General features: G+C 60.1%; 99 protein-coding genes, 6 tRNA genes and 1 pseudogene (1 of these 106 only partly in view). 68 read left to right on the top strand and 38 right to left on the bottom strand.

The genetic code is table 11. The features are described 5' to 3' along the window. Positions 1–263: 263 nt before the first annotated feature. On the bottom strand, positions 264–1043 hold the full coding sequence (locus tag B3C1_RS07545; RefSeq protein WP_008483960.1) for an alpha/beta fold hydrolase: 780 nt from the start codon (positions 1041–1043) through the stop codon (positions 264–266). 136 nt (positions 1044–1179) lie between these two features. On the opposite strand from B3C1_RS07545, the gene B3C1_RS19745 reads away from it, so the two are divergent. After that, positions 1180–2079 carry a LysR family transcriptional regulator gene (locus B3C1_RS19745; protein WP_008483959.1) on the top strand — a complete coding sequence of 300 codons (900 nt, stop codon included), beginning with the start codon at positions 1180–1182 and terminating at the stop codon, positions 2077–2079. 22 nt (positions 2080–2101) lie between these two features. Here the strand turns inward: B3C1_RS19745 and B3C1_RS07540 are convergent, their stop codons facing one another. Then, positions 2102–2485 carry a winged helix-turn-helix transcriptional regulator gene (locus B3C1_RS07540; protein ID WP_008483958.1) on the bottom strand — a complete coding sequence of 128 codons (384 nt, stop codon included), beginning with the start codon at positions 2483–2485 and terminating at the stop codon, positions 2102–2104. Between the two features lie 126 nt (positions 2486–2611). On the opposite strand from B3C1_RS07540, the gene namA reads away from it, so the two are divergent. Beyond that, positions 2612–3658, top strand: coding sequence for an NADPH dehydrogenase NamA (gene namA, locus B3C1_RS07535; RefSeq protein WP_008483957.1), 1047 nt, complete (start codon positions 2612–2614; stop codon positions 3656–3658). Between the two features lie 119 nt (positions 3659–3777). On the opposite strand, the pseudogene B3C1_RS19740 reads toward namA, so the two are convergent. Further along, a pseudogene (locus tag B3C1_RS19740) lies at positions 3778–4698 on the bottom strand (IS5 family transposase). A 199-nt stretch (positions 4699–4897) separates the two neighbouring features. On the opposite strand from B3C1_RS19740, the gene B3C1_RS07525 reads away from it, so the two are divergent. From B3C1_RS07525 to B3C1_RS07500, 6 genes are all read left to right on the top strand, one after another. Continuing rightward, complete coding sequence (locus B3C1_RS07525; protein WP_008483956.1) at positions 4898–5557, top strand: YoaK family protein; 660 nt, start codon at positions 4898–4900, stop codon at positions 5555–5557. Positions 5558–5738: 181 nt separating this feature from the next. Further along, on the top strand, positions 5739–6161 hold the full coding sequence (locus B3C1_RS07520; protein ID WP_008483955.1) for a hypothetical protein: 423 nt from the start codon (positions 5739–5741) through the stop codon (positions 6159–6161). A gap of 22 nt (positions 6162–6183) precedes the next feature. After that, a complete protein-coding gene (locus tag B3C1_RS07515) occupies positions 6184–6987 on the top strand; it encodes a PhzF family phenazine biosynthesis protein (protein ID WP_008483954.1) in 804 nt (267 codons plus the stop codon). A gap of 60 nt (positions 6988–7047) precedes the next feature. Continuing rightward, the gene (locus B3C1_RS07510) at positions 7048–7599 is read left to right on the top strand and encodes a YdeI/OmpD-associated family protein (RefSeq protein ID WP_008483952.1); all 552 of its coding nucleotides are present in this window, start codon (positions 7048–7050) and stop codon (positions 7597–7599) included. A 98-nt stretch (positions 7600–7697) separates the two neighbouring features. Further along, the gene (locus B3C1_RS07505; RefSeq protein ID WP_008483950.1) at positions 7698–8165 is read left to right on the top strand and encodes a hypothetical protein; all 468 of its coding nucleotides are present in this window, start codon (positions 7698–7700) and stop codon (positions 8163–8165) included. Beyond that, the gene (locus tag B3C1_RS07500; protein WP_008483949.1) at positions 8162–8572 is read left to right on the top strand and encodes a hypothetical protein; all 411 of its coding nucleotides are present in this window, start codon (positions 8162–8164) and stop codon (positions 8570–8572) included. Before B3C1_RS07505 ends, B3C1_RS07500 begins: the two co-directional genes overlap by 4 nt. Before the next feature lie 43 nt (positions 8573–8615). Here B3C1_RS07500 and B3C1_RS07495 read toward each other — a convergent pair whose 3' ends face one another. The 6 genes from B3C1_RS07495 to B3C1_RS07470 form a co-directional block, all read right to left on the bottom strand. Beyond that, complete coding sequence (locus tag B3C1_RS07495) at positions 8616–10829, bottom strand: S8 family serine peptidase (protein ID WP_008483948.1); 2214 nt, start codon at positions 10827–10829, stop codon at positions 8616–8618. Between the two features lie 242 nt (positions 10830–11071). Further along, the gene (gene leuB, locus B3C1_RS07490; RefSeq protein ID WP_008483947.1) at positions 11072–12115 is read right to left on the bottom strand and encodes a 3-isopropylmalate dehydrogenase; all 1044 of its coding nucleotides are present in this window, start codon (positions 12113–12115) and stop codon (positions 11072–11074) included. After that, entirely contained in the window at positions 12112–12663 is a 552-nt protein-coding gene (gene leuD, locus B3C1_RS07485) for a 3-isopropylmalate dehydratase small subunit (RefSeq protein WP_008483946.1), read from the bottom strand. The genes leuB and leuD overlap by 4 nt, the downstream gene beginning before the upstream one ends. Then, positions 12660–14057, bottom strand: a complete 1398-nt coding sequence (gene leuC, locus B3C1_RS07480) for a 3-isopropylmalate dehydratase large subunit (protein ID WP_035481397.1) — start codon at positions 14055–14057, stop codon at positions 12660–12662. The genes leuD and leuC overlap by 4 nt, the downstream gene beginning before the upstream one ends. A gap of 12 nt (positions 14058–14069) precedes the next feature. After that, positions 14070–15590 carry a 2-isopropylmalate synthase gene (locus tag B3C1_RS07475; protein ID WP_008483943.1) on the bottom strand — a complete coding sequence of 507 codons (1521 nt, stop codon included), beginning with the start codon at positions 15588–15590 and terminating at the stop codon, positions 14070–14072. A 401-nt stretch (positions 15591–15991) separates the two neighbouring features. Beyond that, positions 15992–16687, bottom strand: a complete 696-nt coding sequence (locus tag B3C1_RS07470) for a TorF family putative porin (RefSeq protein WP_008483941.1) — start codon at positions 16685–16687, stop codon at positions 15992–15994. A gap of 621 nt (positions 16688–17308) precedes the next feature. Between B3C1_RS07470 and B3C1_RS07465 the strand changes: the two genes are divergently transcribed. Next, complete coding sequence (locus tag B3C1_RS07465) at positions 17309–18403, top strand: NADH:flavin oxidoreductase/NADH oxidase (protein ID WP_008483939.1); 1095 nt, start codon at positions 17309–17311, stop codon at positions 18401–18403. Positions 18404–18429: 26 nt separating this feature from the next. Here the strand turns inward: B3C1_RS07465 and B3C1_RS07460 are convergent, their stop codons facing one another. After that, complete coding sequence (locus tag B3C1_RS07460) at positions 18430–20412, bottom strand: ExeM/NucH family extracellular endonuclease (protein WP_008483938.1); 1983 nt, start codon at positions 20410–20412, stop codon at positions 18430–18432. 196 nt (positions 20413–20608) lie between these two features. On the opposite strand from B3C1_RS07460, the gene cydP reads away from it, so the two are divergent. The 7 genes from cydP (at position 20609) to B3C1_RS07425 (ending at position 26458) form a co-directional block, all read left to right on the top strand. Further along, positions 20609–20800 (top strand): cytochrome oxidase putative small subunit CydP, encoded by a 192-nt coding sequence (gene cydP, locus B3C1_RS07455; RefSeq protein WP_008483937.1) that lies wholly within the window; start codon positions 20609–20611, stop codon positions 20798–20800. Beyond that, entirely contained in the window at positions 20790–22352 is a 1563-nt protein-coding gene (locus tag B3C1_RS07450; RefSeq protein WP_008483936.1) for a cytochrome ubiquinol oxidase subunit I, read from the top strand. The genes cydP and B3C1_RS07450 overlap by 11 nt, the downstream gene beginning before the upstream one ends. Then, positions 22352–23491 (top strand): cytochrome d ubiquinol oxidase subunit II, encoded by a 1140-nt coding sequence (gene cydB, locus B3C1_RS07445; RefSeq protein WP_035481393.1) that lies wholly within the window; start codon positions 22352–22354, stop codon positions 23489–23491. The genes B3C1_RS07450 and cydB overlap by 1 nt, the downstream gene beginning before the upstream one ends. A gap of 8 nt (positions 23492–23499) precedes the next feature. Then, positions 23500–23610, top strand: coding sequence for a cytochrome bd-I oxidase subunit CydX (gene cydX, locus B3C1_RS07440; RefSeq protein ID WP_008483933.1), 111 nt, complete (start codon positions 23500–23502; stop codon positions 23608–23610). Between the two features lie 62 nt (positions 23611–23672). After that, positions 23673–23930 carry a hypothetical protein gene (locus tag B3C1_RS07435; RefSeq protein WP_008483931.1) on the top strand — a complete coding sequence of 86 codons (258 nt, stop codon included), beginning with the start codon at positions 23673–23675 and terminating at the stop codon, positions 23928–23930. 136 nt (positions 23931–24066) lie between these two features. Beyond that, on the top strand, positions 24067–24576 hold the full coding sequence (gene msrA / locus B3C1_RS07430; RefSeq protein ID WP_008483929.1) for a peptide-methionine (S)-S-oxide reductase MsrA: 510 nt from the start codon (positions 24067–24069) through the stop codon (positions 24574–24576). A 16-nt stretch (positions 24577–24592) separates the two neighbouring features. Beyond that, positions 24593–26458, top strand: a complete 1866-nt coding sequence (locus B3C1_RS07425; RefSeq protein WP_008483928.1) for a transglycosylase SLT domain-containing protein — start codon at positions 24593–24595, stop codon at positions 26456–26458. A 26-nt stretch (positions 26459–26484) separates the two neighbouring features. On the opposite strand, the gene smrA is transcribed toward B3C1_RS07425, so the two are convergent. Beyond that, positions 26485–27060: a DNA endonuclease SmrA gene (smrA, locus tag B3C1_RS07420; RefSeq protein WP_008483927.1), complete on the bottom strand. Its 576-nt coding sequence runs from the start codon at positions 27058–27060 to the stop codon at positions 26485–26487. A gap of 26 nt (positions 27061–27086) precedes the next feature. Here smrA and B3C1_RS07415 point away from each other — a divergent pair, with 26 nt between their 5' ends. After that, positions 27087–28136 carry a DUF418 domain-containing protein gene (locus B3C1_RS07415; RefSeq protein ID WP_008483926.1) on the top strand — a complete coding sequence of 350 codons (1050 nt, stop codon included), beginning with the start codon at positions 27087–27089 and terminating at the stop codon, positions 28134–28136. Here the strand turns inward: B3C1_RS07415 and B3C1_RS07410 are convergent. After that, a complete protein-coding gene (locus B3C1_RS07410; protein WP_008483925.1) occupies positions 28123–29049 on the bottom strand; it encodes a glycosyltransferase family 9 protein in 927 nt (308 codons plus the stop codon). The two genes, B3C1_RS07415 and B3C1_RS07410, sit on opposite strands and share 14 nt — an antisense overlap. Positions 29050–29591: 542 nt before the next feature. Here B3C1_RS07410 and B3C1_RS07405 point away from each other — a divergent pair. The 6 genes from B3C1_RS07405 to B3C1_RS07380 all read left to right on the top strand — a co-directional run bounded on the left by B3C1_RS07405 (position 29592) and on the right by B3C1_RS07380 (position 31127). Further along, a tRNA-Pro gene (locus tag B3C1_RS07405) sits at positions 29592–29668 on the top strand. A 37-nt stretch (positions 29669–29705) separates the two neighbouring features. After that, a tRNA-Pro gene (locus B3C1_RS07400) sits at positions 29706–29782 on the top strand. Between the two features lie 37 nt (positions 29783–29819). Then, a tRNA-Pro gene (locus B3C1_RS07395) sits at positions 29820–29896 on the top strand. Between the two features lie 37 nt (positions 29897–29933). Beyond that, positions 29934–30010: transfer RNA gene (locus B3C1_RS07390), tRNA-Pro, on the top strand. Positions 30011–30047: 37 nt separating this feature from the next. Then, positions 30048–30124 (top strand) — tRNA-Pro (locus B3C1_RS07385). A 49-nt stretch (positions 30125–30173) separates the two neighbouring features. Further along, the gene (locus B3C1_RS07380) at positions 30174–31127 is read left to right on the top strand and encodes an alpha/beta fold hydrolase (RefSeq protein ID WP_008483924.1); all 954 of its coding nucleotides are present in this window, start codon (positions 30174–30176) and stop codon (positions 31125–31127) included. Here the strand turns inward: B3C1_RS07380 and B3C1_RS07375 are convergent. From B3C1_RS07375 to slyD, 4 genes are all read right to left on the bottom strand, one after another. After that, positions 31117–31926: a hypothetical protein gene (locus B3C1_RS07375; RefSeq protein WP_008483922.1), complete on the bottom strand. Its 810-nt coding sequence runs from the start codon at positions 31924–31926 to the stop codon at positions 31117–31119. The two genes, B3C1_RS07380 and B3C1_RS07375, sit on opposite strands and share 11 nt — an antisense overlap. Further along, the gene (locus B3C1_RS07370; RefSeq protein ID WP_008483921.1) at positions 31923–32786 is read right to left on the bottom strand and encodes a TraB/GumN family protein; all 864 of its coding nucleotides are present in this window, start codon (positions 32784–32786) and stop codon (positions 31923–31925) included. Before B3C1_RS07370 ends, B3C1_RS07375 begins: the two co-directional genes overlap by 4 nt. A gap of 21 nt (positions 32787–32807) precedes the next feature. Then, positions 32808–32948, bottom strand: a complete 141-nt coding sequence (locus B3C1_RS19735; RefSeq protein ID WP_008483920.1) for a DUF3149 domain-containing protein — start codon at positions 32946–32948, stop codon at positions 32808–32810. A 139-nt stretch (positions 32949–33087) separates the two neighbouring features. Next, positions 33088–33570: a peptidylprolyl isomerase gene (slyD, locus tag B3C1_RS07365; protein WP_008483919.1), complete on the bottom strand. Its 483-nt coding sequence runs from the start codon at positions 33568–33570 to the stop codon at positions 33088–33090. Positions 33571–33841: 271 nt separating this feature from the next. On the opposite strand from slyD, the gene B3C1_RS07360 reads away from it, so the two are divergent. Next, positions 33842–36715: an ExeM/NucH family extracellular endonuclease gene (locus B3C1_RS07360; RefSeq protein ID WP_008483918.1), complete on the top strand. Its 2874-nt coding sequence runs from the start codon at positions 33842–33844 to the stop codon at positions 36713–36715. A 39-nt stretch (positions 36716–36754) separates the two neighbouring features. On the opposite strand, the gene B3C1_RS07355 is transcribed toward B3C1_RS07360, so the two are convergent. Further along, entirely contained in the window at positions 36755–37141 is a 387-nt protein-coding gene (locus tag B3C1_RS07355) for a DUF3634 family protein (protein ID WP_156804488.1), read from the bottom strand. A 95-nt stretch (positions 37142–37236) separates the two neighbouring features. Between B3C1_RS07355 and B3C1_RS07350 the strand changes: the two genes are divergently transcribed. Both B3C1_RS07350 and B3C1_RS07345 read left to right on the top strand, forming a co-directional pair. Then, positions 37237–37737: a GNAT family N-acetyltransferase gene (locus tag B3C1_RS07350; RefSeq protein ID WP_008483916.1), complete on the top strand. Its 501-nt coding sequence runs from the start codon at positions 37237–37239 to the stop codon at positions 37735–37737. Continuing rightward, positions 37737–38573: an EamA family transporter gene (locus B3C1_RS07345; RefSeq protein ID WP_008483915.1), complete on the top strand. Its 837-nt coding sequence runs from the start codon at positions 37737–37739 to the stop codon at positions 38571–38573. The genes B3C1_RS07350 and B3C1_RS07345 overlap by 1 nt, the downstream gene beginning before the upstream one ends. Here the strand turns inward: B3C1_RS07345 and B3C1_RS07340 are convergent. Next, a complete protein-coding gene (locus tag B3C1_RS07340) occupies positions 38561–39217 on the bottom strand; it encodes a DUF2982 domain-containing protein (protein WP_008483914.1) in 657 nt (218 codons plus the stop codon). The two genes, B3C1_RS07345 and B3C1_RS07340, sit on opposite strands and share 13 nt — an antisense overlap. A 59-nt stretch (positions 39218–39276) precedes the next feature. Between B3C1_RS07340 and B3C1_RS07335 the strand changes: the two genes are divergently transcribed. Further along, a complete protein-coding gene (locus B3C1_RS07335; protein ID WP_008483913.1) occupies positions 39277–39891 on the top strand; it encodes a hypothetical protein in 615 nt (204 codons plus the stop codon). A 40-nt stretch (positions 39892–39931) separates the two neighbouring features. Here the strand turns inward: B3C1_RS07335 and B3C1_RS07330 are convergent, their stop codons facing one another. Next, a complete protein-coding gene (locus B3C1_RS07330; protein WP_008483912.1) occupies positions 39932–40306 on the bottom strand; it encodes a GreA/GreB family elongation factor in 375 nt (124 codons plus the stop codon). Positions 40307–40498: 192 nt separating this feature from the next. Here B3C1_RS07330 and B3C1_RS07325 point away from each other — a divergent pair, with 192 nt between their 5' ends. Beyond that, positions 40499–42859: a fatty acid cis/trans isomerase gene (locus tag B3C1_RS07325; RefSeq protein WP_008483911.1), complete on the top strand. Its 2361-nt coding sequence runs from the start codon at positions 40499–40501 to the stop codon at positions 42857–42859. Positions 42860–42886: 27 nt separating this feature from the next. On the opposite strand, the gene luxS is transcribed toward B3C1_RS07325, so the two are convergent. The 5 genes from luxS to B3C1_RS07300 form a co-directional block, all read right to left on the bottom strand. Further along, a complete protein-coding gene (luxS, locus tag B3C1_RS07320; RefSeq protein ID WP_008483908.1) occupies positions 42887–43399 on the bottom strand; it encodes an S-ribosylhomocysteine lyase in 513 nt (170 codons plus the stop codon). A gap of 64 nt (positions 43400–43463) precedes the next feature. After that, on the bottom strand, positions 43464–43946 hold the full coding sequence (locus tag B3C1_RS07315) for an FKBP-type peptidyl-prolyl cis-trans isomerase (protein ID WP_008483907.1): 483 nt from the start codon (positions 43944–43946) through the stop codon (positions 43464–43466). 107 nt (positions 43947–44053) lie between these two features. Beyond that, on the bottom strand, positions 44054–46837 hold the full coding sequence (locus tag B3C1_RS07310; RefSeq protein WP_008483905.1) for a TonB-dependent receptor: 2784 nt from the start codon (positions 46835–46837) through the stop codon (positions 44054–44056). A gap of 300 nt (positions 46838–47137) precedes the next feature. After that, a tRNA-Arg gene (locus B3C1_RS07305) sits at positions 47138–47213 on the bottom strand. 73 nt (positions 47214–47286) lie between these two features. Next, the gene (locus B3C1_RS07300; protein WP_008483904.1) at positions 47287–48375 is read right to left on the bottom strand and encodes a flagella assembly protein FlgT middle domain-containing protein; all 1089 of its coding nucleotides are present in this window, start codon (positions 48373–48375) and stop codon (positions 47287–47289) included. A 113-nt stretch (positions 48376–48488) separates the two neighbouring features. On the opposite strand from B3C1_RS07300, the gene B3C1_RS07295 reads away from it, so the two are divergent. Together B3C1_RS07295 and B3C1_RS07290 are read left to right on the top strand one after the other, a co-directional pair. Beyond that, a complete protein-coding gene (locus B3C1_RS07295) occupies positions 48489–49067 on the top strand; it encodes a FlgO family outer membrane protein (protein WP_008483903.1) in 579 nt (192 codons plus the stop codon). Positions 49068–49076: 9 nt separating this feature from the next. Next, entirely contained in the window at positions 49077–49514 is a 438-nt protein-coding gene (locus tag B3C1_RS07290; RefSeq protein WP_008483902.1) for a hypothetical protein, read from the top strand. 48 nt (positions 49515–49562) lie between these two features. Here B3C1_RS07290 and flgN read toward each other — a convergent pair whose 3' ends face one another. From flgN to flgA, 3 genes are all read right to left on the bottom strand, one after another. After that, on the bottom strand, positions 49563–50006 hold the full coding sequence (gene flgN, locus B3C1_RS07285) for a flagellar export chaperone FlgN (RefSeq protein ID WP_083858274.1): 444 nt from the start codon (positions 50004–50006) through the stop codon (positions 49563–49565). 10 nt (positions 50007–50016) lie between these two features. Beyond that, positions 50017–50343 (bottom strand): flagellar biosynthesis anti-sigma factor FlgM, encoded by a 327-nt coding sequence (flgM, locus tag B3C1_RS07280; RefSeq protein WP_008483900.1) that lies wholly within the window; start codon positions 50341–50343, stop codon positions 50017–50019. A 92-nt stretch (positions 50344–50435) separates the two neighbouring features. Continuing rightward, complete coding sequence (flgA, locus tag B3C1_RS07275) at positions 50436–51101, bottom strand: flagellar basal body P-ring formation chaperone FlgA (RefSeq protein ID WP_008483899.1); 666 nt, start codon at positions 51099–51101, stop codon at positions 50436–50438. A gap of 153 nt (positions 51102–51254) precedes the next feature. On the opposite strand from flgA, the gene B3C1_RS07270 reads away from it, so the two are divergent. The 22 genes from B3C1_RS07270 to B3C1_RS07165 all read left to right on the top strand — a co-directional run bounded on the left by B3C1_RS07270 (position 51255) and on the right by B3C1_RS07165 (position 72013). Continuing rightward, positions 51255–52184, top strand: a complete 930-nt coding sequence (locus B3C1_RS07270) for a chemotaxis protein CheV (protein ID WP_008483898.1) — start codon at positions 51255–51257, stop codon at positions 52182–52184. Between the two features lies 1 nt (position 52185). Beyond that, positions 52186–53022: a CheR family methyltransferase gene (locus B3C1_RS07265; RefSeq protein ID WP_008483897.1), complete on the top strand. Its 837-nt coding sequence runs from the start codon at positions 52186–52188 to the stop codon at positions 53020–53022. Positions 53023–53076: 54 nt separating this feature from the next. Next, complete coding sequence (flgB, locus tag B3C1_RS07260; RefSeq protein WP_008483895.1) at positions 53077–53475, top strand: flagellar basal body rod protein FlgB; 399 nt, start codon at positions 53077–53079, stop codon at positions 53473–53475. Positions 53476–53477: 2 nt separating this feature from the next. After that, the gene (flgC, locus tag B3C1_RS07255) at positions 53478–53891 is read left to right on the top strand and encodes a flagellar basal body rod protein FlgC (protein WP_008483894.1); all 414 of its coding nucleotides are present in this window, start codon (positions 53478–53480) and stop codon (positions 53889–53891) included. Between the two features lie 14 nt (positions 53892–53905). Beyond that, entirely contained in the window at positions 53906–54595 is a 690-nt protein-coding gene (locus B3C1_RS07250) for a flagellar hook assembly protein FlgD (protein WP_008483892.1), read from the top strand. A gap of 15 nt (positions 54596–54610) precedes the next feature. Then, complete coding sequence (gene flgE, locus B3C1_RS07245) at positions 54611–55912, top strand: flagellar hook protein FlgE (RefSeq protein ID WP_008483891.1); 1302 nt, start codon at positions 54611–54613, stop codon at positions 55910–55912. Between the two features lie 105 nt (positions 55913–56017). Beyond that, positions 56018–56764 (top strand): flagellar basal-body rod protein FlgF, encoded by a 747-nt coding sequence (flgF, locus tag B3C1_RS07240; protein ID WP_008483889.1) that lies wholly within the window; start codon positions 56018–56020, stop codon positions 56762–56764. A 10-nt stretch (positions 56765–56774) separates the two neighbouring features. Then, entirely contained in the window at positions 56775–57563 is a 789-nt protein-coding gene (gene flgG / locus B3C1_RS07235; protein ID WP_008483888.1) for a flagellar basal-body rod protein FlgG, read from the top strand. Between the two features lie 9 nt (positions 57564–57572). Further along, on the top strand, positions 57573–58244 hold the full coding sequence (gene flgH, locus B3C1_RS07230; RefSeq protein ID WP_008483887.1) for a flagellar basal body L-ring protein FlgH: 672 nt from the start codon (positions 57573–57575) through the stop codon (positions 58242–58244). Between the two features lie 11 nt (positions 58245–58255). Beyond that, complete coding sequence (locus tag B3C1_RS07225; protein ID WP_008483886.1) at positions 58256–59338, top strand: flagellar basal body P-ring protein FlgI; 1083 nt, start codon at positions 58256–58258, stop codon at positions 59336–59338. Then, positions 59335–60288 (top strand): flagellar assembly peptidoglycan hydrolase FlgJ, encoded by a 954-nt coding sequence (gene flgJ, locus B3C1_RS07220; RefSeq protein ID WP_008483885.1) that lies wholly within the window; start codon positions 59335–59337, stop codon positions 60286–60288. Before B3C1_RS07225 ends, flgJ begins: the two co-directional genes overlap by 4 nt. Beyond that, entirely contained in the window at positions 60288–62288 is a 2001-nt protein-coding gene (gene flgK / locus B3C1_RS07215) for a flagellar hook-associated protein FlgK (protein WP_008483883.1), read from the top strand. The genes flgJ and flgK overlap by 1 nt, the downstream gene beginning before the upstream one ends. A gap of 4 nt (positions 62289–62292) precedes the next feature. Next, entirely contained in the window at positions 62293–63510 is a 1218-nt protein-coding gene (flgL, locus tag B3C1_RS07210; protein ID WP_008483882.1) for a flagellar hook-associated protein FlgL, read from the top strand. Positions 63511–63593: 83 nt separating this feature from the next. Continuing rightward, positions 63594–64424, top strand: a complete 831-nt coding sequence (locus B3C1_RS07205; protein ID WP_008483881.1) for a flagellin N-terminal helical domain-containing protein — start codon at positions 63594–63596, stop codon at positions 64422–64424. 422 nt (positions 64425–64846) lie between these two features. Further along, on the top strand, positions 64847–65668 hold the full coding sequence (locus B3C1_RS07200) for a flagellin N-terminal helical domain-containing protein (RefSeq protein ID WP_035481386.1): 822 nt from the start codon (positions 64847–64849) through the stop codon (positions 65666–65668). A 72-nt stretch (positions 65669–65740) separates the two neighbouring features. Beyond that, on the top strand, positions 65741–66118 hold the full coding sequence (locus B3C1_RS19320) for a flagellar protein FlaG (RefSeq protein WP_008483879.1): 378 nt from the start codon (positions 65741–65743) through the stop codon (positions 66116–66118). Positions 66119–66146: 28 nt separating this feature from the next. Further along, on the top strand, positions 66147–67556 hold the full coding sequence (gene fliD, locus B3C1_RS07190) for a flagellar filament capping protein FliD (protein ID WP_008483878.1): 1410 nt from the start codon (positions 66147–66149) through the stop codon (positions 67554–67556). 28 nt (positions 67557–67584) lie between these two features. Beyond that, complete coding sequence (fliS, locus tag B3C1_RS07185; protein ID WP_008483877.1) at positions 67585–68016, top strand: flagellar export chaperone FliS; 432 nt, start codon at positions 67585–67587, stop codon at positions 68014–68016. Then, positions 68013–68333 (top strand): hypothetical protein, encoded by a 321-nt coding sequence (locus B3C1_RS07180; protein ID WP_008483875.1) that lies wholly within the window; start codon positions 68013–68015, stop codon positions 68331–68333. The genes fliS and B3C1_RS07180 overlap by 4 nt, the downstream gene beginning before the upstream one ends. A 2-nt stretch (positions 68334–68335) precedes the next feature. Continuing rightward, on the top strand, positions 68336–70432 hold the full coding sequence (locus tag B3C1_RS07175) for a motility associated factor glycosyltransferase family protein (protein ID WP_008483872.1): 2097 nt from the start codon (positions 68336–68338) through the stop codon (positions 70430–70432). Between the two features lie 10 nt (positions 70433–70442). Further along, positions 70443–71750 (top strand): motility associated factor glycosyltransferase family protein, encoded by a 1308-nt coding sequence (locus B3C1_RS07170; RefSeq protein WP_008483870.1) that lies wholly within the window; start codon positions 70443–70445, stop codon positions 71748–71750. Beyond that, positions 71750–72013, top strand: coding sequence for a hypothetical protein (locus tag B3C1_RS07165; protein WP_008483868.1), 264 nt, complete (start codon positions 71750–71752; stop codon positions 72011–72013). The genes B3C1_RS07170 and B3C1_RS07165 overlap by 1 nt, the downstream gene beginning before the upstream one ends. Positions 72014–72045: 32 nt before the next feature. Here the strand turns inward: B3C1_RS07165 and B3C1_RS07160 are convergent, their stop codons facing one another. From B3C1_RS07160 to B3C1_RS07110, 11 genes are read right to left on the bottom strand one after another with little or no spacing between them, the layout of a single operon-like run. Continuing rightward, positions 72046–72807, bottom strand: a complete 762-nt coding sequence (locus B3C1_RS07160; protein WP_008483867.1) for an oxidoreductase — start codon at positions 72805–72807, stop codon at positions 72046–72048. Then, a complete protein-coding gene (locus tag B3C1_RS07155; RefSeq protein WP_008483866.1) occupies positions 72791–73492 on the bottom strand; it encodes an acylneuraminate cytidylyltransferase family protein in 702 nt (233 codons plus the stop codon). The genes B3C1_RS07160 and B3C1_RS07155 overlap by 17 nt, the downstream gene beginning before the upstream one ends. After that, entirely contained in the window at positions 73489–74457 is a 969-nt protein-coding gene (locus tag B3C1_RS07150; RefSeq protein ID WP_008483865.1) for a Gfo/Idh/MocA family protein, read from the bottom strand. The genes B3C1_RS07155 and B3C1_RS07150 overlap by 4 nt, the downstream gene beginning before the upstream one ends. After that, positions 74457–75512 carry a nucleotidyltransferase family protein gene (locus B3C1_RS07145; RefSeq protein ID WP_008483864.1) on the bottom strand — a complete coding sequence of 352 codons (1056 nt, stop codon included), beginning with the start codon at positions 75510–75512 and terminating at the stop codon, positions 74457–74459. The genes B3C1_RS07150 and B3C1_RS07145 overlap by 1 nt, the downstream gene beginning before the upstream one ends. Before the next feature lie 9 nt (positions 75513–75521). After that, a complete protein-coding gene (locus B3C1_RS07140) occupies positions 75522–76160 on the bottom strand; it encodes an acetyltransferase (protein WP_008483863.1) in 639 nt (212 codons plus the stop codon). Continuing rightward, on the bottom strand, positions 76153–77232 hold the full coding sequence (gene neuB, locus B3C1_RS07135) for an N-acetylneuraminate synthase (protein ID WP_008483862.1): 1080 nt from the start codon (positions 77230–77232) through the stop codon (positions 76153–76155). Before neuB ends, B3C1_RS07140 begins: the two co-directional genes overlap by 8 nt. Beyond that, on the bottom strand, positions 77229–77900 hold the full coding sequence (locus B3C1_RS07130) for a PIG-L deacetylase family protein (protein WP_035481383.1): 672 nt from the start codon (positions 77898–77900) through the stop codon (positions 77229–77231). The genes neuB and B3C1_RS07130 overlap by 4 nt, the downstream gene beginning before the upstream one ends. Further along, the gene (locus tag B3C1_RS07125) at positions 77897–78793 is read right to left on the bottom strand and encodes a methionyl-tRNA formyltransferase (RefSeq protein ID WP_008483860.1); all 897 of its coding nucleotides are present in this window, start codon (positions 78791–78793) and stop codon (positions 77897–77899) included. Before B3C1_RS07125 ends, B3C1_RS07130 begins: the two co-directional genes overlap by 4 nt. Continuing rightward, complete coding sequence (neuC, locus tag B3C1_RS07120) at positions 78793–79956, bottom strand: UDP-N-acetylglucosamine 2-epimerase (protein ID WP_008483859.1); 1164 nt, start codon at positions 79954–79956, stop codon at positions 78793–78795. Before neuC ends, B3C1_RS07125 begins: the two co-directional genes overlap by 1 nt. Further along, positions 79949–81103, bottom strand: a complete 1155-nt coding sequence (locus B3C1_RS07115) for a LegC family aminotransferase (RefSeq protein WP_008483858.1) — start codon at positions 81101–81103, stop codon at positions 79949–79951. The genes neuC and B3C1_RS07115 overlap by 8 nt, the downstream gene beginning before the upstream one ends. 7 nt (positions 81104–81110) lie before the next feature. Further along, positions 81111–82301 carry a UDP-N-acetylglucosamine 4,6-dehydratase gene (locus tag B3C1_RS07110; protein WP_008483856.1) on the bottom strand — a complete coding sequence of 397 codons (1191 nt, stop codon included), beginning with the start codon at positions 82299–82301 and terminating at the stop codon, positions 81111–81113. A gap of 575 nt (positions 82302–82876) precedes the next feature. Between B3C1_RS07110 and B3C1_RS07105 the strand changes: the two genes are divergently transcribed. From B3C1_RS07105 to fliQ, 16 genes are all read left to right on the top strand, one after another. Continuing rightward, positions 82877–84313: a sigma-54 dependent transcriptional regulator gene (locus B3C1_RS07105; protein ID WP_035481381.1), complete on the top strand. Its 1437-nt coding sequence runs from the start codon at positions 82877–82879 to the stop codon at positions 84311–84313. Between the two features lie 131 nt (positions 84314–84444). After that, positions 84445–85455: a sensor histidine kinase gene (locus B3C1_RS07100; RefSeq protein WP_008483854.1), complete on the top strand. Its 1011-nt coding sequence runs from the start codon at positions 84445–84447 to the stop codon at positions 85453–85455. Continuing rightward, positions 85452–86756, top strand: a complete 1305-nt coding sequence (locus B3C1_RS07095) for a sigma-54-dependent transcriptional regulator (RefSeq protein ID WP_008483853.1) — start codon at positions 85452–85454, stop codon at positions 86754–86756. Before B3C1_RS07100 ends, B3C1_RS07095 begins: the two co-directional genes overlap by 4 nt. Before the next feature lie 61 nt (positions 86757–86817). Beyond that, positions 86818–87180 (top strand): flagellar hook-basal body complex protein FliE, encoded by a 363-nt coding sequence (fliE, locus tag B3C1_RS07090; protein ID WP_008483852.1) that lies wholly within the window; start codon positions 86818–86820, stop codon positions 87178–87180. A 10-nt stretch (positions 87181–87190) separates the two neighbouring features. Beyond that, positions 87191–88921, top strand: coding sequence for a flagellar basal-body MS-ring/collar protein FliF (gene fliF, locus B3C1_RS07085; protein ID WP_008483851.1), 1731 nt, complete (start codon positions 87191–87193; stop codon positions 88919–88921). Further along, a complete protein-coding gene (fliG, locus tag B3C1_RS07080; RefSeq protein WP_008483850.1) occupies positions 88911–89945 on the top strand; it encodes a flagellar motor switch protein FliG in 1035 nt (344 codons plus the stop codon). The genes fliF and fliG overlap by 11 nt, the downstream gene beginning before the upstream one ends. A 13-nt stretch (positions 89946–89958) precedes the next feature. Continuing rightward, positions 89959–90717: a flagellar assembly protein FliH gene (locus B3C1_RS07075; protein ID WP_008483848.1), complete on the top strand. Its 759-nt coding sequence runs from the start codon at positions 89959–89961 to the stop codon at positions 90715–90717. After that, on the top strand, positions 90704–92059 hold the full coding sequence (gene fliI, locus B3C1_RS07070; RefSeq protein ID WP_008483847.1) for a flagellar protein export ATPase FliI: 1356 nt from the start codon (positions 90704–90706) through the stop codon (positions 92057–92059). Before B3C1_RS07075 ends, fliI begins: the two co-directional genes overlap by 14 nt. Continuing rightward, complete coding sequence (gene fliJ, locus B3C1_RS07065; RefSeq protein ID WP_008483846.1) at positions 92056–92493, top strand: flagellar export protein FliJ; 438 nt, start codon at positions 92056–92058, stop codon at positions 92491–92493. Before fliI ends, fliJ begins: the two co-directional genes overlap by 4 nt. 33 nt (positions 92494–92526) lie before the next feature. Continuing rightward, positions 92527–94056 carry a flagellar hook-length control protein FliK gene (locus B3C1_RS07060; RefSeq protein WP_008483845.1) on the top strand — a complete coding sequence of 510 codons (1530 nt, stop codon included), beginning with the start codon at positions 92527–92529 and terminating at the stop codon, positions 94054–94056. A 49-nt stretch (positions 94057–94105) separates the two neighbouring features. Then, on the top strand, positions 94106–94612 hold the full coding sequence (fliL, locus tag B3C1_RS07055) for a flagellar basal body-associated protein FliL (protein WP_008483844.1): 507 nt from the start codon (positions 94106–94108) through the stop codon (positions 94610–94612). Positions 94613–94624: 12 nt separating this feature from the next. Further along, positions 94625–95698 (top strand): flagellar motor switch protein FliM, encoded by a 1074-nt coding sequence (gene fliM / locus B3C1_RS07050; protein ID WP_008483843.1) that lies wholly within the window; start codon positions 94625–94627, stop codon positions 95696–95698. Beyond that, the gene (fliN, locus tag B3C1_RS07045; RefSeq protein WP_008483842.1) at positions 95688–96077 is read left to right on the top strand and encodes a flagellar motor switch protein FliN; all 390 of its coding nucleotides are present in this window, start codon (positions 95688–95690) and stop codon (positions 96075–96077) included. The genes fliM and fliN overlap by 11 nt, the downstream gene beginning before the upstream one ends. After that, a complete protein-coding gene (locus tag B3C1_RS07040; protein ID WP_008483841.1) occupies positions 96074–96391 on the top strand; it encodes a flagellar biosynthetic protein FliO in 318 nt (105 codons plus the stop codon). Before fliN ends, B3C1_RS07040 begins: the two co-directional genes overlap by 4 nt. An 8-nt stretch (positions 96392–96399) precedes the next feature. Beyond that, positions 96400–97131 (top strand): flagellar type III secretion system pore protein FliP, encoded by a 732-nt coding sequence (gene fliP, locus B3C1_RS07035; RefSeq protein ID WP_035481410.1) that lies wholly within the window; start codon positions 96400–96402, stop codon positions 97129–97131. Next, a protein-coding gene (gene fliQ, locus B3C1_RS07030; RefSeq protein ID WP_008483838.1) for a flagellar biosynthesis protein FliQ crosses the window boundary here: on the top strand, positions 97132–97304 show its 5' portion. It continues 97 nt past the right edge of the window; the window shows 173 of its 270 coding nt (coding positions 1–173); the start codon lies at positions 97132–97134; the stop codon falls past the right edge of the window.

The raw sequence follows: 97304 nt of genomic DNA, 5'->3' as shown, positions 1-97304 counted from the left end.
GTCATGGCCGGAGCCTTTATCAAGAGAAGGGTCTTTCAAGGCTAGTTTTCGCGAGGCAATTTCGCCATGATGGGATGGGTGTCCTTTTTTCCTTCTCTTTTTTCCTTCTTTTTTTCTTCCATATCCTCCATTGATCCTGGTGAACAGAAAGTTGTGAGCCCTTCGCCGCTCCAAGATATCGTCAATGATGTACTTTGCTGACTCGATTCTAGATATGCGGCGAAGGAAGAGATATAGCTTGTCTAGATTTAGACAGAGCCCAGTTATTTCGACACGTATGTGGTCGCTTCGAGAATTACCTTGGCTACTTCAGATGGCTGGGATAGGTGCGGTGTATGACTAGCTTGCAACGTAGTAACATGTGCTGAGATTTTTTTTGCCATCGCTTTCTGCAAAGCGGGCTGAAGCATATAGTCTTGCTCGCTCACGACATACCAAGACGGTTTCGTTTTCCATGCAGCCACGGTTACTTTCTCCTCGAAGTCATGTCCGTTGGTGGGAGTTTGTGTGGCAAACATTAGCTTGGTTTGTTCTGAAGGAACATCTTGGGCAAGGTGTTTTTGAACCCCCTCCAGGCTTAGGGTTAAGTACCCATCTTTGTCTGCTACGAGATGACTGAAGCCGGACGGAGTTGGATAATCTTTGGATATGTCAACGACCGACTGTCCTTCATCTGGAGCAAAAGCGGCGACGTAAACCAGAGCTTTGACATTCTCCTGTTGACCTGTCTCTGTAACGGGAATGCCACCCCATGAGTGACCCACAAGAACGACGGGGCCAGTCTGCATATCCAGAACACGTTGCGTGGCTGCAACGTCGTCAGCCAGTGAACTTAGAGGGTTCTGCACGGCCACGACCTTTAGTCCCTTTTCTTGGAGCAACGGAATGACTTTGCTCCAGGTCGAACCGTCAGAAAATGCTCCATGCACAAGCACCACTGTGGGCTGCTGAACCTCGGCTGCAGTGACAGGTGCCGTGGACGAAATTCCTGCAGCAATCCCGATAGTGGCTGCGATGATTGCTTTTTTAGAGTCTGATTGCATGTTAATTCCTCTCATGATGTTGGACTGGGGTAAACCGGCGAAGGAGAAGCGTCAAATAGATGTGTTGCACTTTATATTTGAAAATTATCATATACAATGACGTTATAATTTCATCACTTGAAATCTATACTTTCAAATGGATAAGTTTGCATGTATGAAGGTCTTCGTCAAAGCCGTGGAGACTGGCTCTATTTCTTCTGCAGCTAACGAACTGGATATTTCGTCGCAGTCGGCTGGTCAACAGATTCGCGCGCTAGAAGATGGACTAGGCATTAAGCTGCTGAATAGAACGACACGCAGACAAAGCCTTACAGATAGCGGGCAATTGTTTTACGAACGTGCGAAAAATATCCTTGCAGAGATGGAGGCTGCCGAAGCACTAATGGCGGAGGCGAGAGCAGAACCAAGGGGAAGACTTCGCATCAGCGCCCCGATAACATTTGGAAGCCGGGGATTGGCACCTGTGATCCCGGATTACTTGAGACAACATCCAGAGGTTTCCATTGATCTGAGTCTTACTAATCGCACGGTTGATCTGGTCGAGGAGGGGTTCGACGTTGTCTTTCGCACTGGAGAGCTTCCCGACAGTAGTTTGATTGCACGACGCCTATCCTCCTACCGCTTGGTGCTCTGTGCGGCATCCAGCTATATAGAACATGCGGAACCGATAAGGACACCCATGGATCTAGCAGTACACGAATGCCTCATCTTCTCCCACACTAATTTACGCACCCAATGGTCATTTGTTGGACCAGAAGGACTGGTCACCGTACCTATTAGTGGGCGGTTTTCTACAAATAGCGGAGAAGCACTCCGGTCAGCCGCAGTCGCCGGCATGGGAATACTTCTTCAACCATATGAACTTATATCGGATGAGATCAAGACCGGCCATTTGATTAGACTGCTCCCCGATTACGAACCACCCCCTCGTACGCTACATGCCCTTTATGCTTCAGATAGGCAAATGCCCCCGAAGCTGCGAAGTTTCTTAGACTTCGCTCTTCGAGAATTTAACATCCCCGTTTGGGAGGGATAATAGGATGCGGAGGATACCCTGACTATTTATCGGTACTGTTGTCGCTCTTGGGATTTTCTCGGTATGCCAAGATCGTATGTTCATGGGTGGCTCCCCAGTCACGCATTGCACTAATTAGAGGGGCTAGCGTCAAACCAAGCGGCGTTAACGAATACTCGACTTTGGGTGGAACCTCTCGATAAACCTTCCGCGCAATGACATTGTCAGCTTCAAGCTCACGTAGCTGCAAAGTAAGCATCCGCTGAGTTACCTCGGGCATCAGACGTCGCAATTCGTTAAATCGGCGTGTGCCCGACATGAGGTGATAGAGGATCAATGACTTCCATTTTCCGCCGATTACCTCGACGGTAAAAGTAACAGGACAGGCAAATGCCTCGACCTCTCCATGGGGAATTCCAAGCTTCATCTGACATACCTCACACGGCCAGCAGTATATGAATTGTGCCTACAGCACAAAACTGTGCGTACTTACAAAAAATGTGAGTTGAGTTTAGCATCGAATCCGTATTTAAACCCTACGGAGTATTTTAAGATGAGTTTGTTACTATCTCCTTTAAAAATCAAAAATTTAGAGCTGAAAAACCGTGTTGCCATGTCCCCGATGTGCATGCATAGCGCCGGGGAAGATGGCTTTGTTACCCCATGGCACCACGTCCACTACGGTGCCCGCGCGTTGGGCCAGGCAGGCTTAATTTTTCTTGAGACGCTGGCAGTGCATAAGGATGCTCGCATTGGCGCAGGGGATCTTGGAATTTGGAGCGACGACCATGTTGCCAGATTGCGCGACCTGGTTGATCTGTTGCACGGATATGGCACCAAAGTCGGTGCCCAAATCGGCCATGCTGGCCGAAATGCGGACTTACCAGGTGTGGTTCGTATCGCACCTTCAGCCATTCCGTTTACACCGGAAAGTCCTGTCCCACGTCAGATCGCACTCGAAGAAATCCCGGAGCTTGTCAAATCGTTTGGTCGTGCAGCGCGCCGTGCACGTGACGCCGGCTTCGATGTGCTGGAACTCCATACCGCGCATGGTTACTTGTTGAATGAGTTCCTTTCACCTCTGGCGAACACGCGCGACGATGCATATGGTGGCGATGCAAAACGGCGCTATCGCATCGTGCGCGAGATCATCGACGAGGTGAAGCTTCATTGGGAAGACCGTCCGCTTTTTGTCCGCATTTCTAGCACCGATTACACCGAAGGCGGCAACACGCCGGAGTCATTCCTGGAGTATGGTCGCTGGATGAAAGAACAAGGAGTTGATCTCATTGATTGCAGCTCTGGAGGCATCAGGATGGTTAAGGTACAGACGTATCCTGGATATCAGGTGCCAGCCGCCGAGCTATTGCGTAAGAAAGTCGGTATCGCGACTGGAGCAGTTGGGCTGATTACGAATGGCCGTCAAGCCGAAGAGATCCTGCAAAATGGACGTGCTGATCTGGTTTTCGTTGGCCGGCAGATGCTACGCGACCCGTTCTGGGTACGCAGTGCTGCTGATGAACTCAACGAGTATATCGAGACTCCTCGTCCTTATACCCGCTACGGTTCGGTCTGGTTGAATACGAGAGAAACTGCATAACGCTGAAAGGAGTCTAGAAACGGCGGGCACTTCAAACAGCTTGCTAGTGCTCGACCGTGTAGGGGCGTTGTTTCCTAAATCCAACAAGGAAACGCAGTCCCCTAATGGGCTTGGCGCCCTTAGCTGACCGGCAGGCGTTCAGGCATGCCTAAGGTCAGCATTTTGTTCATGACCTTCACCCCAGCCAGGGCTTCAGCAACCTGGCCGTTGAAATCGCGCAGACTCAGCTTTGGGCTGATGAGCTGCTTGTTCCGTGACATGGCCGTTTCCGCTTTTGAGCGTTGGTGATAGCCGCTTTCCCTTTTCCAGTCGGCCAGTTGTCCGGCTTTGAGTGCCGCCACCGCTTCGTTTCTAGGATGGTCTTCCTCCCAGAGTACCCCGCTGTTTTGCGGGGCGGGATACTGGCTTTGGCGCCTTTCCTTTGCAGCAGCCGATGGCAGGCTTTGCTGTCATAAGCCCCATCGGCGCTGACCGGATGGAGTCGGCGGCGCAGTGGGTTCAGGAGGCTGGGTAATACCTCGCTGTCGCCAACGCTTTCTAGGCTCACTTCGGCAGCGATAGCCTCATGGGTTCGGGCATCTACGGCCAGGTGCAGCTTGCGCCAGACACGGCGCTTTTCCTTGCCGTACTTGCGCTGCTTCCATTCGCCTTCGCCGTAGAGCTTGAGGCCGGTGGCATCGATAACCAGGTGGGCAACGGGGCCTTTGCTGGGCAGGCGGTACGGGATGTTGACCGTCTTGGCGCGTTTGCTGATGCAGCTGTAACTGGGCGAGGTCAGCGGCAGTTTCATCAACTGATAACAGGAAATTAATAAAGCCTTCTAATGCTCGCAGGGGCAGCTTAAACAGTGCTTTGAGCATCAAGGCGGTTTCGATAGCAGTGTCGCTGTACTCAAAGCCCCGGCCCCGCTTGCCATGGTGCTGGGTGCAATACCAGTTAGTGATGGCGGCCTTATCCATCCAAAAGCGCAGTGAAGCCCGGTTGATCAAAGCGCGATTGTATTCAGCCCAGTTACGGATCGGATGTTTGGCCTTGCCCATCGGTTGTTCCCCTTCGATACGTCGGGGATCGGATCACGGTCAAACAGATTGGTTCCGTGAATTTGGGAAACAACGCCATTGGCGTCTGCTAGACAGGCCTGGGGCTACTGCCTTAGCCTGTTGCCATTCCACAGGTCTTGATTGGCAGCCAGTTAGCACTGCCAATGCCCTTCGTTCGTTGTAAGCCAAGGAGTGCGCCTTGATTTCCAAACTCCCCAGATGGATTGAGTACGGGGCTTTTGTGTTGGCTTTTGTGGCGGGCTGCATCAATGCTATTGGCTTGCTGGGTTTTGAGCACCAGGCGGTTTCCCATCTGTCGGGGACAGCCACCTTGTTTGGTACCAGTTTGATGGGCGGCTCCCTGGGTAACAGCTTGCACCTGGGTGGGGTGCTGCTGTCGTTCTTTCTGGGGGCTGCGGTGTCGGGGTTTTTACTGCACGGTGCCACCTTGAAACTGGGGCGCCATTACGACACCGCCTTGGTGATAGAAGCGATGCTTATTTTCGGCTCCTTCTTTTTACTGTCGAAAGGGGCTGTCTACGGCCACTACGCGGCCTCTGCCGCCTGTGGCATGCAAAACGCCTTGGCCACTGCTTACAGTGGGGCCGTGGTGCGCACCACCCACCTGACCGGTATCTTCACCGACCTTGGCATCATGCTGGGGTCGGTGCTGCGAGGCGAGGCCTTCGATAAACGCAAAGCCATCCTGTTTTTGCTGATCATCATCGGTTTTATTGCCGGCGGCCTCTTTGGCGCCTTGATGTTTGGCTGGGTCCGGTTCCAGGCTTTGCTGGTGCCGGGCTGCATCTGCCTGACCTTGGCCTTTTTCTACCGGGCCTATTCCCAAAAGCACAGCTAAGCGGCTGGCTAACATAACAGCCTCTCTGCCAACACGCGCCAAGGAGCCCGTTGGCAGTTGGCCGAATGCGACTGGGGTAGTGGCGGGGCTTGCGGTGGTGGCTAAGGGCGGTAGACAGGCCAGGGTAACTGCCTTAGCCTGCCTGCACTCTTTGGACGAAACCCCATACGGCAAGGTTGCCATGAACCCCTTTTTTGTACTCTTACTGCTGCTGCCCCTTGGTGTTTTGGCCGATAGCCCCCGCTGGGATCAGGGCACCTTGGTTAAGGCCGATATCGATTGCGACGGTACGCCAGACCAGGCGCTGCTGGGCTATGAAGGCAACAGCGTTATCCTTAAGCTGGCCTTGGCTGGTGGTGCTCAGCAGCAGCCCTTGTCCTTTGCCCTGGCGGGCAGCAGCGCCGATGCCCTTTGCGGTAGCGTTGGCACACTTTCGGCAGAGCCAACAGACGCCCAGGCCCTGCAGGAAAGCCTGGGTGAAGTGCCCAAGGGCTATCAGCAACATCAGGGCTGCTTTGATCTGGTGCTTAGAGCTGGGGAGTGCGACGCCGTGAATCTGTATTGGGACCACCAGGCCCGGCAGCTGGCCTGGTGGCGCCTCTAGGGCCAACATAGGGAGCAAGGCTTTGCAGGAACTGGATATCAGCATTATCGACGCCTTTACCGGCGAGCTTTTCCGGGGCAACCCGGCGGCGGTGATCTGCACCGAGCAGCCCTTGGCGGCAGAGCTGATGCAGGCCATTGCCACCGAGAACAACCTGTCCGAAACCGCCTTTTTGGTGCCAGGCCCAGAAGGGCGCCACCATATCCGCTGGTTCTCTCCCATCACCGAAATCGCCTTCTGCGGCCATGCCACCTTGGCATCGGCCTTCGTGCTCTTTAAGCAAAACCCAGAGCAAGAGGCGCTGCACTTCTACGCCAAGGCGGTGGGGAATTTCAGCGTCACCCAAACCGCAAAGGGGAAGATCCAGATGGATTTTCCCAGCCGCAAACCGCTACCCCTGGATGCCGTACCGGCCGATTTGCTTGCCGGGCTTTCCATCGCGCCCCTGGAAGTGCTCCGCAATGGCCAGGCCTACTTTGTGGTTTATGGGTCCGAAGCGGATGTGAGGGCGGTCAGCCGCGACAATGCCGCCTTGGCCCGCCTAAAGCCTTTTGACGTGGTGGTGACCAGCCGCGCCCAGTCCGGCCCCTATGATTTTGTGTCCCGCTACTTTTGGCCGGCCAACGGCGGTGACGAAGATCCGGTGACCGGCTCCATTCATACCGGCCTTGCCCCCTTTTGGGCAGAGCGGCTGGGTAAGACCACCCTGCTGGCCTACCAGGCTTCGCCCCGGGGCGGCGTACTGGAATGCCAGGTGCTGGGGGACAGGGTACAAATTGCAGGCCAGGCGGTGCCTTATTTAACCGGCCGTATTCGCTGCCCCTAACCTTGGGCCGCGAATAAACGGCTAAGCTGCAATGGCAACACCAACCAGGAAGGAGGATGCATGGCACAAAAGGACAAAGCCGGCTGTTTTGAGGCGCGGCTATGCCGGCCCCTTAATGGCGGCGACGAAGCGGGGTGGGCCTTTGTGGTGCTGCCCAAGGCCGCCAGCGACACGCTGCCAAGGCGCGGCAGAACCACCATAGACGGCACCCTTAACGGCCACCCCTTCAGGGCGACCCTGGAGCCGGACGGCCAGCTCAGCCATTGGCTGCGGTTAAGCGAGCCCTTGCTGGCCGAAGCCGGAGTGGCGCCAGGCCAGACCGTTCGCCTGGAGGTGGCCCCGGTGGCCGAAGAGCCCGAACCCGGCGTTCCGGCCGACTTGGCCGCTGCCCTGGCGGCCAGCCCCGAGGCCGAAGCCAACTGGCAGCAGACCACCACCCTGGCGCGGCTCGATTGGATCCACTGGATAAGCTCGGCCAAGCAGGCCAAAACCCGAATCAAGCGGGTGCAGGATGCCTGCGCCATGTTGGCCGAAGGCAAAAAGCGGGTCTGCTGCTTTGATACGTCCGGCTTTTACAGCAAGGCCTTTAAGGCGCCCCAGGCGGCTGACTGACAGAGCCTTGGCTAGGCATTGAAATGCATGCTTTTTTTGTATCTGCCGTGCTACATTGGCGCAGCAAGTAAGCATCCATAAGATACAAAGGACATTGCATGTACCCCACCTTCAAGGCGGCGCTGATGGCTGCTGCCCTTGGCCTTTTTGCCGGCCAGGCAGCGGCCAAGCCAGAACCTTTTGTTTACCAGAAGCCGGGCCGTGGCGCCGTCTCCGAGTCCAAGATGCGCGGCGTCTACGACCTTATTCCCAACCCCAGCCACAGTGCTGCCAAGGCCCGCCTGGCGATACTGACCGGCATGCAGAAAACCAAAGGCACCGCCTGGTTGCTGGAAGACGAAGGGGAAGGCTATGTGCTGGCCCGTTGGGACTACAAGGGCCACGCCATCTTCCACCGTATCGAGTACGACGCCGATGGGGTGCAGATCAAATATGCCGGCGGTCTCAACGACTACGCCTGTGAAATGCAGGCAGGGGACTACTGCTACCTGACCCACCGCAACTATTACAAATACAACCAGTCGCTGGTCAAACAGCTCAAAATTGCCCTGGGGGTAAGAGGATGACCAAAGCCACCGCAACTGCCCTGCTGTTGACCCTGGGCCTGGGTTTTGGCACCGCCAGCCAGGCCTTTAGCCTCTACCAGGACCCTTTGCCGTTAAAGCCTTACGTCAAGGAGCCGGTCAAACTGATCAAGCACGCCCTGCAGCAAGCCCAGTGGCAGGCCATGGGGGAAGCCCCCGGCAAGGTCGAAGCCCTGTTGGATTACAAGGGTTACCAGGTGCGGGTTGATATCCGTTACGACCAGCACCAGCTCTGGATTGAGCCGGTGTCTGCCCAGAACAACGGTTGTAAGAAGGCCCCCTGCAAGGTGGAGCAAAGCAACCTGGAGCGTTGGCACCTGAACCTGCGCCGCTGGTTGGCCAAAGACCTGACCGAAGCCGCCGTCAAAGACGCGGCCAGCAAGGCCTAGTAAACCGGCTAAAAAAAGCCCCGCATCTGCGGGGCTTTTTGTTTTAGTTGCCGAAGTCCAGGCTCCAGCTGTCGATGTAGCCGCTGTCGCCCGAATAGACGTCTTCGACGCTCAGGGTCCAGTTACCCTGGGACTCCACGCCGCTGGCGTTGAGGCTCCAGGATTTCTGGATGTTGTCGGCCGAGTCGTTGGACGGCTCCTGCAAGGTGGCGGTAGCGCCGTTGGGGGCGATCACCTTGATACGCAGATCGCCCCTGTAGCTGTGCTTGATGTCGACGCTGACGGTGACGGTACCGCTGTCGCCGCTGCGGCTGACGTTGATCAGGCTCTGCACCACTTGGTTGTCGAGGATCTGCACGTCGTTGCCGTTCTCGAAGCTGCTGGCAGAACCGGAGCTGCCGCCGGTCACGGCCAGGTCGGCACTGAGGGTGGCGCCGCTGAAGGCCGCATAGCCGTAGACGGTAACGTAGTAGGTGCCGGCAGCGGGGCTGGCAATGGTCACCGACTCGTTGGACGAGCCCGTCTCGGACTTCCAGGTGGCGCCGGCGGAGCTGGTGGCGGCGCTGTCTTTGCGCACCCAAAGGTCGGCGTCGCCGTTGCTGCCGGTCAGGCTCAGGCCCAGGCTGCTGGCGTTGGTCGGCACTTCAATGGTGAAGGTGCGGCTTTGGCCTTGGGCCAGGCCGATATTGGTTACCGCCGCGCCGTCGGTCAGCACGTCGCTGCCGCCATTGCCGCCGCTGTTGCCACCGTTGCCGGCGGCCAGGGCCACGGCAGCACCGGCGTCCAGGAAGCCTTCACCACAGTTGGCCGTGGTGCAGTCGGTGTTCTGGAAGGGCCGGGCGCTGTCTTTGATGATCTGCTCAACCTGGGCTGGGGTCAGGCTGGCGTCCACGCTCTTGATCAGGGCGGCAACACCGGCCACATGGGGGCTGGCCATAGAGGTACCGGCCATGGTGCCGTAGCCTTCGCTGCCCACCGAATAGCTGCCCAGGTTGAGGGTGGACAGGATATCGTCGGCGGCCACGCCGTTGGCACTGCCGCCGGGGGCAGTAATGTCGATGAGGTTGCCGTAGTTGGAGAACCAGCTGCGGTTGCCGTCGCGGCCGCTGGCAGCCACCGAGATCACGTTATTGCAGTTGGCGGGGCTGGCGTTGGACACGTTGATGTTGTCGTTACCGGCGGCCACTACCACTACGGTGCCCTGGGCTACCGCCTGGTTGATGGCGTCCTGGTAGGCCTGGCCGCAGGCACCGCCACCACCCAGGCTCATATTGATGACGTCGGCCGGGTTGGGGTTGGCCGGCACGCCGGACACGCTCAGGCCTGCCGACCAACGGATGGCGTCGATGATGTCGGCCGTGGAACCGCCGCAGCGGCCCAGGGCGCGGGCGCTGTAGACGCGGGCCCCATAGGCCACACCTGCCACACCTATGCCATTATTGGTTTCGGCGGCGATGGTGCCGGCCACGTGGGAGCCGTGGAAACTGGCTGGGGTGTCGTTATAGGGCACCACCCGCCCTTGGGCGTCGCGGTAACCGAACTGGGTAGTACATTCCCCTTTGCGCAGGTAGTCGCCCGGATCGGTGGGGTCGGCGTCGCGGCCGTTACCGTCGTTGGCCATCCAGCTGTTGGAGATAAAGTCGTAGCCGGGCAGCAACTGGTTTTGCAGATCCGGGTGGTTGGGGCGGATACCGGTGTCGATGACCGACACCACGGTGCCGGTACCATCGGCGCTGTCCCAGGCTTCATCGGCGTTCATGCCGGTGGCGCCGAAGTAGTGCCACTGCTGGCTGTACTGGGGATCGTTGGGGGTGAAAAGGGGCTGCATCAGGCGGTCCGCTTCCACGTATTCCAGGTCCGGCTCCTTGGACAGGGCCTTGATGGCGGCGCGCAGGTTGGCGTTGTCATCCAGGCGGTAAAGCTGGGTGCGGTTGCCAAGGGAACGTTCCAGGGTCAGCTGCACACCGCTTTGGGCGGCGTTGGTCATCACCCGCGATTCCATCACCGCCAGGCTGTTGCCCGCTGTAGCGCTGGCGGCGGACATCAGCCCGTCTTGCTGGCTGGCGCCTTTGGATTCTTTGTATTTGACGATAAGGCGCCCGGTGTAGATGGGCTCAGGGCCAGACAGGGCGGTGACCGCCATGCTGGTGGGGGGCGCCTGGGTGACGGCTTGTTGCTCGTTATTGTTGTTGTCGTTGCAGGCCAGCAGGGGCAAGCAGGCAGCGCTTACCAATGACAGGCGAAACAGGTTTTTCATGGTAGTCCTCCGATAACCGGGTTGTTTGTTATGGGTGCCTTCCTGGCTTTATGTGGCGTCCGGTTCCTTGCTTTCCAGGCAAGTGGAGAGAGGGAGTGGCAGTGTGGCGAAAAGTGACTTTATTTAACAAGGCTTTAACCTGTGTATGAATTTTGTAGATGCCAAGTGCTAAAAAAGCCCTCCGTGCATGCCCTGGCACCAGAGCCGGGCTACAAAAAAGGCCCCTTGCGGGGCCTTGGATATCAGAGAATTCTTGCCAATACGGCGGCCGTTGCCCCTTGGGTGCCAAGCTTGCCTCCCAGGTCGGCGGTGCATTGGCGCGCCTCCAGGCAGGCGTAGACGGCGTCTTTCAGCACCTGGGCTTCTTCGCCAAGGCCCAGGCCCAGCTCCAGCAGCATGGCGGCGGACAGCATGGCGGCAAAGGGGTTGGCTTTGTCTTGCCCGGCAATGTCCGGGGCCGAACCGTGGCATGGCTCGAACAGGCCGGGGCCGCTGTCCCCCAGGGACGCCGACGGCAACATGCCCAAAGAACCCACCAGCATGGCCGCTTCGTCGGTGAGGATGTCGCCAAAGAGGTTCTCGGTCACCAGTACGTCAAAGCTGGCCGGGCGGCTGAGCAGGTGCATGGCGGCGGCGTCCACCAGCAAAAATTCCAGTTCCAGGTCCGGGTAATGTTCGGCAAAGACCGCTTCGGTACGGCGGCGCCACAGGCGGGAGGTGGCCAGCACGTTGGCCTTGTCCACCATGGTCACCTTGCCACGGCGGCTGCGGGCCAGGCGGGCGGCCTGGTGCAGCACCCGGTCGATTTCCTCGGCCGAGTAGGCGCAGCGGTCCCAGGCGGCTTCGCTGCCTTCCTGTTTTTCGCCAAAGTAGATGCCGCCGGTCAGTTCCCGAGCCACCATGATGTCCACGTCCTTGAGGCGGTCGGCCTTGATGGGGCTGGCGTCATAGAGGGCAGGGTGGGTGACGGCAGGGCGCAGGTTGGCGTACAGGCCCAGGGCCTTGCGAATGGCTAGCAGCCCCTGCTCGGGGCGTTTTTCGCTCTTGTCCCACTTGGGGCCGCCCACGGCGCCCAGGAACACGGCGTCGGCTTCCTGGCAGGCGGCCAAGGTGGCGGCCGGCAAGGGTTCGCCGGTGGCGTCGATGGCGGCGCCGCCCATCAGGGCTTGGCTTATCAAAAAGTCATGGCCAAAGCGTTGGGCTATGGCATCGAAGGCGGCCTTGGCTGCCTGGGTGACTTCAGGGCCTATGCCGTCACCGGGGAGCAGTACTATCTTGGCCTTCACGAACGGGCCTCCTCAAATTGGCGAATTTGCCGGTCAAGATTCAACAGGTAACCCAGCTGGTCCACCCCTTGTACCAGGCAGTGGCGGCTAAAGGGATCGAGATCGAAAGACCAGACCAGGCCGTTATCCAGGGTGATGGTGGCGGCGGCCACGTCGATGCTGACGGTGGTGTCCGGGTGGTCAAACAGGTATTGGTGCTGCTCGGGGCTGACTTCGATGGGCACCAGGCCGTTTTTGAGGGCGTTGCCCCGGAAGATGTCGGCTATTTGGCTGGAGATCACCGCCTTAAAGCCGTAGTCGGTCATGGCCCAGGGGGCATGTTCCCGGGACGAGCCGCAGCCGAAATTTTCCCCGGCCACCAGCACGGTGCAGCCGTGGTCGGTGTTGAGGATGGAGTCGGTCTTTTGGCCGTCCTGGTAACGCCAGTCGGCAAAGGCATGCTGGCCCAGGCCGTCACGGGTGGTGGTGGTCAGGAAGCGGGCCGGGATGATCTGGTCGGTGTCGATGTTGTCCTGGCGGATCACCAGCACTTTGGAGTCGATTTTCATGCGCTTTCCTTGAAGGCGTTGGGCTCACAGACAAAGCCGCGAACGGCGGCGCGGGCGGCGACGGCGGGGCTGGCCAGGAAGCTCTGGGAACCCGGGCCCTGGCGGCCGGCAAAGTTACGGTTGGAGGTGGACACCACGGTCTGGCCCGGCTGGGCCATGTCGCCGTTCATGGCAATGCACATGGAGCAGCCCGGCTCGCGCCATTCGGCGCCGGCGCTGGTGATTACCTTGTCCAGCCCTTCTTCCTCGGCCTGGCGTTTCACGTCTTCCGAGCCTGGCACCACCAGCATCCGCACCCCGGCGGCGACTTTGCGGCCTTTGAGTTCCTGGGCCGCTTCGCGCATGTCGCTCAGGCGGCCATTGGTGCAGGAACCGATAAAGACGATGTCCACCTTGCGGTCGGCCAGCTGTTCACCGGCCTTGAGGTTCATGTAGGCCAGGGCCTTGGCTTCCACCTCGTCCTTGGCGGCCGGTATGGCGGCGCCGATAGCAATGACCATGCCCGGGTGGGTTCCGTAGGTGATGGTGGGGCCTATCTTGGCGGCGTCCACCCGCAGTTCCTTGTCGAACTGGGCCCCTTCGTCGGTGGCCAGGGTGCGCCAGTCGGCGCAGGCGGCGTTGAAGTCTTTGGGGGCCATCTGCCGGCCCTTGAGCCAGGCGAAGGTGGTTTCATCGGGGGCGATAAGGCCGGCGCGGGCACCCGCTTCGATGGACATGTTGCACACCGTCATCCGCTCTTCCATGGTCAGGGCCTGGATGCCGGGGCCGGCGTATTCGATGACATGGCCGGTACCGCCGCCCATGCCCAACTTGCCGATGATGTGCAGAATCAGGTCTTTGGCGCCAACGCCTGGGGCCAAGCGGTTGTCCACCCAGACTCGCAGGGTCTTGGGCTTGTGTTGCAGCAGGCTCTGGGTGGCCAGCACATGGCCTACCTCTGTGGTACCGATACCAAAGGCCAGGGCCCCGAAGGCGCCGTGGGTGGCGGTGTGGGAGTCGCCGCAGACGATGGTCATGCCCGGCTGGGTGGCACCCAGTTCCGGGCCCATGACGTGGACAATGCCGCGATGGGGGCTGTCAAAGCCGTGCAGGGTAATGCCGAAGCGGCGGCAGTTTTCCTGCAACTTATGCACCTGTCGCCAGGCCGCCTCGCTGGTAAAGAAGCGCTGGCCCTGGGCGTCCGGGGCGCTGGTGGGGGTGGAGTGGTCCAGGGTCGCCAAGGTGCGGTCCGGGCGGCGCACCCCCAGGCCACGGCGCTTGAGTTCGGAAAAGGCCTGGGGGCTGGTCACTTCGTGGACCAAGTGCAGGTCGATGTAGATCACCGCCGGATGGCCGTTCTCGGCCGGCTTAACGATATGGCGCTGCCAAATCTTGTCGAACATTGTCTGTGCCATGGTCTTTGCTCCTTAGCTGGCTTTGGCCATCTGACGGCTGATGCGGTTGATAACGTCCATAAAGGCGGACACGGAGGCGGCAACGATGTCGGTGGAGGTGCCCCGGCCGTGGAAGTTCTGGCCGGCATAACGGACCCGTACCTGGGCCTCGCCTTGGGCGTCGATGCCTTCGGAAATGGAGTTGACCGACAACCCTTCCAGGTGCACTTCCATGCCGATGGCCCGCTCTATGGCTTTGAAGGCGGCGTCCACCGGGCCGTCGCCGGTGGCCGCTTCGCGGTGCTCGCTGCCATTGGGGCCAACCAGCACCACGGCGGCAGAGGCGATGGTGTCGCCGGAACCGGAGGTGACCTGCATCTGGGCCAGTTGCCAGGGGCCAGTGCTGGACTGGCCGAAGACCAGGGCTTCGATGTCGGCGTCGGTGATGTGTTTTTTGCGGTCGGCCAGGGCCTTGAAGTCGGCGAAGATGCGCTCGATGTCTTCGCTGGCGGTGTCAAAGCCCAGCTCTTTTATCTTGTCTACCAGGGCGTGGCGGCCCGAGTGCTTGCCCAGCACCAGGCTGGTGTCGATGCGGCCGATGGACTTGGGCCTCATGATCTCGTAGGTCTCAGGGTGGCTCAGCATGCCGTGCTGGTGGATACCGGAGGCGTGGGCAAAGGCGTTGTCGCCGATGATGGCCTTGTTACGGGGCACCACAGAGCCGGTGATGGCGGACAGCAGCCTGGAGCTTGGCAGGATCTGCTCGGTGCGGATACCGGTGTCCAGGCCGTAGTGGTTGGCGCGGGTCTTGATGGCCATCACCACTTCTTCCAGGGCGCAGTTGCCGGCCCGTTCACCGATGCCGTTTAAGGTGCACTCCACCTGGCGGGCGCCGGCTTCCACGGCGGCCAGGCTGTTGGCTACCGCCAGGCCCAGGTCGTTGTGGCAGTGGGTGGAGATGATGGCCTGTTTGATGTTGGGTACCGTGGTTTTCAGGAAATGGATGGTGTCGAACATCTCGGTGGGGGTGGTGTAGCCGACGGTGTCGGGGATGTTGACGGTGGTGGCGCCGGCGGCAATGGCCGCTTCCACCACCTGGGCCAAAAAGTCCTTCTCGGTGCGCAGGGCGTCTTCGCAGGAGAATTCCACATCCGCCGTGAAGCTCTTGGCCAGGGTCACCGCCGCCACCGCCTTGGTTACCACCTGCTCCTTGGTCATCTTCAGCTTGTGTTCCCGGTGCAGGGGGCTGGTGGCGATAAAGACGTGGATGCGCTTTTTCTCGGCCTCTTGCAGGGCGCGGCCGGCTTCACGGATGTCATGGTCGTTACAACGGGCCAGGGCGCAGATGGTGGGGCCCTTGATGTCGCGGGCGATGCTGGCCACGGCGTTGAAGTCGTCTGGGCTGGCGGCGGCAAAACCGGCCTCAATCACATCGACACCCAGGCTGGCCAGGGCCTTGGCCATGCGTTTTTTCTGGGCCAGGGACATGGCGCAACCGGGGGACTGTTCCCCGTCCCTCAAGGTGGTGTCGAAAATGATGACGTTGTTTGACATGTTGATTCTCCTGAAAAAAGCCATAAAAAAACCCGCTCTGGTGGGAGCGGGTTTTTTGGAATCTGGTTGCCTGCCGGCGTTTCAAATCACAAAAGGGTCCCGCTCCCGCTGCTAAGAAGGAGAATGAGACCGAGGAGGAGGGCAGAAGACAGTTGCACGAAAACGCGCTCAGGGATCTGGGCGTTTTGCTGGGGGATGGAAGTGGTGCCTGTCTTGTTCATGTGAATGAACATGCAATGGATGGCCAAGGATGTCAACAAAAAAAACGCCGCCTTGGGAGAGGCGGCGTGAACACTTAGATCCTGGACAAGCCAGGCTAAGGGAGGACGACATAAGTGTAGTCTTCCCTCAGCTGTTGTTCACCTTTTAGGCGCTCAACGCCCAATTTGATGCGACGAGCCTTAGAAGTCGAAGGTACGGGACACGGAGAAGAAAACGCGGCCGTCCGCTTCGGGGGCGTCGTCAACGTCGGTGTCCTGCCAGTTCAGGGCAAAGTCGAAACCGGCATAAGAGGCGGTGACGCCGACCAGCCAGTTGCTGTAGTGATCTTTGCCGTACCAGTAGGTGTCGGCGCCCGGGCCGGACAGGGCCTTGTTGTAGGTGTAGGACGCTTCAAGGCCCCAGATATCGTCGATGTCGTAGGTCTGTTCCAGCTTGATGTAGCTGTGGTCCAGGTTCTTTTCGCCGAACTGCTTCCAGGTGTACCAAACCCGCAGGGTGGTGTTGGTGGGGGCGGTGATGGCCGCCGAGATCTCCGGGTAGTTGTAGTCGGATTCGCCAACATAGATGTACTGGTTGATCATCAGATCGTAGTTCCAGCCGTCGGCGAAGTCGGCGCTATAGCCGGCGTAGAAGTCCCACTCGGCATCGGCGTCGTCACCGGGGCCAAAGTCGACGTTGGAGGCCCAGGTACCCACATAGAAACCGTTGTCGAAAGCGACGTCGAAGCTGGCTTGCAGGGCCGGATCTTCACCGGTTTGGCTGATGCCGTTGAACAGGTAGTCGCTGGCACCGGTGACGGTGGCAGAGTATTCGGTGGCCTGGGCCGACAGGGCAAAGCCCGCAGCCAGCACTGAGGCAAACAGTGTCTTTTTCATGTTGATCCCTTTCGTTGGTTTTGTCGCTTAACCCTTGTAGGACGGGTGTTCATGTCGCCAAACAACGTCAGGGGCCGACGAAGGTGCAAGCAGCTCGTTCCCCGGATATTGATGGCGCATGTGTCTGCCGGCATCAGCAACAGGCCGCTGGGCGGCCTGGAACAATGCGAGGCAGGATGCTGGCGTCCACCCCGCCTGCAACGCCGTGAACCTGGGCTTAGGTTGCCCGGGGCGTCTTCACCATTTTACAGGTACTGAAGGGGTGGTGGGCGGAGTCAGCGTTGTTGCGGAGCAAAGTGTTTATGCCTTTGTCCGAGGTACAGCTGGAACCGGGCCGGATCTCCTCGCCACCAATTAAATCAAACGCTTTTTAGCGGAAAATGTCACGGGCAATTTTTACAGAATTCCGCATTTCTATGCGATCTTGCTCAGATTCCAGGTAATTGGCCAGACATGGCGGACAAACGCCTTAACGGCTGCGGCGTCCTGCCTCCCAGCGGCTGGGGCTGCTGGGAGCGGGGCTGAGTTACCAATTGGTGCCTAGGCGAGGCTTTGGTGCCGTCTTGCGTGACCTCGATCACATTTTCTATGCTAGAGACCACTGACTTTAAGGAGGCCCATGTGAGCCAGCTTTTCTCCCCTTTGTCCCTGGGTCCCCTGGCCCTGGACAACCGCATCGTCATCGCCCCCATGTGCCAGTATTCGGCAGAAATGGGGCTGATGGGCGATTGGCACCAGATGCATTACGGCAACCTGGCCCAGTCCGGCGCCGGCCTGTTGATCATTGAAGCCGCCGCCGTTGAGCCCAGGGGCCGCATTACCTATGCCGATGTCGGCCTGTGGGACGACGCCACCGAAGCGGCCATGGCCAAGGTGCTTAAAGCGGTGCGCCGTTATTCGGCCATGCCGGTGGGTATTCAGCTGGCCCATGCCGGCCGCAAGGCGTCCTGCGCTCGGCCCTGGGACGGCGGCGGTGCCATCGCCCCCGGCCAGGCCAACGGCTGGCAGACGGTGTCGGCCAGTGCCTTGCCCTTTATGGACAGCGATCCGGCGCCAAACGCCCTGGACCAGGCCGGCATCGACGCCATAGTGGCGGCCTTTGTGGACGCGGCCCGCCGCGCCGACCGCTTGGGCTTGGACTTGATTGAGATCCACGCCGCCCACGGCTACCTGCTGCACCAATTCCTGTCGCCCCTGGCCAACCAGCGCAGCGACCAATACGGCGGCAGCCTGGAAAACCGCATGCGGCTGGTATTGCAGGTGTTTGACGCAGTGCGCGACGCCGTAGGCAAAGACAAGGCGGTAGGGGTGCGGATCTCCGGCACCGATTGGGTGGAAGGTGGCTGGGATCTGACCCAGAGCCTGACCCTGGCCAAGGCGCTGGACGCCAGAGGCTGCGACTTTATCCATGTGTCTTCCGGCGGCCTGTCGCCGGCCCAGCAGATCCCGGTTGGCCCCAACTACCAGGTACCCCTGGCCGAAGCCATCAAGGCCCAGGTGACCATGCCGGTGATTGCCGTAGGCCTTATTACCGAGCCCGAGCAGGCCGAAGCCCTGTTGACCGAGGGCCGCACCGACGCAGTGGCCCTGGCCAGGGGCATGCTCTACAACCCGCGCTGGCCCTGGCACGCTGCCGCCAAGCTGGGGGCCAAGCTCAAGGTGTCGCCCCAGTATCTGCGCTCGGAGCCTCACGAGGTCAAAGGCCTGTTTGAATGAAAAAAGCCCCCGGATGGGGGCTTTTTTTATGCTCGGCGGCGGCGCAATAGCCCGGCCAGGGCCAGCAGTGCCAAGGGCAGGCCGGCGCCCCCCTGTGCCTGCACCGGCAAGTTAAGGGCGATCACCACAGGGTCATGGTCTGAGGAGCGGTAAGGCCCCTGGTCCTTGGCAAGATCCCCGGTGTGGGTGCGAGGGTATTCAAACAGCGGCGACTCGGCAGCGTTGATATGCCAGTCGCTCACCGCTACTACCTTGTCCAGCAGGGCGGGGCTGGCCAGGGCATGGTCCAGGCTGCCCTGTTCACCGTCATAGCTGTAGGAATAGCCGGGACTGTCGAAGTGGCGGTTCAGATCCACCAGGCCAAAGCCTTTGTCGAGGCTTTGCTGGGGCAAGGGCCGCTGGCCCACCAGGGCGTGGCTGGCGGTGGCCAGGGGTTTGCCTCCTGTGGTCAGGGCCAGCAGCGGGTCTTCCTGGCTATAGGCGTTGAAGTCGCCGATGGCCAGCACCGGGCTGGTGAATTCTGGTAGGGCCTGGCCCAGCACCTGGGCGGCGGACACCCGCAGCGCGTTGCAGTGACCCTGGCCGTGGGGCGGGTTGGCGCGGCTGTAGTGGGGGTAGTCTTCGATGCAGGGCGAGCCCTTGGACTTGAAGTGGTTTACCACCAGGGTAAAGGGCGCTGAACGCTGGTCCCCGTCGATGCGGGTAAAGCCCTGGGCCAGGGACGCGCGCTGGCCGGCAAAGACGGTCAGGCTGCGCCCGTCAGGGCCTTGGGCCTGGCCTTGCTGGTGGGGCATGGCCAGCACCTTGGCCTTACCGTCCAGGGCCAGGCGCGCCGGGCGGTAGAGGATGGCGACGGTGATGGCGTCTTCGCCGATGTTACCGGCGTCGGTGCGCACGTAGTCGTAGTGCAGGGCCGGGTCGCCCTGGGCGGCATTGAGGTGGCTGACCAAATCCTTAAGGGCCGAACCTTCGCCAAAACCGTTGTTCTCGATTTCCATCAGGCCAAAGAGGTCGGCGTCGATGGCGGTCATGGCGCTGACTATCTTGGTACGCTGCAGCGCAAAATCCTCTGCCGACTTGGCACCCCGGTTCTGGCCTGTGGGGTTGGCATCGCCGCCCACGGCGCTGTTGAAATAATTAAGGACGTTGAAGCTGGCCACCTTGAGGTTTCCGGCCTTGGCCAGTGTCGGTGCGGCGCTGCGGTCTTGGGTATGTTCTACCTGGGCCTGGGTCAGGGCGCCGTCCACCAGCAATCGGTACTGGCCGTGACTTTGCAGCACGGTGCCGCTAAGGCCGCTCAGGCGGTCACCCACCCTAAGGTAATGGTCCTTGGCGGCAAAGTCCGGGTAGTAGGGCAGGGTGCCGGGAGCCGGGGCCAGGTCGCTTTCCAGCAACAGGCGGTTTTGGCTGTTGGCAAGGGCCTGGGCTTTGGCCTGGTCACTGCCGGCCGGATAGTGCTCGGTGGGGGCCACCAGGGGGCCACCGTGGCTCAGCACCAGGTTGTTGCGCCGGCCGCCGTAGTCGTAGCTGAAGGTGCGGGTGATGTAGAGGTTGCTGTCCTTGCTCAGGGTAATGCGCATGCCCTCGTGAGCTTCCAGGGCCTGGGCCAGGCTTTGGCCGCTGGCCAGGTGCAGGGGGCTTGGCTGGGGCAGGGCGCCTTCATTTTTGAGGACTTGCACCTGGCTGGGGGTGATCTGGGTCTGGCCGCCCACTTCGGTAACGGTGCCACTGATGCACAGCAGGCTACCCAAGGGCGCCGGGGCCGGGGCGGCGATAAAAAGGGCGTCGGAGGTGGCCGGGTCCTGGTCGCTGTCACCTGTGATGACAAAGCCCGGCAGCAGCTGCTGGCTGGTTGCGCTCAGCACCCCTTGCACTGTTACCTGCTGGTTTTGGTAGGGGGAACTGTCCCCTTGGCCCTGCACCTGGCCTATGGCCATGGCCGGGCAATTGGCCTGGACGGCAGCGGCAAAAAAGGGCGCCATCCAGGCCGCCAAAAGTAGTCTTTTCATTATTTATCATCCTGTTGGGTCAGGGCTGACCCATACTGTCCTGTGAAGCCCATCATGATGTTACTGCGGCTAAAAGGACAGGGATACGCTTGGCGACACTCTCTTCGGACAGTCCGATCCTTATTTGCGGCAAATCAAATTTGCCTATTGGGGTTGGGCGCATACTTTCAGCCGAGGTTCACTAAGGAGAGCCCCCATGGGCATGAAACGCCCTGCCTTGGCGAAAGAAATCGCTGCCATCCTGGTTTTGAAACTGGCCCTGATCATCACCTTCAAGCTGGTGTTTTTCAGTGATCCGGTGGATGTGAACCAGGGGGCCACGGCCATTGATAACCAATTTCTAAACGCCTCGCCTTCAGCATCCAAGGAGTCCGACAATGATCGGTGATGATGTCGTTGATCTATCGCGCTTGCAGTTCGCCATCACGGCGCTGTACCACTTTTTGTTCGTGCCACTGACCCTGGGCATGTCCTTTATCCTGGCGATCATGGAATCGGTCTATGTGATGACCGGTAAGCAGATCTATAAGGATATGGTGAAATTCTGGGGTAAACTGTTCGGGATCAACTTTGCCCTGGGCGTGACCACGGGCATTACCATGGAATTCCAGTTCGGTACCAACTGGGCTTATTACTCCCACTATGTGGGTGATATCTTCGGTGCCCCCCTGGCCATCGAAGGCCTGATGGCCTTCTTCCTCGAGTCCACCTTTATCGGCCTGTTCTTCTTCGGTTGGGAACGCCTGAGCAAGGTGCAGCATCTGACGGTGACCTGGTTGGTGGCCTTAGGATCGAACCTGTCGGCCCTTTGGATCCTCATCGCCAACGGCTGGATGCAAAATCCGGTGGGTGCCGAGTTCAACTTTGAAACCATGCGCATGGAGATGGCCTCTTTCAGTGAGCTTATCTTCAACCCCGTGGCCCAGGTGAAATTCGTGCACACCGTGTCTGCCGGTTACGTAACCGGAGCCATGTTCGTGCTGGCCATTTCCAGCTACTTCTTGCTCAAGGGCCGCGATATTGCCTTTGCCAAGCGTTCCTTTGCCATCGCCGCCTCGTTCGGCCTGGCCTCGGTGCTGTCCGTTATCCTGCTGGGTGACGAGTCCGGCTACGAAGTAGGGGACGTGCAAAAAGCCAAGCTGGCCGCCATCGAAGCGGAATGGGAAACCCAGGAAGCCCCGGCCGACTTTACCCTGTTCGGGTTCCCCAACCAGGAAGCCGGGCGTACCGACTATGCGGTCAAAATCCCCTATGTGCTGGGCATCATCGCCACCCGTTCCCTGGACGAGCCGGTGGTGGGTATCAAGGACCTGAAAGTCGAGCACGAAGCGCGTATTCGCAACGGTATCCTGGCCTATGAGGTGCTGGAAAAACTGAAAAACGGCGAAGACACCCCGGCTAACCGGGCCCGCTTTAGCGAACTCAAGGACGACCTGGGCTATGGCCTATTGGTCAAGCGCTATGCCCCCAACGTGGTGGACGCCACCGAGGCGGACATCAAGCAGGCGGTGGACACCTCCATCCCGAAAGTGGCTCCCATGTTCTGGACCTTTCGCATCATGGTGGCCATGGGCATGATCATGCTGGTGGTTTTTGCCCTGGCCTTCTACGAGAGCGCCCGCCACCGCATCGGCCAGAAGCGCTGGCTGCTCAAGTTTGCGCTTATCGCCCTGCCGGCTCCCTGGATCGCCTGTGAAGTGGGTTGGTTCGTGGCCGAATATGGCCGCCAGCCTTGGTCCATCGCCGAAGTGCTGCCCACCCACCTGTCCGTGTCGACCCTGTCCAAAGGGGATGTGATGGGTAGTATCGCCGGCTTCGTGTTCTTCTACACCGTGCTGCTGATTGCCGAGATGTACCTGATGATCCGCTATGCCCGTCGTGGTCCCAGCGTCCTTGAAACCGGCCGCTACCACTTCGAAACCAAGGCGCAGGAGGCCTGATCATGGATTACGAAGTCCTCAAACTTATCTGGTGGGTGCTTATCGGCGTGCTGCTGATAGGCTTTGCCATCACCGACGGCTTTGACATGGGGGCCGGTGCCCTGATGCCCTTCGTCGGCAAGACCGACACCGAGCGGCGGGTGGCCATCAACGCCCTTGGCCCGCACTGGGACGGCAACCAGGTCTGGTTTATCACCGCCGGTGGCGCCATCTTTGCTGCCTGGCCTGTGGTCTACGCCGTGGCCTTCTCCGGCTTCTACTGGGCGCTGCTACTGGTGCTGTTTGCCCTGTTCTTTCGGCCGGTGGGCTTTGAGTACCGCTCCAAGGTCAAGGACACGCGCTGGCGTAGCGCCTGGGACTGGGGCATTTTCGCCGGCTCGGCGGTCCCGGCCCTGGTGTTCGGGGTGGCCTTTGGCAACCTGTTCCTGGGGGTGCCCTTTAAGCTCGACAACCTGATGTACTCCACCTATACCGGTAACTTCTTCCAGTTGCTGACCCCCTTCGCCTTGTTGTGCGGCGTGGTGAGCCTGTCGATGCTGATGATGCACGGCGGCAACTACCTGGCCCTGCGCGCCGAAGGCCCTGTGGCCGGCCGCGCCCGCATTGCCAGCGCCATTGCCGGCCTGGTGATGGTGGTAGCCTTTATCGCTGCCGGCCTGTGCCTGCAACTGGGGGTGGACGGCTATGTGCTGGATAAAATTGGCGACACCAACAGCGCCCTCAATATCCTCAACAAGACCGTCTCTAACAAGAGCGGCGCCTGGCTGGCCAACTACGACGCCTTTCCGCTGCTGTGGGTCGCCCCTGTGCTGGGCGTGGTGGCAGGCCTTATGAGCGTGCTGCTGGCCTGGCGCGGCCGCCCTGGCTGGGCCTTCCTGTTCAGCTCCCTGGCCTGCGCCGGTGTCATCTTCACCGCTGGCGGTTCGCTGTTCCCCTTCGTGATGCCGTCCAGCCTGATGCCTGACCACAGCCTGACCATGTGGGATGTGGTTTCCAGCCATAAGACCTTGGGTATCATGTTCGTGGTGGCCTGCATCTTCGTACCCATAGTGCTGGGTTACACCCTCTGGTGTTACTACAAGCTGTGGGGCAAGGTCAGCGCCGAGCACATCGAACAAAATTCTGTTGGCAGCTACTAGGAGGCAATATGTGGTATTTCGCTTGGATACTGGGTGTGCTCTTGGCTTGCGCCTTCGGTATCGTTAACGCCATGTGGCTCGAGATCGTCGAGTACAGCAAAGAAGAAGACGCGCAGTAACAGCGCAGGACAACGGCAGGCCTCCCCCGGGCCTGCCGTTTTTTTCATCCAAGGAGTTCAAGATGTTGGTACCCCAAGGCCGTTTTCGCTGGTTGTCGGGCTTGTTGGCCCTGGCCGGCCTGGTGTTTATCTGGGGATCCGTAGTGCTGGGCCGAACCCCGCCCCACGGAGGCCTTAGCCTGATGATGATCGCCATGGCCCTGTGTGTGGTGCACGCCGTGGGCTGGCAAGTACGCAGCAACTGGGAGCGCTACCTTTTCTACCCCCCCTTGCCCTGGGTCACCTGGCTGTTGGCCTTGTATTTATGCAGTCCCCGCTAAGCTCACCCGGGCAGCGTAAATTTTTTGACGCTGCCGCTGGCGAAACGGAGTATTCCCGGACACCATAGAGTGAGATAGCAAAGCCGTATGTCGACTGTCCAGGATGGGCGGTGTCTCATGGCAAAGGAGGGACAGAATGGACCAGATCACCCTTGGGGGGGGCTGTTTTTGGTGCCTGGAAGCCGTTTTTCAACGGGTTCGGGGCGTAGAGGCGGTGCAGTCCGGCTATGCCGGCGGCCAGTTGCCTGATCCAAGTTATAAAGATGTGTGCCGTGGTGACAGCGGCCATGCCGAAGTGGTGCAAGTGCACTTCGATCCCAGGGCCCTGGCCCTGGACGACCTTTTCGAGCTTTTCTTCAACGCCCATGACCCCACCACCCTCAATCGCCAGGGCAATGACGTGGGCCCTCAGTACCGTTCCATCATCCTGTTTCAAAGCCCGGCCCAGCAGCAGGCCGCCCAGGCTGCCATGGCAAGGGCCCAGGCCGATTACGATCTGCCGTTGGTCACCGAGCTTGCGCCCCTGGAGACTTTTTATCCGGCGGAAGTGGAACACCGCGACTACTACAACAGACACCAGACGCAGCCTTATTGCCAGTGGGTGATCCACCCCAAACTGGCCCAGTTGCAACTCGACGCACTCTGACCGAGAAGGACGGCCTATGCCTCGATGGAGTATTGCGCTGCTCTTTTCCCTGCTTTCAGCCGGCAGCCTGGCGGATGACGCCTATCTTGCTGCCCGCAAAGCCCAGCAGCGCGGTGATGACAAGACCTACCTCAAGCTGCGCCAGGAGCTGAACCAGCATCCTTTGGCCAGCTACCTGGATTATTACTACCTCAAGGACCACATGGCCAAGGTGACGGCGGAGCAGGTCCAGGCCTTTGAGCACGACTACCCCGACTCTCCCCTTGGGCGCTTCCTGGTGATGCGCTTTATCGACGAAGCGGCGGCCCGTAAGGACTGGGGTGAGCTGCTCAGCGTTGCCGCCCGCGAACCGGCCGGTGACGAGCGCCAGTGCCTCTATTACCGGGCCAAGCTCGAGACAGGGGCAAAGGAGCAGGCCTGGCAAGGGGCCGAGCAGCTCTACCTGGTGGGCCGGTCCCAGCCCAAGGCCTGCGATCCTTTGTTCAGCGCCTGGCAAAAGGCCGGTCACCTCAAATCTGATCTGGTGCTGTCGCGCATGGAACTGGCCTTTGCCCGTGGTCAGGGCAGCCTGCTTGGTTACCTGGCCCGGTCGCTTCGCGGCCATCAGGGGGACGTGGCCAAGTCGATTTTGGCCCTGTTCAACCAACCCCAGAAAGTAGCCAGCCGGGTACCGGTACCCGGTGACGCCGAGCGCAGCCGGCGGCTGACGGTGCTGGCGGTGGAGCGCCTGGCCAGGCGCAATCCCGAGCAGGCCTGGCGCACCTGGATGCAGGCCCGCGACCATATGGAATTCACGGCGCCCCAGCGCCATGAGGTGGCCCGTTTCCTGGCCGCCAGGCTGTACGACACCGACGACAAGAAGGCCATGGAGTGGCGGGACGAAGCGGTGCGCTACTACCGGGACGACCAGATGACCGAGCGGCGTATTCGCCATGCCTTGGCCCAAGGCGACCCGCAAGGCGCCCGGGATTGGATAGGACTGCTGAGCGAAGCGGAAGTGGCCAACGACCGTTGGCAATACTGGCTGGCCAAGACCGAACCGGACCCGGCCTTGAAGGAAAACCTGCTTAAGGAAGCGGCCAAGCAACGCTCCTATTACGGCTTTTTGGCCGCAGAAGCCCTGGGACAGCCCTTTGAGCTCAACGAGATACCGCCGCCGCCCATGACCGCAGGCCTTGCCGACATGGGGGCCCTTAAGCGCATTCCGCTGCTGCTGGCCATGGACGAGGCCCTGCTGGCACGCATGGAGTGGTATCACCTGATGACCCCCTTGTCGGACAGCCAGCGCCAGGCCCTGGCCGGCTGGGCCCATGAGCAGGGTTTTGAAAACCTGGCGATACTGGCCGCCATCCGTGGCGACGGTTGGGATCTGGTGTCGTTGCGCTTCCCCCTGGCCTTTGAAGACCAGTTCGAGCGCTACAGCACCCTCAGGAAAATGCCCAAGAGCTTCCTGTTGGCTCTCAGCCGCCAGGAAAGTGCCCTAGATCCCAAGGCCCAGTCGCCGGTTGGCGCCAGGGGGCTGATGCAGCTGATGCCGGCGACGGCCCGCCATACGGCCAAGAGCCTGGGGGATGCCGGCGCTGGCGATCTGTTCGACCCGAACGTCAATATCCGCCTGGGTACCGAGTACCTGCGCCAGATGCTGGAGAAGTTCGACAACAACCGCATATTGGCGGCGGCGGCCTACAATGCCGGGCCACATCGGGTGGCGCGCTGGGTGGGTAAGGAGTTGCCCTTCGATGCCTTTGTGGAGTCCATCCCCTTCAAGGAAACCCGCAACTACGTGCAGAACGTGCTGGCCTTCAATGTCATCTACCAGCACCAGCTGGGGCAGGACAGCCCGGCCATGCTCACCGAAGACGAACGCCAATACCTCTATTGACAAAGGCGGCCCTGGGGCCGCCTTTTTTAGCGTTTGGCGTGGCGTTCGAAGTTTTCCCGCTTTTGCTCGTCGTTCTTTCGCAGCAGCACATAGAGGGCGCCGGTGGACCCGTGGTGGCGCTGGGCGCTGTGGTAGGCCAGGACCTGTGGCATTTCCTTGAGCCATTTGGCGCAGTAGCTCTTAAGAAAAGCCGGTACGGGTTTGGCGTTTTCGCCCCGGCCATGCATTACCAGCAGGGTGCGAAGGCCGATGCGGTGGCTGTCGCGGATAAATGCAAAGACCTCGGCGCGAGCCGCCACGAAGCGCTTCTTGTGCAGGTCAAGCACCCCTTGGATATCGTATTTCCCTTGGCGAAGCTGCTTGAATACGCCGTCCTGGACCCCGTCTTTTTTGTAGGCCAGTACGTCGTGGGGATCTACCAGTTCTACCGCTTCCGAAGACAGGTAATTGATGTCCTCGGCCAGTTCCGCCTCGGCAGCGGCGCGGCGGGCGTCGGCACCGGCCTGTTGGGGTTTGGGAGCCAGGCCTGCGCTGTTGAGGTTACCCATCGGCTGCACACCTTGCATTTCCTTTTCAAACAAAGTCTTGTCATCATCATGCATCCTGACCTCCCAACTTCCGGCAATTCATGACTTCCCGACTCGCCGCCATCGACAGCGCCAGGGGACTGGCTATTTTCGGCATCCTCCTGGTCAATATCCAGTCCTTTGGCCAGCTTGAGGCCTACCGCTATGACAGGTTGGCCGAGCCTGGTGCCCTTAGCCAACTGGTCTGGTGGTGCAACGTGCTGCTGGCGGACGGCAAGTTTATCAGCCTGCTGTCGGTGTTGTTCGGCATGGGCCTGGTATGGCTGGCCAAGGCCGGTAACGCTTACCAGCATCGACGTTTACGCTGGCTGGCGCTGTTTGGCCTTGCCCACGGTTTCTTGGTCTGGGACGGGGACATCCTGCTGCTCTACGCCCTGACCGCCTCCGTGATGTTGCCCTACACCCAAGGGGGGGAGCCCAAAAAGCGTCTGTTGTTATCCCTGTTTTTGGTGTTGCTGGGGGCCTTGGTGTTTATCGGCCTGCTGAGCCTGACGCCGCCGAACCCGGAGCCGGATACCCAGGCCTTGGCCGTTTTTGCCCAAGGCAGCTACCTGGAGCAGCTGCAATACCGGCTGCACAGTTTTGGCTATACCCTGCTGTCTTGGCCGCTGTTCATACTGCCCATGGTCGGTGGCCTGATGCTGCTTGGGGCTTTACTGGCCCAGCAGCCCCATTGGCTGGCTGGCCTGCGAAACCGCTGGCTCTGGTGGTGCCTGGGGGGCCTGGTGCCAAGCGCACTGGCGTTGATGCTGGACCCTGCCTTGGGCCACGGTTGGCTGCTGTTGTTTGCGCCTATCCAGGCCCTTGGCTACCTGGGCCTGGCCCTGCGTTTTGGCAGCGGCTGGACGGCCCTGCAGGGGGCAGGGCGTATAGCCCTTAGCCACTACCTGCTGCAAAGCCTGGTGATGACAGGATTCTTCTACGGCACCGGCCTTTTCGGCCAATGGCCAAGGGCGGCGTTGCTGGCCCTGGCCCTGGGCTACAGCCTGCTGGCCCTGGCTCTGACCCCCCTTTACCTTCGCCGCTTCTCCCAAGGGCCTTTTGAATGGCTGTGGCGGCGCCTGGCCCACCGCCAGGCTACACCAGGTTGAGGCTGGGCTCCTGTTGGCTCTTATGGAGCTTGCGAAGCTGGCCCAGCAGGGCATTGAGGGCCAAAGGCTCCCCCGGGGTGTAGCGCCAGACCAGGGCGTTGAGATCGTTGGGGTGCCAGCGATTGAGGTACTGGTTGTCGTCGGTATAAAGGGCCAGCTGCGGCACTCCCAGCACCGCTGCCCTTTGCACCCAGGCCGAGTCCACCCCCAGCAGGCTCTGGGCCCTGGCCAGCAGCTGCCAACCGGTCAAAGGGGCGCTGTCTTCCAGGCTGAACAACCTGGGGGAGCGCAGCCCTTTGAGGGCCTTGGGCAGGGGGTGTAGCAGCACCAGGACCAGTTTTGGCAGGCCTTGCAGCAGGTCTCGAAACTGTTCCACCAGGGGAGCGAAGGCCTGGCCGTCGTCGTCCAGCAGGTTGATGGCCACCATGGGCCTGTCACCGATGGCGGCCAGCAGCCCCTGTTCGGTACTGCTCAGCGGCGGTAGCCAGCGGTGGGAGCCACCCAGGCCAAGGGTAGCCAGTGCCTGACCGAAGCGTTCCGCCACATGGGCGTCCGGGGGGCAGGGCAGGCGCTGGGCATCGAAGGGAGAGCTGCCCGCCAGCAGCAGCCTGTGGCCTGTGGGAACCAAAAAGGGCAAGGTTTGGCGCCAGGGAGTCAGGGGCGGCAGGCTCAGATCCCAGACGCTGTCCCAGCGCTGGTGGCGCAACTGCCAGATAAGGCGTGGCCAACTGCCGGGATGGTGGGCCACCAGCGGCGCCGGCAGCCAGGGTAAGGCCCCCAGCAACCGGGCCTGTTCTGGGCGGCATAAAACCTGTACCCAATGCCTGTCGCACAGCCCCTTGAGCATGGGCAGAGCCCAGGGCAGGGTGGCGCTATCTTCCTGATCCAGCAAGCACAGTATCCGCCTGTTCATGGCGACCTCACCTTTGTTTCAAAATTGTTTCATTTTGCTTGAAAATTAGTTTTCCCATTGTATATAGTCTGCGACACGCTGCAGACGTGCAGCGGGTTGCCCAACCCGTAATCACTACCATAACAGGGCTGGAGGAGTACGAAAAATCATCAGCAGGAACCCTGAGTCGTAGGTTTCTGCGCCGGTTCCAGGTGACCAAATCGCCATAACAACAGGACGGTCATTCGGGACGAACCAGGGAACAGGCCCCTTGCCAGCCTAAGGGTGGACGAGGGCACTAAGATGACAGGGAAGCTGTAAAGCCTCCCGGATATGACTACTTCACCTTCAATGGTGGTAGCGCCGGTTGTTGGTACCGGCGGTTGGCATCGGGCTCGCCCGTTGTCGGCAAACCCTACTGACATCATGACTTTTTGCCCCGCCTCGTGCGGGGCCTTTTCGTTTCAGGCAGCTGATTCGCATAAAAAAACGCCAGAAGACGGGGCCTGCAACGCTTTTTCTTGAATGCCAAAGGCAGATGGCTATAATGCTCGCCGTTGTATCGGAAAGTAGCTCAGCTTGGTAGAGCACTACGTTCGGGACGTAGGGGTCGCAGGTTCAAATCCTGTCTTTCCGACCAAGAATTCTCAGTTTTGCAAAGCCCCTTGGGCAAGCGACGGAAAGTAGCTCAGCTTGGTAGAGCTCTACGTTCGGGACGTAGGGGTCGCAGGTTCAAATCCTGTCTTTCCGACCAAGAATTCTCAGTTTTGCAAAGCCCCTTGGGCAAGCGACGGAAAGTAGCTCAGCTTGGTAGAGCACTACGCTCGGGACGTAGGGGTCGCAGGTTCAAATCCTGTCTTCCCGACCAAGAATTCTCAGTTTTGCAAAGCCCCTTGGGCAAGCGACGGAAAGTAGCTCAGCTTGGTAGAGCACTACGTTCGGGACGGAGGGGTCGCAGGTTCAAATCCTGTCTTTCCGACCAAGAATTCTCAGTTTTGCAAAGCCCCTTGGGCAAGCAACGGAAAGTAGCTCAGCTTGGTAGAGCACTACGTTCGGGACGGAGGGGTCGCAGTTTCAAATCCTGTCTTTCCGACCAATATTAAGGCAGCCTAAGGGCTGCCTTTTTCCTTTATGCAGGATTTGCCATGTGGTTGACCGAGGACGCGCTTAAAGCCGGCTACCAAAGCCTGGTACACCCCTATTTCGAGGGGGGCCAGATTGGCAGCCTGTTGAGCCCGGACGGGGTCGAACTGCACTACCGGCTGTTCCTGCCTCCGGGGGCCAGCACCCTGCTGGTATTGAGCTCGGGGCGCACCGAAAGTGTCCTTAAATACCAGGAACTGATCTTTGAGCTGGGCCGGCTGGGCATAGCGGTGGCGGCTCTGGACCACAGGGGCCAGGGCTTTTCTGGCCGCCTGACCGACGATCCCTTGCTGGGCTACGTGGAAGACTTTGACCACTACGCCGAGGATCTGCACCTGTTCGTCAACCAGGTGGTGTTGCCCCTAGGTTTTAAACGCCACTGGCTGCTGGCCCATTCCATGGGGGGCTGTATTGCCGCCCTCTACCTGGCGGCTTTTGCGCACCCCTTTGACAAGGTGGCCATGACCTCCCCCATGCTCAGCATCAACACCGCCCCTTTTCCCAACTGGGTGGCCAAGAGCATGGCCCGCTGGCAGAGCCAGCAGGACAAGCGCCGGGGTCAGCCCCGCTATGTGCTGACGACCGGCCCCTACCAGCGTAAGCCCTTTGAAGGCAACGGCCTTAGCCATTCCCACTACCGTTACGAGCTGTGCCAGGACTGGCTGGAAGCCATGCCGGACGCCCGCCTGGGCGGCCCCTCTGCCCAGTGGCTTGATGCGGCCTTCCTGGCCATGGACAAGGCCGTCAAGGAGGCCGGTGCCATAACGGTGCCGGTGCTGGTGTTGGTGGCCGGGGAAGACAAGGTGGTGAGCCGTACCGGCCAGGAGGCCCTGGTGGCGGCCTTGCCCAAGGGCAGCTTGCAGATCATCGACGGGGGCTGGCACGAATTGTTGCTGGAAGAGGACGGCTATCGGCTGGCCACCCTGGAGCGGCTCTGGGCCTTTTTTAACGATTGAGGTCCGGCTGGGTCAGCAGCAGGGCATGGACCTGGCGGCCCTGGATGGGGGGCAGGGGCTGGATGGCCACCTGGTAGCCTTCCTTACGGGCAAAGCTGGCCAAATCGTCCAATATCGCCTGGCGCAGGGCCGGTCGAAACAGCCAGCGCAGCAGCCGGTTAGGCCAGTCCTTGGCCGCCTCCTGGGTGGTCATGGACAGGGTTCGCAGGCTGCTCATGGGGATATCCGGCAGGTCCAGGGCCAACGGCTGGTAGCTGGAGGTGTTGATCAGGTGGTAGCCGCTGATCCCCAGCACCATGGCCGGCAGGCGCCGCTCAGCGCCTTTTTGCAGCAGTTGCTGCGCTTCTTCCAAACCTAAACCCAATCCCAGTAGCTGGCGGCGCCCCTTGATGGGGTCCAGGGCTTCGTTGCTGTTGAGATCCGCTTCAAACCATTGGCGCCTGGGGTGGGGTTGACCGGCACTGGGGGCAATGGCTACCGCCTCAAATCCCTCCAGTACCTCGGGCAGCACAGTGCCCCATTCCACCAGCACCTTGGGCTGGCTTGGCAGCAGTGGCCTGACCGCTTCGGTCAAATCGTCAAAGGGGGCGTTCTCGGCACAGAGCTGACGGTTGAGGCGGGGTAGCCAGGGTAGTTCGTCGAGGAAGGGGGTGGGGCGCACCTGGTTTTGGTGCAACAAGGGATGCCTGGCTTCCTGCTGTACCAGATGGTAGAGCACCGGGTAGTCGTCCTTCCAGGCCGCCGGCGGGCTGGCCCAGAGGCTTTGATACTCGGTGAGCAGGCGCAGGCGTTCGCTCATTGCAGCCGCTGGACCTTGGCACCTTTGGCTTCGAGAAGACTCAGCAGGCCGTCGGTGCAGATGATATGGCCAAGGCCCACCACCACCAGGCTGTCGCGGCCCTGGGCCAGGGTCAACAGCCTGGGAACCCACTCCTGGTTGCGCTGCTTGAGGGTGGCGTCGTGCATGGCCTGGTAGGCGGGGCCCTGGCCCTGGTTGAGGGGGCAAAGCTCGCCGAGCTTGTCCAGTTTGCCGGCCTGCCAGGCGTCGAGCATGGGCGACAGGGTGCTGTCGAGCTGGTCCATCTCCCCTATGCCGTCCAACACCATGTCATTGGCGAAATGGTCGCTGCTGGCCAGGGCCTGGAACTGGCGGTCCAGGCTTTCCAGGCCAGAGATCTGCCAACCCCTGGCTTCGGCCAAGGCCTTGACCTGGTTGTCGATACCCAGGTTGGCGTCGAAGTTGTGGCGGGCCAGGGCGCTTTGCATAAGGGTCATGACGGCAAACCAGGGGCGGACCCTGTCGAGCTGGGCCATGGGAATGCCATAGTCGCCGGCCATTTCAGAGAGGGCCTGGTAAGCCTTGGGACTGAGTTGGTCCCTTAAGCTGCCCTGCTGGAGCAGGCCGTAGTGCATCACCGATGCCTGCATGCGCCCTGGGGTCAGCTCCTGGGGGGCCAGTTCCTGGACTAGATTGTCGGCGCCCTCAAGGCGGTCGAGCACCGCCTTGAGAGGACCTTGGTTGTCCACTTTGCCCACATGAATGGAGCCGAGCAGCCAGAAGCGGCCGCCGTGAGTGTCCACTTGCCACAGAGCCGGCGCCGCCAGGGCAGGGCGGGCAAAAATGGCAAGCAGGATCAGGAAGATAGTTCGTCTTAGCATGGGCTGATATTAGCCCAATGCCTATTTTCCGTCACCGTCTTTCATGGCTTTGCGGATGAAAAGTCCCGTACAAAAACCGATCACCACCAGGGCTCCCACTATGGTGATGACACTGGCGATACCGACGGCGTCGCCAAACAGCAGTTGTGTCCACAGTTCCATTAGTCACCTCCTGTTCTATGCCATTGAGGCTAGGCAGGGGTGGGGTAGGGCGGCTTGATGGAGATCAAAAGAAAGGGCGGCCTGGGCCGCCCTCTTTGTGCTGGATCAAAAAAGCCCGCTCAAGCGGGCTTTTTGGCCATCAGTGGTGGTGGCCACCGGCGCCGTGCACGTGGCCGTGGGCCAGTTCTTCTTCCTCGGCGTCACGCAGTTCGATCACTTCCACGCTGAAGTGCAGGAACTGGCCGGCCAGAGGATGGTTGCCGTCGACGGTGACGGTTTCGTCGGTTACGGCCTGGACCACAACGGTACGGGGGCCAGCGTCGGTCTGGGCGGTGAAGCGCATACCGGCTTCGATGTCGTCAACACCCTGGAAGGCGCTGCGGGGAACTTCCTGCACCAGTTCCTGGTGGTAAGGGCCATAGCCGTCTTCGGGGGCTACGGTTACGTCCAGCTTGGCACCTTCAGCCTGGCCGTCCAGTTGGGCTTCCAGGCCCGGGATCAGGTTACCGTGACCATGGAGATAGACCAGCGGTTCGCCACCGGCAGAAGTGTCCAGTACGGTGCCCGCGTCGTCTTTCAGGGTGTAGTGAATGGTCACTACCTTGTTTTTGCTGATGGTCATGAAGTGACCCCTTTTGTTTGGTGCAAGTAAGGGGCTGAGCCTAGCACAGGGGCCCTGCCCACCACAAACGGCCCCGCCGTCATACCGCTGTCGTATCCCTGTCACCTGTATTTGTTAAAAAAACGTGCCTTGCCGGCCAGGCCAGGTTCCACCTGGGGCCTCCCCTAGGGGGCTGGAGATGTTAAAAACACCGTGCCCTGTTAACAAAAAAGGGGCTGGCCGACAATGCAGGGCCCTGGAAAGGGTTACAACAAACAACAGGATGAGCATCATGCGTAAAACCACACTGGCGTTGGCGGTCATGGCGTTGGCCAGCCAACCGACCTGGGCCGATCTGCTGATCACCGAATACGTGGAAGGCAGCAGCTATAACAAGGCCATCGAAATTTCCAATACCGGCGACAGCAGCGAGACCCTGGACGGGGTCAGCCTGGCGGTCTATTTCAACGGTGCCACCACCACCACGGCCCGTATCCCCCTGAGTGGCACCCTGGCCGCCGGTGCTAGCCTGGTGCTGGCTCACCCCAGTGCCGACGACAGCATCCAGGCCGATATCCGCTCCGGCAGCATCAATTTCAACGGTGACGACGCCGTGGTGCTGGAACGGGGCGCCGAGGCCCTGGACACTATAGGCACAGTGGGGGTCGACCCGGGCTCTGAATACCGTGACGGCGGCAAATCCACCAAGGACATGACCCTGCGCCGCCTGCCGGGCAGCAGCCCCGGCAGCTTTGATTTTGCCCAGTGGCAGTCTTTTGCCAAAGACAGCCTGGATGGCCTTGGCTGCACCGGCCTTGGCGATTGCGGCGACGACGGCGAGCCGCCGGTGACCTGGCAATGCCCGGACCAATGGCAAAGCATTCCCAGCATCCAAGGGGACGGGGCCAGCTCACCGCTGGTGCCGGACGGAAGCTATGAAAGCACCGACAAGGTGGTGACCCAGGGCCGGGTTACCCAATTGTCCTCTGGTCTGCTCAAGGGCTTTTTCCTGCAAGACGGCGCCGGAGACGGCAACGACGCCACTTCGGACGGTATCTTCGTTTACACCGGCACTGCCCCAGATCCGCAGATCCAGCCTGGCATGGCCCTTTGTGTGGAAGGCTTGGTCAAGGAATACTTTGGCTTTACCGAGATCGCCTTGGACAACTTCAGCCCCAGCCCCTTGGACCTGGCCGAGGTTACCCCGGTGGAACTGATCCTGGACCCTCAGGATGTGGCGGGCTCCCTGGAAAGAGTCGAAGGCATGCAGGTATGGCTGTCTGCCGCCAGTGATATGAGGGTGACGCGTCCATTCAGCTATGACTACGATGCCTCCCGTAACAACATGGTGCTGGCCCACGGCGGCCCGCGCTTTATTCCGACCCAGCTCCACCCGGCCCTGACTCCAGAGGCCCAGGCCCTGGCCGAACAGAACCAGGCCCGTACCCTTTATATCGATACCGACTTCAAGCCGGCGGACGGAGTGATCCCCTACTTCCCCGGACTGGACGCCGAGCAGGGCTATATCCGGGTCGGTGACAGGGTCGAGAACCTGGCCGGTGCCATCGCCTATTCCTACAGCAACTACCGCCTGCTGGTGGGACAAGATGTCACCCTGGGCGCCGGTGACTTCGTGCATCTGGACGACCGCACCAATGCCCCGGTGCTGGCCGAGGAAGGCCAGTTGAAGGTGGCCAGCTTCAACGTCCTTAACTACTTCACCACTGCCATCGGTGGTGACGACAACCCCTTGGGCGTTAACAGGGGGGCCAAAAGCGCCGACGCCTTTGCCCTGCAACAAACCAAGATAGTCAACGCCCTGCTGGCCATCGACGCCGACGTGCTGGGCCTTATCGAGGTGGAGAACAACGGTTTTGGGGAGCTCTCCGCTATCCAGAGCCTGCTGGATGCCCTTAACGGCGAACTGCCTCAGGACCAGCAGTACGCCTTTGTGCAACCGGCCGGCCTTGAGCGAATCGGCTCCGACGCCATCACCTCGGCCATACTGTACCGCCCGGCCGTTGTGACCCCGGACGGGGCCCTGACCGTGCTGGAGATGCCCAACCAGATCACCACCAGCGTCGGCAGTGACGGCACTGTAGAAGAAGACATCCACCACGGTGGCCGCCCCAGCCTGTTCCAGCGCTTCAAGCGCCTCTATCAGGGCCAGGCAACCGGCGACAGCTTCCAGGTGGCCATCAACCACCTGCGCTCCAAAGGCAGCAGCTGCGCCGAGGACGAAGAAGGCAAACCCGCCGACGGCCAGGGCAGCTGTAACGAGCTGCGCAACACCGAAGTGTCGCTGATCGCCGAACAGGTGCAGGCTTCCAACACCCCGACCCTGTTGCTGGGTGACTTCAATGCCTATGCCAGTGAAGATCCGCTGCTGGTGCTGACCCAGATCCCGGCCTTGGACAGGGAACTGAAAACGGCCCACAGCACCTACTTTGGCGACACCACATCCGCCCCGCAGCTGGACGATGAAGCCAGGGTTATCAGCCAGGGCTATGGCCTGGTGAACTTGAGTGAGCCCCAGGCCTATTCCTATCAGTACGACGGCGAACTGGGTCGCCTCGACCAGGCCCTGGCCACCCAGGATCTTGCCACCAAGGTCAAGGCAGTCAGCGACTGGCACATCAATGCTGCCGAGTCCAACCTGTTCAGCTATGACAGCGCCTACACCGGCAGCTTGGTCAAATCTCAAGGGCCATTCAGCTCGTCGGATCACGACCCTGTGGTGGTGGCCCTGGACTGGCCCCTGGCCGGCAACCTGAGCCTGGCCCAAGACAGCCTGACCCTGTATGAAAGTGAAGGCCTGGGTTCCCTGGTGGTCAGCCGCCAAGGCGGCGCCGACGGCGAACTGGGCCTGAGCGCCGAGCTGCGTTTCCTCGGCCATAGCCGCCACGGCCAGCGCTTTGCCGACGAGAACGATATCCGCCTGCCAGAGCCGCGCCTGAGCTTTGCCGATGGCGAAGCCGGCGACAAGGCCCTGGTGCTGGAGCTTATTGCCGACCGCCATATGGAAAAACCGGAGAAGCTGGAGCTGGTGCTGCACTTTGACGACGGCCGTGAGCAGGTGATCCCTGTGGTCATCGTCGACGACACTCGCCCAACCCCGCCTTTGGTGACTTTCCTTAAATGGTTGTGGTCACTGGTCTGGGGCTGATGCCCTGAATGATAAAAAAGGAGGCTTAGGCCTCCTTTTTTATTGGTCGTCGTCCAGCGGTTTGGTTGGGTGATGATGGTGAGTGGCTTTTCGCCTGAAAAAGCTCTTGTCCATCCGTTGGAAGGGAAAGGCCGATTGCAGCTTGTCTTTGGCCAGGGGCGGGAAATTGGCAGAAAACACCAGTTGCACCCCGTACTTGGTCTTGTAACCAAATACCGAGCCTTTGATTTGCCGGTTGGCGGCCAGCTTGGTGCAGGCCTCCCAAAAATCTGGCGGTACCGACCCCTTGGTCAGTTTGACCTTGCCTTTCTTGAACTCGACGATGAAGACACAGAACAGCTGCTTGAGCAGCAGGTAACCTACCAGCATCAGCACGGAAAAGGCGATGATGGCCTCGGTATTGATGGAAAGCGTTGATATGTCCACGACCCTGCCCGTCAATTTATTGTCGCTGTACTCTTTATAGCTCAAGGTCGGGGCTTTGGTTATGCTGGCCGGCCGGCTAACAAGGAGCAATACCCATGCTAGAAACACCGCGCCTGTTGATGCGCCCCTTCACCCTGGATGACGTGGATGCCTTCTGGGCCATGAACGCCGACCCGGCCATAGTGCGCTATACCGGCCAGGACCCGATCACCAGCCGGGCAGAGGCCGAGGAGAAGCTCATTGCCGCGCCCCTGGCCGATTACGCCAAGTACGGTTATGGCCGCCTGGCGGTGGTGCATAAGGAGAGTGACCGGGTGATCGGGTTTTGCGGCATCAAGCACCTGCCGGAGTTTTCCCTGCCGGAGCTGGGCTACCGGCTGCTGCCGGCCTTTTGGGGCCAGGGCCTGATCACCGAAGCGGCCCGCCCGGTGTTGGCCCACGGCCACCAGGAGCTGGCCCTGGCCAAGATCATCGCCCTTATCCACCCCGACAACATCGGTTCCATCAAGGTGGCCGAGAAGCTGGGCATGGCCCGCAAGGAACAGCTGCGCTACGCGGGCATGCCGGTTTGGTGTTACGCCTCGGAGCCGCGCTGATGGGGCTCCTTTGGGGCATCACCTTGCTGTGGGCCTTCTCGTTTTCGCTGATCGGGGTTTATCTGGCCGGCCAGGTGGATGCCTACCTGGCGGTGGCCTCGCGCATGGCCCTGGCGCTGCTGGTCTTTTTGCCGTTCTGGCGCCCCTTGCCCTGGCGCCAGGCCTTGGTGCTGATGGCAACGGGAGCCATCGAGATCGGCATCATGTACCTCTTTCTTTATAAGAGTTACCAGTACCTGACGGTGGCCGAACTGCTGCTGTTCACCATCTTCACCCCCCTTTATGTCAGCCTCTTTGCCGATCTGTTTGCCCGGCGCTGGCCCAAGCACCTGTGGGCGCCGGCGCTGCTGGCGGTGGCGGGGGCGGCGGTCATTCGCTGGACCGAGCTGAGCGAGGACTATTGGAAAGGCTTTGCCCTTATCCAGGCGGCCAACGCCTGCTTTGCCTTCGGCCAGGTCTGGTACCGCCACCAGAGCAAGTCCACCAGTTTGACCCACAGGGCCCGCTTTGCCTGGTTTTTCCTGGGGGCTCTGCTGGTAACGGCGTTGGCCTCGGCGCTGCTGGCCGACTGGCAAAAACTACCGGTGACGCCGGTTCAGCAAGGAGTCTTGCTGTGGCTGGGGGTTGTGGCCTCGGGCCTTGGCTACCTGGGCTGGAGCTACGGCTCTACCCTGGTCAGCGCCCAACAACTGGCGGTGATGAACAACATGCTGATCCCCGCCGGCATAGTGGTGAACGTGGTGATTTGGCAGGGCCAGGTGGATTGGCTGCGTTTGGGGCTGGGGTCGGTGTGCATGGCCGGTGCCCTGTGGCTGTGTCGCCGTCAGTCTTCCTGAGTGCTGCGTGCTGTCGCCCAGTAGCGGCGTAGCAGCGCCAGCCCGTTTTCCCCGGCCAGCTCTTCGGCGATCAGCAAGTCAAAGCCGGTCAGTTCCCGAAAGCGCTTCATGCGGTGGCCCAGCATGGCCAGTACGCCGCTGTAGCGCTTACCGGAGGGGGACACATAGTGGCTGGCCTCGAACAGGTCCTCGGCCTGGCAGTCTGGGCATTGCTGACGCAGGGCCAGCAACAGCAGGTTGCGCTGCTCGGTCAGCAGACCTACCGCCAGGCGCGGCCCTATGGTGTCCAGCACTTGCTCCGGGGCCTTGAGGCGAAAACCGATATAAGGCAGTTCCTGGCGGTAAAAGCCACTGCCAAGGTGAAGCTGGTCTATGCGTTGGATGTCCCGCCAGTTGAGGCTCCAGCCGCCGCGCCTGTGGTGCAGGGACAGGCTGTGGCTGTTGATGGACAGACTGACCTTGGGCTCGGTGAGCTTGCCTATGCCCAGCACCAGCAACACCGGGGTGGCCAGCAGCAATACCATGCCGGGGCCAAACCAGCCCCATGCCAGGCACACTGGGCCCACAACCAGGAAAAGCACCCCCAACAGGGTCAGGGTCAGGCCATTTCGATGGCGCTGGCTAGATAATTCTTGGGCGTCCATTAACTTCTGGCTAAGATTGATTAAACCTATGATAACGCAACAAACCCATGGAGGGATAAATGCGACCTTACCTGCTGCTTGCATCCGTATTGGCGTTCGGCGCCCAGGCTGACAACCCCTATATCCAGAACCAGGACAAACTGGGTGGGGACGATGGCCTGGCCTTCAGCCTCTTCGCCGGCTATACCCACGGTGGCGACAATTTCGTGGCCGTCAATTACACCAACGGCACCAAGGAAAACTTCCGCTTCGGCAACCGTTACCACCTGGGCCTGGGTGGCCTTTGGGAAAACGGCACCTGGGGTGCGGCGTTCAACCTGGGCTATCACTTCAACTTCGCCGACGGCACCAACGGTGAAATCGAGCTGGAACGCTACACCGCCGAATTCTTGCCTTACTACCGTTGGGACCGCCACAAGTTTTTGCTGGGCCCTTCCTGGCATTTTGATGTTAAAGCCGATATCGACATCGACGGTGTCCACGAAAAGTTCGACTTCGACGACGCCCTGGGCTGGATAGTGGAATACAACTACCAGATCACCCAGCACAACTGGGTTGGGGTTCGCTACCAGTGGGTGGAATACGACTTGGAAAAATACAATGGTATCGCCGTGCCTTCCGGTTTGTCGGGAGACGGTGATCACTGGGGTGTTTACTACCGGGTGGTGTTCTAAGAAACCGCTCACCCGATGAGGCCATCGGGTGTGGTTGGATTTAAGACTGGGAGGGAGGGGTAACGGCGTCGAGGCTGACCTGGGTCAAGCCGCCACCTGGCTTGGGCCATTGGATGCTGTCACCCACTTTGAGGCCGATAAGGGCGCTGCCCAGCGGGGCCAGTATCGACAGGCTGCCCGCCTGGCCGGCATCTTTGGGAAACACCAGGGTGCGGCTGAACTGCTCGCCGGTGGCTACAATGCGAAACTGCACCTTGGCGTTCATCACCACCAGATCGGCCGGGGCCGGCCCTTTGAGGATCTCGGCCCTGGCCAATTCGGCTTCTAATTCCGGGTGCCGGCCCGGCCCTTGGCTTGCCAGCAGGTTGTCGAGTCTGTCGGCATCCTGAGCCGTCAGATAGATGGGCGGTAACATTGTTTTGCTCCTTTGGTTAGATAACAAAACACCGCCTGCAAAGGCGGTGCTGTGCTCACTATAGCCTCCCCGCTTTTTTTTGGAAGAGGTTGCCAAAAAACTGATTTCATTAGTTTTTCATTAATATTGCTCGGTAGAGGCCAAGGCCGGCGAGAAGGTATACTTAAATGCCGCCACCCAAAGGATTTTCCCATGCGCAAATGGAAAGGGCGCCCCTGGCTCTACCTGCCCCTGCTGTTGTTGTCCGGCTGTGCCCTTTATGCCGGTTTGACCCTGGATGATCGCTTTGGCAAAGCCCAGCCCAGGGAGCGTCTGGCCCTGTCGGCCGAGGCCCGCCACTACTTGGATGATGTCAAACCTGTACTGGAACAGCGCTGCGTGGTTTGCCACGCCTGCTACGACGCCCCTTGCCAATTGAAGCTGTCCTCATCCCAGGGGCTGGATAGGGGCGCCAGCAAGGCCTTGGTCTACGAGGGCACCAGGCTGGTGGCGGCCAGTCCCAGCCGGCTCTTTATCGATGCCGCCAGCACCCAGGAATGGCGCCAGAAGGGCTTTTATGCCGTGTTGAACGAACGGGACCAAAGCCCCCAGGCCAATACCCAGGCCGGGGTGCTGGCGCGCATGCTGGCCCTTAAGGCCGAACATCCTTTGCCCGAAGGCAAGCACCTGGGACCTGAATTCACTTTGGGACTGGATCGCAGCCAGCAGTGTCCCACCATCGAAGAAATGGACAGCTTCGAGAAGAACCAGCCGTTGTGGGGCATGCCTTACGGCTTGCCTGGACTCGATAAGCACGAGCACCAGTTGCTGATGGACTGGGTGGCCAAAGGGGCCCCCATGGCGCCACCAGCGCCCTTGAGTGAGCAGGAGCAGCAACAGCTGGCCAAGTGGGAAGGTTTTTTAAACGACGACAGCCTCAAAGGGCAACTGGTCGCCCGTTACATCTACGAGCACTTGTTTTTTGCCCACCTCTATTTTGCCGATGAGCAAAGCGGTACGCCGCGCTTTTTCGAGTTGGTGCGCTCGGCCAGCGCCCCTGGCCAACCCCTTGAACCCATTGCCAGCCGCCGGCCTTTTGACGACCCCGGTGTGGCGCGGGTCTACTACCGGCTGGTACCGGTGCCTTCCACCATAGTCGACAAGACCCACATGCCCTATGCCCTGGACGAGGCACTGATGGCCCGCTGGCAGGCCCTGTTCTTCGAGCGGGATTATCAGGTCACGGCCCTGCCCAGTTATGCCCCCGACGTGGCCGCCAACCCCCTGGTGGCCTTTGCCCAGCTGCCTGCCGGGGCTCGCTACCGCTTTATGCTGGACCGGGCCCAGTACACCATCATGGGCTTTATCAAAGGACCGGTGTGTCGTGGCCAGGTGGCCCTTAACGTCATCAACGACAGGTTCTGGGTTTACTTTGTGGACCCGGCCTTTGCCGAGGCCCCAGAGGTGGCGTCCTTCTACCGCAGCCAGCGGGACAACCTGCATATGCCGGCGGAGAAGGAAAGCACCGCCCTGGCGATGAACTGGCTTGGCTATGCCAAACGCCAGGGTGACTACCTCAAGGCGCGTAGCGACTTTATGAACAAGACCTTCGCCGACGGCCGCCACCTGACCCTGGACGGGATCTGGGACGGGGACGGCCACAACCGCAATGCCACCTTGACGGTGCTGCGCCACTTCGACAGCGCTACCGTCACCCAAGGCCTGGTGGGTGAGCCGCCCAAGACCGCCTGGGTGTTGGACTACGCCCTGCTGGAGCGGATCCATTATCTGCTGGTGGCGGGCTTCGACGTCTACGGCAATTACGGCCACCAGTTGCTGACCCGCCTCTATATGGACTTTTTGCGTATGGAAGGGGAGTCCAACTTCCTGGCACTGTTGCCCGCCGATGAGCGCCGCCGCCAGTTCAAGGCCTGGTACAAGGGGGCCGGTAAGGAACTGAGCGGCTTTATCGACGGGGACATCAACCGCTTCGACCAGCCCACCGGGGTGCATTATCAAAGCCAGGACACCAAGGCCGAGCTCTTTGCCATGCTGGCCAAGCGTGAGGCCAAGGTGCAACCCAGGCGCTACCAATTGGACCAGGCCCAATTGGGGGCCAATGCCCTGGCATTGCTGACCGAGCTTGGCCACTTGCAAGGGCGGGCCGTGCACCTGTTTCCGGAACTCACCTTTATTGCCGTGGAGCCGGCAGCGGGGGGCGACGCTGAGCTGTTCACCCTGGTGCGCAACAGTGCCCACAGCAATATCTCCAGCCTCTTTGACGAGGCCAGCAACCGCGACCTGGCGGCAGACGACGTGACGCTGGTCCACGGGCTGCTGGGCAGTTACCCAGGGGCCTTTTGGCAGGTGAAGGAAAGCGAGCTGGCGGCCCTGGTGGCCAAGGCCCAGGCGGTAAAGGACGAAGCCAGCTACCAGGCACTGCTGGACAGCTTCGCGGTTCGCCGCACTGCGCCGGATTTCTGGGCCTTTAGCGACAGGCTCAACCGGCTTTACCGCCAGCGCCACCCCATAGAGGCTGGCCTGCTGGACTATAACCGGCTGGAAAACCGCTAGAAAAAAGCCCGCGAAAGCGGGCTTTTTTTAGGAGTGTTGCTTGAGGAATTCCTCGTCCAGGGCCAGTTCCTGGTTGAGGTTGACCGTCACGCCGCGATCTTTGACGTTGCGGGCGATAGCCTGGGCCTCTTCCAGGGAGTGCATGGCAGCGGTGCCGCACTGGTAGAGGTTGAGCTCGGGGATCTTGGACTGATCGGTAACGTCCACCACGTCGCTCATGGCGGCCAGCCAGGCGTCAGCCACTTGCTGCTCGCTGGGGGCGCCAATCAGGCTCATGTAGAAACCGGTACGGCAACCCATGGGGGAGATGTCGATGATCTCCACCTTGTCGCCGTTGAGGTGGTCACGCATAAAGCCGGCAAACAGGTGCTCCAGGGTGTGGATCCCCCGTTCGGACAGGATCTCCTGGTTGGGCAGGCAAAAACGCAGGTCAAAGACGGTGATGGTGTCACCACCGGGGGTTTTCATGGTCTTGGCCACCCGCACGGCCGGGGCCTTCATGCGGGTATGGTCGACGGTGAAGCTGTCGAGAAGCGGCATGGTTGTCGTCCTTCAATTGGGGCCTTCAGGGGCCATGGTAGCAGATGTCCAGGGCCCCTGGGGCTCAGTGGTGGTGACCACCCACGCCGTGGGCGTGGCCGTGGGCAATTTCGTCGTCGCTGGCGTCACGGACGTCGACAATCTCGACCTCGAAGGTCAGGGTCTGGCCGGCCAGGGGGTGGTTAAGATCCACATCGGCCATAAAGCGGCCTACCTTGACGATGGTGACCTGGCGCTGGCCCTGGTCGGTGTTAACCACAGCCACCATGCCCGGCGCCCATTTCTTGGCCCCTTGCAGGTGCTTGACCGGTACCCGCTGGGTCAGGCCGTCCTGGCGCTCGCCATAGGCGTCGGCCGGGGCCAGGGTGACGCTGAAGCTGTCGCCTTTGGCCTTGCCGGCCATGGCGTTTTCCAGGCCGGGCATCATGTTGTCGTGGCCGTGCAGGTAGGCCAGGGGATCGCGGCCTTGGCTGCTTTCCAGCTGCTGGCCCTGATCGTCTTTGAGCACGTAGTGGAACTGCACCACTTTGTCGTCGGCGATTTGCATCAGTGTTTCCTTGGTACCGAGTAAGGCGGCGATCATAGCCGAGGCGGCGCCGGGCGAGAAGCATGAAAAAAGGCCCTGAAGGGCCTTTGCACAGGCTGGTTGGCTGTTTAGAAGACGGCGCGCAGCCCCAGGCTGATGCGACGGCCGGACATCTCGAACAGGGTCGGGAAGCGCGGGTCCAAGGTGTAGCCCTTGGTTTTCTCGTCGGTCAGGTTGATGGCTTTTAGCTGCAGCTTGACGCTGTCGTTGAGCTGGTAGCCGATGGCGGCGTCGTACTGGCCGTAGGCGTCGCGGTAAACCGGGTACATGTCACGCTCTATCACCTCCACGTACTTGTCCTTGTAGTTGTAGGACAGGCGGGCGTCGAAACCGCCCTGTTCAAAGTAGAAGGTGAGGTTGTAGGCCTTGTCGGCCAGGCCTTCGGGGGGCGTGTCGATACCCAGATCCGACACTCCAGCCAGGGAGTTGTCCAGCTTGGTGAAGTTGCTGTTGATACCAAAACCCTGCAACGCCGGGTGTACCAGCCCCAGGGGCAAGGCGGCGATCAGCTCCATGCCCTTGACCTTGTAGCTGCCGTCGGCGTTGACCTTCTGGTAGACGTCAAAGTCGTAGACGCCGTCCAGGGTGCCGTTGTTGTTGTACTTGGTGACGTCCTTGACCACGCCGGTGATGGTTTCGCGCACCATGCCTTCGATGTCCTTTTCAAAGTAGGACGCCGCCAGCAGGCCACCCTGGTCCAGGTAGTACTCCAGGCCCAGTTCCCACTGGTCGGCAAAGGTGGGTTTGAGGTCAGGGTTGCCGTCACGGTACTTGAACTCGTTAAGGCTGACGCTGCGCTTGTAGGCGATGTCGGTAAGGGCAGGGCGCATCATGGTCTTGGAGGCGGCGGCCCGCAGCAGCAGGTTGTCGCTCAGGTCCATCACCAGGTTGAAGCTTGGCAGCAGCTTGCTGTAGTCCCCTTCCTTGGACACAGGCGCGCTGGTGTAGCCGGTGCTGCCGTCGGCGTTTTGCACCTGGTGGAAGCCGGAGGAATCGACGCTGGTATCCACATAGCGCATGCCCAGGTTGAGCTTGGTGGGCAGGCTGGCGATGTCGAAGTCAAAGTCGGCCATGGCGTAGAGGCTCAGCACCTGCTCCTGCACCTGGTAGTACTGATCAGGCTGGTAGGGCACGGCAAAGCCGGGGTAGCGGAAGTTGGCCCTGGCGTAATCGTTGGACACCTGGGACCAGCTGATCTGGCCGCTGCGCTCCGGCAGGTAGGCGCCGCCGGGCACCAGATCGGCGATGGGGGTCAGCTCGCTGTCGGTGAGCTTGCGGGTATTGGCCCAGCTGCTGTCACCGGCTGCCGGGCCTTTGACCTGGACTTCGCCCTGGTTGCGGGTCTTTTTCTTGTCGGTGTAGCGGGCGCCCAGTTCCACCTTGGACAGTTGCGGCAACAGGGCCCAGTCCATATGGCGGGAGCCGCTCAGCTGAGCGGCATATTTGTCGTCTTCGATGTCTTCGAGAATGACGTCATAAAGCTCGAAGTTGTACGCCTGGGGGCTGTTGTATATGTCGATACTGGCGGGGTTGTCGCTGACGATGGTCTCGCCGCCGGTGGCGGTGTAGCGGGTGCGGGACGGGGCGTAGGCGGTGTGCTTGAGGTTGGAGCGGTCCGAGGACTTGTCGGCGCCGGAATAGCCCACCAGGCCGCGCAGCTGCCAGTCGGCCAGGTGCCAGTCCAGGGTCAGGCCGTATTGCTGGTAGTCGGTCTGGTCGATGTCTTCCTTGCTGAGCAGCTCGTGCTGGGTGGCGGCGTAGGACACATCGGTCAGCACCGTGATGCCGTACTGGCCCAGGGTGGTGCTGTCAAAGTCGTGCACCTGTTCCAGGGCGCTGATGGAAGACGCCGAGTAGGCGGCGGCGTCGTATTGGTCCTGGTCTTCGTCATAGCCGCCCCAGAGGGCGTCGAAGGTCAGGCTCAGATCGTGGCTGGGCTTGTATTGCAGCGACAGGGTGGCGCCCCATTTTTCCTGCTCGTTAAGAAAGGCCCTGTCCCCTACTTTGTCGAGGAACACCACCCGGCTGGTTTCGTCACTGTCGAACCTGTCGTTGATGGTGATGCCGGTATCCCTTGCCAAGACCGCAGCGGTTTGGTCGGCCTGCCACTGGGAGGAGCCGGATTTTTCCAGCCAACGGGACAGGGGCCGGAAGTTGATGCCGGAGTTGGAGTCGGTGCGGTTGGTGCGCTTGGCGTAGGCATAGGACACCAGGGCGCCCCAATCACCAAAGGTATTGCTGGCAAAGAAGGTGTAGCGGGGGTCGGTTTTCTCGGAAATGTCGTTGTAGGCCCCTTCCCCTGTTACCACCAGGCGCCCTTCGCTGAAATCGAAGGGGCGGGCGGTGTTTATCATCACCGAGCCGGCAATGCCCCCTTCCTCGTCGGCGGCGGTGGGGGATTTTTTGACGGTGACGCTTTGGATGATTTCCGAAGCGAACATGTCGAAGTTGACGTCGCGCTCGCCGCTGCCGGAGGCGGTGGCCAGGCCGTTGATGGAGGTAAAGGTAAAGCCGCTGGGCAGGCCACGGACATTGACCTTGGTGCCCAGGCCCTGTTTCCGCTCTATGGTGACACCGGGCATGCGTTGCAGGGCTTCGGCCAGGTTCTGCTCGGGAAAGTCGGACACGTCGGCGGCGACGATGGAGTCGGAAAAACCAGTGTCGTTGCGCTTCATGTCCACCGCCCGCTCCAGGCTTTTGACATAGCTGCCGGTGACTTCCAGCACTTCGGTGGGCTCGGCCTCGGCGGCCATGGCCGGGTGGACCAGGCTACCCAGCAGCGCCGCCTGGACGGCGAAGGCCAGGTAGGTCTTGGTGCCGGGCAAGGCCCGGCCATGTTTAGGATTAAACATACTATCTCCCTGAAAAATGTAATTAATCTTTTGCTGTTGTAATGGCAGGGGAGACTAATGAGCTTGTATGAAGCCTGTGGGGGATTTAGATGACCGTTGTATGGCGGATTTTTGACCCTGGCCGGCGTAATGCGCTGACCGGAAACAAGTGCAGAGAACAGAGAGAAGATATGCAGATAACCCGCAGCTGGCGGTGAGGGCGAAGCGAAAGCCGCCCTAGCCATGGCATGGTTGGCCTGGTAGTCCGGATAGGGAGGGCTGAAAACAAAAAGCCCCGCGTTAGCGAGGCTTGATGTTTGATGGCGTCCCCACCAGGACTCGAACCTGGATCGCCCGCTTAGGAGGCGGGTGCTCTATCCTGTTGAGCTATGGAGACGCAACAGACTTGCCGATTATACCCAGCTTGCCGGGGATGAAAAGCCGCTCCGGTCCGTCTGCTGCTTTAGTGTTCAATTCAAGCGCTTAACTACAAAGTCGCCGGCTTGCAGGTTCAGCTCTTGGTTGGGTTTGGCCGGCATCAGCAGGGTCTGGCTGTCGGACTGCCAACTGATGCTGAGCTTGTCGCGGCTGGGCACCAATACCTGGCGGCGCTCGCCGGTGGCGGTAATAAGGGTGCGTTTGAGGAGCACCTCAAAGCCGTCGTCAGGATGTAGCCCGGCCTTGAGACCGGCGTCTATCAAAATACCCTCATTGGACACAGAGACGATGGGCCACTGGCTTTCCTGGCAGGGTAGGGCTGTTTCCACGTCGGTGATCAACTGCTGGAGCTGGCGCTGCAGGTTCTGTCCCAGGGGGCTGACCCAAAAGCTGGGGTCCTGGGTGTCCAGCAAGGTGCCGGTGGGCAGCTCGGCCTGGGCCAGGTAGCGGCGCTCAAACACCCGCTTGCCAGAGAAGCTGTCCAGCAGCCAGGTGTCCATGGCCATGCTCAGCTGGTGGCTGTCGTCACGCCATGGGGTGTACCAGGGGGCGTCCTGGCGCTGATCGCGAATGCGCACCAGGCGGCCACCCAGCAGCCAGCGGCTACCTTGGCGTTCGGACAATTGCTGCAAGGCGCGGATATCGCTGCCCTGGGGCTGATCCAGGCTGGCACCGATGGGGCCCACGGCCACCAGGGCGCTTTGCCGGGCCCTGAGCAATCTTGCCAGTTCGGCGGCAATGCCTTGCCCCGGGTCGCCCACCAGGCCGGTAACGGCCTGATCGGGAGTGGCCCAGTTCAGGCGATGGATGCTGATCGGCCTTTGTTGCCAGCATTGATACTGGGCGCTGTCGTCCAGCTCCACCAGCAAGGTGACCTTGTGTAGGCCGTCTTCCTCGTATTCGTTGACGGTCTGGGTTTGGCGTACCAGGGGAATGACGCGGTCGCTGGTGTTGGTCATGTCCTCACGCAGCCCGGCATAAAAGCGGGCCTGGGCCAGGGCATCGGCCTTGGCTGCGGCGCTGGGATTGGGGTTGTCCAGGGGCGCCTGGCCGGCAACCTGGTACCAGGTTGCCTGGGCGGGCAGGCCCAGCAGGGCGAGTAACAAAATGGGCAGCTTCATAAGCGTCAAAGTTTGGTGGTCCTGGCGAGGAATTTGCAAAAGATGTTCCAAAAGCGGTAAAGCTCGGCAATGGGTTGCCGATACTCAAGATAACCGTCAAGAGGACAACCATTATGTTTCGACGCTGGCTGCTGTGCCTGCTGATGTTGGCCCCCGTGGCACAGGCCGACGAGCAACCTTTCCCCCAGGCGCCGCAACACTCGGCCATGGACGAGTTTGTGGCGGGCCTGACCCAGACCCTGCTCGGTAACGCCCGTTACGTCAACCTAAAGACCCCCATGGTGGTGGCCACCCTGGTGGACGTTGACCAACTCAATAAAGGCTCTGCCCTGGGCCTTGCCTTGGCCGAGGGCTTTACCAGCTACCTGCATCAGGGGGGTTATACCCTGGTGGACCTCAAGAGCCAGGGGGTTATCGAGATCAACGACCAGGGCGAATTCTTTCTGACCCGTAACGCCGATCGCCTGCGCCAGATGACGCCGGTGGACTTCGTGCTGGCCGGCACCCTGTCCCGGTCACAAGAAGGGGTGGACGTGAATGTCCGCATCATCGGCATCAAGTCCAAGATAGTGGTGGCAGCGGCCTCCGGCTTTTTGCCCGAGTCTGCCCTTGGCCAGGATGAGCGCCGCCAGCGCCAGGTGCTGGCCCGTGACGGTTACCTGGAGCGCGACAGCGCCACCGACAGGCAATAAGGAGAGAGCATGCGTTATCTATTGCTGACGCTGGCAGGGCTGCTGAGCGCCTGCAGCAACCACCCTTGGACCGTCAAGCACGAAGTGCTGAACGCCGTGGGCATTGCCATTGTGGCCGAACAACCCGGCAAGACCGAGGCCGAGCGGCAACGCCAGGCCATGGAGGCGTCCAAGGTGCTGGCCTACAAGGAGCTGGCCGAGCAGCTTTACGGCGTCAGCCTGACCACCTACGGGCGTGTTGAGCAGGGCCGTTTGCGGATGGACGAAGGGGAGCTCAGGACCGAGGGGGTGGTAAGGGGCGCCGAGGTGCTGCGCAGTTACCAGCTCGATGGCCGCTACATCACCGAAGTGCGCCTGGACACCGAGCGCATGGCCAATCTCCAAGAAACCCAGTTGGCACCGGCCGGCATGGCCATGCCGGGTACCAAGGTCGTACGCGGTTTCTAAGGTTTAGTCGGCAAAAAGCCCACCTTGCGGTGGGCTTCTTTGTGGCCGTCAGGCGCGCAGGTCGGTGAGCAGGCGGGTCTTGCTGCTGGCCTTGCCCTTGGCGTCGTAAGTGCGGGTGCTGCGGCCCAAAAGGCGCAACATCAGCTCGCTCTGGTCACCCTGGCGGGCACGCAGCTGCTCTATCATCTCGCCGTTGACGGCGTTGGCGTGGCTGCATTCGCGTGCCAGCTGCTTCATCGCCTGCAGCTTTTCTTGCCACTGGGGCTCGTGCAGGCCGGGGTGGTTGGCGATGCGGTTATCCACTTCCTCCAGGCGCATGGCAAGCTCTGCCTTGTCGTCGGCGACACGGGCCAGGTGGTGGTGGGTGCGGCCCTGCAGCAAGGCTTTTTCCTCGGCCAGCAGGGTCAGCATCTGTTGCAGTTGGTTGTCCTGAAAAAGCAAAAGCGCATCCAAAGTCTCCTCGGGATGCGCTTGACCGGTTGCGTGGGTCATGGCGTTAGCCTCAGTTGCCGAAGAGATCCTCTTCGAACTGAAGCAATTTGTCTGCCAATTTGTCGACGTTGACCTTGTACTCGCCTGCCTCTATGGCTTTTTTCAGGCTTTCCACCTTGTCTTTATCGAAGGGCGCTTCCGAGCTCATGGATTTTTGCATCTTATCAAGGCCGGCGGCCTTGGGGGTGATGGAAACCGCGTCCTGGGCCATCTTGGTGGCTGACTGCGGTTGGTTAGTAGCCTGGGACTTGTCCTGACCCTCGGCCTGGCGGGCCTGGTTCAGGCGCGCAGAAGCGATATCCTGCGTCTGACCCTGGTTTACCTTGTTGATTGCCATACTGTCCTCGCAACTGTCAAACTTTTGGCGACTGCACGGAAGCTTCCGTTCCACCGTTATCGACCACCAAGCGGAACACTTTAGCACGAATTTTAATAGGCCACGGCCACCCGGCCCTGGGCTTCAACCCTGGCCTCCACCACCCGGCCAGAGCCGTCATTACGTATCCGTACCGTATCGCCAAAGGTGCCGTCTGACAAGGCGGTACCTGTGACCGAAATGCGCAGGCCACCACTGCCGGCACTGAGGGTGACTTTATCCCCCCGACAAACCATGCACAGGTTGTCTGCCGTGACTGGGGTACCGGCTGACAGACCCCGTTTAAGTTTGGCACCGGCGATGACGCTCTTGTCGGTGAAGGTACGGCCGGTCAGGCGGTTCTGGGACTGCCAGTCCACCACCAGATCGCTGTCTGCCACAGTGATACCCGAGGGCAGGGCGCGGCTGGCCACCAGCATGGGCACGGTGATGTCGGTGGTAACTGACAGATAAAATTGCCATTTAGGGGCCTGGCACCAGAGCTTGACCGTGACATTGGCGTCTATGCTCTGATTACCGGGCAGTGACGCCTGCAGGTCTGGGCAAAAGGGCAGGCGCAGGCGGCTGTCGGGATCGTTGGCCTTTATGTCCACTTTGGCGTCTGCCGGTACCGATACCGCTGCTCGGACCAGCTCCTCGGCCTTGGTCTTCAGGGCGCTGTGGGGCATAAGCCCGCTCCCGGCCAGTACCCAGGCCGGGAAAAAGAGCGTCAGGGCCATAAAGAATGCCCTTCGCCAGCCGACAAAGGGGCGGTGAGAGGGGCGGATTTTGGGGCAGTTCCAGGTCACGTCGGTAATATGTCACTTCAAGGCTGTGATATGATGGCACGCAAAAGCTGTGCCCATCTGCACAACAAGCAAAAGAGGTAAGGTATGGCGGGGATTCTCGACACGGTCAACCAACGCACCCAGCTGGTGGGGCAGAACCGCCTGGAACTGTTGATGTTCCGGTTGGGCTCCAAGCAGCGTTTTGGCATCAACGTCTTTAAGGTGCGCGAGGTGTTGCAGTGCCCACCCCTAACCGCCTTGCCCAAACGTAAGACCAGTATTCGCGGTGTGGCCCATATCCGGGGCCAAACCCTGTCGGTGATCGACCTGCGCCAGGCCATGGGTGGCCGCCCCACCGAAGACGTCTCCAACTGCTTTGTGATCATCACCGAGTACAACCGCTCAGTGCAGGGCTTTTTGGTCCATTCGGTGGACCGCATCGTCAACTGCAACTGGGAGAACATCCAGCCGCCGCCCAAAGGGGCAGGCCGTTTCAGCTACCTGACCGCCGTAACCGAAGTGGACGGCGAAATGGTTGAACTGCTGGACGTGGAAAAGATCCTCGATGAGATAAGCCCGGCCAACGCCACCACCAGCCCCGACACCCTGGCCGGCACCGAAAACCTGCAGACCAACAGGATACTGCTGGTGGCCGACGACTCTTCCGTGGCCCGTGGCCAAATCAAGCGGGCCCTGGCCCCTTTGGGGATCCCCATGGAACTGGTCAAGGACGGTCGTGAAGGGCTGGAGTACCTGCGCGATATCGCCAGCCAGTGCGAGCGCTCCATTACCGAAAAAGTCTGTTTGCTGATCTCCGATGTGGAAATGCCGGAGATGGACGGCTATACACTGACTGCAGAAGTCAAAGCCGACCCTAAGATGAAGGATTTGCAGGTGATTTTGCATACTTCCCTGTCTGGGGTGTTCAACCAGGCCATGGTTACCCGGGTGGGTGCCAATAAATTCATCGCCAAATTCAACCCTGATGAACTGGCCAATGCGGTAAAAGAATGCCTGATGATAGAGGCGGGTTAGAGTGGATAAAGCGCTAAGCGAGCAGGACTACGCAACCTTCCGACGTTACCTGGAGAGCCAATGCGGCATCGTGCTGGGTGACAATAAACAGTACCTGGTCAAGAGCCGGTTATCGCCCCTGCTGGGCCGTTACCGCCAGGGCTCTTTGGGGGAGATCATCTTGTCGGTGGTCAATGGCCGTGACCGGGAGCTGCAAAGCGCCGTCATCGACGCCATGACTACCAACGAGACCCTGTGGTTTCGTGACGGCTACCCCTTTGAACTCTTGTCCGACAAACTCTTCCCCGAGTTGGGTAAGGGCGGCAAGACGGTGAAGATCTGGTCGGCCGCCTGCTCTTCGGGGCAGGAGCCCTATTCCATCGCCATCAAGGCCCTGGAGCACCAGGTCAAAAAGCCCGGCACCTTGCCGGGTGGGGTGCAAATCCTTGCCACCGATATCTCCCAGGCCATGCTCAGCCAATGCCAAGTGGGGGAATACGACAGCCTGGCCCTGGGCCGTGGCATGAACGACGAGCGCAAGCGCCTGTATTTTGACGAAACCACCGACGGCACCTGGAAGGTCAAACCCAACGTCAAGCGCCTGGTTACCTTCCGCCATTTCAACCTGTTGTCAAGCTACGCGCTGCTTGGCAAGTTTGACCTGGTTTTTTGTCGTAACGTGCTGATTTATTTCTCACAAGAAAACAAGTTGAAGATACTCGAAGGCATAGCCCGCACCCTCAATCCGGGCGGCTACCTGTTCCTTGGCGCCTCCGAGTCCATGCCGACGGCGGCCACCGACTTTGAGATGGTGCGCTGTAACCCCGGTATCATCTACCGCCGCAAAGAACATCTATAGTCCCTTCCTGGCACGCATCTTGCCTCTGTTGAGTCAGTCAATGGAGGCAAGATCATGTCCATCAGCTTCGACAACGCATTTGGTATCCACGAGCAGGCTGTGACCTTACGTCAGCAGCGTGCCGAGCTGTTGGCCGGCAACCTGGCCAACGCCGATACCCCCGGTTACAAGGCAAAAGACCTGGATTTCAAGGCGGCACTCAGCGCTGCCCAGTCCAAGCAAAGTGGCATGTCCCTGGCCCAAACCAGTGAAGGTCACCTGGCGGCAAGCCTTGGCCTCCATCCGGCAGCCGGTTTCCGCAACCCTGACCAACCCGATACCGGCGACGGCAACAGTGTCGACGTCCAGGTGGAACGTAACCTCTTCTTGCAAAACGCCCTGGAATACCAGACTTCGCTGCAGTTCCTGGGCGGCAGGATCAAAGGGCTGATGACGGCCATCAAGGGAGAATAACCATGAGCCTATACCGCATTTTTGATATTGCCGGCAGTGCCATGAGCGCCCAGTCCATGCGCCTGAACACCACGGCGTCCAACCTGGCCAACGCCGACTCGGTGTCCAGCTCCCTGGACAGCACCTATAAGTCTCGCCAGCCGGTGTTTGCCGCCGCCCTGGACGAGGCCCAATCCGAACAACAAGGGGTTGGGGTCAAGGTGCTGGGTATCGTCGAGTCCGAGCGCCCCCTGGTCCGCGAGTACCACCCGGATCATCCCATGGCGGACAAAGATGGCTTTATCTACAAGCCCAACGTCAACGTGGTGGAGGAGATGACCAACATGATCTCCGCTTCGCGCAACTACCAGACCAATGTGCAGGTGGCCGACACCGCTAAGCAGATGTTGGCCCGCACCTTGCAGTTGGGTCAGTAAAAGGGGAGTAACGGATGAGCATTTCATCAACCACCACGGATCCCTTGGCTAATTCCCGTTGGGATACCCAGGAAACCGTTGAAGCGGCTAACAACAATGCCCTGGACCAGGAAGACTTCCTGGCGCTGCTGACCAAGCAGCTGGCCTACCAGGATCCGTTCAAGCCGGTGGACAACGACCAGATGATTTCCCAGATGGCGTCCTTCGCGACAGTGGACGGCATCAACTCCATGGCCGAACAGTTTGGCAGCCTGAACGAGATCATGACCTCCAGCCAGGCGCTGCAGGCTTCCACCCTGGTTGGCCAGAAAGTGCTGGTGCCCTCCGACACCGGTTACCTGGCTGCCGGTGGCACCATGGAAGGGGTTTTGACCTCCAGCGAGAACATGAAGAACGTGACCGTCCGTATCGAGGACGAGAGCGGCCAGCTGATCAAGACCATCGACATGAAGGACTTGGCGGCAGGCAACAACAAGATCACCTGGGACGGCACCAACAACGCTGGTGAAGCCGTCAAGGAAGGCAACTACGTCTTTAAAGCCCAGGCCCTGGTCGGCGGTGAACGCGTCGATTTGGCCGTGGCGGCGTATGCCAGTGTGGACTCTGTCACTTTGGGCTCTGCGGCCTCCGGTGGCGTGGTATTGAACCTTCAGGGCCTGGGGGGCATTCGCTTGAGCGATGTCCTGGAAGTGGCCAAAGCCTGATAAGAGGATAACGCTATGTCATTCAATATTTCCCTGAGTGGCCTGAACGCGGCCCAGAAAGACTTGGACGTCACCAGTAACAACATTTCCAACGCCAATACCTACGGGTTCAAGCAGTCCCGTGCGGAATTTGCCGACGTCTACGCCAGCTCTATTTTCTCCAACCCCCGTACCAAGGTGGGTGACGGTGCTGTGACTTCGTCTGTGGCCCAGCAGTTCCACCAGGGTGCCCTGCAGTTCACCAACAACACCTTCGACCTGGCTATCAACGGCAACGGCTTCTTTGCCCTGAGCAGCGACGTCAACTCCAACGAGCTGACCTATACCCGCGCCGGTAACTTCAAGCTCAACAAAGAAAACTACGTGGTGGACAACCAGGGCAACTACCTCAAGGTGTTCCCGGTCAACCCCGACGGCACCTCCGCTTCTGCGGCTCTGTCCACTGCCCAGTCCCTGCAGGTGCCGGACTCCGTGGGTACGCCGTTGCAGACCGGCAACGTCAACCTGGACCTGAACCTGCCGGCCGGTGCCCCGGCCTATGACGTGACCCAGTTCGACCCTACCAAGTCGGGCACGTACAACAACGCCACCTCGGTTACCATCTATGACTCCCTGGGTCAGTCACACACCATGACGACCTACTACATCAAAGATGACACCACCCCCAACACCTGGAACGCTTTTGCCTTTGTGGACGGCAAACCGGTGAGCATTGCCGGCAGCACCGGCCCCAGCTACACCGACGCGTCCGGTACCTATAACGGCTATGTGATGAACTTCGATTCCACCGGCCAACCTGGTACCCCGCCGACCGTACCGGCTACCCTGACTACCGATCCCCTGGCCGGTGTGCTGACCAACGGTTCCGACGGTACTCAGACCATTACCCTGAACTACCAGAACCAGTCCCAGTTCGCCGACACCTTTACCGTCAACGCCATTGACCAAGACGGCCTGACCGTGGGTCGCCTGACCGGTGTTGAGGTGGGTGCCGACGGCCTGGTCCGTGCTTCCTACTCCAACGGTACCACCGAGCCCCTGGGCCGGGTTGCCCTGGTGCGCTTTGCCAACGAGCAGGGCCTGAGCCAGGCCGGTAACACCGGCTGGAAGGCCAGCACCGAGTCCGGTGAGCCTCTGGCTGGTGAACCGGATTCCGGTACCTTCGGTAACATCCGCTCCGGCGCCCTGGAGTCCTCCAACGTGGACCTGACCCAGGAACTGGTGGACCTCATCACCGCCCAGCGTAACTTCCAGGCCAACAGCCGGGCCATCGAGGTGTCCAACACCCTGCAGCAGAACATCCTGCAGATCCGCTAAGGCTCTGCTTCGCTGCCCAAGCCCGCCATCAGGCGGGCTTTCTTTTTTGGCATTGCAATTGCATTGCAATTGGCCATGACCATCGCGTTGACAGAGGACTGACAGATGGACCGGTTACTTTACCTGGCCATGAGCGGCGCCAACCAGGACATGCATGCCCTGACCGCCCGGGCCAACAACCTGGCCAATGCCAAGACCACCGGCTTCAAGGCCGATTTCGCCCAGGCCCGCGCCATGCAGGTTTTTGGCGACGGTATGCCGACCCGGGTTTTTGCCATGAGCGAGCGCCCAGGCCAACGTTTTGACGCCGGTTCTCTGGAAACCACGGGCCGTACCCTGGACGTGGCCGTCGAAGGTGAAGGCTGGCTGGCCGTACAGGGCGCCAACGGCACCGAAGGCTACACCCGGGCCGGTAACCTGCGGGTGTCCGATACCGGCCTGCTGGAAACCGCCAAGGGTGAGTTGGTGCTGGGCGAGGGGGATGCCCCTATCGCTGTTCCCCTGCCTTACGCCAAGCTGGAGATCGCCGGCGACGGCACCATCAGCGTGCTGCCCCAGGGTGCCCCGGCCAACGCCATAGAGCAGGTCAACCGTATCAAGCTGGTCAACCCCGAATTCAGCGACCTGGTAAAGGGTGAAGACGGCCTCTTTCGTCAAAAAGATGGCACCAACGCCCTGGCCGAGGCCAATGTGCGCCTGTTGCAAGGGGCCCTGGAGGGCTCCAACGTCAACCCGGTGGAAGAAATGACAGCCCTTATCGACCTGCAGCGCCAGTTTGAGCTGCAGCTCAAGATGATGAAGACCGCCGAAGACATGGATGCGTCCCACAACAACCTGTTGCGTTTGACCTAAGGAGTAACCCATGAATCCTGCATTGTGGATTTCCAAAACCGGCCTTGATGCCCAGCAGACTGACATCTCGGTTATCTCCAACAACCTGGCCAACGCATCCACTGTCGGCTTTAAAAAGAGCCGGGCGGTGTTCGAAGACTTGCTGTATCAGAACATCCACCAGCCAGGGGCCCAGTCGTCCCAAAACACCGAGATGCCTTCCGGCCTGATGCTGGGCACCGGTGTCAAGGTATCGGCGACCCAGAAGACCTTTAGCCAGGGTAACCGCCTGAGCACTGACAACAGCCTGGACATGATGATTGAAGGCCCGGGCTTTTTCGAAGTGCTGATGCCGGACGGCACCATTTCCTATACCCGTAATGGCCAGTTTGCCCTCAACGACGAAGGCACCCTGGTAACGGCCGGGGCAGGCTATGAGATCCAGCCGGCCATCAATATCCCCGACAACGCCCAGTCCATCTCTGTGAGCAGTGACGGCCAGGTATCGGTCAGGGTCGCCGGCCAGGCCGACGAAGTGGTGGTGGGTCAGTTGAACGTCACCAACTTCGTCAACCCCCAGGGTCTGGAGCCCATAGGCCAGAACCTGTTCCAGGAAACCGGTGCCTCAGGGGCCCCCCAGCAGGGCGTGGCTGGCCTGGATGGCCTGGGCACAGTGCAGCAGGGGGCCTTGGAGACCTCCAACGTCAACGTGACCGAGGAGCTGGTCAACCTTATCGAAACCCAGCGCGTCTACGAGATGAACTCCAAGGTGATCTCTGCCGTTGACGAGATGATGGGTTACGTCAACAACCAGTTGTAAGGGGGCTTTATGCGTAGCCTGGCTGTCTGTGCGATCTTGTTTTTGGGGGGCTGTGCCACGTACGGCCCCAAACCCATTCCCGATGATCCGGACTTTGCTCCTGTGCTGCCGGCATTTGATGAGCAACCCCTGGTGGCCACCGGCTCCATGTATTTTGACGCTGCCGCCCAAAACCTCTACTCGGACCGTAAGGCGGCCCGGGTAGGGGATATCATCACCATCATGCTCGAAGAGAGCACCAGCGCCAAGAAATCGGCTACCACCGAGCTGAAGAAAGAAAGCTCGGTGGACCTGCCTGCGCCCACCGTCATGGGCCGCCCCGTTACCATCAACGGCAACACCCTGGGGGTAGGCATAGACGGTAAGAACGAGTTCAAGGGCGAGTCCGACGCCGACCAGGCCAACCAGCTGAACGGCGCCATTTCGGTGCACGTGATCCGGGTGCTGCCCAATGGCACCCTGATGGTGCGCGGCGAGAAGTGGATCACCCTTAACAACGGTGAAGAATTTATCCGCCTCACCGGCATAGTCCGCCAGGACGACATCACAGCCGATAACACAGTCCAGTCCACCCGGGTGGCTAATGCCCGTATCCAGTATTCGGGTACCGGCGCCTTCAGCGATACCCAGCAACAAGGTTGGCTGGCCCGCTTCTTTAACTCGCCCCTGTGGCCCTTCTGAGGACTATCGCCATGAAACGCCTGTGGTTTTTGGCTCTGTTGCTGACCGCTTCGGTGCAGGCCGAACGGATCAAGGACGTGGCGTCTGTGGCCGGGGTGCGGGATAACCAACTGGTGGGCTACGGCCTGGTGGTGGGCTTGCCCGGTACCGGTGAGCAGAGCCCTTTCACCGAACAGTCCTTTGCCTCCATGCTGCGCAACTTCGGCATCCAGTTGCCGTCCGGTCGCCGTCCCAATATCAAGAACGTGGCGGCGGTAGCAGTCAGCGCCACCTTGCCGCCCTTTGCCAAGCCCGGCCAACAGATCGACATCACAGTGTCATCGGTAGGCTCGGCCAAGAGCCTGCGTGGCGGCACCTTGCTGCAAACCTTCCTCAAAGGCGTAGACGGCCAGATCTATGCTCTGGGCCAGGGCAACCTGGTGGTGTCGGGTTTTAGCGCCGAAGGGGCCGACGGCTCCAAGATAGTCGGCAACACCCCCACCGCTGGCCGCATCCCGGGCGGGGCCATAGTAGAGCGTGAAGTGGCATCGCCCTTTGCCCACTCCGACTTCATCACTTTTAACCTGCACCGTGCCGATTTCACCACCGCCAAGCGCATGGAAGATGCCATCAACGATCTGTTGGGGCCTGGGGTGGCCCAGGCCCTGGACGGGGCGTCCGTACAGGTGCGGGCCCCCAGGGATGTGGACCAGCGGGTCAGCTACCTCTCTACCCTGGAAAACCTGACCTTCGACCCGGCTACCGAGTCGGCCAAGGTCATCGTCAATTCCCGTACCGGTACCATAGTGGTGGGTTCGGAAGTGCGGCTTAAGCCGGCTGCCATCACCCATGGCGGTTTGACCATCACCATCACCGAGAACCCGCAGGTGAGCCAGCCCAACGCCTTTGGCCAGGGACAGACGGTGGTGACCCCCAACTCCAACGTGGAAGTCACCGAGAGCCAGGCGCGGATGTTTTATTTCGACCCCGGTGTGACCCTGCAGGACCTGGTCAGAGCGGTCAACCAAGTGGGGGCGGCTCCTTCCGATGTCATGGCTATCCTTGAGGCCCTCAAACAGGCAGGGGCCCTGTCCGGGGAGTTGATCGTGATATGAACACGCCGTTATTTACCGACCTGGCGGGGCTGGACAAGCTCCGCCAGGGGGCCCAAAAGCAGGACGACAAGGCCCTGCTGGAAACGGCCAAGCAGTTCGAGTCCATCTTTGTCCGCCAACTGCTTAAAAGCATGCGCGACGCCAATGCCGTTTTCGAAAAAAACAGCCCCTTCAACACCTCCAGTATGAATTTCTACCGGGATATGCAGGACCAGCAAATGGCCCTGGAAATCGCCAATAAAGGCGGCCTTGGCCTGGCGGAAATCATTGCCCAGCAGCTCAAACCCGACGGCAAGACCCTGATGCCGGCCTCCGCCATAGGTGTCAGCCGCCAGGTCAGTTCTGTCGAGATGGGTACCGCTGTGACAGCGGCAAAGACGGGCGGCAAAAGTGCGCCGCCGGCCCCAACCATTGCCAAGGCCAGCGCCGAAGAGCCAGCGCCGTTGGCGGATGGTGAAGGCCAGGGCGGCATCAGTTTCGATAGCCCCAGCGCCTTTGTGGGCAGCCTGTTGCCCTATGCGCGGCAAGCGGCCTCCGCCATTGGCGTCAATCCCATGGTATTGGTGGCCCAGGCGGCCCTGGAAACCGGCTGGGGCCAGAAAGTGCTGAAAGGGGAGGGCGGCAAGAGCAGCCTTAACCTCTTTAACATCAAGGCCGGCAGCCAGTGGGACGGGGACAAGGTTACCGCTACCACCCTGGAATACGAGGGTCTTACTCCCAAGCGCGAAGTGGCACAATTTAGGGCTTATGACAGCCCCGAAGCCAGTTTCAGTGACTACATCCAGCTGCTGAAAGAGTCGCCTCGTTATCAAGAGGCAGTGAAGTGGGCCAAAGACTCGGCACGCTTTCTGCAGGAACTCCAGGGAGCGGGATACGCCACGGATCCGGATTACGCCAAGAAGATCCTCCAGGTGCTTGACCACCCCGCCATGAGTAAGGGAAGGCCGTAATGTCCAATGAAATGATGCGCATTGGGGTATCTGGCATCTATGCCAACCAGATAGCCCTCAATATTGCCGGTAATAACATCACCAACGTCAACACCGACGGGTATTCGCGCCAGCGGGTGGAATTTACCGCCGAAGTGCTGGGGGGGATCGACAGGGTCACTGTGCATCGGATGATGGACCAGTTCGCCCAGGCCCAGTTGCGTAAAGACACCACCAGCCTGGGATTTGCCGATGCTTACCTGACCCAGGCCAATCGCACCGACAAGCTGTTGGGGGATACCAGCAACGGCCTAAGTACAGGTATTGAAAACCTGTTTGCGCGCATCAACACCATGAACAATGAAGCCAGCTCCATTTCCAACCGTGAGCTGGTGCTGAGCGATTTTGGCAACATGCTGGAAAACTACCAGCGCCAGGCCGAACAGTTCTCGCTGCAGCAAAAAGAAGTCAACCAACAGCTGACCTCCTATAGCGAGAAGGCCAATGGCCTTATCGGCAGTATTTTCGGTATCAACCAGCAGTTGGCAGCGGTAGGCAATACCCAGAACGGCAGTCAGCGCTCCACCTTGCTGGATCAACGCGATGAGTACATCAGCCAGCTGTCCGAGCTGATGGACATCCAGGTTACCCAGTCCACCGGGGACGCAGTTAACGTAACCATGGCCAACGGTATGGCCCTGGTGCTGCCCGATAGCCGCTCTACCGTGCAGGTGTCCGCCGGTGACCCAGAGACCCGCCGCCTGGAAATGTCGGTGACCCTGGGTACCCAGACCTTCGAGCAAAAAGTGGCCGATGTGGGCGGCAAACTGGGTGGCCTTGGCAGTTTCCGCCAAGACGTGCTGGAGCCAGCCCAGCGCCAACTGGGGCAGATGGCCCTGGCCATGGCCGATGCGTTTAACAAGCAGAACAACCTGGGTTTGGATCTCAACGGCAACCTAGGCGGTGATATCTTCAAGCTGCCGACCCTGACCGCCTTTGGCATGAAGGACAATTCCAGTGCCGACCACTTGGTGACGGCGCAGGTCACCGACGGTACCCAGCTGACCGATCAGGACTATCAAATTGTCTTTACCACGGCCACCGACTACGAAGTCCAGGCCCTGGACAGCAGCGGCAAAGTGACCGGCACCCTGGCGACCGGTACCTTGCCGGCCCCTGCCAATGTGGACGGGTTGCAAATCGATTTTAGCGCCGCTACCCCGCCCGGGGCTTTTGCCGCCGGCGACACCTTTGTCTTGCACCCCACCCGGGATGCCATCAACCTGATGGATATGGCCATGGACCGCCCCGAGGAGCTGGCCCTGGCCTCTCCTATCGCGGTCAATAAGAATGCCAGCAACTTGGGTAGCGCCACGGTTTCCAGCATCGATGTTACCAACGTCGACCCGGCCACCTCCGGCTTTGCCACCACCTCGCCGGTGGCCCTGGACGCCACTGCCCCTGGCCGTATCGTCTTTTTGAGCGATACCCAGTACCAACTCTATGACCAGGGCGGTACCGCCATCGGCGGGCCCACCAACTTTGACTCGGAAACCCCCATTCCAGAGCCGCCTCTGGATTACGGCTTCTCCATCAAGCTGTCTGGAACGCCGGCGGCGGGGGATGAGTTCACCCTGGGGGTGAACCTCGACAGCGCTACCGGCGCCATGACCGCCAAGTCGGACAACAATAACGGCCTGAAGCTGGCCCAGTTGCAGACGGCGGAGATCGTTCGTCAGAACGAAGCCGGCGCCACAACCGTTATCGGCGAGAGCCTGACCACCGCCTTTTCCAGCCTGGTCAGCAATGTGGGTGACAAAACCGGTGCCATGCGCGTCAAACAGGAAGCGGCCCAGGCCCTTCATGACGAGAGCCAAGGCCGCCTGCAGGCGGTCGCCGGGGTTAACCTGGACGAAGAGGCGGCCAACCTCATTCAGTTCCAGCAAGCCTACTCAGCCACGGCGCGGATTTTGTCTACCGCCCAGAACGTCTTCGACAACCTGCTGCAAGCCATAGGGTAACGCCATGCGTATTTCGACCAACATGATTTACCAGTCAGGCCTGAACAACATCCTCAGTACCCAGGAGTTGTTGGTCAGGCTGCGCGACCAGGCCAGTACCCAGCAACGCATTCTGCAGCCGGCCGACGACCCGGCCGGGGCCGGCACCGTATTGCGGCTGACCGAACAGCTTGGCCTGTCCGAGCAGTTTCGTAAGAACGGCGACAACCTCAAGTCCCGCTTCGGTATCGCCGAAACATCCCTGTCGAGCATGACCGATGCCTTGGCCAAGGCCAGGACCCTGATGGTCCAGGCCCAAAACGGTGTGAACGGCCCTGACGAGAGGGAGGCTCTGGCCTCCGAACTGCTGGGGATCCGTGACCACCTACAGGATCTGATGAACACCCAGGACGCCAACGGCGACTACATCTTCTCGGGCAATGCCGGCAAAACGGCGCCCTACCAGAAGATAGCGGGGCAGTATGTTTATCAGGGTGACCAAGGGCGCCAGAATATCCAGGTTTCCCAAGGCTTTACCATCAATGCCAACTTCCCCGGCTTTGATCTGTTCGACAACCTGGATCCTTCATTGGGGGCTACCGGCACCCTGACTGCCGGCGCCGGCACTGTGACAACAGGGGTCAGAGACGAAGGAGGTTTCGATGCCTTCTACCGGGCCAACTACGATCCCAATAACCCGGCAGGCAATACTTTCAGTGTGACCACCGCCGCCGGCGCCCCTGATACCTATCAGATAACCGACAGCGGCGGCACCGTGCTGGCTAGCGGCAACTATGTGCCGGGTGAACCCATCGACTTCAACGGTCTGGATATCACCCTGGACGGTGCCGCCGGTGCCAGTGCCGATATCACCTTGGATGCGCCGGTTCGTGACAATATCCTCGACGGCTTGACCACCTACGCAGCCCAGTTGTCCGACCCCAGCCGGACTTTGCAGCAGCGGCAAGAAGATGCCGCTTATATCCAAAGTCTTGCCGAGAATACCTACAACAGCGTGGTTTCCGCCCAGGGGATCATCGGTGGCAGGGTCAATGTGCTGGATAACCTCAGCTCCAGCAGTGAGGCCATGGACGTGGTATTGCAGTCTAACCGTGCCGATATCGCCGAAGTGGACATCGCCGAGACGGTTTCCAAGCTGGCTCAGCAGCAAACCGTGATGCAAGCCGCTTACTCTGGCTTCCAAGTCGTCAATTCTTTGACCCTTTTCGACTATGTAAGATAACTGGCACGCTCGTTGCAGTGTTACGGGTGTAGCGCACCTCGTTGCGCGTCACTTGAAATCATCTTTCTTGGAAGGAGAGGATCATGGCACTGTACGTGAATACCAACGTGGCCTCATTGAACTCGCAACGAGTGATGTCACGTTCCACCAACGAGCTCGGCACCAGTTATGAACGCCTGTCTTCAGGCCTGCGGATCAATAGCGCCAAAGATGACGCCGCAGGCCTGCAAATTTCCAGCCGCTTGACCGCTCAGATCAACGGTCTGAACCAAGGGGCTCGCAACGCCAACGACGGTATCTCCCTGGCCCAAACCGCAGAAGGTGCCTTGGATGAATACAGCAATATACTGCAGCGTATGCGTACCCTGGCGGTGCAATCATCCAACGGTTCCAATACCACGGCAGACAGGACAGCCCTGAACGCCGAGTACACCAAGCTGGTGTCTGAACTCGATCGTATCGCCAATGACAGTGAATTTGGCGGCGTGAAGCTGCTCAACGGTTCTTACAGCGAACAGTTCCAGATCGGCGCCAACGCCGGGCAAACCATCAGTGTGTCTATTTCCCAGAACTTCTCGTCCGGCCAGGTTGGCGGTGCAGGTGGTCTGGGTGGCGGCATTGCCACTTTTACCAATGCTCAGAGCACCATCGGCAAAGTGGACCTGGCGTTGGAGTCGGTCAACTCCATTCGTTCTGATCTGGGTGCTACCCAGAACCGTTTCAGCTCGGTGATCCGCTCCCAGGAAAACACCGCCCAGAACCTGACCGCATCCCGCTCCCGCATCACCGATGCCGACTATGCGGCGGAAACGGCAACCCTGGCCCGAAACACCGTGCTGCAACAGGCCGCCAGTTCCATGCTGAGCCAAGCCAACCAGCAGCCGCAGATAGCCTTGTCATTGCTGCAAGGCTAACGGCTACCAGCGTCTGGCAAAAAGGCCGCCCTTTGGGCGGCCTTTATTTTATGCGCTGCTACTCCCGTTACCTGAAGCAGCTCCCTTTAGGAAAAATAGCCGGGAAAAATGTCGAAAAGGTCAAATTTTAACCAGGTTTTGGGGTGGGACCCTTGTGGCAGTGGGCTAAGCGGGAGTGAGGCGCCACTGTGCTGCGGAGGCCAATAAAATAGCGGAGTGTGGCGTCACCGTGTTGACCGACGTCCTTTGGCTGCTGGACGTTTCCATGAGTTTTTCTATTAAAAAAACTATTTATATAACCAAAACTTCTAAAAGTTTTGTTTCGGCGCGGCGATACAGAGTCTGAGCAAAATGAGTGGCGAGCGGTGAGCCAGGGTTGATTAACCAAGTCACCACGCCTTAATTCAATAGGAGACTCCACAATGGCTCTGTATGTAAACACTAACGTTGCGTCTTTGAACTCCCAACGTGTAATGTCCCGCTCCACCAACGAGCTGGGCACCAGCTACGAGCGTCTGTCCTCTGGTCTGCGTATCAACAGCGCCAAAGACGACGCTGCTGGCCTGCAAATCTCCAGCCGTCTGACCGCTCAGATCAACGGTCTGAACCAAGGCGCCCGTAACGCCAACGACGGTATCTCCCTGTCCCAGACCGCTGAAGGCGCCCTGGACGAGTACTCCAACCTGCTGCAGCGTATGCGTACCCTGGCGGTGCAATCCTCCAACGGTTCCAACACCACCGCTGACCGTACTGCTTTGAACGCAGAGTATTCAAAGCTGACCACCGAACTGGATCGTATCGTTACTGATACCGAATTCGGTGGCGTTAAACTGCTGAACAATACCTACAGTGAAGACTTCCAGATCGGTGCCAACGCTGGCCAGTTGATCAACGTTAAAATCAGTGGTGCCCTGAGCGCAGCTGGTGTTGGCGGTGACTTGACTACCGGCATCGCTACTTTTGCCACTGCCCAGACAGCAATTGATAAGCTGGATGCCGCTTTGGGTACCGTCAACAGCATCCGTGCCGACCTGGGTGCCACTCAGAACCGTTTCAGCTCTGTTATCCGCTCTCAGGAAAACACTGCTCAGAACCTGAGTGCCTCTCGTTCACGTATCACTGACGCTGACTACGCTGCCGAGACCGCTACCCTGGCCCGTAACAGCGTACTGCAGCAGGCTGCCAGCTCCATGCTGAGCCAGGCTAACCAACAGCCGCAGATCGCTCTGTCCCTGCTGGGCTAATTGCCTTAGGGTGATAAGTGACAGGATGGTGCCGTCAGGCACCATCCTTCTGTGGTGCCATAGGAGCTGGTCATGAGCGACGTAACTTCACTGTATTCCAACCTCTCTGGGGATAACCTTGGGATCAGCAGCGCCAAAGTAGCAGCTGACACCAAGTTGCAGGCTCAAGTCAAAGAAGAGCCGGCCCCTAACGCCACAGAGAAAACCGGGCAGAACCTGTCCGAGGCCGTGCAAACCCTTGCCGATTTCGTCAATTTGCGCAGCCATAACCTGAATTTTTCCACTGATGATTCGTCAGGCCACTTGGTCGTCAAGGTTGTTGATACCCAGACCGACGAGGTGATAAGGCAGATCCCCGCCGAAGAAGTACTGAAAACAGCTGAACGCGTTAAAGAATTGCGTTCCGAGCTGGGTCTGCAAATGGGCATGCTTCTTGATAAGAATGTCTGATTAACCCTTAAGTGAAGGAGGCATAGCGATGGCTGTTATTTCCAATGCCGGTATAGGTTCCGGTCTTCAGCTGGAAGACTTGATTGCAGTCTACGTCAATGCGGAGAAGGCGCCCAAAGAGGCTCTGCTCAACAGCAAGGAAGATTTAACCAAAGCCCAGCTTTCTGGTGTCGGCCAGTTGAAGTCGGCCCTGTCCTCCTTCCAAACCATCCTTAAAAAGCTGGCTGACCCTGCCTCTTTTGACAAAACCAGCATCAATATCTCGGGTCCTGATAGCGATGCGTTCAGTGTCGATACCCAGAATGCCAGTGCCGGTAACTTCCAGGTGGAAGTGCAGCAACTGGCCAAAGGCACCCGCCTGTCTTCCAATACCTTGGCTGGCGGCGCCAGCACCACTTTCGGTGCAGGTACCCTGAGCTTTGACGTGGGTGGTGACACCCTGGATATCACCGTCGATGCTGGTGACACCCTCTCTACCATTCGCCAAAAGATCAATGATGCCGGTGGCGCCTTAGGGGTCAGTGCCAACATTATCAACAGCGACAGCGGTGCGCAGCTGACCCTGACGTCCAGCAAAACTGGCGCCGCCAATAATATGACGGTGTCCTACAGTGGTGACGCTTCCCTGGCGGACCTGTCCACCGGGCTGAATGTCCAGCAAAGCGCCCAGGACGCCATTATCACTGTTGATGGCGCGACCATCAGCAGCGATACCAACACCTTCAGCAATGCTATTGAAGGTGTCAGTATCACGGCCAAAAAGGAAACCACAGGGCCCAATACCCTGGATGTCAGCCGTGATGTAGAGGGCTTGACCGACCTTATTAAAGAGTTCGTAGATGGCTACAACGCCCTTCGCAGTTCTCTCGATGCCCTGAGCGCCCCCGGTAGTGGCGGCGACAGCGACGATTCAGTGGCCGGTGGTTCCCTGGCCTTCGACCCCCTGGTGCGCAACCTTAAGCAACAGGCACAAGGCATGTTGAGTGGCTCAGTGGCTTCCCTCTCCGGCGGCATGGATTCTCTTTATCAAGCTGGTATCACCTTTGATAATTCAGGGAAGATGGAGATCCTCTCCTACGGCATCGGTTCTGGCCCTAGCGGTGAAGAGCGTTTGACCGACGCCATCAATAATAACTTTACTCAGCTTGGCCAGCTTTTTGCAGGGAGTGATGGGCTTGCAACGAAGCTGGACGGTGTCCTTGACACTTACCTTGAGTCCGACGGTGCCATTGCCCAACGGCAAACCTCACTGAACGATACACTCAAGGACATCACCAAGCAGCGTGAGGATCTGGAAACGCGGCTGAGTAACTACGAAGCCACCATGCGTGCCCGTTTCAACGCCCTTGACCAGATAGTGGCCCAGTATCAATCTACCGGTGACTACCTGACCAATGCGCTCAAATCCTTACCTTCGGTGTCAAGCAATAAGTCGTAACGAGCTTAACCGATGAAGGGGGTTCATCATGCGGATGAACATGAAGCAGTATCAAGGCGCGGACCGCAATGCGCGCCTTTTAAACGCCAACCCACACCAAGTGATCTTGATGCTGATGGACGGTGTGCTGGAAAAGATAGCCGTTGCCAAAGGCTGTTTAGAGCGCAATGACATCCCGGGTAAGAGCCAAGCCATCGATAAAGCCATAGGGCTTATCAGCGGCCTGCAGGGGGTTCTAGACACCGAGTCCGCCCCCGAGGCATCAAAGAACTTTTCTGCGTTTTACGATGTCATGACCCAGGGGCTTATCGAAGCCAGTGCGGGGCGGGATGTCGAACAGTTAGACCACCTCATCAAACTCTTCCTACCGTTGCGTGACGCCTGGCGAGACATGCCGGAGGCGCAAAAGCAGGAAGGCCTTAATCTCATTCAGCAAAAAGCGGCCTCCAAATCCCCATGAGCGGTTTTGAGGCCCGCTATCAGGCGGTATTGGCGGCACACCAAGAGGTGCTGGCAAGCCAGTCGGAGGCTGAGGGAGATGCCCTGGTGGCAGCCCTCTCCACCCGGCAACAGGCTTTAGAAACCCTGCTGGCCGGTGGCATTGCTGGCGAGGAAGCACGTTTTGAAGCCCTTGCCAGGCAGATCCTCGCCGATGACAGCCGTTCCCTCGTCGCTGTGCTGGATGAAAAGGAGCGCCTTGCCAAGGCAAGATTGCATCAAAGTAAAGCCAGCAGCGCCGTTAGCAGCTACCACAGCATTGCCAAGCAAAAGGGTTGAACATGAACAACCAAGCCGGAATAAGCCAGGCCGAAGACGCCCTGGCGGCTTTGGCGCGCCAGGAGCAAGCGCGTCAGCAATTGGCCAACAGCCTATCTCTGATTGGCTTTGATGATGATTACCTGGTGGCTCATTTCCGGGCCAACCTGCAATGCCTCGAGCACTACTTCCCCGACCTGGCCCGCTTTTTTCAAAGCTACAAACCCAAGCGCTATTTTATTGATGTGGTCAACGGCCGCCCCAATATTTTCGATGCCCAGCAGCGCCGCCATATCTACGCGGATGACAGCTTCCTCTACGCTCTCTCCCAGTACAACGAATTTCTAGAAAACCCTCACTCCACCCATGGCCGGCTGGAGATAGATGAAGTCAACCGGATGTCCTTCATCCACGTTGAGCACCTCAATGAACTGGTAAAAATTGAAAGGTCGCTGAGCGGCGATGCCAGTGGAGAGCTGCCGGCGCAGTTGGGACAGGTGCTATTGTTCGGTGCTGGCCTGGGTTTTCATACCGAGCTGCTGGTCAATAACCACCAGATCCGTGAACTGCACGTTATCGAACCGGACCTTGATCTGTTTTACGCCAGCCTCTTTGTCACCGCCTGGTTCCACCTGCTGCCCCTTATCGATGCCCGGGGTGGCAGCCTGCATTTTAACCTGGGTGATGGGGCCTCCGAAGCCTTTGACGAGATACTCAAGCTTGGTGAAAAGCGTGGCTACTATAAGGCCGCTTTAGCCTACACCTATGTGCATTACCTGACCCCCGAGCTGGAATCCCTTATCAGTAAGTACAAGGAACGCTATTTCGAACTGGTCAGTGGCTGGGGTTTTTATGATGACGCTGTTATTGCCATAGCTCACCAGGGCTTGAATCTGGATAACAATGTTCCCCTGCTGCGTACCCAAGCCCCGCAAGCGCTTGCCGAGGTACCGGTCTTTGTTTGTGCCAACGGCCCGTCTCTAGATAAAGCCATCGACTTCATCCGCCAGCACCAGGACAAGGCCCTTATTGTCTCCGGCGGCTCCTCCCTGCGCTCCCTGGTGAAGTACGGCATCACCCCGGACATCCATTGTGAGCAGGAGCGGCTCAATATCGTTGCCGATCTGCTCGACAATATCGGTCAGCCGGAACTCCTTGCCAAACTGAATGTTATGGCTCCCGGGTCTGTTACGCCAGAGGTGTTTAAGCGATTTGGCCGCGGCCTGATGGTGCCCAAGTCCCGCGAGGCAAGTTCTGCTGCATTGATGGAGCTGGAGGGCTTTAAAGTGCACTTCGAAGTGGCCAACTTCCTGAACCCGACGGTCACCAACACCGGCCTTAGGATGTTGTCGGCCATGGGCTTTAGGAATTTCTACCTTTTTGGGGTCGACCTGGGCTATCCCAGTGGCGAGCACCACTCCAAGAACAGCTTCTATTTTAATGAAAAAGGGCAGGATAAGGGCATTTTCACCACCAATGACGAAATGCTTGTTGCCGGTAATAGAGGCGGCCAAGTGGCCACCAACCCCATATTCAACCTGTCTCGCCGCCGCATCGAAGGCCTGCTCAAGGTGATGCCGGAGCTTAACTGTTACAACTTCGGTGAGGGCGCCCTGATTGAAGGTGCCGAGAGTTGCCAATTAGGTGACAAGGTTCCGACTGTGGTGCTGGACAAGGCAAGCTTGGTTGACGGTCTTTACCAGGCTGCGGCCGAGGATAACCAGAGCCAGCGTTTTGCCGCGCCCTATTGGCAGCTCTTTGCCCCAGAGGTTATCGATGAAGCCATCGATACCTTGTTGGCCATCCTTGACCACGATGTCACCAGCCGCGAACAGGCCGGAAACATGATGGACGCCGTATTTGCCCAGCTGATTGCCTGGAGCAACCAAGGTCGATTCCATCTGGCCGAAATTTTCGAAGGCAGCATGAACTATTACCAGTCGGTGCTGTGCCGTATCGCCTATGCCCCGGTCGACACCGACAGGGCGCTGACCGACTTCAACAAGGCTAAAGGTCACTACATGGCGCTGTTCAAGGCGATACCGGCCCATTATCGCCGCCATTATCGCATCGTCGACCCCATTGCCTTGGCGTCCTTCGGCGACAACTGGAACAGCTAGCAGGTCAGTGATGAGTGAGTTTTACGCCGCCAATGTGGCGGCCTTAGAAAAGCGTTGGCCGCAATTGCTCCAGCGCCTGACCGAGGTGGCCTGCCAATATCCCCTGGGGGCGGTGGACATCGCCGAAGGCTTGGAAGGTACCCTAAAGATTGACGGGGTGCAGCTCACCAGCCGTCATGGCCGCCAGGCCGAGGCCCAGGTGATTGCCGGCCAAATCAAACCGGCGCAATCGGCTTTGCACCTATACGGCTGCGGCCTTGGTGATGTGCAGCTGCATTTGCTGGCAAGAAGCCAGACCCAGTCCCTGAAGGTGCATATTCTTAACGAGGCCCTGTTCTTATTGGTATTGCAGGTCTCCGACCAGACCCCTTGGCTTAGAGACAGTCGGGTGCAACTGGATATTGCCGCCAATGAAGGGGATATCCATGGCGGCTTTGCCTGTTATCCGTCAGAGTTGGTGTTAGCCAGTCCCAATAACGTCAAGATCCGCGAACGGCTGGTCAGTGAGCTGGACAGCACCTTTGTAAACCAGAAGTTTATCGACGAACTGCCCGCCATGTTGGCGGTGGCCGACAGTAATGGCACCAGGCTGGCTGACGATGCCAATGTTGCATCGCTCTTTGCCCCCTTGAGTGCCGGGCGGGAGATCTGGGTGGCGGCAACGGGCCCTTCCTTGAGTTTTCAGCTGCCCCGCATCAAGGCGGCCAAGGCCAAACCCCAGGCGCCGTTGTTGATCGCTGTCGATACGGCCCTAAAAGCCCTTTTGGCTGCGGGTATAGTCCCCGACTTGGTGGTGACCCAGGACCATCGCATCAGCGGCGACTACTTTCCCAAGGACAGGCCCGCTTCGTTAAAGCTGGTCTACTTTCCGCTGTCAAACCCCACCCTGTTGGACGCCTGGCAAGGGCCAAGGTATAGCGCTGTGGGCACCAGCCCCATGCAGCTGAAAGTCCGGGAACACCTGGGCCGTGATGAGGGTGCCTTGCATACTGCCGGCAGTGTCATTCACCCGGCGGTGGATCTGGCGGTAAAGATGGGCGCCGGCAAGGTGGTGCTCTTTGGCGCCGACTTTGCCTACATCAAAAACCGGACCCACAGCGGCTGGGCGGATGGGGAGATAGGCCCCGACCACACCCAGACCCAGGAGTGGACCCTCAACGGCCATGGGGAAAAGGTGGCGACCCTGCGTAACTTCAAAAGCTACCTGGTGGAGCTGGAGCGCTATATTGCCAAGCATCCCCAGGTGCAGTTTTTCAATACCAGTAGGGAAGGCTCGCCCATTGCCGGCACCAGCTATGCGCCGGAGTGGCTGGACTGATGGCGACCATGGACACTTATCGCCAGCAGGCCATTGCCCTGGCACACCGCTTTCGCCTCGGGCTCAATACCGAGGCGGCCCTGGACATGGTGGAGCTCCTTGGCGCCCTGGCAGGGGACTTTGCGCCTGCTGAGCCGCAGCAGCAACAAACCCTCAATGCCATCATGACCCTCATCCTGCAATGCCAAGAACGCCAGGACTGGCTGGGCTTGGCAGACTACCTGGAATACGAGTTGGTGCAGCTCCTTGCTGCCAAAGCCTAAAAAAGCCGCCCTAGGGCGGCTTTTTTTATGGCTTAGAGGCTAAAGCCGTCATCGATGGTGAGGTTCTGGCCGGTGACATAGGCCGAGGCGTCGGACAGCAAAAAGAGGATGCTGCCGAGTATGTCATCCACATCGAGCATGCCTTTACCGTGGCTCTGCCCCTGGTAGGCCGCCAAGAAGGCCGGGGGCTGGCCGTCCCTGAGGCCGCCGGGGCTGACGCTATTGGCGCGAAAGCGGCTGTCTTTGACATAGGCCACCACGTACTTGGTCAGGTGCACTATGGCCGACTTGATGGCGGCGTATTCCACCGGCATGGTCATGGGGGTGTCTTCGTACACCGAAAAGCGCGGAGCGATAACCCCATAGATGGACGAGAGGTTCACCAGGGAGAAGGGCCGTTGGCGCGCCTGAAAGTAGGCGGCGCACTGCTGGGTGAACAAAAAGGCACTGCCCAGGTGCAGCGACAGGTTCTCGTTGAACGAGTCGAGGCTGACATCGAAAAAGTGGGCACCGTAGCGGCTGTTCCTGGGATAGGTGGTGTTAACGGCGCCGTCGAGGTCGGCACTGGCGAAAAGGGCTTTGACGTCCCCTTCCTGGGTGATGTCCAGGGCCCTTAGTTCCAGCATCGCTGACGCGTTATCCACCCCCAGCCTGCCAAGTTTGGAGGCCAGCAGGGTCACATCCAAGTCTGCCGCCAGGACCTTGGCACCGGCATCCAGCAGCGCCTTGACCAGGTGGCTGCCCAGCAGGCCACCGGCCCCGGCCACCAGTACTGTCTTATTCGCCAGTTGCATTCTTACTCCTCAAAATGGCTTCGGCCAGCATGAAATCGTAGATATCGTCGATGTCCACAGCCCTGTCTTTGGGCACTTCCACCGCCGTCACCTTGCCGGCAAAGAGCCCGTCATGGCCCCGGATAAAATCAGGGCGGGTCACATAAACCACAGTGGTGATGTCAAACACCACAGGGGCGTCCTGGCGCCGGCTGATGCCTTGGGCCGGTGGGTTGACCAGGGTTACCAGGCCATCTTGGCCCCGCTTGACCATGTTGAAATAGGGGCTGTTATCCGCCGGCGTCATGGAAATGCAGATGTCGGCCTGGTCGGCCTCCAGGCGGGCCATAGCCGCTTCCACGTCTTCGGGGGCTTTGAGGGGGCTGGTGGCAGGCAGGCTGACGAAAGTGTCAAAGGGGCCGTAGCGCTCGGTGACCCAGTCCACCGCATGGCGCCAGGCCAGCCATTCCGGGGCCCTGTCCGAGGCCAGCTGCGGCGGGCGCTCTATCACCTCGGCGCCGCCCTGGCGGGCCACCCGGGCGATATCGGGGTCGTCGGTGGACACAAAAACCTTACTCAGCGCCGGCACCGCCAGGGCGGTGTCGATGGCGTACTGAAGCAGGGGTTTGCCGGCCAGGGGCTTGATGTTCTTGCCCGGCAGGCCCTTTGAGCCGCCCCTGGCAAAGATAAACGCGTATGCACTCATGGGATCCAATCCGCCTCGGTCTTGATGAGGTCGATAAGGTGCACCGTCTGGGCCGCTTCGGCCAGGGTGCAAAGGGAAGAGGGGCCTGGCCGGTTGAGCTGCGCTTCAAAACTTTGCAGCATGGCCAGGTACATGCCGTTTTTGTCCCATTCCGGGGCGCTATACAGGGTTTCCTGGCCTTGTGCTGTGGTCAGGGTCAGGCGGTTGGCCAGCAGGTCCCAGTCCAGGCGGCCCAGTTCGCCAACGATCTGGCAGTGGCGCTGGGGTTGGCTTTGCAGGAGATCCATATGTACCTGGCAGACGGCGCCGCCCTGGGTGGTCAGGCAAAGGTCGGCGCCGCATTCGACTTCAACCCCCAGCAGGTTGCCGCCTCGCAGCAGGGCGTGGCGCAGCGCAAGGGGCCCCAGCAACCACTGCAGGTAATCCAGCTCATGGCTCAGCTCCAGCAGCACCCCGCCCCCCAGGTGCCGGTTGGCCGACACCGATTGGCGATAATCGATATGGGGGCGCCACTGGGCCAGGTGCTGGCCGACATTGACGCTGACATGGAGCAGTTGCCCCAGGGCATTGGCCTGCAGCAGGGCTTTAAGCTGCCCGGCGGCCGGTAAAAAACGCAGGCAATAGCCGACGGCGGCAACGGCCTTGCTTGCCTGGGGTAGCAGGGCCAGCTGCGCCGCCTCGGCCACCAGGGGTTTTTCGATAAGGCAGGGAATGCCGGCCCCCAGCAATGGTTCAGCCTGCTGGGCGTGAAAAGGGGCAGGGGAGGCGATGACGGCGTAATCGGGGGCCGCTGCCATTACCGCCTCAAGGCTTGGCAATACCAGGCTGGCGTCGGCCACGGGCTCGGTGACGGGGCGGCCGCTGGCCGCCATGGCCAGAATGTCGGCCTTGGGGTGCAGCTGCCTTAGGTTGCGGCGGTGGCGGGCACTGATATTGCCAAGGCCAATAACGGCAATCCTTTCCATCAATCTGACCCCAAGACGCCGATATCCACCTGGGCGCGGCGGTAGTCATCGACCCGGCCTATGTCCAGCCAGTAGTCGAAGGTGGTGTAGATCCCCACCTTGTGGCCCTGGCCCATGCGTTCTTCCAGCAGGGTGGGCATGTCAATGCGGGTATCGGCCTGCACGGCGCCGATGGCCTTGGGGCTAAGCACATAGATGCCGGTGTTGACGTGGTAGCGGTGCAGGGGCTTTTCGGTCATGGCGGTGATGAGTTCCCCCTGGCTTTCCACCACCCCGAAGGGAATTTGGTATTCGTATTCCCGTACGCACATGGTGGCGTCGAAGTCGTGCTGCTGGTGGTGCTTGAGCAGCCGCACAAAGTCAACCTTGGTGAGCACGTCGCCGTTCATCATGATCAGGGGCAGGGCCGGCAGATCTTTTGGTAGCAGCCCCAAGGCGCCCCCGGTTCCCAGGGGCTGGTCTTCGTGGACGTAGGTGATGCTGGCCCCAAAGTTACTGCCGTCGCCGAAGTAATCGCGGATCATCTCCGGCATAAAATGGGTGGAGATATAGAGGTTATGAAAGCCTTGGCGCACAAAACGCTCCACCAGGTGTGCCAGCAGGGGCTTATCCCCCACCATCAGCATCGGCTTGGGGCAGTGCTCGGTCAGGGGCCTTAGGCGGGTGCCAAAGCCCCCGGCCATGATAAAGACCGGGTTGTCAAAACGGGGTTGGGCCAGCAGATCCTTGAGGGTTTGCAGGCCAAGCACCTTACCCTGGTTGTCTACTATGGGCAGGGTGGTGATGTCGAACTGGCGCATCATCGCCAACATCTGTGCCTTGCTGTGGTTGGCGTTGGCGCACTGGGGGCGGCAATTCATCACGTTCGATGCCGGGTCGGTCATTTCTGCATCGGCCAGCAGGCCACGGCGGATGTCGCCGTCGGTGACAATGCCCAGCAGCTTGTCGTTGTTGTCGCACACCAGTCCTATCCGCAAGGCGCCCTGGGTGATGATCCGCATGGCTTCCCTGATGGTGGTGTCGCGGGTCAGCCGCGTGTTGGCCCATTGATGCATAAAGGCTCCTTAACCCCGGAGGCGTTGGCTGGCCGGCAGCAGGGTGTGGCCCGGTGCCAGGTCCCTGACGGCGGTGGCACCGGCCCCTACCACGGCTCCTTGGCCGAGGTTGACCGATTGGATCACATTGGCACCGGTGCCGATATGGACGCCGATGCCGGTACAGACGGCGCCGCTGAGGGTAGCCCCCGGCGCCACATGGTTGTGCGGCCCCAACTGGCAGTCGTGCTCTACGATGGCGCCGCTATTGATAATGGTATTAGCGGCAATTCGGGCGCAGCTCTGAATAATGGCGCCGGGCATCACTTGCACGCCTTCGGCCAGTTCGGCCGAAGGCGACACCAGGGCCTGGGGAGAGATCACCTGGGCAAAGCGATAGCCTTGGGCGCTAAAGCGCTCAAAGCTGGCCTGGCGCAGCAACCTGCCCGGCAGGGCGCCGATACCGTTGACCAGCTCCACTTCATCGGGGCGGTAGCGTGCCAACAGGGCCTCGTCGCTGGCCAGTACCGGAATGCCGGCCAGGGGCCGGCGCGGCGCTACCGGGTCCGGGGTGACCAGGGCCTCGATGGAGAGTCCAAGGGCGCCGAGCATTTCCGCCAACACGGCGGCGTGGCCGCCGGCCCCCAGCATCACCAGTGGCTTAGCCATCAATCAGCTCTCCTTCCTGATAGTCCCGCAGGGCCTTTGTGCCCAGCAGTGCCCAGTAGCGGTAGGGGGACAGGCCCGTGCCTGGCCGCTTGCAGCCCAGGTTACCGGCATTAAAGGGCTCCCCGGCCTTGATAGCGGCGGTGGCCACCAGGCTTTTCCGGGCAACGGGCTTGTTCTTTATCTCGCTGGGCTGGGGGCCTTTTTGCCCTGAACCCAGGGCCAGGCTGACGTCCCTTATGCCCTGCACCATGGCCTTGAGCTCATCTGGCTCCAATGAGGCTTTGTGGTCGGGGCCAGGCAGCTGCCGGTCCAGGGTGAAATGTTTTTCGATAACCTGGGCTCCCAGGGCCGTGGCGGCGATGGGAATGCTGATGCCGGCGCTGTGGTCCGAATACCCCACCTCCAGGCCGAAGGCCCCGGCCATGGTGGCCATGGCGTTGAGGTGAATATCATTAAGGGGCGCCGGGTATTCGGTGGTGCAGTGAAGCAGGCAGACCTTTTGCCGCAGCGCCGCCTGGCCTTCGGCGCTGGCGTAAGCGGCGGCAAAGGCCGCTTCGCTGGGGGGGGCATCCAGGGGGGCGGTCAGGCCAAAAGCGATAACCCCAAGGGCCGCCTCAATCTCCCTCAGGGTGGCCATGCCGGTAGAGACAATCAACCGGCAACTGCGGCGGGCATGTTCCAGCACAAAAGGCGCGTTGGTCAGCTCACCGGAGGGGATCTTCAAGGTCTCAAGGCCCAGGGTGTCCACCAGGAAGGCCAGGCTCTCGCTGTCAAAGGCGGTGGACAAAAAGGCGATGCCCTGGGCTTTGCAATGGGCCTGCAATTGCAGATGGGCCTCAAAGCTCAGTTCCAGGCGGCTTAGCATGGCGAACTGGGATTCGGCTTGGCCGCTGTTGCGGCTTTGGTATTCGGCCTGTTGCGCCTCTTTGGTGACCAGGTTCTTGGCCTTGAAGGTCTGGAACTTCACCACGTCAGCCCCGGCGGCCTTGGCGGCATCCACCAAGGCCAGGGCCATGTCCAGGGAACCGTTATGGTTAACCCCGGCTTCGGCGATGACAAGCACCTTGTTCATTGATTGATCTCTTTTAGCAGCATAAAGGCCTCTGCCGCCTCGGCATTGGACTGTACCCCCCGCAAGGCGGCGAGGGCGGACAGCGCCTTACGGCTGCGCGGAAAGGGAAACTCACCCATCTCGGATGAAAAGATGTCGAGAATATCCAGCTTCTTATCAAGATGCTGGCTGATATCGACATAAATATTAGGCCTGAAACCGCCATCTTCGGGCTTAAGTCCAAAATCCGTTTCGGACAGGGTTTCATAGGTCATCAGGCGCTTGATAAAGGGGTACCTGAAGCTCTTTGTGGCGGACATTACCGCGTCGAAAACGACCTGATGGTCACTGTGGGCATCGTTGCGATAAGGAACATAAACCCACTGGGGAGCGATGCGGTTAATGACAGGGCTAATGGCACCAATTAATTGCCCCAGGGGCAGGGCATCCAATTGTGCAGGGGGCAAACCCAACTCTGTCACGGAAGAAAAATGGTAAAGGTCAGCGACTTTCTCAATTTCCCGCTTCCTGGCAGCAATTTGCTCAGGGGAATAGCCATAAGCCTCACTCATGCCGGTGACTATCAGCCAATGAATATGGTCACCTTCGGCACGATGACGAAGCAAAGTACCACCACACCCCAAGGATTCGTCATCTGCATGGGGAGCTACAACAAGTACATTTTTCAAAAGCAATCTCCGTTTGCCGGTATAGCGGGAAAATCACATCGGCAAAGCCAAAGTGCACTTTGTCCCGCGCATTTTACGAGTACACGTTTTTCTTCTATGGCCAGGATCCGACCTGGCTCCATATATTGGGGGTAAGATGCCTGGGCTATTTCACTCTTCCAGACTTTGACGGCTTGTCCTTGATAGAGAAACTCCGCCCCGGGATAGGGAGCGGTCAAGGCACGTATCAAATTATGAATGTCGGCCGCTTGCATCCGCCAATCGATAAGACCGTCTTTGGCCGAGCGTTTTCGCCAATAGGTGGCCTGAGCCGGATTTTGGGGGACTGGGGTCGCCGAGCCATCGGCCAGCCGAGCGCTAAAGGCGAGGATCTGCTGGCAAGCTGTGGCCAATATCTTGTCATACAGGCTGCCGGCATCATCCTCTGGGGCTATGGCCAGCCACTTTTGGTCAAGAATGGGGCCAGAATCGGCGCCGCTGTCCATCACGAAAAAGGTCGAAGCGGTTCGCTCCAAGCCCAATGCCAAGGCCCAGATAATGGGATGCCGGCCTCTACCTTGGGGCAGGGGCGCCGGGTGAAAGCCAATCGCTCCCCTGGGGGCAAGGCCCAGCATCTTGGCGTCGAGTAAATAACTCCAGCCGAAGCAGTAAATGATATCGGGCTGATAGCGCTGCAAAAAAGCCACGCTTTGCTCGCGGTTGTCGGTGTTTTCGTAATGAAAGGGGATAGCGTTTTCCTGGCAAAAGGGAGCCAGGTCGACAAAATCGGCATTGATATTTGAAGCCGGCTTGGTGATCACCGCAACCACCTCAATACCGCGCCCTTTGAGCGTACAAAGCGCGCTAAGAAGTTTCAGGCTGGAGGTAACACAACCAATAAAGGCGACTTTCATCAATGACAGTCCATGTCGAAAAAGGATTTTTCAAGAATGCCCTGCAATGGAAATGCCAATAGCGTTTCCACAATTTTCTGAGAGGCGCCACCCTCGCCGTAGGGATTCTTGGCGTGTCGGCAACGTTCTTGAAAAGCGGGAGACAGCACGCTTTTGATGGCGGCTGCCATGGCGGCTTTATCATCGGCACAGTGCACCACCGACGCTCCGGCGATTCGGCCTTTTTGCCTGATACCGATATTGACGGTAGGCACTCCCAGGCTGGGTGCCTCGATGATGCCGCTGGAGGAATTACCCAATACGGCAACGCAATGCTTCATCAAACTGAGATAACGCAGCTGCCCCAGAGATTGCACTAAAAACACCCGCTCGGGGTGCCGGGCCCGGTAGCCTTCCAGCAGCTCAATCAGTTTGCGGCTGTGGGTATCGGCATTGGGATAGGAAATTACAAGCTGATGATCCGGATACTCGTCCAGCACTGCCAGCAATTGGTCAAGGGACTGGCTGGCACCGCCGGCGCTCAGGGTGACCGGATGGTAAGTCACCAGAAAATAGGGCTTGTCGAGATTAAACCCTATGGCTTGCGGCAATGACTCCCTTGCCAACAAGGGCAGGGTCAGGATGCTATCCAGGCCAGGTGCACCAACGTTGAAAACCCGCTCAGGAGACTCCCCCAGTTGGATAACCCGCTGGCGATAGGCGTCGGTGGCGGTGAAATGCAGGTGGGCCATCTTGGTGATGGCGTGCCTGGCGGCCTCATCAATGACCCCTTCGGTAGCTTCCCCACCGTGAAGGTGGGCTACCGGCACCCTGGCGATCATCGCAGCTTGGGCCGCCGCCATAGCCTCGAACCTGTCCCCCAGCACTACCAGCAAGTCCGGTTGGTGCCGGTCCAAGGCTTCGGCGGTGCTGATAAGGGCAAGGGCCGTGGACTTGCTGATCCCAACCGGGCTGTCGGAGGACAGCAGGAATTCGAGTTTTTCAGTCACCGCAAAGCCGTCTTGCTCGATTTGCGTCAGGGTATAGCCAAACTCCGGTGACAAATGCATGCCGCCAACCAGCAATTGCAGCTGGGCCTGATCGGATTCATGGAGGGCCTTGATGACCCAATACAAGAGCCCGTATTCGGCCCTGGTACCGGTAAAGACCGCTATTTTACGCATGGCTTGCCTCCGTGGGGCTGCTGGGCAGGTTGACCAGCCGGGCCTCGGCCCACTCCGATTGGCTAAGGTCACCCCGCAGCGCCTGGCTGTACATGGGCAGCTTGTGCATCAGGCGCCACACCGGGCGGGTCATGACGCCACTGGCATTGGTGGCTTGCAGCAGGGCGTCCCGGCTCTGGGCGTCGGGGCAGAGCACGGCGTTAAGCCAGTAGTTGGACCGGCCATAGCCGGGTTCTTCGACAAAACGGTAGTCGCTGCCGGCAAAAAAGCCCTGGTAACGGCCGGCCAGGGCCCGTTTATTGGCCAGCATGGCGTCCAGCCGTTCAAGCTGGGCGCAGCCCAAGGCGGCATTGAGGTTGGGCATGCGGTAGTTAAAGCCAGGCTCGTCGTGAACAAACTCAAAGGGGTGAGGCACCTTGGCGGTGGTGGTCAGGTGCTTGAGGTGCTCCCCTTCTTTCTGGTCTTGGCACAGCACCATGCCACCGCCACCGGTGGTGACCACCTTGTTGCCGTTAAAGCTCAAGACCCCGAAGCGGCCAAGGGTGCCGGTATGGCGGCCTTTATAAAAGGACCCCAGGCTTTCGGCGGCGTCTTCGATAAGGCTGAGGTGCCACTGGCGGCCAAGGGCGGCCAGCTCGTCCAGTTGGGCAGGGTGGCCGAAGGTGTGCATGGGCAACAATGCCTTGATGGCTTTGCCGCTGGCCTTGTGGCGGCATTGGCCTTGGTCGTCCAGCTCGGCATGTTCTGCAAGCCAGGCCTGGGCTGCCTTGGGGCAAAGGCCAAAGGCCACAGGTTCGATGTCGATAAAGACCGGCTCGGCGCCCAACTGGTGCAGGGCGTTGCAGGTGGCAACGAAGGTCAGGGCCTGGGTCAGTACCAGGTCCCCTGGGCCTATGCCGGCCTGGTAGAGGGCGCAGTGCAGGGCGGCAGTACCGTTGACGGTGGCCACGGCCTTGGGGGCGCCGGTGTAGTCTTGCAGCATCTCTTCCATGCGCCCAACGAAGGCCCCGACGCTGGAGACAAAGGTGGAGTCCAGGGTTTCCAGGACATAGGCCTTTTCGTTGCCCTTGAAGGTGGGGGCATGGAGGGGAATGAAATCCTGGCTTTGGTAGCAGTCGCGAACAAATTCAATCAGTTGGTTATGCACCTTGGCCTCACATTTTGCCGTCGAGGTATTTGCCGGTTTCCTTGTGGCCAAAGGCCGGGATCATCTCTTTAAAGAGGCTGACCAGCTCCGCCTTGTCCCAGGCCAGGCGCCCCTTCATGGCGCTGATGCGCGCCTCGAAATGGGCCAGTTTGTCGGCGTCAAAACCCGCCTCACCCTTGATGATGCCCAGGTTCTCAAAGCGGCCCAGGTCCAGGGTCTCGCTGTCGGTAAAGAATTCTTCGAAGTCCTTTTCCCCCGTGGTGTCGCTGGGGGTGAAAAGGCAGGGCCACTTGCCCTGGCGGGGCAGGGTTTTGGCCAGTTCCCGAGCCTGCTCCTCGCTGTCGCACAGCACCGGCTCCAGGCCTTTTTGCGCCAGGTACTTAAGGGCGATATCGGAAAAGGTGATGAGGTGCAGGGCGTCGCTGAGCTTGGGGAAGAAGATGTCGCGGTTGTCGCCCAGCAGGCAGGACATCAGGCACAGCTGGCCGGACTCGGCTGGGGTCACAAAGTAGCGGCGCACGTCGTTGGGGGCCACCAGCGGCTGGCCTTTTTCCAGACGCTGGTTAAAACCGTGCAGCAAGGAGCCGTCAGAGAAGGCGACATTGGCAAAGCGGGCGGTGGAGATGGGGATCTGCTGGCTGCGCCGGTTCAGGAACATCTCCATGATCCGCTTGGAGGCCCCCATCATGTTGACCGGGTTGGCGGCCTTGTCGGTGGAGACGCAAAAATACTTGTTGGCGCCGCCGGTTATGGCTTGCTGCAGGGTTTTGTCGGTGTTGAAGACGTTGACGTCCACCATGCGCATCAGGGTGTAGGGATCTTTTTCGCTGCGAACATGCTTAAGGGCGGAAAGGTTAAGCACATAGTCGTAAGGCCCCATCGCCTTGATAAAGGCGTCGTATTCGAGGCTGCCGATATCCAGGGCAAAGGTCTGGAAGTCGCCGTCGATGTAGCCAAAGCGGCTGCGTAGATCCCGCACCAGCTCCACCAGATTGTTTTCACTGATGTCCACCACGTGCAGGGCCCGGGGCTGGCGGCTAAAAAGCTCCTTTACCACCGCCTGGCCTATGGAGCCCGCACCTCCTAGCACCAGGAAGCGCCCGGCGGCTACCCTATCGGCCAGGTTGTCGTTATGGGCCTTGAGGTCGGCCTCGAACAGGGGCTGAGTTCTGCCAATAAGCGAAAGTAGATCAAACACCTGGATACCTTAATGCAATAGTATCCCGGCTCTTGCCTGGGCCGCTGAGATGGAGGCGAGCCAACGAAAGGGACCAGTGAAACCAGGATACGGAAACTTTAGAAATCGGCACGGGTAGTCGCCCTGCCATAATATTGGCGGTTACGCCTGGGATGTCGAGCAGGGCAGGGATGCGTCTTTGCCCAGAGGCCTGTGGCGAGGCATTTTGAAAGGCCTTTGGTGCCGGTATCTTGACGGCTCCGGTGCCACGACGTAGCACTTGATGTGGCAAAGCCTGGTCACCGAAGCCAGGGGAATACTCCCTTGTCTGTGGCAGTTGTGCTGAGTACTGGGCAGAAGCAGTGTGCATCTTGCCGTATCTCCGGTGGGCTTTTGACTCTCATGAGAATAAGCAATATGTGTGCCACCGCTCCCAGAGCGAAACGAAGACGATTAATCTTGGCTGAACGCTGGTATAACCTAAGACGGATCGGCATCATAAAATGAAGCAGCGTCTCAGGCGTAAGTAGCTTTCCTTAGCTATAACAATTGCTTGCAATAACTGCAGCAGTATAAAAAAGATGGTTTATCAAGGCATGCAGACCCAAGTTGGTTTTCTGGTCGTCGACGCTGACGTAGAGCGTCGAAACAGGGTTCACACATTGCTGCAATTCATAGGGGAGCAGGCAGATGCCGCTGCCCCTTCCGCGTTGTGTGATCAAAATATCGTTCCTGCCTGCCAGGTGCTGGTGGCCGGTGAGGCCGTGCCTGAGAGCTGGCTCGAGCAGTGCCAGCGTCCTTATGTCACTCTCGGTTGGAGCCCGGCCAAGGCCAATGGCGCCCACCTGGGGGTGTTGAACGAGCCCTTCAGGCTCAGTCAGTTCCAAGAGTTGCTGCGCACCCTGTCCCGGCGCCAACAGCTGGCCCAACAGGCGCTGCGTCAGGGCGGTGTGGATGCCAGGCTGTTCCGCTCTTTGGTAGGCAAAAGCCGGCACATGCAGGAAGTGCGGACCATGATAGGGCAGGTAGCCCCTACCGATGCGTCAGTGCTGATCCTCGGTGAGTCCGGCACTGGCAAGGAAGTAGTGGCCCGTAATCTGCACTTCCAGTCCGCTCGCAAGGAAGGGCCCTTTGTGCCGGTCAACTGCGGCGCCATTCCGGCAGAGCTGCTGGAGAGCGAGCTGTTCGGTCACGAAAAAGGCGCCTTTACCGGTGCCGTGACCGCCCGTAAGGGTCGCTTCGAACTGGCCCAAGGGGGCACTCTCTTTCTCGACGAAATCGGTGACATGCCCCTTAACATGCAGGTGAAACTGCTGCGGGTACTCCAGGAGAAGGTCTTTGAACGGGTAGGGGGCGCCAAGCCCATCAAGGCCGATGTGCGCATCGTCGCCGCCACCCACAGGGCCTTGCCGAAGATGATCGAGGAAGGGCGCTTTCGCGAAGATCTTTATTACCGCCTGAACGTCTTTCCCATCGAGATGCCGGCCCTTCGCGAGCGGGCAGAAGACATTCCGCTGCTGGTCAACGAACTGCTGTCACGGTTGGAGGCCGAAGAAGGTCGCAGCCTGACCTTTTCCCAGGGAGCACTCCATTCTTTGGCCCAGCACAGCTGGCCGGGTAACGTGCGGGAACTGGCCAACCTGGTGGAGCGATTGCTGATATTGCACCCCAATCAGCAAATCGATGTAGGCCACCTGCCCAAGAGCTATCAGTACGGGGACGTCAGCGAGTTCGATCCTGTGCTGGAAGAACTGCTTGAGCGCGAGGCACTGATGGCCATTTTCTCCGATGACCCAGAGCCTGAGTTGGCAGAAGAAGCGCCAAGCCAGCCTGCCGGTGACGCTGTGGCAACCCTGCCGCCGGATGGCATCAACCTCAAGGAAATGTTGGCCGACCTGGAACTGGATCTGATCCGTCAAGCCCTCTCCAACTGCGACAATGTGGTGGCCAGGGCCGCCGATCTGTTGGGGATGCGCCGCACCACCCTGGTGGAGAAAATGCGCAAGTACGGTCTTAGCAAAGGCAACGACTGAGCCCTTCTAGCAGGCGTCAAATCCCTGACGCCTGCTGCCGCTGTCTAATAAAGACTTTAATTTCATTGCCTTATGTGTTGGCACAGTGCCTGCATAAAACTTGGTCACGCGAATTTTGACCGAGGTGCGCAATGGCATTGGCACAGCAGTGGTACCCCAGCCAGGAACCGGCAGCAAAGCAACTGGATAAACTGTTGAGCATACTGCCCGTGGGGGTGGTGGTGCTGGACGGCAGCGGCCGGGTGACAGAGGCCAATGCCACGGCCGAGGCGCTGCTGGGCGGTCCCTTGCTGGACGACCGCTGGCTGGAGGTGGTGGCCAGGGCATTTAGGCCAAGGGCCGACGACGGCGCCGAGGTTTCCCTGATCAACGGCCGCCGGGTCAAACTGGATATTTGCCCCTTGGATGGGGAGCCAGGCCAGCTTATCGTCATCTCGGATCTCACCGAAACCCGCACCATGCAAACCCGCATGGCACACCTGCAAAGGCTCTCTTCCCTGGGGCGCATGGTTGCGTCTTTGGCCCACCAGATACGAACGCCCCTGTCGGCGGCCATGCTCTATGCCGGCCAGCTCAACCAGGCGCTGCCTGGCGCCACCCATGACAAGTTCCAGCAAAAGCTGATGGCACGCCTGCGCGACCTGGAAAGCCAGATGAACAATATGCTGCTCTTTGCCAAGAGCGGTGAGCAAAAGGTGGCAGACAAGCTCAAGGTTGGGGAGTTGCTGGCAGAGTTGGAGCAGGCCAGCGAGTCCATGCTGGCCACCCATCAAGGGCAACTGCACATCGACTGCAACTGCCTGGAGGCCCTGGTACTGGGGTCTCAAAGTGCCCTGGTGTCCGCCCTTTCCAACCTGATCCATAACGCCCTGCAAGCCGGTGCCCAGCAGCTTAGGCTGCGGGTTGAGGCCAAGACACCCTGGTTGAGCCTGCAACTGGACGACGACGGCCCCGGCATCGCCGAAGAGCTGCTGTTCAAGGTGGCCGAACCCTTCTTTACCACCAAGAGCCATGGCACCGGCCTGGGCCTGTCTGTGGTGCGTTCCGTGGCCCAGGCTCATGGCGGCCAGCTGCATATGGCCAATGGCCAGCAAGGGGCCCGCATGACCTTGATCCTGCCCCTGTTGGAGGACCCCTCATGACCCGAGTCCTTATCGTCGAAGACGACGCCGCCCTGCGCGAAGCGCTGGTGGACACCCTGGAGTTGGCCGGCTTTGAGGTCAGCGTTGCCGGCAACGGCGAGGAAGCCCTGTTGGCCCTCAAAGAAACCCAGGTGCAATTGGTGGTGTCGGACGTGCAAATGGCCGGCATGGACGGCATGGCGCTGCTGCGGTCCCTGCGAAAAGGCTATCCCGAATTGCCGGTGCTGTTGATGACCGCCCATGCCAAGGTCAACGATGCCGTCGAGGCCATGAAGTTGGGCGCCATCGACTACATGGCCAAGCCCTTTGCTCCCGAAGTGCTGATCAATATGGTCAGCCGCTACGCCCTGGCTGACGTCGAAGCCGACAAAGGTCCGGTGGTGGCTGATCCGCGCAGCCAGTCCTTGCTGAAATTGGCCGCCAAGGTGGCCCGCACCGACGCTACCGTCATGGTGCTGGGGCCCAGCGGTTCCGGTAAGGAAGTGCTGGCCCGCTACGTACACCAGCACTCAAACCGTGCCCAAGGGCCTTTCGTGGCCATCAACTGCGCCGCTATCCCCGACAACATGCTTGAAGCCACCCTCTTCGGTTACGAGAAGGGCGCCTTTACCGGCGCCATCCAGGCTTGCCCGGGGAAATTCGAACAGGCCAACGGCGGTACCCTGCTGCTGGACGAGATAACCGAGATGGATCTTGGCCTGCAAGCCAAACTGTTGCGGGTGTTGCAAGAGCGGGAAGTTGAACGGTTGGGGGGGCGCAAGACCATCAAGCTGGATGTGCGGGTGCTGGCTACTTCCAACCGCGACCTGAAGGAAGCGGTGGCGGAAGGACTTTTCCGCGAAGACCTTTATTATCGCCTCAATGTCTTCCCCCTGAGCTGGCCGTCACTGAAAGACAGACCCGGTGATATCGTGCCCCTGGCCCGCCATCTGCTGGCCCGGCACTGTCAGGGCGTGGTCCCTGAACTCAGTGAAGACGCGGCTTTGCGCCTGGAGCGCCATAGCTGGCCGGGTAACGTCCGTGAGCTCGACAACGTCATGCAAAGGGCACTTATCCTCTGCGAGGATGAGTGTATTTTCGCCGAAAACCTGCTGATCGAGGCGGAAGAGGCGGAAATGCTACCGGCCGCCGAGGGCCTAAATGGTGAACTCAAGGCCCAGGAAGCGCAGATCATCCTCGACACATTGGAAGCCTGCAACGGTTCACGCCAAGCGGTGGCCGAGAAGCTGGGCATCAGCCCCAGGACCTTGCGCTACAAGCTGGCCAGGCTTCGGGACGCAGGAGTCAGCATACCGGCCTGACATTATGGCCCGTCCTTTGCATTGACCCTGCTGGTCAAACCCACAACGACGGAACCTTGACATGAACACCGCTGGTGCAAATTCAGTGATGCTGCAGGAAATGCAGTCCCTTATCCGCGAAGCGCAAGGGCCCCGTGGCAGCCGCGAGCTGCAAGGCCTGAGCCTGGGCAACCCCGAGGGCATGACCACCCGTTCGGTGCAGAGCGACTTTGCCAGCCTGTTCAACCAGGCCCTGGACAAGGTCAACGGCCTGCAGCAGAACTCCGCAGCCAAGCAGACTGCTGTCGAAATGGGTGACCCCAATGTTTCCGTGGCCGACGCCATGATCGCCAGCCAGAAAGCCGGTATCGCTTTCCAGGCCACTGTCCAGGTACGCAACAAGTTGGTTCAAGCGTACCAGGACGTGATGAACATGCCGGTTTAAGGAGCGTTAAGTGGCAAACGAGAACACCCAACTGGCCACGGTAGGTGACACACCTGCCGCGACCCCGGCGCCGGTCCTTGGCAACAACGTTGTTGACGAGGGCGAGCAGAATTTCAATCTGCTGTCGAACCTGGGTAATGCCGATGTGTTGCGTCAAATCAGCCTGGTGCTGGGCCTGGCCATAGGGCTGGCGCTGGTGGTGCTGGTGTTCTTGTGGGCCAAGGCGCCCGAATACCGCCCCTTGGGGCGCATGGAAACCGACGAACTGGTTTCCACCCTGGACTTCCTCGACCAGAACCAGATGACCTACAAGCTCGAGGGCAATACGGTGCTGGTGCCCGAAGGGGATTATCAACGCATCAAGCTGGCCATGACCCGCGCCGGCATGTCCAACAGCCAGGCCACCGGTGACGACATCCTGATGAAGGACATGGGCTTTGGTGTCAGCCAGCGCCTGGAGCAAGAACGCCTCAAGTACAGCCGCGAGCAGCAGCTGGCCCGTGCCGTTGAAGAGCTGTCCGCCGTAAAAAGGGCCAGGGTACTGCTGGCCATCCCCAAAGAATCCGTCTTTTTGCGTGAGCGCCAGGAGCCCTCGGCCACGGTAGTGCTGAGCCTGAACAGGGGCAACAGCCTCAAGCAGGAAGAAGTAGATGCTATCGTCGACATGGTGGCCTCCGCCGTACACGGCATGTCCCCCGAGAAGGTCACGGTGACCGACCAGAACGGCCGCCTGCTCAATTCCGGCAGCCAGAACGCCCTGGCCGCCCGCTCCCGCAAAGAGTTGGAGCTGGAAACCACCCGCGAGAAGCAATACCTCGACAAGATTGACACCATCATGCTGCCGGTGGTGGGCCTGGACAACTACACCGCCCAGGTAGACGTGACCATGGACTTCACCGCCGTGGAGCAGACCCAGAAGCGCTACAACCCCGACCAGCCGTCGGTGCGCTCTGAAATGAAAATGGAAGAAAACCGGGTCGGCAACGTAGCCGGCGGTATCCCTGGCGCCCTGTCTAACCAGCCGCCCATGGACTCCAATATCCCGGAAGACGCCACCAACACGGCGGCCAACCAGGTTAAGACCCCGGGATCCAATCGCTCTGAGAGCACCCGCAACTACGAACTGGACACCACGGTCAGCCATACCCAGCAGCAGGTTGGGGTGGTGGATCGCATGACGGTTTCCGTCGCGGTAGACTACAAGAACCAGGTAGGGGAAGACGGTAACGTTACCAAGGTGCCCCTGACCGACGGCGAGCTGGCCAACATCAAGCGTCTGCTGATGGCGGGCCTGGGTGTCAATCCGGCCCGAGGCGACAGCCTGGAAGTGCTGTCCGTGCCCTTTGCCCGCCCCGACGCCGACCTGAAGATGGACGTGCCCATCTACGAGCAGCCCTGGTTTGCACGGCTGTCCAAGGTGCTGGCCGGCGCCCTTATCATCATCGTGCTGATCTTCGTGGTGGTAAGGCCCCTTATCAAACGCCTGCTCAACCCCAACCAGGGCACCGATCTGGCCCTGGCCGGTGGTGCCTACGGCGACCTGGACCGCGACGCCCTCGATAGCCTGTCCATGGATGATGAGGACGCCCTGGCCACCGGCATCACTATGGTGGGTGGCGTCCAATTGCCGGACCTGCGTAAAGATGAAGAAGTCCTCAAGGCCATTCGTGCCTTGGTGGCCAATGAACCTGAGCTGTCGGCCCAGGTAGTGAAAGGATGGTTGAACCAAGATGGCAAATGACCTGGCCAAAAAAGAGGCCTTTGACGTCAAAAAGCTCAATGGCATCGAGAAGACCGCCATATTGCTGCTGAGCCTCACCGAAGAGGACGCCGCCTCCATACTGCGCCATATGGAACCCAAGCAGGTTCAGAAAGTGGGCATGATGATGGCGTCCATGGAGGATTTCAGCCAGGAGAAGGTGCTGGCGGTGCACAAGCAGTTCATCGAAGACATCCAGCACTACTCGAGCATCGGTTTCGACTCCGAAGACTTTATTCGCAAGGCCCTGAACCACGCCCTGGGTGAGGACAAGGCCAGCGCCCTTATCGACAAGATCATCCTCGGCGGCAATGCCAAGGGCCTGGATTCCCTCAAATGGATGGACGCCCGCCAGGTGGCCGGCATCATCCAGAACGAGCACCCGCAGATCCAGACCATAGTGCTGTCCTACCTGGACCCAGACCAAAGCGCCGAGATTCTGTCCCAGTTCCCCGAGCGGGTGCGCCTTGACCTGCTGATGCGTATCGCCAACCTCGAAGAGGTGCAACCGGCGGCGCTGCAGGAACTGAACGAGATCATGGAAAAGCAGTTCGCCGGCCAAAGCGGTGCCCAGGCAGCCAAGATGGGGGGCCTCAAGGCCGCTGCCAACATCATGAACTACCTGGAAACGGCGGTAGAAAACCAGCTGATGGAAGGCATTCGCGAAACCGACGAAGAACTGAGCCAGCAGATCCAGGACCTGATGTTCGTCTTCGAAAACCTGGCCGAGGTGGACGACAGGGCCATCCAGGCACTGCTGCGCGAAGTGCAGCAGGACACCCTTATCCGCGCCCTCAAAGGGGCCGACGACGTCCTGCGCGAGAAGATGTTCAAGAACATGTCCAAGCGGGCCGCCGACCTTATGCGCGACGACCTGGAAGCCATGGGCCCTATTCGTATCTCCGAGGTGGAAGCCTCTCAGAAAGAGATCCTGGGCATTGCCCGCCGCCTGTCCGATGCCGGCGAGATAGTGCTGTCCGGTGGCGGCGCCGACGAATTCCTCTAAGGGGTAGAGCAAGGTGGTCAAAGAGTACCAGCGCTGGGAAGGCAGTGACTTCACCCCGCCGGAAGCGGACGAGGTGGCCCTGGCGCTGCACATCCACAGACGTAAGCAAAACCCTGAGGCCGAGTCGGAACCCGAACCCAAGCTGCCCCAGGGCATCAGCATTGGTGAACTGGAAGCACTGCGCAGCGACGCCGTGGAAGAAGGCCTGGCCGAAGGCCGCCAGCAAGGCTTGGCCGAAGGCCGTGAGCAGGGCCTGGCCCAAGGTATCGAAGAAGGCCGTGCTCAAGGCTACCAGCAAGGGCTGGAAGAAGGCCTAAAGGCCGGCCAGCAGCAAATTCAGGAAGCGGTGGCCCACTGGCTGGGTCTGGCCGACGAACTGACCGCCCCCCTGGAAGACAAGGACGGGCGTATCGAAGCGCGGCTGGTGATGTTGCTGACCGCCGGCATGCAGGCGGTGCTGGGCCATGAGATCAAGACCGACAAGGACAGCATCCATCATCTTATCCGCCAGGGAATTGACGCCCTGTCGGAAGACGAGACCCTCATCACCATCGAAGTGGCCCCCACCGATGCCCGCCTGCTGCGGGAGCACTACAGCGAGGCCGAACTTAAAGAGCGGCGCTGGAAGCTCCGTGAAGAGCCCACCCTCAAGCATGGTCAATGCCGCATCGAATCTGGCCAGTCCCTGGTGGAGCTGGACCTGCAGGAACGACTGCGGGTGCTGTGCCAGGGATTGCTGCTGGAAGCGGGGCTGAGCGATGACGCCGGTTAAGACCCCCCGCCGGCCCCTCGAGGCCCGCCTGGAGCGCTACGAGCGCCTGCTGCAGGTGCCAAGGCCCGCCGTTGCCGGTCGCCTGGTGCGGGTGGTTGGCCTGGCCCTGGAAGCCCAAGGCTGCCGCGCCCCCATCGGCTCGCTGTGCCGCATCGAAGGCCACAGCCAGGATGTGGAAGCGGAAGTGGTGGGTTTTGGCAACAATACTCTCTATCTGATGCCCAACCAGGACGTGTCCGGCATTCTGCCCGGCGCCCGAGTCACCCCCCTTGGGGTGTCTGCCACCCTGCCGGTGGGCATGAGCCTGCTGGGCCGGGTGGTAGACGGCCTGGGCCGGCCCTTGGACGGCCTTGGGCCGGTGCGGGCCGAAAACCGGGTCGGTTTCAAGGGCCGGCCCCTCAATCCCTTGACCCGCCGCCCCATACGCCAGCCCCTGGATGTGGGGGTGCGCGCCATCAACACCCTGCTCACCGTCGGCCAGGGTCAGCGTATGGGCCTCTTTGCCGGCTCTGGTGTCGGCAAATCCGTGCTCCTTGGCATGATGACCAAGGGCACCAGTGCCGATGTTATCGTGGTCGGCCTGGTGGGGGAACGGGGCCGGGAAGTGCGCGAATTTATCGACGAGATCCTTGGCGAAGAAGGGCGCCGGCGCGCCGTGGTGGTGGCGGCCCCGGCCGATACCAGCCCGCTGATGCGCCTTAAGGCCTGTGAGACGGCCCTGACCTTTGCCGAGTATTTCCGCGACCAGGGCTTGAATGTGCTGTTGCTGGTGGACTCCCTGACCCGTTATGCCCAGGCCCAGCGGGAAATCGCCCTGGCGGTGGGTGAACCCCCCGCCACCAAGGGCTACCCGCCGTCGGTGTTTGCCCGATTGCCGGGCCTGGTGGAGCGGGCCGGTAACGGCGGCGACGGCCAGGGCGGCATCACCGCCTTTTTCACCGTACTCAGCGAAGGGGACGACCTGCAAGACCCAATCGCCGATGCCGCCAGGGCGATACTGGACGGCCATATAGTGCTGTCTAGGGCCCTGGCCGATTCCGGCCACTATCCGGCCATAGACGTGGGGGCCTCGGTGTCGCGGGTCATGCCCCAGGTAACAAGTGAGGCCCACCAGCTGCAGGCCAGGCGGGTTAAATCCCTGTTTGCCGCCTACGAGCAGTCACGGGATCTTATCCAGGTCGGGGCCTACCGCCAGGGCTCGGATCCCAAGGTGGACCTGGCCATTCGCCTCAAAGAACCCATGAACCTGTTCTTGCGCCAGGCCATGCAGGAAGTCTGCCCCTATGACGACTGCCTGCAGGCCCTGGACATGTTGGCCAAGGCCGCAGGGGAGGGCGCATGAGCAAGGCTTTGGGGCTGGTGCTGGACCAGCGCAAGAAAGCCGAAGACCAGGCCCTGGGGCAACTGGCCCAGGCGCGCCAAGCCTTGGCGGCCCTGCAAAACAAGATCAACACCCTGCAGAAGTATCGCAACGACTATCTGCGGGAGATGCAGCACAAGGCCGGCCAAGGCCTGACCGCTGTCAACATGGTGCACTACCAGAACTTTGTGGCCCGCCTCGACAGCGGCCTGGCCGACCTCAACAGCCAGATGACCCAGCATCAACAGGCGGTAGCCGCCCGGGAACAAGGCTGGCGCCAGGCCCACCAAGACACCAAAGCCATCGACCTGCTGCTGGAGCGCAAGGCCAATGAAGCGGCCTTGGCCGGCCAGCGTCGGGAACAGCGTGAGCTCGATGATCTGGTTAACAGGCGTTTTGGAACGCCAATTGCATAAAGCTTGGTATCTGGACGGTACTGGACTTTACCTATGCAAACGTCGGCTGTATCCCATTCTGCTAAATCCCAAGCCCAATCCCAGGCCGGCAGCGCTGCCGACGCCAAGGGCAAGGACGAGTTTGCCAACCTCTTTGGCCAGGCTCTGGTCGAGGGCGGCAAAAGCCTGCCGGCCGAGGCTGCTCAAGCCAAAGGCAAACAGGACCAGGCCGGTGATGACGTCCCCAAGGTGGATGCCAAGGATAAGGAAGACGGCGACGCCCTGCTGACCCTGGTAGCCAGTGCCCAGCAGCAGTTGCAACAAGACGACAAGGTAGGGCTGCCAAAGGATGGGGCCGATGTTGAGGCGGCTGGCGACAGCAAAGTCGGTACTTTGCTGGCAGGGGAGCTTAAAGGTGCCAAAGGCACTGACCAGTCCATGCTGGCCGAGGCTACCGGCGACAAAAAGCTGACAGTCCCGGAAGAAGTCGCTGAGGCCGACACCGAGACCACCCCGAAAACGCCGGAGCTGAGCCAGGCCAAGGCCGAGGCCTTATCCAAGCAAGCGCTCTTTGACCAGCAGGCGGTGGCCCCTGACAATGTCGCGGCGGCTGAGCTCGCCGAGGAAGGGGACACCCAAGCCCAAGAGGCTCCACAGCCTCAGCTGCTGGCCAAAGGCACAGATCAGGCGCCCGCCGATAAGGCTGCGCCTCAGCCCCAGGTCGCTGCCGCCAACCCAGACAAGGGGGCTGCCCCTGAGGCTGGCCCGCGCCAGGCCGCTGCCGACCTTGCCCAATCCCAAGTCACACCACAGTCTGAGCTTCAAAAGGTCGCCACTACTACAGAGGAACCTGCCAAGGCCCTGGCAGGCTTGGTGACGCAGGCCGCAGCGCCCAAGGGGCAGGGCAAGGCCGTTGCCGGTGATACAAAGGCAACCGCCACCAAGGTGGATGCCAATCTGGTGGCCAGCGCAGAGCCCAGTGATATGGCCAGCCCTGAGCTGGAGCCGGCCCTGGCCGCCGCCCAGCCCGAGCTGAAACCGGCTCAACAGGGCCAGGGCGCGCCCAGCCTGGCTGACGGCAACCTGGTACAGACCACGGCCGTGCACCACAAACTGGATGGCAGTGCCCCTGTTACCCAGCAGGACCAGCCCAAGGAGGCGGCCAGCAAGGAAGCCTTGGTGCCTCAGCAACGCTTTAATGAAGCCTTGGCCGATAAGGTCAATGTGATGTTGTCCAAGAACCTGCGTCACGCGGAGATCCAACTGGATCCCCCTGAGCTTGGCAGCTTGATGATCCGGGTCCAGGTGCATCACCAGGACGCCCAGGTTCAGTTCCAGGCCAGCCATGCCCAGACCCGCGAATGGCTGCAAGACGCCATGCCCAGGCTCAAGGACATGATGGCCGAGAACGGTTTTAACCTGGCTGACGGCCAGGTCCGCGACCAAGGCAACGGCGGCGATGGCCGCCAGGCCCAGGGTGACAACCAGGGCCTGGCCAAGGGCTGGGGCGATGAGGGCAGTGAAGAAGCCCTGCCGTATCGCTATGAATTAACCAGCGACGGCCTGGTCGACGCCTACGCCTGACAGGGCAGCTAAGGTAAAGTAGGGACCCACTCAGGTCAGGAAGCGGAAAATGGCACAAGAATTGGAACTCGAACCCCTGGACGCAGCCAAGGGTGGCAAGAAAAAGCTGATCATCATCATAGTGGCGGCCCTGCTGGTGCTGGGCATAGGTGGTGGCGTGGCAGCCTGGCTCCTGTCCGGTGATACGGCCCCGGCCGAAGCCGAGACGGCCGAAGCGGCGCCGGCACCGTCGGAAGGGGAAGCCCTGTACGTGGCCCTGCCCCAGCCCTTCGTTTTTAACGTACCGGGCGACAAGCGCCCCCGTTTGGTGCAGATCACCGTGCAGGTGATGGTGCGTGGCCAAACCAACGAAGGCAAGGTCAAGCAGCATCTGCCCCTGGTGGAAAGCGTGCTGTTGCAGACCTTCAGCCAATTTAGCGAAGACCAGTTGGCCACCAGCCAGGGTCGGGAAACATTGCGAACCACGGCCCAACAGGCGGTGGATGACGCCCTCACCCAGGTGACGGGCTCGCAGGTGATAGAGCGGGTGCTCTTCACCGGCTTTATCATGCAGTAAACAGGAGGCAAGGTGACCGATCTGCTGTCACAAGACGAAATTGACGCCCTGCTGCATGGGGCGGATGACGTCGAAGAGGAAGTGCCCGGTCTGGAGGTAGAAGACGTATCCCAATACGACTTTTCCTCCCAGGACCGCATCGTCCGGGGCCGGATGCCGACCCTGGAGATCGTTAACGAGCGCTTCGCCCGTCATATGCGCATCAGCCTGTTCAACATGATGCGCCACCCGGCAGAGGTCTCCATCAACGGCGTACAGACCATGAAGTTCGGCGAGTACGTCCATACCCTGTTCGTACCCACCAGCTTGAACATGGTGCGTTTCAGGCCCCTCAAGGGAACGGCCCTTATCACCCTCGAAGCGCGCCTGGTGTTTATCCTGGTGGACAACTTCTTCGGTGGCGATGGCCGTTTTCACGCCAAGATTGAAGGGCGGGAGTTCACACCCACCGAGCGGCGCATCATCCAGATGCTGCTCAAACTGGTATTCGAGGATTACACCGAGGCCTGGGCCCCGGTGATGGACGTGGCCTTCGAGTACCTGGATTCTGAAGTGAACCCCACCATGGCCAACATCGTGTCGCCCACCGAGGTGATAGTGGTGTCGTCCTTCCATATCGAATTGGAAGGGGGCGGCGGCGATTTCCACATTGCCATGCCGTACTCCATGCTCGAGCCTATCCGCGAACTGCTCGATGCCGGTGTCCAGTCCGACAAGGAAGACACCGACCACCGCTGGTCCAAGGCGCTGCGAGACGAGCTGATGGACGTGCCTGTGGATGTCCGCGCCAAGCTGCTGGACACCCAGCTTAGCCTGCGCCAGATGATGGAATTGAAGGCCGGCGACATACTGGCGGTGGACATGCCGGAACACCTGACGCTGTTCGTTGAAGATCTGCCGACCTTCCGCGCCCAGATGGGGCGCAGCGGCGAAAAAGTGGCGGTCAAGGTGACCGAGAAGCTCAAACGCCCAAGGTCCGCCAAGGCGGAAATGCACAACATTACCCGGCGCGGGGTGCGCATTGACAACATCTCCGGGCTGGAAGAATTAGAAACCGATCTTGAAGGGGAAGTCGATGGTCTCTGAAGACGAACAAAAATTGGCCGACGAGTGGGCCGAGGCCATGGCCGAACAAGTCGAGCCGGAAGCCGTTGAACTGGAAGAGTTTAACGAAGATGATAAGGTGGAGCTGAGCGCCGAAGAAAAGCGCAAGCTGGACGCCATTTTGGATATTCCCGTCACTATTTCCATGGAAGTGGGGCGCTCCAAGATCACCATCCGCAACCTGCTGCAATTGAACCAGGGCTCGGTGGTGGAGCTGGACCGGGTGGCCGGTGAGCCGCTGGATGTGCTGGTCAACGGCACCCTTATTGCCCACGGCGAAGTGGTGGTGGTGAACGACAAGTTCGGTATCCGCCTGACCGACGTCATCAGCCAGCAGGAAAGGATCAAGAAACTCAAATGATGTCCTGGCTATATGGTGCGGCGAGCCTCGCTGCCGACCAAACCCCCATGGTCAATCCCACCGACAAGCTTGGCACCCTGGTGCTGAGCCTGGTGGGGGTGGTGGTACTGCTGGTGGGGCTCTTGTATTTCGCCCGGCGCCACATGCCCCAATTCAAGGCCGGCCCCATCAAGATAGTGGCCCAGCAACAACTGGGTGCCCGCTCCCGGCTGCTGCTGGTGGAAGTGGGCCAGGAACAGATGCTGATCTCGGTCAGCGGTACCGATGTTCGCCTGATCAAGGCCCTGGACAACCCAGTCAAGGAGAACGGGTGAAACGCTGGATGCTCTGGGGGCTGTTGCTGCTCCCCTGTTTGTCATTTGCCAATCCCATCATGCCCACCGGTGCCATGCCGGCGGTGACCGTCACCACAGGCCCGGACGGCGGCCAGGAATACAGCATCACCCTGCAGGTGTTGCTGTTGATGACCCTGCTGACCTTTATCCCTGCCATCTTGATGATGATGACCGCCTTCACCCGCATCGTGGTGGTGCTGGGCATACTGCGCCAGGCCCTGGGCTTGCAGCAGGTACCCAGCAACCAGGTGATACTGGGCATTTCCCTGTTCATGACCTTCTTTGTGATGAGCCCGGTGTTCGACAAGATATACAACGACGCCGTGCAGCCCTATGCCCGTGAGGAAATGACCTTCCAGCAGGCCCTGGACGAAGCCCAGAAGCCCCTCAAGGGCTTTATGCTCAAACAGACCCGGGAAACCGACGTCAAGACCTTTGCCGGTATGGCCGGTATCGACAGCTTCGACAGCCCCGATGCCATTCCCATGCGTATCCTGATCCCGGCTTTTGTCACCTCCGAGCTTAAAACCGCTTTCCAAATCGGCTTCATGCTCTTTATTCCGTTCCTGATCATCGATTTGGTGGTGGCCTCGGTACTGATGGCCATGGGTATGATGATGCTGTCACCGATGATCGTCTCCTTGCCGTTCAAGCTGATGCTGTTCGTGCTGGTGGACGGTTGGAACCTGATCTTGGGGACCCTGGCCAGGAGCTTCTAGATGACACCGGAACAGTTTGTTGATCTCTTCCGCGACGCCCTCTACCTGGTGCTGATCATGGTGGCCGCCATCATGATCCCCGGGCTTATCGTCGGCCTTATCGTGTCCATCTTCCAGGCGGCCACCTCCATCAACGAACAAACCCTGTCCTTCCTGCCCAGGCTCTTGGTGAC

It is taken from the genome of Gallaecimonas xiamenensis 3-C-1, assembly GCF_000299915.1.
Classification (GTDB): domain Bacteria; phylum Pseudomonadota; class Gammaproteobacteria; order Enterobacterales; family Gallaecimonadaceae; genus Gallaecimonas; species Gallaecimonas xiamenensis.
Note: the sequence above shows the minus strand (reverse complement) of the source record. Positions and strands in the feature narration are given on the sequence as shown.

Excerpts from the sequence above, each read along its gene's own strand:
- B3C1_RS07415 (WP_008483926.1), top strand. The coding sequence starts at position 27,087 with ATGACTTCCCGACTCGCCGCCATCGACAGCGCCAGGGGACTGGCTATT.
- B3C1_RS07140 (WP_008483863.1), bottom strand. The coding sequence starts at position 76,160 with ATGGCTAAGCCACTGGTGATGCTGGGGGCCGGCGGCCACGCCGCCGTG.
- B3C1_RS07180 (WP_008483875.1), top strand. The coding sequence starts at position 68,013 with ATGAGCGGTTTTGAGGCCCGCTATCAGGCGGTATTGGCGGCACACCAA.
- leuD (WP_008483946.1), bottom strand. The coding sequence starts at position 12,663 with ATGAAAATCGACTCCAAAGTGCTGGTGATCCGCCAGGACAACATCGAC.
- B3C1_RS07095 (WP_008483853.1), top strand. The coding sequence starts at position 85,452 with ATGACCCGAGTCCTTATCGTCGAAGACGACGCCGCCCTGCGCGAAGCG.
- B3C1_RS07520 (WP_008483955.1), top strand. The coding sequence starts at position 5,739 with ATGAACCCCTTTTTTGTACTCTTACTGCTGCTGCCCCTTGGTGTTTTG.
- cydX (WP_008483933.1), top strand. The coding sequence starts at position 23,500 with ATGTGGTATTTCGCTTGGATACTGGGTGTGCTCTTGGCTTGCGCCTTC.
- B3C1_RS07475 (WP_008483943.1), bottom strand. The coding sequence starts at position 15,590 with ATGTCAAACAACGTCATCATTTTCGACACCACCTTGAGGGACGGGGAA.
- B3C1_RS07345 (WP_008483915.1), top strand. The coding sequence starts at position 37,737 with ATGGGGCTCCTTTGGGGCATCACCTTGCTGTGGGCCTTCTCGTTTTCG.
- cydP (WP_008483937.1), top strand. The coding sequence starts at position 20,609 with ATGGGCATGAAACGCCCTGCCTTGGCGAAAGAAATCGCTGCCATCCTG.
- B3C1_RS07165 (WP_008483868.1), top strand. The coding sequence starts at position 71,750 with ATGGCGACCATGGACACTTATCGCCAGCAGGCCATTGCCCTGGCACAC.
- fliJ (WP_008483846.1), top strand. The coding sequence starts at position 92,056 with ATGAGCAAGGCTTTGGGGCTGGTGCTGGACCAGCGCAAGAAAGCCGAA.
- B3C1_RS07170 (WP_008483870.1), top strand. The coding sequence starts at position 70,443 with ATGAGTGAGTTTTACGCCGCCAATGTGGCGGCCTTAGAAAAGCGTTGG.
- B3C1_RS07155 (WP_008483866.1), bottom strand. The coding sequence starts at position 73,492 with ATGAGTGCATACGCGTTTATCTTTGCCAGGGGCGGCTCAAAGGGCCTG.
- flgB (WP_008483895.1), top strand. The coding sequence starts at position 53,077 with ATGTCCATCAGCTTCGACAACGCATTTGGTATCCACGAGCAGGCTGTG.
- flgF (WP_008483889.1), top strand. The coding sequence starts at position 56,018 with ATGGACCGGTTACTTTACCTGGCCATGAGCGGCGCCAACCAGGACATG.
- B3C1_RS07150 (WP_008483865.1), bottom strand. The coding sequence starts at position 74,457 with ATGGAAAGGATTGCCGTTATTGGCCTTGGCAATATCAGTGCCCGCCAC.
- flgE (WP_008483891.1), top strand. The coding sequence starts at position 54,611 with ATGTCATTCAATATTTCCCTGAGTGGCCTGAACGCGGCCCAGAAAGAC.
- flgH (WP_008483887.1), top strand. The coding sequence starts at position 57,573 with ATGCGTAGCCTGGCTGTCTGTGCGATCTTGTTTTTGGGGGGCTGTGCC.
- B3C1_RS19745 (WP_008483959.1), top strand. The coding sequence starts at position 1,180 with ATGGATAAGTTTGCATGTATGAAGGTCTTCGTCAAAGCCGTGGAGACT.
- B3C1_RS07460 (WP_008483938.1), bottom strand. The coding sequence starts at position 20,412 with ATGAAAAGACTACTTTTGGCGGCCTGGATGGCGCCCTTTTTTGCCGCT.
- B3C1_RS07295 (WP_008483903.1), top strand. The coding sequence starts at position 48,489 with ATGTTTCGACGCTGGCTGCTGTGCCTGCTGATGTTGGCCCCCGTGGCA.
- fliE (WP_008483852.1), top strand. The coding sequence starts at position 86,818 with ATGAACACCGCTGGTGCAAATTCAGTGATGCTGCAGGAAATGCAGTCC.
- fliG (WP_008483850.1), top strand. The coding sequence starts at position 88,911 with ATGGCAAATGACCTGGCCAAAAAAGAGGCCTTTGACGTCAAAAAGCTC.
- B3C1_RS07270 (WP_008483898.1), top strand. The coding sequence starts at position 51,255 with ATGGCGGGGATTCTCGACACGGTCAACCAACGCACCCAGCTGGTGGGG.
- B3C1_RS07160 (WP_008483867.1), bottom strand. The coding sequence starts at position 72,807 with ATGCAACTGGCGAATAAGACAGTACTGGTGGCCGGGGCCGGTGGCCTG.
- B3C1_RS07505 (WP_008483950.1), top strand. The coding sequence starts at position 7,698 with ATGTACCCCACCTTCAAGGCGGCGCTGATGGCTGCTGCCCTTGGCCTT.
- B3C1_RS07510 (WP_008483952.1), top strand. The coding sequence starts at position 7,048 with ATGGCACAAAAGGACAAAGCCGGCTGTTTTGAGGCGCGGCTATGCCGG.
- B3C1_RS07040 (WP_008483841.1), top strand. The coding sequence starts at position 96,074 with ATGATGTCCTGGCTATATGGTGCGGCGAGCCTCGCTGCCGACCAAACC.
- B3C1_RS19320 (WP_008483879.1), top strand. The coding sequence starts at position 65,741 with ATGAGCGACGTAACTTCACTGTATTCCAACCTCTCTGGGGATAACCTT.
- B3C1_RS07540 (WP_008483958.1), bottom strand. The coding sequence starts at position 2,485 with ATGAAGCTTGGAATTCCCCATGGAGAGGTCGAGGCATTTGCCTGTCCT.
- B3C1_RS07200 (WP_035481386.1), top strand. The coding sequence starts at position 64,847 with ATGGCTCTGTATGTAAACACTAACGTTGCGTCTTTGAACTCCCAACGT.
- neuC (WP_008483859.1), bottom strand. The coding sequence starts at position 79,956 with ATGCGTAAAATAGCGGTCTTTACCGGTACCAGGGCCGAATACGGGCTC.
- flgG (WP_008483888.1), top strand. The coding sequence starts at position 56,775 with ATGAATCCTGCATTGTGGATTTCCAAAACCGGCCTTGATGCCCAGCAG.
- B3C1_RS07205 (WP_008483881.1), top strand. The coding sequence starts at position 63,594 with ATGGCACTGTACGTGAATACCAACGTGGCCTCATTGAACTCGCAACGA.
- B3C1_RS07545 (WP_008483960.1), bottom strand. The coding sequence starts at position 1,043 with ATGCAATCAGACTCTAAAAAAGCAATCATCGCAGCCACTATCGGGATT.
- B3C1_RS07100 (WP_008483854.1), top strand. The coding sequence starts at position 84,445 with ATGGCATTGGCACAGCAGTGGTACCCCAGCCAGGAACCGGCAGCAAAG.
- B3C1_RS07495 (WP_008483948.1), bottom strand. The coding sequence starts at position 10,829 with ATGAAAAACCTGTTTCGCCTGTCATTGGTAAGCGCTGCCTGCTTGCCC.
- flgJ (WP_008483885.1), top strand. The coding sequence starts at position 59,335 with ATGAACACGCCGTTATTTACCGACCTGGCGGGGCTGGACAAGCTCCGC.
- B3C1_RS07375 (WP_008483922.1), bottom strand. The coding sequence starts at position 31,926 with ATGAGCGAACGCCTGCGCCTGCTCACCGAGTATCAAAGCCTCTGGGCC.
- B3C1_RS07125 (WP_008483860.1), bottom strand. The coding sequence starts at position 78,793 with ATGAAAGTCGCCTTTATTGGTTGTGTTACCTCCAGCCTGAAACTTCTT.
- B3C1_RS07060 (WP_008483845.1), top strand. The coding sequence starts at position 92,527 with ATGCAAACGTCGGCTGTATCCCATTCTGCTAAATCCCAAGCCCAATCC.
- B3C1_RS07370 (WP_008483921.1), bottom strand. The coding sequence starts at position 32,786 with ATGCTAAGACGAACTATCTTCCTGATCCTGCTTGCCATTTTTGCCCGC.
- namA (WP_008483957.1), top strand. The coding sequence starts at position 2,612 with ATGAGTTTGTTACTATCTCCTTTAAAAATCAAAAATTTAGAGCTGAAA.
- B3C1_RS07315 (WP_008483907.1), bottom strand. The coding sequence starts at position 43,946 with ATGCAAATCGCCGACGACAAAGTGGTGCAGTTCCACTACGTGCTCAAA.
- B3C1_RS19735 (WP_008483920.1), bottom strand. The coding sequence starts at position 32,948 with ATGGAACTGTGGACACAACTGCTGTTTGGCGACGCCGTCGGTATCGCC.
- flgM (WP_008483900.1), bottom strand. The coding sequence starts at position 50,343 with ATGGCAATCAACAAGGTAAACCAGGGTCAGACGCAGGATATCGCTTCT.
- B3C1_RS07340 (WP_008483914.1), bottom strand. The coding sequence starts at position 39,217 with ATGGACGCCCAAGAATTATCTAGCCAGCGCCATCGAAATGGCCTGACC.
- B3C1_RS07435 (WP_008483931.1), top strand. The coding sequence starts at position 23,673 with ATGTTGGTACCCCAAGGCCGTTTTCGCTGGTTGTCGGGCTTGTTGGCC.
- B3C1_RS07105 (WP_035481381.1), top strand. The coding sequence starts at position 82,877 with ATGCAGACCCAAGTTGGTTTTCTGGTCGTCGACGCTGACGTAGAGCGT.
- B3C1_RS07310 (WP_008483905.1), bottom strand. The coding sequence starts at position 46,837 with ATGTTTAATCCTAAACATGGCCGGGCCTTGCCCGGCACCAAGACCTAC.
- fliS (WP_008483877.1), top strand. The coding sequence starts at position 67,585 with ATGCGGATGAACATGAAGCAGTATCAAGGCGCGGACCGCAATGCGCGC.
- B3C1_RS07360 (WP_008483918.1), top strand. The coding sequence starts at position 33,842 with ATGCGTAAAACCACACTGGCGTTGGCGGTCATGGCGTTGGCCAGCCAA.
- B3C1_RS07450 (WP_008483936.1), top strand. The coding sequence starts at position 20,790 with ATGATCGGTGATGATGTCGTTGATCTATCGCGCTTGCAGTTCGCCATC.
- fliI (WP_008483847.1), top strand. The coding sequence starts at position 90,704 with ATGACGCCGGTTAAGACCCCCCGCCGGCCCCTCGAGGCCCGCCTGGAG.
- flgN (WP_083858274.1), bottom strand. The coding sequence starts at position 50,006 with ATGACCCACGCAACCGGTCAAGCGCATCCCGAGGAGACTTTGGATGCG.
- fliN (WP_008483842.1), top strand. The coding sequence starts at position 95,688 with ATGGTCTCTGAAGACGAACAAAAATTGGCCGACGAGTGGGCCGAGGCC.
- B3C1_RS07500 (WP_008483949.1), top strand. The coding sequence starts at position 8,162 with ATGACCAAAGCCACCGCAACTGCCCTGCTGTTGACCCTGGGCCTGGGT.
- B3C1_RS07350 (WP_008483916.1), top strand. The coding sequence starts at position 37,237 with ATGCTAGAAACACCGCGCCTGTTGATGCGCCCCTTCACCCTGGATGAC.
- flgA (WP_008483899.1), bottom strand. The coding sequence starts at position 51,101 with ATGGCCCTGACGCTCTTTTTCCCGGCCTGGGTACTGGCCGGGAGCGGG.
- flgK (WP_008483883.1), top strand. The coding sequence starts at position 60,288 with ATGTCCAATGAAATGATGCGCATTGGGGTATCTGGCATCTATGCCAAC.
- B3C1_RS07330 (WP_008483912.1), bottom strand. The coding sequence starts at position 40,306 with ATGTTACCGCCCATCTATCTGACGGCTCAGGATGCCGACAGACTCGAC.
- leuC (WP_035481397.1), bottom strand. The coding sequence starts at position 14,057 with ATGGCACAGACAATGTTCGACAAGATTTGGCAGCGCCATATCGTTAAG.
- B3C1_RS07300 (WP_008483904.1), bottom strand. The coding sequence starts at position 48,375 with ATGAAGCTGCCCATTTTGTTACTCGCCCTGCTGGGCCTGCCCGCCCAG.
- B3C1_RS07175 (WP_008483872.1), top strand. The coding sequence starts at position 68,336 with ATGAACAACCAAGCCGGAATAAGCCAGGCCGAAGACGCCCTGGCGGCT.
- B3C1_RS07290 (WP_008483902.1), top strand. The coding sequence starts at position 49,077 with ATGCGTTATCTATTGCTGACGCTGGCAGGGCTGCTGAGCGCCTGCAGC.
- B3C1_RS07470 (WP_008483941.1), bottom strand. The coding sequence starts at position 16,687 with ATGAAAAAGACACTGTTTGCCTCAGTGCTGGCTGCGGGCTTTGCCCTG.
- B3C1_RS07380 (WP_008483924.1), top strand. The coding sequence starts at position 30,174 with ATGTGGTTGACCGAGGACGCGCTTAAAGCCGGCTACCAAAGCCTGGTA.
- fliD (WP_008483878.1), top strand. The coding sequence starts at position 66,147 with ATGGCTGTTATTTCCAATGCCGGTATAGGTTCCGGTCTTCAGCTGGAA.
- fliP (WP_035481410.1), top strand. The coding sequence starts at position 96,400 with ATGCTCTGGGGGCTGTTGCTGCTCCCCTGTTTGTCATTTGCCAATCCC.
- B3C1_RS07250 (WP_008483892.1), top strand. The coding sequence starts at position 53,906 with ATGAGCATTTCATCAACCACCACGGATCCCTTGGCTAATTCCCGTTGG.
- B3C1_RS07145 (WP_008483864.1), bottom strand. The coding sequence starts at position 75,512 with ATGCATCAATGGGCCAACACGCGGCTGACCCGCGACACCACCATCAGG.
- neuB (WP_008483862.1), bottom strand. The coding sequence starts at position 77,232 with ATGAACAAGGTGCTTGTCATCGCCGAAGCCGGGGTTAACCATAACGGT.
- msrA (WP_008483929.1), top strand. The coding sequence starts at position 24,067 with ATGGACCAGATCACCCTTGGGGGGGGCTGTTTTTGGTGCCTGGAAGCC.
- B3C1_RS07335 (WP_008483913.1), top strand. The coding sequence starts at position 39,277 with ATGCGACCTTACCTGCTGCTTGCATCCGTATTGGCGTTCGGCGCCCAG.
- fliL (WP_008483844.1), top strand. The coding sequence starts at position 94,106 with ATGGCACAAGAATTGGAACTCGAACCCCTGGACGCAGCCAAGGGTGGC.
- B3C1_RS07325 (WP_008483911.1), top strand. The coding sequence starts at position 40,499 with ATGCGCAAATGGAAAGGGCGCCCCTGGCTCTACCTGCCCCTGCTGTTG.
- flgL (WP_008483882.1), top strand. The coding sequence starts at position 62,293 with ATGCGTATTTCGACCAACATGATTTACCAGTCAGGCCTGAACAACATC.
- B3C1_RS07225 (WP_008483886.1), top strand. The coding sequence starts at position 58,256 with ATGAAACGCCTGTGGTTTTTGGCTCTGTTGCTGACCGCTTCGGTGCAG.
- luxS (WP_008483908.1), bottom strand. The coding sequence starts at position 43,399 with ATGCCGCTTCTCGACAGCTTCACCGTCGACCATACCCGCATGAAGGCC.
- B3C1_RS07425 (WP_008483928.1), top strand. The coding sequence starts at position 24,593 with ATGCCTCGATGGAGTATTGCGCTGCTCTTTTCCCTGCTTTCAGCCGGC.
- B3C1_RS07410 (WP_008483925.1), bottom strand. The coding sequence starts at position 29,049 with ATGAACAGGCGGATACTGTGCTTGCTGGATCAGGAAGATAGCGCCACC.
- flgC (WP_008483894.1), top strand. The coding sequence starts at position 53,478 with ATGAGCCTATACCGCATTTTTGATATTGCCGGCAGTGCCATGAGCGCC.
- smrA (WP_008483927.1), bottom strand. The coding sequence starts at position 27,060 with ATGCATGATGATGACAAGACTTTGTTTGAAAAGGAAATGCAAGGTGTG.
- slyD (WP_008483919.1), bottom strand. The coding sequence starts at position 33,570 with ATGACCATCAGCAAAAACAAGGTAGTGACCATTCACTACACCCTGAAA.